Origin of the sequence: Corynebacterium sp. KPL2861 (assembly GCF_040225475.1) — a bacterium.
GTDB lineage: Bacteria > Actinomycetota > Actinomycetes > Mycobacteriales > Mycobacteriaceae > Corynebacterium.
This window is the reverse complement of record NZ_JBEHFW010000003.1, coordinates 57,672-172,508: the sequence shown is the minus strand read 5'-3', so window position 1 is coordinate 172,508 and position 114,837 is coordinate 57,672. Positions and strand designations below refer to the sequence as shown.

Below are 114,837 nucleotides of genomic sequence, written 5' to 3'. Positions count from 1 at the left end.
CGCTTTTTCGCCACCTTTCCGAGCCCGACGCGCTCCAGGGTGTCATCGACGTGATCCATCGATACCCCCTGCAGCGCCGCCATATAGCCCAGGTGCGCGCGGGCGCTGCGGCCGGGGTGGAACCAGTTGGCATCGAGCAGGGTTCCCACCGTGGAGGCGGGATCGGGTAGTTCGCGAAATGGGGTGCCATCGAAAGTGGCGGTGCCGGAGGTGGGATTTTCTAGCCCCACGCACATGCGCATCGTGGTGGATTTGCCGGAACCATTGGGTCCGAGGAACCCGGTGACCTGGCCATCGGGAACCTCGAAGGAGAGGTTGTCTACTGCTGTAAAGGAACCATATTTCTTGGAAAGCTGTGTGACTGTGAGCATGGTTTTATCCTGGCGCTTTCCCGGCGCGAAGTAACCATCCTCGAGGCGGATTTAATCGTTCATCCCTGGGGATGAGAAAGCAGCTCCTCTACGGTGACCACCCCATGGGTATAGGCATACAGCACGGCTTGGACGCGGTCGCGGGACCCGGTCTTGGTCAGCACGTGGCGCACGTGGGTCTTAACCGTTGCCATGGAGACAAATTCCTCTTCGGATATTTCGGTATTGGAATACCCCAATGCCATAAGCCTTAAAATATCCATTTCGCGCGGGGTAAGCTCCGCAGAAGGCGGGGTGGTCGCGGCACCGGCGCCGGGCTGTACCGCCGCGGCGGTTTGCGAAGCCGAGTGCTCCTTCCCGCTATCCCCACCCTCCTCGCTGCGGACTTGTTGGAGCACCTGAGCGGTAATGCGCGGTGAGAGCACGGCCTCGCCTGAGTGCACGGTGCGAATGGCTGAGAGCAGCTCCTCGGGTTCGACGTCTTTGAGCAAGAATCCAGAAGCCCCGGCAGAGATTGCACCGTGGACAAAGTTTTGGTCATCAAAGGTGGTCAGCATGATGACCTTGGTATCGGGACATTCCGGGAGAACTTCCTCCGTGGCCGCAATGCCGTTGACCCGCGCCATCTGCACGTCCATGAGGATGATATCGACGGGCTCTTGCCGCGCAAGGCCCAGTACCTCATCGCCATCGGAGGCCTGCCAGACCACGCTCATATCCTCCTGCGAGCCGATCAGCATGGCGAACCCGGCGCGCAGGAGCGGTTGGTCATCGACAAGCGCAATGCGAATGGGCTCAGGTTCCTGCCCCGGATTAGACATGCGGTACCTCCACGGTGATTGCAAACGTTCCATCCTCGGTCTTGGTGGACACACTGCCACCATAGGCCTTTACGCGCTCTTTCATCCCGATGAGCCCATAGCCTGGGCTGTGGTCCTCGTCAGGCTGTGCCATGGGGTTGTGCCCTTCGATAGTAAGCGCCGACTTATCGCTGCGAAAGCGCAGGGTTCCCCTATTTTGGCTGGAGTATTTGAGCATATTCGTCAGCATCTCCTGCACGATGCGGTAGATGGTGAATTGATAGAGCTCATCGCTATCGGTAGGTAGCTTTTCCATGCCGTAGACGGTGATATCAAAGCCCGCGCGCCGGGCTTCCGAGAACAGTCCGGCAATGTCTGAGGTGCCTGGGGCCTTGGTTTCCCCGCGCGCGTCTACTTCGCGCAAGACGGATAGCAGGCTGCGCATCTGTTTTAAGGATTCGCGGGAAGAAGAGGCGATGGTATCGAGCGCCTCCGTTGCTACGGTGGGATCTTTGGCGGCGGCGAACCGGGCGCCATCGGCAAGCGCAATGACCCCGGCGAGGTTGTGCGCGACGATGTCGTGCATCTCGCGGGCGATGCGGTTACGCTCGACGGCGCCGGCCATTTCCGCGCGCTCGATGAGCAGCTGTTGGCCCTCCCTGCGCTTCCGGTTATTGGTGCCGAGCAGGTAGAAAAATCCGAGGACCGGCCAGCCGAGCAGGACCGTGCCGGCATAGGCAAGCAGCGGGCTCATGGTCGCATCGCCCAGGCCGATGTCGCTACCCGCGAAGAACTTTTCCCCAAATAGGCTTGCGGTCGTTCCGGCCAAGGAGCCTAGGGCAATCCAGGCAAGCCAGATATAGCGCAAACGCTTGCGTGAGTGCGTGCCAATGAGAAAAGCCGTGTAAACAAAAATTGGGGCGTGGAAGTTCGCCAGGGAGGCCAAGGGCGTGAAGATGCACAGCGTCATGGTGCCGGCGACGAAGAAGATGGACTTTTCTTGCAGCTTGGGATGCAGCCACAGTGCCAGCGGAATGCCAACGGTGTACAAGACCGCCACGATGGCTTGAAAGGGCGAATCGGTGTGTAAAAAGTTCGCGGCGTTGGGCAAAAGCACGCCGAAGAACACGGGGATAATAATTCGCCACGGCGGTCCAATCCAATCGCGCAGACGATCCGGCCAAAGCTTAGACATAAGAGCAAGGCTAGCGCAGAAGCTAACCGCCCGGCCTCATCCCCAGGGCTGACTACACTGGCGGGCATGTACCTCCAGTTCTTTGAAGTCGATGTCTTTGCCACCTCGGCGTTTTCCGGTAACCCGCTCGCGGTCGTGGCCCATGCCGATGGGCTCTCGACGCAGCAGATGCAGGCCATCGCGCACTGGACCAATTTTTCTGAAACCACGTTCTTGCTCGAGCCCACCGATCCCGCGGCGGACTATCGCCTGCGCATTTTTACCCCGCACGAGGAATTTGATTTCGCCGGCCACCCCACCTTGGGTAGCGCCGCCGTCTGGCGGGCGCTCGGCAATGAACCGCAGAAGGAAGGCACCATAGTGCAAGAATGCGGGGTGGGATCGGTCTCTGTGCGCGAAAGCGAGGGAATTTATTCTTTTGCCACCCCGCCCCTGCGCGCTAGCGGGCCGCTAAGCAGTGCTGAGATTGCGGAGGCCTGCGCGGGATTGAATATCGCAGAAGCAGATGTCATCGATTCCGCTTGGGTGGATAATGGGCCCGGCTGGCGGCTTATACAGCTGCGCGATGCCGCGGCCGTGTGCGCGATTCAACCCGCCGCCACTCGCCCCAAGGTGGGCGTGGTGGGCATGCTGGATACCACCGCGGGTAGGGATTCCGCCGCTTATGAAGTGCGCGCGTTTACCGCAGAATTCGAGGATCCTGTCACCGGTTCCTTCAACGGCGGTGCCGCGCAATTCATGCGCTCGCGAGGCCTCGTCCCCGCCCGCTACACCGCCTGCCAGGGCAGCCAACTGGGAAGAGACGGCGAGGTCTTTATTCACGATGACGGCGCCGATATTTGGGTCGGCGGCCGCGTCCACATCCGCGTGCAAGGACAATTGGAGGTCTAAAATGCACCTACACCACGACTATGTAAAGCACCTGCTGGACTTAGTGTCGGCAACGCACGGCGAAGAGCAGCCGGATCCACAGCTCGTGGTCCTCAATGAGGAGCTAGCACAGCAGCTGGGCCTGGATACTGACTGGCTGCGCTCCGCAGAGGGCCTGGATTTCCTCTTGGGCCGCGACGGCGGGCATGCCATGGCCTATTCCGGCTTCCAATTCGGTTCCTTCAACCCACAGATGGGCGATGGCCGGGCCATGCTCTTGGGCGAGGTGGAAAAAGACGGAAAACTGTGGGATCTCCACGCCAAGGGCACGGGGCTTACCCCCTATTCCCGCCTGGGTGCTGATGGCCGCGGCACCCTTTCATCCATGCTGCGCGAATACCTGATTTCTGAGGCCATGCACGCCCTCGGCGTGCCCACCACGCGTTCCCTCGCCGTGATTTCTACCGGCCGGCCCATCCAGCGCGGCCACGTGCAGCCGGCGGGCGTCCTGGTCCGCGTGGCGGCCAGCCACATCCGGGTCGGTACTTTTCACTATGCCGCGCAGTCCGGCCACCTCCAGGCTCTCGCGGACTACGCCATCGCGCGCCACTACCCTGGGGCAGACTACCGGGAGTTCTTCCAGGGCGTGATGGACCGCCAGATAGCCACCGTGTCTTCATGGATGCGCTTGGGCTTTATCCACGGGGTGATGAATACGGATAACACCACCATCTCCGGCGAAACCATTGATTATGGCCCGTGCGCCTTTATGGAGTCATACTCTCCCGATACGGTATTTTCCAGCATTGACCAGCAGGGACGCTATGCCTTTGGCAATCAACCAGCCATCCTGGGCTGGAACCTCGCCCGGCTCGCGGAATCGCTCGTGCCGCTTTTCAATGCCGATATCAATGCCGGGGTCGACTTCGCGCAAGAGACCATCAACGGGTTCCAGGAGAAATTCGCCACCCAGCGCCGCAGCGATATGGCCGCGGCCCTCGATACCACCACCGAGGTCGCCTCTGCCTACCTTACTGCGATGCAGCTATCTCGCCCGGATATCACGCTGGCGCACCGCGCGCTTGCCGATGCCGCCCGCGGCCACACCCTTCCTGCCCAAGAGCTCTTCCCAGATTCGGACTTCCTGGAAAGCTACCTTTCCACTGAACCTGCTCCGGAAGCCGTGGATGCTGCCATGCCCCGGGTCATTCCCCGCAACATGGCCGTCGAAGCCGCGCTGCGCGCTGCCGAGGCAGGCGATATGCAGCCCTTTACTGAGCTTCTCCACGCCGTGACCCACCCGTGGGAGCCGCATCCGTCCTACGAACAACCCGACCCGAATGGGCTTGCAGGTTTTCTCACCTACTGCGGTACCTAATTTTCGGGGTTGCGCAGCACAAAGCCCTCCGTGCAGTAGGTTCTGCACGGAGGGCACGGGCTGGGACTTAATCCAAGCCGAAGGCGTTTAGCGCTCCAGCTTCAGCGTCTTCTGGGTGTATTCCCACATCTCGTTGTAGAAGTCCTCATCATTGGCCAGCTTCATGCCGTAGGACGGGACCATCTCGCGAATCTTATCGCTCCAGTCAATCATGCGCTCGCCAAAGCAACGCTCCAGCAGCTCCAGCATGACGGCTGGGGCAATCGAAGCACCCGGGGAGGCACCGAGCAGGCCGGCAATATTGCCTTCCTGGTTATTGACCAGTGCGGTACCGAACTCGAGGGAGCCAAAGCGCGGTGCGCCTGCAGGCTTGATGACCTGTACGCGCTGGCCGGCAATCACGGTCTCCCAGTCGCTTTCCTTTGCATTTGGTACGTATTCGCGGAGGGAATCAACGCGGTCGGAGAAGTCCTTGCGCACCTCATCGATGAGGTACTTGGTCAGGCCGAATTCCTGTACCGCAACGCCCAGGTAGGAGGTGATATTATCCGGGCGGATGGACTTGAAAAGATCCAGGTAGGAACCCTTCTTCAAGAACTTCGGGCTCCAGCCGCCGTACGGGCCAAACAGCAGGCCCTTCTCGCCGTCGATAACGCGGGTATCCAGGTGCGGCACGGACATCGGAGGAGCACCGACTGCTGCCTTACCGTAAACCTTGGCCTGGTGCTGCTCAATGAGCTCCGGGTTCTTGGCGCGCAGCCACAGACCGGAAATGGGGAATCCGGCGTAGCCAGCTACTTCCTTCACCTTTGCCTTGCGGAGCAGATCCAGGGCGTAGCCGCCGGCACCGACGAAGACGAACTTCGCCTTCACCACGGTGATATCGCCGGTGTGCTTGTTCTTGGAATAAACCTTCCAGTCATTTCCGTCGCGGTCGATATCGAAGACCTCGTGGCCGTAGCGGATCTCCGTTCCAGATGCGCGCGCCGCGGTCAGGAACTGCTTGGCCAGGGCGCCGAAGTTCACGTCGGTGCCGACTTCGGTCCAAGAGATAGCGACCTTATTGGAAAAGTCGCGGCCGTCCGCCATGAGCGGCAGCTTCTCCGCAAAGGTGGATTCATCATCAGAGAACTGCATGCCGGGGAACATGTGCTTTTCGCTCAGTACCTCGTAGCGGCGCTTCAGGTAGTCCGCCTGGATTTCGCCTTGGGCGAAGGAAACGTGCGGGACTGGGTTGATGAACTCACTAGGTTCAGTCAGGATGCCATTGTTGAGCTGGTGGGACCAGAACTGGCGCGACTTCTGGAACTTCTCGTTAGTTGCAATCGCCTTAGAGATATCGATGCGGCCGTTCTTCTCTGGCGTGTAGTTGAGCTCGCACAGGGCAGAGTGACCGGTACCGGCGTTATTCCACGGAGAGGAGGATTCCAGGGCGGGGCCATCAAGGCGCTCAAAGATCATCTGGGTCCAGCTCGGCTCCAGCTCGCGGAGCATAGCGCCCAAGGTGGCGCTCATGATGCCGGCACCGACCAGTGCGACATCAACCTCATCTACAACTTGTGCTGTCTTCTTTGCTGAGGACACTGTGTTATAACCTCTTCGAATTGAAAATTTATATACATCGGCGCATTCTGCACCATATATTTTAAGCGCTTTGCGCCCCACACCGCGACTGTTTTGCACAGACAACCTGCCGATGTGTCACGCATTAACGCCTTACCTTACGCTTTTCTTTTCTCGATTGGTTTTTCTCCCCCACCCTGGTCACCACAATATAGGACGTCGTGTAATACACTTCACATTGTGTGGAAATAATGGCAGGTCACGCAGCTCCCGTAGCGAGCCCCTAGAGTTGACTAGACTCGTGTCATGGCTACAGCAACTCCGTCATGGGGGCCCGATATGCTCGGCCCCGATTTTCAATCAGCCACCCTCGACCTTGGTCCCGATCCCGATGGCGAGGGGGAAGTTGTCACCACCCTCGTCCGCTATATGCCAGGCTCGGCTGAAGGCTCCGCGGCGGCGGGCTCTGTCGATTCTTCATCGCCTTCCCGCACTTCCCGCCCAGCCTTGGTATGGCTGCACGGGATGACTGACTATTTCTTCCAAACGCACGTCGCACAGCACTTTGCGGCACAAGGCTACGATTTCTACGCGGTCGATCTCCGCAAATGCGGCCGCTCGCACCGCCCGGGCCAGTCCTGGCACTACGTTTCGGATTTGTCCTTATATAACGCGGATCTTTCCGCGGCCCTCGATGCCATCGCAAACGACAAAGTATTCGTTATGGCCCACTCCACCGGTGGCCTGATTGCGCCACTGTGTATGGACTTTTTACGCCGCCATGATCCGGAACGTTTCTCCCGCCTGAAGGGTCTGATACTCAATAGCCCTTGGCTGGACATGATGGGTGTTCCCGGCTGGGCGGTGTCCGCGCTGAAGCCTGTCATATATTCCGCCGCCAAAATCGCACCCAAGACCGCCTTACCTGGGGGCAACCTCACTGCCTATGGCGAATCGGTGCACAGGGACTTCTACGGCGAATGGGACTACGACCTCAGCATGAAGCCCCTAGCCGGGCATAAGAAATATATCGGCTGGCTAGCCGCCGTATTCCACGGTTTCGATGCCATACACAGCGGCCGCATTAATGCTGGGGTCCCCGTATTGACGCTGCAATCTACCCGCTCCCTATTGGGAACTCCGTACTGCGATGCGGTTAATCACGCCGATTGCATCATCGATGTCGCCCAGACCCGGCGGTGGGCGAAAGAGCTCAATGCCCACTACACGCTGCATTCCATCGAAGGCGCGCGCCACGATGTCTTTTTGTCCCTCCCCCAACCCTTAGAAGAGGCCTTCGCAGCGTGCGATGCCTGGCTTCCCACCATCGTGGATGCCCCTACACCAGCATAAATATCCGAATTGGACACATAGATTAAGGTACAGATATGATCACAATTGATACAGCAAATACTCCTGCCGCAGAGGAACACTACGACCTCATCATCATCGGCACCGGTTCCGGCAACTCCATTGCTAACCGCGACTTTCACGATAAGAAGATTGCCATCATCGAAAAGGGCCGTTTCGGTGGCACCTGCTTGAACGTCGGCTGCATCCCCACCAAGATGTACGTCTACGCCGCCGATGTCGCCCTCGCCGCTCGCGAAGGCGAGCGTCTTGGCATTGATGCCCAAGTCAACAACGTGGAGTGGAGCTCCATTGTGGAGCGCGTCTTCCACAACCGCATCGACCAGATCGCCCAAAGCGGTGAGGACTACCGCCGCGGCGACAAGACCCCAAATATCACCGTCTACGACGAGCACGCTCGCTTCGTTGGCCCTAAGACCATCCAGACCGGCGATCACGTCGTCAGCGCCGATCAGATCGTCGTCGCTACTGGCTCCCGCCCGGTAATCCCTGAGGTCTACGCCAATTCCGGCGTGAAGTACTACACCAACGAAGACATCATGCGGATGGACCGCCAACCAGAAAGCCTGATCATCGTGGGCGGCGGCTATATCGCCATGGAATTTGCCCACGTCTTCGATGGCCTCGGTACCAAGGTCACCGTGGTCAACCGCAGCGAAACCCTGCTGCGCCACCTCGATTCCGATCTCTCCTCGCGCTTCAACGAGCTTGCCCGCGAGCGTTTTGATGTGCGGATTGCTAACGGCACCAAGCTGGAAGAAACCGACCAGGGCGTCAAGCTGGAGCTCGATAATGGCGAGACCCTTGAGGCAGACGCGATCCTGGTTGCCACCGGCCGCAAGCCGAATGGCGATCTCATGGATGTGGATAAGGCCGGCATCAAGCTGTTGGACAATGGCCGCATTTCCACCGATGCGCATGGCCTCACGGATGCAGAAGGCGTCTGGGCGCTTGGCGATGTCTCTTCGCCCTACATGCTCAAGCACGTCGCCAACGCCGAAGCCCGCACCATCCAGCACAACCTGCTCCACCCGGAGGATCTGCAGGAGCTTCCGCACGACAATGTTCCTGCCGCTATCTTCACCCACCCGCAGATCGCCACTGTGGGCTTAAAAGAAGAAGAAGCCCGAGAGCAGGGCTTCGATGTCACCGTGAAGATTCAAAACTTCGGCGACGTGGCCTACGGCTGGGCCATGGAAGATACTACGGGCATTTGCAAGCTGATTGCGGATCGCAAGACGGGCCAGCTCCTCGGCGCCCACTTGATGGGCCCGCAGGCCTCCACCCTGATCCAGCAGCTGATTACCGTGCTGACCTATAAGATCGACCTGCGCGACTTTGCCCGCAAGCAGTACTGGATCCACCCAGCCCTGCCTGAGGTCGTAGAAAACGCCCTCTTGGGTCTCGAGTGGGACTAAGCCCCCAAAAGTCCCATAGCTAAAGCCGCCTCCCTAAGCTACGCGCAGTCATTCACGCGAGTGGTAAAGGAGGCGGCTTTCGCCGTGCCTAGGCCTTGAAGAAAGGCCCTAGCGATTAATCCTCATCTGGGATGGTCAGGATTTCATTGCCATCATCGGTGATGACCAAGGTGTGCTCGAACTGGGCGGTGAACTTACCGTCCCGGTTCTGCACGGTCCAGTCATCATCCCAAATATCGTAATCCAGCGAACCAAGATTGATCATCGGCTCTACCGTCAAGGTCATGCCCGGTTCCAAGATATCGCGGTACGTGGTGGAATCGTGGTGTAAAACCACTAGCCCATTGTGGAAGGTGGGTCCTACACCGTGACCGGTGAAATCGCGTACAACGTTGTAGCCAAAGCGCTTGGCATATGACTCGATAACGCGGCCGATAACGTTAATCTCGCGGCCAGGCTTTGCGGCCTTAATGCCGCGCATCGTTGCCTCTTTGGTGCGCTCTACTAATAGGCGGTGCTCCTCTGATACGTCACCGGCCAAGAAGGTGGCGTTATTATCGCCGTGCACGCCGTTTTTATAAGCGGTGACATCGATATTGACGATGTCACCTTCTTCAATCACGGTGGTATCCGGAATGCCGTGGCAGACGATTTCATTAAGCGATACACAGGTGCCCTTGGTAAATCCCCGGTATCCCAGGGTGGACGGGTACGCACCGTGGTCACACATATACTCGTGCGCCACGCGGTCGACCTCATCCGTCGTTACGCCAGGCTTTACGGCCTTGCCGGCTTCCTTCAGCGCGTTGGCCGCAATCTTGCAGGCCTCCCGCATCTTCTCAATCACTTCAGGGGACTGTACAAAAGGCTCACCAATGGCCTCTTGTACCTCATCTTTCCACACATATTCCGGGCGCTCGATGTCGTCTGGCACGGGCCGGATGGGGGTTGGCTTACCTGGCTTCAATTTTCCACGAGTACTCATAATTGCCCATGGTAGTCCTCATACCGCGTAGCGCAGTATCCGGGTATCGCGTCCGAGGCTGCGGATTATTCGACCATCGGCGCTGGGCCATCATTGGGACGCGAGCGGTAATCATCCAGCTTCCGCAAGAAGTTATCCGTAATGGCTACCGAGGATTCAGAGCCACCGCCCAGCACGACGAGCGTGGCGAAGGCGATATCGTCTTCTTCCCGGTAGCCCGTAAACCACGCGTGCGAGCCTTCATTGATCTCGGCCTCACCAGTCTTGCCGTAAATGGTTCCGCCTGCTTGTATTCCGCGAGCGGTACCGCTGGTGACCACCTGGCGCATCATGCCGCGCACGTTATTCAACACGTCCTCAGAAATCTGCGCCGGCTTATCCGAGGCCTTGGTCTCGCGGCCCTCAATAAGCTTCGGCGTTGGGGTCTTTCCCGCCGCCACAGAGGCAGAAACCATAGCCATGCCGAACGGGCTGGCAAGGTCGTGGCCCTGACCATAACCGGCTTCGGTGCGCTCCAGTACTTCCTTGCCCTCCGGAATCGAGCCGGTCGTAGTGGTGAGCCCGGGGATTTCATAATCCACCCCGAAGCCAAACTTCTTGCCGGTTTCCTTCAACTCACCGGGTGCCAGCTTGGTAGAAATATCCGCGAAGGTGGTATTGCACGATTGGGCGAAGGCCCGGCTTAACGGCACATTGCCGAGCGAGAACGCGTTGTAGTTGGTCACCACGCGGCCATAGATATCCATCGTGCCAGGGCACGGAACGATGGTATCCGTGTTCAGGTCTTGCTTTTCCACGCCCGCAGCGGCGGTAAGGATCTTGAAAACCGAGCCGGGCGGGTATTGGCCTTGCAAGGCGACGTCGCCGTCTTCGTCTGCCTTTTCGGTCTGCGCTACAGCCAGGATATCGCCATTGGAAGGCCGGATGGCCACCAGCATGGCCTGGGCGTCCGAGCGCTGATCCACTGCCTCTTGGGCCGCGCGTTGGACGTCATAATCCAAGCCAACCTTGATGGAAGGGGCGGCCTCGGGCGCATGCTTTTCGACATCGGAAAGCGCCGCACCGTTCTCATTGACGACGGCAATGGACCAGCCGGTCTCGCCGTCGAGCTCGTCATTGACGGCCGAGCGCACGCGCGATAAGAGATCGGGTGCGAGGCCGCGGTCCCGGGTCACCAGCGCGGGTTCTTCATTAATGCGGACGCCGTCCATCCCCTCCATCTTGGCGCGGATGACGGACTCCTGCTCTTCTGTATAAAGGCCCACCGAATAGGCAGAATCTGCCTTTTCCAGCTTTTCGGCGAGCTCTTTGGCGTCCACCTCCGCGATCGAGTCGTCCTCGCGGTGCGCCGCAGCAAGGGCGCTGCTGACCTTGGAGGCAGTGGGGCGGACATCGGAAAGCGAGCTCGTATCCACGATGACGCGGTAATTCAACCCGGGGCTCATCAGCTCCACCCCGTTGGAGGAGACGACGCTGGCGCGCGTGGCTTCCAAGGCGCGCAGCTCCAAGTGCTGGTGCGCGCCCAAGTCCGGGTGAATAATGCTGGGCTTCCACCGCACCGTCCACTCATCTTCGGCCTTGGTCAAGGTCATCTGCGTGGTATAGCTCAGGCTGCGGTCCTTGGGCAGATCCCACGTGACCTTATAATCCGCCGTGGCCACGGTTTCGTCCTGCTTTACCCCCTCGAGTTCAATATCGAGGCCCTCTGCCTGCAAGCCCGAATAAGTATCATCGAGGGCCTGCGTGGCGTCATCGGGGGAATCCGTAAGCTCCTCCAAGCCCTCGTTATTTCGGCTCTCCATGCCTTCAATGAACTCTTCTGCCACCGGCTGTGCAGATACGGGCTTAGGGGTACAAGCAACCACACCAGTTGCAGCAAGCGAGACTGTAGCAACCAGTGCGAATAACTTCTTCATGCTTTGGCACATTAGCAGCGCATGCAGCAAAAAAGACTGCCCCACACCGAGGTGCGGGGCAGTCCATTAAAAATTAGCGCGTTGAAGAATGCGGCTTACTGCGTCACGCGGACATCGGCCTTAGCGCCGTCCACGGCTTCGAGACCTTGCTCATCTGCAATGCGCATTGCCTCTTCAATGAGGGTTTCCACGATCTTGTCTTCCGGCACGGTGCGCACCACTTCGCCCTTGACGAAGATCTGGCCCTTGCCGTTGCCGGACGCCACGCCCAAGTCTGCGTCACGGGCCTCGCCTGGGCCGTTGACGACGCAACCCATGACGGCAACGCGAATGGGAAATTCCATGCCCTCGAGGCCGGCGGTAACTTCTTCCGCCAGCTTGTACACGTCCACCTGCGCGCGGCCGCACGACGGGCAGGACACGATTTCCAGCTTGCGCGGCCGCAAGTTGAAGGACTGGAGAATCTGGTCTCCCACCTTGACCTCTTCTTCCGGCGGGGCGGACAGCGAGACGCGAATCGTATCGCCGATGCCTTCTGCCAAAAGGGCGCCGAAAGCGACGGAGGACTTAATGGTGCCCATGAACTTCGGGCCCGCTTCCGTCACACCCAAGTGCAGTGGGTAATCGGTCTGCGCAGCCAGCTGGCGGTAGGCCTCCACCATCAGGACTGGGTCAGAGTGCTTAACGGAGATGGCGATATCGCCAAAGCCGTGCTCCTCGAACAGGCCCGCCTCCCAGATAGCGGACTCCACGAGCGCCTCTGGGGTGGCTTTGCCGTACTTTTCCAACAGGCGCTTATCCAGCGAACCGCCATTGACGCCGATGCGGATGGGGATTCCCGCATCGCCAGCGGCCTTCGCCACTTCCTTAACGCGGCCATCAAATTCACGAATGTTGCCGGGGTTGACGCGAATTGCCGCGCAGCCAGCATCGATAGCCTGGAAGATGTACTTGGGCTGGAAGTGGATATCCGCGATGACCGGGATCGGGGATTTCTTGGCGATGGCCGGCAGCGCCTCCGCATCCACCGGCTTTGGGCAGGCCACGCGCACGATATCGCAGCCGGAGGCAGTAAGCTGTGCGATTTGCTGCAGGGTGCCGTTGATGTCATGGGTCTTGGTATTAGTCATCGACTGCACCGAAATTGGGTAGTCAGAACCAACGCCCACTGGGCCTACGTGCAATTGCCGCGTTTTCCGGCGCGGGTGCAATACTGGCGGAGGCCCGTCAGGAATTCCTAGACCAATAGGACTAGACATGAATGCTCCTTATTTCTAGCTCGTGGCTCGTTGCTAAATGTTATTGCACAATAAGTGTTGAACGTCCCCACTCTAGCACTAGATGGTTAAGCGCTAAAGTGCGCGCTCGCGCTGCACACGTGCGCTAAGCGTTGGGCGCTCTACTCACGCCGCGCGGCGGGCACAGGGGCTAACGAACCTAGCCAAATAGCCTGATCGGATTGACCACATCCGCGATGATTATCACTACCCCCAGCGCCATAAGTAAGGCCGCCATGACATAGGTGATGGGCATAAGCCTGGTGTAATCGGCCGGACCCAGCGGCTGCTTGCCCATCAGTTTCCGAATGCCATCGCGGATCTTCTCATACAAGATGACCGCGATATGGCCGCCGTCAAAGGGCGGCAGCGGAATGAGATTAAACAGGGCAAGGAAGAAGTTTAGCGTCGCCAGCATCATGAAGAACGATGCCCACAGGGAACGCTCCACGAGTTCGCCACCAACCCGCGATGCACCGACGACAGACATCGGCCCGTTGACATCCCGCTCGTGGCCAAAGATGGAGGCCACCACGCCCGGTACTTTAGCGGGGAATTGTTTGATTCCCTCCACCGTGGCCTCGAGCGAATAGGTGGTGAAATGCCATGTTGCGGGAACCGCCTGCGTTGCTGAATACTTCTCGACGATGTCGAGGACCTCATTGCTCAGCCCGATCGAACCGGCGTCGACCAAGTCGCCCTGTTGATTCAGGCGCTTGACCGTTTCCAATTCGATGGAGAAGTCTTTTTCCTCACCGTCTCGCTCTACGGTAAGCGTCACGGTCTCGCCGGGGCGCTGCATGACCTCATCGCGCAATTGCGTAAAGGAATCAAGGTGCTCGCCATCGAGCGCGAGAATGATATCGCCTTCCTGGACACCGGCCTTACCAGCGGGCCCGTTCCCAGTGCACGATTCCAGCTCCTGGTTTTCTTTTTGGTCAGCGGTGCAGGTTACCTCCCCCACCCGCGGGCGCACATCGGCATCGGGGTTGGGCAACCCCGCCGTCATCGCCACGAAATACAAGATGACAAAGCCGAGGATGAGGTTAACCCCAATACCGCCTGCAAGAACGATGATGCGTTGCCACCATGGCTTTTTATACATTGCATAGGGCTTTTCTTCCTCCGTAAGGAATTCATCCTGCGCGGTCATCCCGGCGATATCGCAAAATCCACCCACCGGGAACGCGGCCAGGCCGTATTCGGTATGCCCCTTGCGGAATGAGAAAACGCGCGGGCCAAAGCCAATGAAATACCGCCGCACCCGCATGCCAAAGGCGCGGGCAGTAAACATATGCCCTGCCTCATGGAGTGCCACGGTCAGCCCGATGCCAAGGGCGAAAAACACTATGCCCAGCAAATTTGCCATTAAAGAAAGCTTTCTAGTCAGCTAAACGGTCAATGCGCGCATTCGCGCGCCTGCGAGCCTCACCCTCTACGGCGAGGATTTCATCGAGGGTAGAGACTACACCAGCAAACTGGGAAGACTCCCCGAGGATCTCGCCTACAACATCAACAATCTCTGGGAAGTGGATACGCCCAGCCAAAAAGGCCGCCGCGGCCTCTTCATTGGCAGCGTTATAAATCACTCCAGTTCCCTGCGCCGCAGCCTCGCGGGCGAGGGATACGGCGGGAAAAGAGACATCATCAAGCGGCTCAAAATGCCACGTATGCGCTTGTGAAAAATCGAGCGCCGGCTGCGCCCCCGGCACACGCTGGGGCCAATTCAGCGCCAGGGAGATGGGCAGCTTCATCGATGGCGGAGAGGCCTGGGCGATAGTGCAGCCATCTTTAAAAGTGGCCATCGAGTGAATGACCGACTGCGGGTGAACCGTGACATCGATGCGCTCTGGCTCGATATCAAAAAGCAGCTTGGCCTCAATGAGCTCGAGCCCCTTATTGATCAAGGTGGCTGAATTCAGCGTATTCATCTGTCCCATGGACCATGTAGGGTGCTGCGCGGCTTGCTGCGGGGTAACGTCCCACATCTGCTCACGCGTCTGACCGCGGAAGGGGCCGCCCGAGGCCGTGAGAACGAGCTTGGCTAGCTCGCCCTCTTCGCCCGCGCGCAGGCATTGCGCCATCGCAGAGTGCTCCGAATCCACGGGGATGATCTGGCCTGGCCGCGCGGATTTCGTGACCAGCGTGCCGCCGGCAACCAAGGACTCCTTATTCGCTAGCGCAAGGTACTCGCCGATTTCCAGCGTAGCCAGCGTGGCCTTGAGCCCGAGGGAGCCCACTAAGGCATTGAGCACGGTATCGGCGGGAACCGAGCGCACCAGCTCTTCGGCTGCACCGGCGCCGGAAAGTACTGTGCCGCCTAAATCAGCAGAAACCTCCGCAGCCGCCGCAGTCTGTGCCACCGCAATGTGGTCAAACGAAAGGTTGAAGGCGCGGGCCTGCTCAATGATCTGCTGCGGGTTAGAACCGCCCGCAGCAATGCCCACGACCTCAAACTTATCGGGGTTATCTGCAATCACTTCTAATGCTTGCGTGCCAATAGAGCCGGTGGAGCCGAGAATAAGTATTCGCTGAGTAGTCACCCCTCTACCCTAGCGGTCATTTACGCCGCCCGGCTATGGGGTGGATCCGGGCAAGAAGGCGGGGGTGTTTAATCGCCTTTGCAGCCACGATGTTTTAAAATAGTAGGCAGTCAAATGGCATTGGTGTGCCCTCGAAAAAAGGACACACGCGATAGCGAAGGAGAGCAAGTGTCTTCCCACAAGCCGGTACCGCAGGTTTATGACGGTGTTTCTACCGAAGATGTTCCATCCGCAGGCTTCGGTTGGTCCCGCATCAGCCGCTCTGGTGTGCAAATCGCGGGTTGGATCTCCGTGATTTTCATGATTGGTTTCAACTTTGGTAACCACAAGGGCCACGTGGAGACCGTCTGGCTCGTCGCCCTGACCGTCCTTTTGGTTGTGGGCCTGCTCATCTTCACCTTCGAGCCGAAGCTCAACCAGGTGCGCACCATCACCTCTAATAATAAGCCGGCCGACCACCAAGAACGGGACTGGACTTATGACCAGAAGACCGTATCCGGTGCCTACACCGAGTTGACCGACTCCCAGCTGCGCGCGTTGAATATCGAGCCTTCCCGCGTAGCCCACCTGCGTGTTGACTCCGCGTCCGACGCTGCCGAGGTAAGCTCCGGCAAGCACGCGCTGTAATCCTAGCTACGGAAAACCGCCGGGCCGCCTTAATGCGAGGAGCTCGGCGGTTTTGTGGTTTTACCGGGTACGTAGCCGTACTGCGTTTGACTGCACCGCACGTGTAAACGCAGAATACAACGAGAAAACCACCTAAGCACTTATCCAAAAATGCCTAGGTGGCTGTGACAGCGGGCTCTTAGGCCGACATGTCTTCTCGTTCATCGGCGGCAAGTTGGCCACAGGCTGCCGCGATTTCATCGCCCTTAGTATCGCGCACAGTGCACGGCACTCCTTGTGCTTGGACGCGGCGCACGAATTCGTCAAGCCGCGTCTTAGGAGCTGCGTCCCACTCCGAGCCAGGGGTCGGGTTAAGAGGGATCACGTTAACGTGCACCTTGGAGCCGAGCTTCTGGTGCAACTTGCGGCCTAGCATATCGGCGCGGAAATCCTGGTCATTCTTATCCCGAATAAGGGCGTATTCGATTGACACGCGGCGGGCGGATTTATCGGCGTAGTACCGTGCGGCATCGAGGACCTCATCAACGGACCAGCGGTTATTTACCGGAACCAAGCTATCGCGCAGCTCATCATCCGGCGTGTGCAGCGACACCGCAAGCGTGCAGGCAAGGTCTTCGTCCGCGAGCTTGCGGATGGCAGGTGCCAAACCCACGGTGGATACGGTCACATTGCGCTGCGAAAGCCCAAAGCCCGTTCCATCCTGGCCGGTAATCTGGCGCACCGCCTGGACCACGCGCTTGTAGTTTGCCAGCGGCTCTCCCATGCCCATGAAGACCACATTGGACAAGCGTCCGCCTTCGGCCGCCATTGCTGCGGCTGCGTGGCGGAACTGTTCGACGATTTCGCCTGTAGAAAGGTTGCGGTCTAGTCCGCCCTGGCCGGTAGCACAGAACGGGCAGGCCATTCCGCAGCCAGCCTGGGAAGAAATGCACAAGGTAGCACGGCCGGGGTACCGCATCAGGACGGACTCCAATAGGGTGCCGTCGTGCAAGCGCCACAGGGACTTAGTGGTCTCCCCATCATCAGTAGAAGTCGTACGAATAGGCTTCATGAGCTCAGGGAAGAATGCCTCCTTCACCTCCTCGCGCTTGCCGGCGGGGATATCCGTCATCTCTTCGACGTCGTCAGTAAGATGCTCGTAGTAGTGCTTGGCAATTTGCTTAGCACGGAATTTAGGTAGGCCGATGTCTGCGAGCTTATCGATGCGCTCGCTTTCAGAGAGATCCGCAAAGTGCTTGGGTGGCAGACCGCGCCGCGGCGCGGAGAAGTTAAGTTTTACTGGTTGAGCCATAATGATGCCCATCTTTCCACGGTTTACCGGTACTTTTCCAATTGGGAACGCCTCAATTTATAGCCAAGTGGAATTTTGGAAGGGTTTACAGAAATAATGGATATATGACCAATCCGAAATACCCCGAAGATGACTTTTCCACCTCCGATGATGAGGCCACCGCGGCAGAAGATCAAGCTGCTCTGGCCGAATCTGGAAGCAAGGAAGTCTCCACCGGCGCCGGCACCACCGAACCCGCTGCCGCACCACAAAAAGCCCAAGGCTCGTTCGCCGCTAGCACCTGGGCAGCTCTCATCGTAGGCTTCCTCTTGCTGATCGTGTTGATCATCTTCATTCTGCAAAACCAGCAAGAAGTTCCTATGAACTTCCTCGGCTGGTCGGGTCAGTTCCCAGCAGGCATTGCCTACCTGATGTTTACCATTGGCGGCGCTCTCATCATGGCGCTTGTGGGTGTGTGGCGCATGCTCGAATTGCGCCGCCAATTGCGCAAGCAGGCCCAAGGCTAAATAGCCCTACCGCCGCTCTCCTCCCTGCCCCCCGAAATGTTATTTCGGTGACGCAGCGGGAAGCGGCGGTTTTATATTCAGCACCCTCTGACACGCGGTGGCCCCAGCTCGGATTAGACCGCAATGTTTGCCATAAAACTCATGGCCACCCAAGTAACCATGGCAGAGGGAAGCATGCCATCAAGGCGGTCCATAAGGCCGCCGTGTCCAGGGAGAATGTGGGACATGTCTTTAATGCCCAGCTCTCGTTTAAATTGCGATTCCACCAAGTCACCCAGCGAGGCGCAAATAACAAGGCCAAGGCCCATCAAGGCACCTACCCACGCCGAGTGGTGCAAGAGGAAGTGGACGGAAAGCGCCCCAACGATGATGCCGAAGGCGATGGAGCCGCAAAATCCCTCCCAGGATTTCTTCGGGCTCACGGCCGGTGCCATGGGGTGGGAACCAAACATGACGCCGACGACATAGCCGCCCGTATCGGAGGCGACCACGCACAACATAAAGACCATGATGGAAGCGGCGCCGCTGGCCACCGGGGAAGAAATCAGCGACAGCATCGCTGCAAAGGTCGCAAACAGTGGAATCCACGTCAGCACGAAGATACCGACGGACATGTCCCGCAGGTAATTGATGGGTGGGCGATGCCGCCCGTTATGAAAAAGTCTGCCGAACATCAAAATGAGCACGGCGGTGACGTAGACGGCCACGAGGCCGGGCGCGCCGAGCGGCCAAGAAATCCACACCATGGCTTGGCCCAAAATGATTAACAGGGTGCGCGGGATATAGTACGAGTTCTCCCGCAAGCGGGTAAGGACTTCCCACATTGCCCCGCCGACCGCGACGGCTACCACCGCATACCAGGCCAAGGGGCCAGCCCAGACGGCGAGGACGACGAGGGCGCCAAGTCCCACGCCTACTCCAATAGCCGCCGGCAAGTCACGGCCGGGACCATTTTTCGGCTGCGGCAATCGGCGGTTCAAGGCGTCACTCACCGTGACCGGCTCCTTTCACTTGGCGTTGTATGCGCGTCGCGGGGCTTATCTATTTCCTATACAAAAATACTACGTATAGAAAAGCGCCGCCGGCCGATGTGGGCGCGGCGGCAGCGGAAAAGGCCTAGACCTCCATCAATTCGGATTCCTTGTTTTCCACTAGCTTGTCAACCTGATCGACGTAACCAGCGGTAATCTTTTCCATTTCCTTTTCTGCGGCAAGGACCTCATCCTCGCCCTCTTCGCCATCCTTTTGGAGCTTCTTCAGCTGCTCCATGGCCTTGCGGCGGATATTACGGATGGCAATCTTGCCGTCTTCGCCCTTGCTCTTGGCCAGCTTGACCATTTCCTTACGGCGCTCCTCGGTCAACTGCGGAACGGTCACACGCAGTACGTGGCCATCGTTGGTGGGGTTAACGCCCAGGTCCGAGTTGCGGATGGAGTTTTCAATCTCTTGGATCATGGACTGCTCGTATGGCTTGATGAGCAACATGCGCGGTTCTGGAACAGAGATAGTAGCCATCTGAGTAATCGGGGTCGGCGCACCGTAGTACTCCGCGATGAGCCCGTTGAACATCGCCGGGTTCGCGCGTCCGGTACGAATGGTCACCAGCTGCTCGCGGGTGTGCTCGACGGAAGCGGTCATGTGCTCTTCTGCTTCGAGCTGAATGTCATCGATCATGAGGCTGAATCATCCTTCAACGTTGAGGGGTAGCTGTATAAAAGGTAGCAGGTTCTGTGCCGTTTTAGAATTAGGACTGCACCAGCGTGCCGATAACCTGACCGCTGGCCGCGCGGGCGATATTCCCCTCTTCCAAGAGGTTGAAGACCAAGATCGGCATGTCATTGTCCATGCACAGGCTGAAGGCGGTTGCATCGGCGACCTTGAGGCCCTTTTCAATGACCTCGCGCGGAGTGATTTGGGTGTAGAGCTCCGCATCGGGGTTCGTGCGTGGGTCGTCGGAGTACACGCCATCAACGCCCTTGGCCAAGAAGAGGACATCGGCGCCAATTTCTAGTGCGCGCTGCGCGGCCGTAGTATCCGTGGAGAAGTACGGCATGCCCATGCCGGCACCGAAGATAACGACGCGGCCCTTCTCCAGGTGGCGGTCAGCGCGCAGTGGCAGGTACGGCTCGGCGATTTGCGCCATGTTGATAGACGTTTGCACGCGGCAATCAACGCCCTTTTGCTTCAGGAAGTCCTGCAGGGCCAACGAGTTCATGACCGTGCCCAGCATTCCCATGTAGTCAGAGCGGGCGCGGTCCATGCCACGCTGCGAGAGCTCTGCACCGCGGAAGAAGTTGCCGCCGCCAATCACCACAGCGATTTCGATCCCCTGCTCAGCCACTTCGGCGATTTGGCGAGCTACATTGTCGACAACGTCCGGGTCAATTCCGACTTTGCCTCCGCCAAACATTTCGCCGCCGAGTTTCAGCATTACTCGTTTGTATCCGGTTCGCTTTTCGTCTGCAGAAGTCACGCCTTCATCGTCTCCTTTTGCGCGGGCTGATTTTATTTCTTTTCCATCTTACCCACACAGCCGCCGCTTCCCCACACCGCACCACAGGCCAGCAGCCACCCCTTCCCCACTGCCCCTAGACAGCAGAAAAGCCCACTGAGAGGGCGTACCTCCCGTGGGCTTTAAAGGCTAAAAAGCGGGCTTAGACTTAAGCGCCAACCTCGTAACGGACGAAGCCAGTAATGGTGGTGCCGGCCTCTTCTGCGACCTGCTTGACGGTCTTCTTGTTATCGGACAAGGAAGCCTGCTCCAGCAGAACAACGGACTTGTAGAAGCCGTTCAGGCGGCCTTCCACGATCTTTGGAAGCGCAGCCTCAGGCTTGCCCTCCTCGCGAGTGGTGGCCTCAGCGATGGAGCGCTCCTTCTCGACGATCTCTGCAGGAACGTCTTCGCGCTTCAGGTACTCAGCGTTCATTGCTGCAATCTGCAGTGCGGCAGCGTGTGCGCCTTCCTTGTTACCTTCGTAGGAAACCAAGACACCGACTGCAGGAGGCAGGTCAGCGGAGCGCTGGTGCAGGTAGACAGCAACGTTATCGCCATCGACGGTGACTGCACGACGAGCCTGCAGCTTCTCACCGGTCTTTGCGGACTCCTGGTCAACGAACTCGGAGACCTTCTGGCCGTCGATCTCTACGTTGTTGAGTTCCTCCGGGGAATTAGCCTTGGCTGCGGCTGCAGCTTCAACAATCTTGTTGGCGAAGGACTGGAAGCCCTCGTTCTTTGCCACGAAGTCGGTCTCGCAGTTGATCTCAACCATGGTGTTGCCGGATACGGCAACGAGGCCCTCGGTAGCCTCACGGTCAGCGCGCTTGGACACGTTCTTCGCACCCTTGATGCGCAGGAATTCAACGGCCTTGTCGTAGTCGCCGCCGTTTTCTTCTAGGGCCTTCTTGCAATCGAGCATGCCGGAGCCAGTTGCTTCGCGCAGTGCCTTCACGTCTGCAGCAGTGTAGTTCGCCATAGTTAGGGCGATCCTCCTTGAAAATCAATCAGTGTTCGTTGAGACAGCGTAGCCGAAGAAGCGGTCTCGCGCCGTCTTTGGGTGGGGATATCTACCCCATTTTGCCTTCATCAATGCGGTCGTACGGAGGCTAATTTTAGCCGCCTCCAGCATAGATAAAAGTAACCCCTACCGCCGTAGCACACGGTGGTAGGGGTTAGGTAAACAGCCTTGTACAGGAATTATTCCCTAGCTGCCCCACACCAAAATGTGCGTGGGGTATTCAATTAAGTGCAGTTAAGAAAGTATCCTCACAAGAGGCAGGCCTACTGTGCAGGCTTGTCTGCGGGTGCTTCCTCAGCCTTTTCTGCAGAAGCAGGATCGGATGCGGCCGCAGCAGCCTCAGCATCGCGCTGTTCCTTCTCTGCGGAATCGCCGGCAGCTTCCTTAGCAGCTGCAAGCTGGCGCTCCTCGCGAGCCTTCTTGCCCTCTTCGACGGCAGAAGCCACGATGCCGGACAGCAGCTTGGTGGAGCGGATTGCGTCATCGTTGCCCGGGATCGGGAAGTCAACGTCATCCGGGTCGCAGTTGGTGTCCAGAATGGCAACAACCGGGATGTTCAGCTTGTGAGCTTCCTTAACCGCGATGTGCTCCTTGTTGGTGTCAACAATCCACAGTGCGGACGGGGTCTTGGCCATCTCGGAGATGCCGCCCAGAACGCGCTCAAGCTTGGCGCGCTCGCGGTTGAGCATCAGAACTTCCTTCTTGGTGCGGCCCTTGTAGCCGTCCTCGCGCTCATCCATAGCCTGAAGTTCCTTCATGCGCTTCAGACGCTTGGACACGGTCTGGAAGTTGGTGAGCATGCCGCCCAACCAGCGGTGGTTGACATAGGGCATGCCGACGCGGGTTGCTTCTTCAGCAACTGCTTCCTGCGCCTGCTTCTTGGTGCCAACGAAAAGGATGGTGCCACCGTGAGCGACGGTTTCCTTAACGAACTCGTATGCCTCATCGATGTAGGTCAGCGTCTGCTGCAGGTCGATGATGTAAATACCGTTACGGTCGGTGAAGATGAAACGACGCATCTTCGGGTTCCAGCGACGGGTCTGGTGGCCAAAGTGCACACCAGCGTCGAGGAGCTCGCGCATGGTTACAACTGCCATGATTCGCTCGCTTTCTTTTAATTGTCTTTCGGTTTTCCAAATGTGCGGTGTTTTATTCCGCACCCTAGCAACGAAGGCCCTGCTAACACCTTGTTTCCAAGGACCACGTCAGCTGCCGGGCCGCCACACCCTTGATGCAGGATGCGACAACTTCGTCGCGCGTAGTCAATGCCTCCGTGATGATTACCACCCAGCGGACACACTGCTATAGAAGACAATAATCCCAGCCAGCTGGAATTTCCAAACCGAACGAGCACTTTTCCACAAGTTTCTCTGGGCGTTTCACCTCGATTGTCACTCGAGTTTCTTCCGCCCCACCGCTGCTAGTTTATCCACAGCCGGTCCACCCTTCGCCGGGCATTATTGACCGCAGCGCTCCACACTGTGCCCCATGCACCTATTGCCACGACCACGAAACACCGCCGCTTGCCGATGCCCCCTTATCCCCACCCTCGCCACCATCCTCACTGGTGCGCTGGTTCTACTGTGCGCGGCGCCCGCTGCCGCATACGTCGATCCCGCCTCGGGTAAACCGCGCCCGGTGCGAGTGCTGCGCGGGTTTGATAAGCCCGAGCATAAGTGGAGCACGGGCCACCGAGGCGTCGATATGGCCCTAAGAATTGGCAGCCCAGTCGTCGCCGCCGAATCCGGCACCGTGGCTTTTGTCGGCACCGTTGCAGGAACTCCGGTGGTGTCGATTGACCATGCCGATGGCATTCGCACCACGTATCAACCCGTGCACGCGAGCGTTACCCAAGGCCAAGCGGTGCACGAGGGCCAAACCATAGGCAAACTCGGCCACCCAGTAGACGGCACACCAGGGCTGCATTGGGGCGCGCGGATTGCCAAAGACAGCTACATCGACCCCTTAAGCCTGCTGGATATGCCGGTCATCCGGCTCAAGCCTTTATAAGAATCACTCAGGCCCGCGGGTGGGCCTGGGAATAGACCTGCTTTAGCCGCTTTGCGGAAACATGCGTATAAATCTGTGTGGTACTCAAAGACGAGTGACCCAGTAACTCTTGGACCACGCGCAAATCCGCGCCGCCTTCTAAGAGGTGTGTAGCCGCAAGGTGGCGCACCCCGTGAGGTGTTAGGCCGCTTGTGCCGGTAATCGTGGCAGCTTTGTCCACGATGCGCCGCACCTGGCGCTGGTCAATGCGCGCTCCCCTGCTGCCTACAAAGATGGCGCGGGTATCTCCTCGCGCCATTTCTTTGCGCCCGCCGTCTAACCACTGCTGCAGGGCATCGGTTGCGGCAGCGCCGAAGGGCACGACCCTTTGCTTATTTCCCTTACCGGTTACACGTGCGGTGGACCGCTTTAAGTCCACGTCTTCTATATCGAGGCGGACCAATTCCGCCACGCGCATTCCGGTGGCATAGAGCAACTCCAAAATGGCGCTATCGCGCTGAAAATGCGCTTCATCGACAGAAACCGCATTGCCCACAAGCTCTCCCGCCTGCTGCGGTGCCATCACCGTCGGGAGATGCTGGCCCACCTTCGGTGTTACCAATCGTGCCGCAACATCGCGGGTGAGGTAGCCTTCCCTTTCCGCCCAGGTAGAAAAGGCTTTAACTGAGGCAGTCCTGCGCGCCAGCGTTGCGCGCGCCTTTCCTTCTGCGACCGCGTTTCCTAGCCACTGGCGCAGGTTATTGAGGTTAAAATCCGCAAATGTATCGATGTCTTGGGCCAGGTTTTTTAAGTCCGCGCGGTAGCCACGCACCGTGGCCTCCGCACGGCCTTTGACATGGAGTTGGAAGTCCGCAAAGTCCTCGATTGCCTCGTCCATTTGCCTGACCGGGCCATGGGTTACTGCGGTCTTCCGTTTATCACTCATACCCCACGAGTTTACTTGCTTTTCAGCCCATCTCTAAGCGAACCCAGTTATTTCCTTCCCGTACGATCACACACATTTTCTCTAGGGCAAGCAATAAGTGGACGGTGAGGGGCAGGCGGAACCCCGCGTCCCGCGCAATATCTTCAGCAGTAGCCGGAGGGCTGCCCGGCGGCGGGGTCGCGTCAAAGACCCGCAGCTCATTCCGCGATAATCGCTGCGTTAAAGACGCCGCAAAATTCATTTCATACTGCGCCTCCGGATCAACCGTCCCGGCGCGGCCCACCAGGGCGCGGACTTCATCAGCGCTGGCGACCAACTGGGCCCGCCCGTCCTGGATGCGCTGGTGGCACCCGAGCGAACCGCTCGTCGTAATTGGTCCCGGCACCGCCATGGCAACGCGCCCCAAGGCTTCTGCCCAGTTGAGGGTATTAAGCGCGCCCGAGCGATATGCCGCTTCCATGACCACGATTCCTTGGCTTAGCGCCGCAACAAGGCGGTTGCGAATGAGGAAGCGATGCCGCTTGGGTGCAGTTTCTGGAGCGAATTCTGAGACGATGCAGCCATTATCGGCTATCTGGTCAAAGAGTCCGCCGTTGCGGGCCGGATAATTCTTATCGATCCCGCATGCGGCGACAGCAATAGTGCGACCCGCGTTGTGCAAGGCGGTCTCATGCGCCACGGTATCTACGCCCAAGGCGCCGCCGGAGACGATAGTCCATTCATGATTCACTAGGCCCGAGACCACGCTTTGGGTTGCTTGCCACCCGTAGCGCGAAATGGCGCGCGTGCCCACGATTCCAACGGCCTGCCCTACCTCGGGTTTCAGCGCTGAGCCGCGTACCCACAAGCTATGCGGAGGCACCGCTTGCTCATCGAACGTGGCCGGCGCGTCCGCGCCATTCTGGTAAAAGCCAAAGGCAGAAGAAAACGCCTCTGCTGGCCACTCCGGGCTATCGGCCGTAATCAAGCGCGCCCCAACGCGCTCTGCCGCAGCGAGATCTTCTTTTTGCCGCACCCAATCAAACCGCGAGGCGGTGCGTGCTAAAAGAGGCCCGATCCAATCGGCTCGGTGATAAATCCCGTGGGCAATCTCTTCTGCCGAACGATGTTCCAGCAAGGCCTGCAAGGAGGCAGACGGGCCCTCTACCACGCGATTGAGATATACCCATGTGGCAAGCGGCGTCGATAAATCAAGATCGCTCATGCCGAAATCCTCCCTACCGTTTGGCTCGAACGAAGGTCGAGGGCTTGGCCCACTTCCGCGAGATCGGGTGTGGAGCTGCCGTGCAAATCTGCCAAGGTCCACGACACGCGCAGGACGCGGTCGATGCCGCGCTGTGAAATCTCGCCCTCGGCAAGGTAGGCAGACAACATGATCATCGCGGACTCGGAAGCCGGGCGGTGCCGGCGCAAATAGGACGAGGGCACGGCACCGTTAACGCGTGCCGGAATGCCGTCGGCTGCCCACCGCGCCCGGGCACGGTCGCGAGCCGCAGCGACCCGCTCGGCAATGGCGGCAGATGACTCTTCGCCCTCCGCATTGATGGTGGCTGACTGTCCGGAGAGGGTGACCACCATGTCCAAGCGGTCGCGCAACGGCCCCGACAGATTCGATAGATAATTAAGCCGGTCATGCGGATTGCAGGTGCATTTAGAGGGATCTTCGGCGGCGCACCGACAGGGGTTGGCGGCCATAATCAGTTGGAATCGCGCCGGGTAGTCAATCTCCTGCTGCGCGCGTGCCAGGCGGACATGGCCTTCTTCCAAAGGCGCGCGCATTCCGTCGAGGACCGGGGCGCTTACCTCGCTGACTTCATCGAGGAAGAGCACCCCATTATGGGCCAGGCTTACCGCCCCTGGGCGAGGATGACCGCTTCCACCACCAAGGAGCGCTGCGCGGGTAACCGAGGAGTGCGGGGCGATGAAGGGCGCGTGGGAGACCACTTCACCGGGGGTCCCCGTGAGCGAGTGGACCGCGGTGGTTTCTACCATTTGGTCCAGGCTTAGCGCCGGAAGAATGCTGGGCAGGCGCGAGGCGATCATGGATTTTCCCGAACCTGGTGGGCCAATCATCAACAGGTGGTGCCCACCGGCGGCGGCGACTTCCGCAGCCCACTTGGCATGGTGTTGTCCGGCTATATCGCAATAGTCGAGGCGTTCCTGTGCGGGCGCCGGTGCGGGTTGATCAGAGCGACACTCGGCCGCGCGAGGCAGGTCACGCTCTCCTAGCGCCCAGGCAAAGGCATCAAAGAGCGTGGCTGCAACCAGCACATTCATATCGGGAACGAGGGTGGCCTCGGCCGCATTGCCTGGCGGAATGACCAGCGTAGAAATGCCCTCCTCGCGGGCGGCAAGAAGCGCTGGGATGATGCCGGGTACTGCCCTAACCGTGCCGTCCAGGCCTAGTTCCCCAAGCACCAGGGTTTCTTCGAGAACCTGACTGGGTGATTGCACGGAGCGCGCGTAGTCAGCGCCGTGCTGTTCTACGTGGGCGGCAAGAATCGCAAGGGCCATGGGCAGATCAAAGTGGGAGCCTGATTTTGGGAGCGAGGCCGGCGACATAGAGACAATCACCTTGGTTTTCGGCCATGGCAGGCGGGAGTTCGCGGCGGCGGTCTTGATGCGGTCGCGGGATTCAGATATCGCGGTATCCGCATGCCCCACCACATGGATTCCGGGCAGGCCGTGCCCTACGTTGGCTTCGACATTGATGACGCGGGCGAGCACGCCGTGCAGGGAGACTGCTAAGCATTTACCGAGGGCCATCGTCGACCCCCGTAAAGTGCTCTAGTTCAAAACCCTCGCCTTTGACGACGAGAGCAATGACATCGAAGCGCACGGTGGCCAGTGGCTTGCCGTCTAGCCACTGGACGGCGGCCCTGCGCATGCGGGAAAGCTTGTGTGGAGTCACGGCCTCGGCTGTGCCAAAGCTCGCGGTAGAGCGGGTTTTCACCTCCACGAAGACGATCGTGCCATCGGGCTCGCGGGCGATAAGGTCGATTTCTCCCACTCGGTAGGAAACGTTGGCGGCGATAATATCGGATCCACGCTCGCGGAGGTAGCGCGCGGCGAATGATTCTCCCCGCTTGCCTAGTTCTTGCCTGTGCCGGGGGCGCTTCGTAGCGAGGTGTTTATCGGATGCAAATTGCATGTGCGGCCTCCTTTTCTTTCGTGCTGTTTGTGCTGCACGCACAGAACACCGCAGGATGCGGGCCGGCTACAAGCCCGAAAACCAGAAAACCGCCGCGGATGTGAATAACTTCGGCATGACGAAGAGTTATCCACAGCTGCGGCGGGATGAAGTGGGCGCCGAGTTGACAGGCGCCCAGTGCCCTAGTCCGGCATGATGAAATCCGGCTTATCCAGTTCCTCGATATTGACGTCCTTGTAGGTAATGACGCGGACGTAGCGCACAAAGCGCGCGGAACGATACATATCCCATACCCAGGCATCGGACATGCGCACCTCGTAGTACACATCGGGCCCGGCGGTATGGGGAATCAGTTCTACGGCATTGGCCAGGTAGAAACGGCGTTCGGTTTCTACGACATAAGAAAACTGGCTGACGACATCGCGATATTCGCGGTAAAGGGACAGCTCTACCTCTGCCTCGTAGTTTTCGAGTTCCTCTGCACTCACTGTGGACCTCCAAAATATGGGATAGCTCGCCCTAGCTTAGCGCGCAGAAACCACAATTTTCGCTAGGCACGCGCAGTGAATTGGGCATGCGCGCGCTGCACATTGCTGTAGCTCATGCGGTGTTCTGGGCTCGCCCCCAAAGCGGCAATCGCGGCCTCGTGTGCCTTGGTTCCATAGCCCTTATGCCCAGCCAATCCATAACCTGGAAAGCGCTCGTCTAGATCCCGCATGAGGCGATCTCGGCTTACCTTGGCCAGCACGCTCGCCGCCGCAATGCATCGCGCCGCCGCGTCCCCACCGATGATGGGCAGGTGAGGTTGGGTGAGGCCGGGGATAAAGAGGGCATCGGAAAGCACATAGCCCGGGCGCTTGTCCAGGCGCGCTACCGCCCGGCGCATGCCTGAGGTATTGGCGTGCTGGATGCCGCGCTTGTCGATGTCCCCCGCACCAATATGCACCACAGACCAGTCCACAGCCTTGTCTTTGATGATGGGAAAGAGCTTTTCGCGCTGGCGGGGCGTGAGCTTTTTGGAATCGGTTAAGGTATCCAATTCGCCCACGATGCGCTCGGGCAGGATGCAGGCGGCGATGGTGATGGGGCCGCAGCACGCACCGCGGCCGGCCTCATCCACCCCGGCGACGGGGCCGAGCCCCGCCCGAGCCAACGCCACTTCAAAGGTGCGCTGCTGCTTAAGCCGCCGCATCCTGGATATCCGGATCGTCGATGCCGCCAAAGCGCGATACGGGCAGGACCACGGCTTCTACCTTGCCGCGCACGTTGTCCACCGGCACGGTGCCTTGCAGGTGATCGCCTATGTGCGCGCGAGAATCCAGGGAATTGGTGCGGTTATCCCCCATGACCCACATATTGCCTTCTGGAACGGTAACGGGGCCAAAGTACTCGCCGCCACATGCCTGCGAGCCGGAGCCGGGATCGACCGGGATCTCGGGAGGATCCAACGTGAAGCTCTGGTCTATCGGTGCACCATCCACCATCACCGCGGAATCGCCCTCCTCGCACTTGACCGTCTGACCCTCGGTGGCGATAACGCGCTTGACCAGGATATTTTCCCCATTGGGCAAAAGCCCCACTGACGCCAAGGCGTTTTGGGCACCGCGCACCAGCACGTTATTGGAGCGCTGCACCTCAAATTCCGTATTCCAAGACTCAGGGCCTTCAAATACTACGACATCGCCCGGATCTGGGTCGTGGAAGTAATAGCTCATCTTCTGCACCGCGATGCGGTCATTATCGCAGCCCGTGCAGCCATGCAGCGTGGGTTCCATCGACGCGGAGGGAATGACATACATCCTGCCCACGAAAGCCTGCAATAAGACTAGGATCACGAAGCCGCCTATGACCGGCGCAAGGAAATCGCGCGTGCGCAGGCGCTGTTGCTGTGGTTTAGCTTTGGATGTCTGGGTCATCGACCCCACCAATGCGGTTGAACGGCCAGAATACGAACTGTACCTTTCCGCGCACGTTATCTACGGGGATCGTGCCGTGGAAGTTATCGCCCATGTGGTAGCGCGAATCCGCGGACGCGGTGCGGTTATCCCCCATGACCCAGATATTATCCTCAGGCACCTTCACCGGGCCGAAGTACGGGCCGCCGCAGGCTTCCGATCCGGTCGACTCATCCACCGGATAGGTCGGCGGATCCTGTACGTAGTCTTGCTTGATAGGCTTTCCATCCACCATGACGGCCGGATCGCCTTCTTGGCAGGAAACCGTCTGCCCGCCGGTGGCGATAACGCGCTTGACCAGGGTATTTTCATCTGGCGGCGCCAAAGAGATAAAGCTCAGCGCATCCTGAATGCCGTGAATGACGGAATTGGATGAGCGCGGGGAGACGTAACTCCCGTTCCAGTCCTCGGTGCCCTTAAAGACCACGACATCGCCTGGCTCTGGGCCCTTATCACCGTAGTAAGAGACCTTTTCTGTAAAGATGCGGTCATTCGTGCATCCCTCACAGCCATGCAGCGTCGGCTCCATGGATCCTGAGGGAATCACGTATTGGCGGCCAATGAAGTTTTGGAATAGCCCCACGACCACCAACACGGAGACGACGACCACGAGAGTCTCCAGCCACCACGGCATTTGTTTTTTCTCCGTGGTTGCTTTCTCCGTGGCCGCTTCATTGCCCTGCGAGATGCTTTCGTTATTCACCCGTCAGATCCTAGCAACTGCATGCCCGCGATCCGGGTTGGCTCCCGTGCCTGCGGGGCGATTCACAGGAAATCGAAATGATTCGAGGGGTGCACAATAAAAATCTCCCTCCCTTTCCGGCACTGTGCATGCAGGAAAGGAAGGGAGATAGGCGGCGCCCAGGGCGGCGCTAGAACTAGCGACGCTCCTTGATGCGAGCCTTCTTGCCGCGCAGATCGCGCAGGTAGTACAGCTTCGCACGGCGAACGCGGCCGCGGCGGGAGACCTTGATGGACTCGAGGTTCGGGGAGTGAACCGGGAAGGTACGCTCTACGCCGATACCGAAGGAAACCTTACGCACGGTGAAGGTCTCGCGGATACCGGAGCCCTGACGGCGGATGCAGATGCCCTTGAAGAGCTGTGCACGCTCGTTGTTACCCTCAATAACCTTGACGTTGACGTCGAGGGTATCGCCGGGACGGAAGGACGGGATGTCGTCGCGCAGCTGCGCTGCATCGACCTTGTCGATAATGTTGGTCATACCAATATTCCTTTTCAGTTTGGGACAGAGGACCCTAGCGGCCGAAGGCCTAACCGGTTCGTGCCCGTTACATAGAACGATGGATTATCTTTCCATAGGAACCAGCCAATTCCAAATTCCTCTACTTCGCGAATTTACTACCCTACCTGGGGCGAGCCGGGCGCGCAGCACGCCTTAGGCAGGCATGGGCGAGCGGAGAATGGAGTGGTGCTCATCGAGGATCTTCGCCGTGCCTAGGTGCCGCGCCCGGAAGACCAAGTACGACGCCACCACGGCACCCACCGTGATACTAAAGAGGATGATGATCCCGCTCCAGAACGTTCCATCATGAATGCCGTCGGTGGCGCGGGTAAACGCGTCCTTGGCGTAAGACATCGGGTGGAAGGGGTGCAGCAGGCTCAGCGCGCGCGGAATCGCCACGACCGGCCACACCCCGCCAAAGACCATCACGCCCAGGGCGAAGGCGCCGACGGCAAAGATTGAACCGATCTTGCGCCCTAAGGTAACCATAAAGAACTGGTAGGTCGCCGCACCCACGGCGGAAATTGCTGCAAGTACGAGCGCGATCATGGACCAGCTTGCCGGCTGCCACCCCAGGGTGGAAGACATCAGGGCCATAAACGCCAGTATGAGGAAGTTCAGTCCGGTCAGCGCGGCAAAGGCGCCGAATATGCTGCGGGCTGGGCTGGTGACGCGGGCTCCCCGGCGCGCCAAGTAGTACGGCAGCGTCATCGCCAATAGCAGCATGACGAGGAAGCCGAATACGAGCACGAAGAGCATGTAGGCGCCGCCGGTAATATTCTTTTCGGTCGGGTCCGCTGGGTTGACCACCGTCTGCACGGGGTGGACCTTGGATGCGGTGAAGATGATGGGCACCGCCATATTTTGCGCGGAATCCTCTGGGCGGGAAACGGTGGGGGCTTTAGCTGCGCCATCGGCAAGTTTTGTGGATAGTTCGCCGGAACCTTCCTTGAGGCGATCCATGCCGCCCGTCAACTCAGCTCCGCCTTCTGCCAGCCGGCCAGTGCCCTCCTTAAGCGAGCCCGTGCCATCGTGGAGGCGGGATGCGCCATCCTGCAGGCGGGTCGCACCGTCCTGCAGCTGCGCGGTACCGTCGCTGAGCTTGCCAACTCCGCCGCGCAGTTCCTTAATGCCATCGGACAAGCGGTGTGCCCCGCCATTTAGCGTGGTAAGGCCGCCCAGATATTCCGATTGCGGATCGGACAGGTTGTAGTGCAGCTGCCCGGTACCTGCAGAAAGCTTTTCCAGCTGGCTAACCATATTTCCACTCGCTGCGGGATCAAGCTTGGATACGAGCGAATAAAGCTGATCTGCTTGTTGGGTCATACCGAGCCCGCGCAGAATGTCTACCAGCTGGGTAAGACCAGGCACCACGGCTTGGGCTTGTTTCAGCACGGGGATGAGCATGCCCGTGAGCTGATTGACACCGGCATCGATTTGGCCCGCACCATCGGCGAGGCGGCCGGTGCCGGCAAGGAGCTTATCGGAGCCCTCGGCAAGCCGGGTGGCACCGTCATCGAGGCGCGCGGCGCCATCGCTCAGCCGGCCTGCACCATCATTCAACTGGCCGACGCCATCATTGAGCCGCGTCGTTCCGTTGAGGAGCTCGGCCGTGCCGTTATTAAGCGTTCCCGCACCATTGTCGAGCTTATTGATTCCGTCAATCGCGCGCCCGCCGCCCTCTTGCAGCTTGCCGACGCCCTCATCGAGGCGTCCCGCGCCGTCCGCGGCATTGTTCAGGCCGTCGCTCAACTTAGTAAGCCCCTCGATGACCTGGTCAGCGTACTTTTTGGAAATGGCGTTTTCAACACTCGTCTGTACCTGCGGAATGAGGCTGGAGGAAATCACTGAGCCATTGGTGCCATAGTAGTCATTGGTAGCGAAGTTAATATCCGGCTTTTCGGGCTTATCGCTGATGATGGTCACGGCCTGCTCGGAAAAGTTCTTCGGAATCGTCACCACCATCAAGTATTTGCCCTTGACCAGGCCCTCATCGCCTTCGTTCTTTTTGACCTCAGAAAAGTTGAGGTAATCGGTATCCAGCAGGCCCTCGACCACTTGGTCGCCATAGTTGGTGTGCTTGCCCTGCTTATCCACGCCCGCGTCTTCATTGACCACTGCGAGGTCAATATTGCGCATGTACTTGGACGGATCCCACATGGCCCACATCATGGTTCCGGCCACGATGATGGGCGCAACGAGGAAGAATACGATAAGCACCCGCGACAAAGCGCTGCGCGGGCGCCAATCCAGAAGGCGGTGCCAGCCCAGCACTCCCCGGCCCTTGTGTTCCTCGCCGCTTATCGAAGGCATCTCTGCAGTGTCCCCAGCGCCTTGACCGCTATCGGCCGCACGACTCATAGTTGTCTCCTTATGGCAGTAGTTCAGCGTCTCCCCTTGCCCATCTGCTCAGGAGTGCCTCGCTGAAATAGGAGAAGAAGGACGCCATTTACTTAGTTTTGCCAAACTTACCATTAATAGGCGCGGGAGTCCGCATCGACTGCGACGTGGCGGTCATATTTTTCGGCGCGTGCGCGGTTGGCGGGGAAATTTCCCCACCGTCGCCTCAAGCAACTGCCCACCTTGCGGTGCTGGTAGGCCGCTGCACCGAGAAGTTAGAAGCCGGCCTTCTTCAGGGCATCGGCCATGGTCCCCTTGGCTGCCGGGCGCCCGCGGGAGCCTCCACGATCGGAGTTGCGGCCCCCCTTCTTCCCTGCTGCGCGCGAGGGCTTTTGACCGCCGCGCTTGCCGGATCCGCGCGGCGAATCGCCGCCGCGACGCTTCGGCGCAGGCTGGCCTGGTTCATCATCCAGCCGCAGCGACAGGCCGATGCGCTGGCGATCGACGTCAACCTCCATCACCTTAACCTTGACCACCTGGCCAGAGCGCACGACTTCATGGAGATCAGAAACAAACTGATGGCTCATGGCAGAGACATGGACAAGGCCGTCTTGATGCACGCCGACATCGACAAACGCACCAAAGGCCGCCACGTTGGTGACCGTTCCCTCCAAAACCATGCCGGGGTTAAGGTCAGAGACCTTATGTACGCCTTCTTTAAAGGTGGCGGTCTTAAACTCAGGGCGCGGATCGCGGCCGGGTTTATCCAATTCGGCGATGATATCGCTCACGGTAGGGATACCGAAGGTCTCGTCCGCAAAATCGGCGGGATCTAGCTTGTCTAGTACCCGGGTATTGCCAATGAGCTCTCCGATGCCCAGCCCCGTCTGCTCCGCAATCCTTGTCACGATGGGATAGGCCTCGGGGTGAACCGCCGACGCATCGAGCGGGTCCGCTCCCCCATTAATGCGCAGGAAGCCGGCGGATTGTTCAAAAGCCTTCGGGCCTAAGCGCGGCACCTTCTTCAGCTCCTTGCGGGTAGCGAAAGAGCCATTGTCATTGCGGTAGGCCACGATATTGGCGGCAATGGTGGGGTTGACGCCCGCCACGCGCTCCAATAGCGGCGCCGAGGCCGTATTGAGGTCGACGCCGACGCCATTGACGGCGCTTTCTACCACGCCATCCAACGTCCGGGCCAGCGACGTCTGGTTCACATCGTGCTGATACTGGCCCACTCCGATGGCCTTAGGATCGATTTTCACCAGCTCTGCCAGCGGATCCTGCAGGCGCCGGGCAATGGAGACTGCCCCGCGCAGCGAGACATCCATATCGGGGAATTCCTCCGCCGCCAGCTGCGATGCGGAGTAGACCGATGCGCCGGATTCGGAGACCACGACGGGCGTCGGCCGCTGACCGCCAGCTTGTTTGAGCAGGTCAGCAATCTCGTGCGCGAGCTTTTCTGTTTCCCTGGAGGCAGTGCCATTGCCGATGGCCATGAGGTCAACCGAGTGCCGCGCGCACAGTGTGGACAGGGTCTGTACCGACTGCGACCACTGGTTTTGCGGCTGGTGTGGATAGACGATGGTGGTATCGAGTACCTTGCCTGTTTTATCCACCACGGCGCATTTGGTGCCGTTGCGATAGCCCGGATCGAGGCCGATGGTGGCGCGCTGGCCCGCTGGTGCGGCAAGCAGCACATCGCGCAGGTTCGTGGCAAAGACCTTAAGCGCGCCTTCTTCTGCTACCTCTTTCAAGCGCATGCGCACATCCAAGCTGGAGGAAACATACAACTTGGTGCGCCATCCCCAGTGCACGGCATTATCCAGCCACGCGGAGCTGCGATCTAGCTCGAACCGATCCGCAATCAGGTCCTCGTAGTCGGCATCGTCACCCGCATCGAGGTGCAACTGCAGCACTCCCTCATTCTCCCCGCGCAGGAGCGCCAGAATGCGGTGGGAAGGCAGCGAAGAAAAAGGTTCGTTGAAGTCGAAGTAATCCTTGAACTTCGCCCCCTCGGCTTCCTTTCCTTCCACAACCTGCGCCTGCATGGAGCCCTGGTTAAACATGCGCTCGCGCACGCCACCGACCAAGTCCGCATCGAGCGCGAACCGATCGATGAGAATGGAGCGCGCACCCTCCAGTGCCTTCTTGGTATCCGCGAAACCTTCCGTGAGATAACCTAGCGCCAGTTCCTCCGGCTGGGCTTTCGGCTGCGCAATCAATGTGTCGGTCAGCTCCTCCAAGCCGGCTTCCCGCGCGATATCCGCCTTTGTCTTGCGCCGCTTCTTATACGGCAGATACAAATCCTCAAGCCGCGCCTTGGTATCGCAGGCGAGGATCTGGCTACGCAGGTCATCGCTAAGCTTGCCCTGCTCTTCAATGGCGGCAAGGATCGTCTCTTTACGCTCTTCCAGCTCGCGCAGGTAGGTGGCCCGCTCTTCGATAGTGCGCAGTTGCGCGTCATCCAAACCACCCGTGGCCTCCTTGCGATAGCGCGCAATGAAAGGCACCGTATTTCCCTCCGCCAGAAGCCTTAGCGCCGTCGAAACCTGGGTTTCTTGAGCGCCAATCTCCGCCGCGATGGTAGCCGCAATATTCACGTAGGTTCCTCACACTTCCATTTCAAAGCTTGGTATGGGACCCACCCAATTTACCGCATGCGTTTTCCGCCGCCCCAGACGGCCAGTGCGGGACACATAAAAATCCTCTTCTTCCCGCACGCTGAAAGCAGGAAGAAGAGGAATGAAACACGCCCCAATTTAGTGGATGACTACCCGGGCTCTATCGCCACCGGAGCAGCTCACCCGCGAGGAATTACCGGAGCAATACATCGTATAGGTACCGCCGGTCTGCGGTGAATAGACGCTCAAGGTGGCATCCGTTCCGCCACCGGCCACCCAATTATTCATGAAAGCGTTGTAGACGTTTTTAGCAAAAGGTGCTGACGTTGGGCCCGTAGCGTAATAACTCGTGTAGTCGCCCCACGAGTGCCCATTGCCACTACTTTCGGGTGCCTGTGCCGGGGCAGGCGCGGGTGCCTGCTCGGTCTTGGTCACGGTAGCTTCACTATCTGACGACTTCTCGTCGTCCTTGTCATCAGCCTTTGAGGAATCAGCCTTTTGCTGGAATTGGGTTTCCTGCGCGGTAGTGCTGGAATTATCCTTATTTCCGGTCACGAAAAAGACGGTCGCAGCGGCAATAGCAAGGAGTGCCACAACTCCCAAAATGATCGCCGCAATCATGGCGCCATTCCCGCCGCGGCTCTGATCAGGCTGAGAATACCCAGGGTACTGGCCATATTGTGGCTGTTGGTTATATCCGCCAAAATCATTTCCATTGGGAGAAGTCATGCGAGAAATCCTTGGAGAGCAAGTAAAACTGCGAGTGTGTGCTGCCCTTACAGTAGCACTACCCAGCACTAATACAAGTATTTCAGGAAATTTTCCTTAATTTTCTTCACTGGTATCTGCGCGCCATACCGGCTCAACCGACCACGCAAATTCGGTATGCCCAATTTCTGTACTCCCCAACCACGACGCTGTGGGTGGCAGGCACTCAGCCACCATGGGTGCGACGGAAGGCAGGGGCGCGGCAGTATCGCCATTGACGATAACCCGCCACAACGGCGTCCCATCCGCTGCGGTTCCATTGCTGAGTTCATATTCCTGGGCCAACGGGCTATCTGCCGGCGGCGACGGAGCAACCACTGTGGCAAAAATATTTACCGGCATAAAACCTGCATCGCGCAATTTCTCTGGCATGCCTGCCTGGCTTTCTTCCCATTCTTCCCGGGGCATCAGCACAGAAAGATCCACACTCACCTGCACTACTGTGCCTTGCCTTCAGATTCACGCTCGCGCAATTGCGCTAAAAAAGCCCTATCCGCCTTGCTCAATTCCACTTGGTCCAATAACTCTGGGCGGCGCTGCCACGTTCGCTCCAATGCTTGTTCTCGGCGCCACCGGTCTACCAGCCCATGATTTCCAGAGGTCAATACCTCCGGCACCGCAAGCCCGCGCCACTCGCGCGGTTTGGTATAGCTCGGCCCCTCCAATAGGCCATCAGAAAAGGAATCCTCTTCATGCGAGCGCTTATTGCCCAATACCCCGGGGATGAGGCGGACTACGGCTTCTGCAATCACCAATACGGCAACCTCCCCGCCAATGAGCACATAGTCCCCGATGGATACTTCCCGAACGCGGTAGCGCTTCTTCGCATCTTCCACCACGCGCTGGTCGATGCCCTCGTAACGCCCACAGGCAAAAACAATATGTTCCTCGGTGGACCATGCCCGCGCATCCGCTTGGGTAAACGGCGCCCCAGCCGGGGTGGGAACGAGAAGCAGCGGGAGATCGCCATCTTCACTGTCGCTCCCTCGATCATCGTGCGCCGCATCGGCGCCATACGCCCGAGCTTCGACACCCTCTAATTCATCATGGCGAGGGCGGTTGAGGTGCGGCAGGGAGGAATCAAGGGTGGGGGCGGTGGTCCCGAGTGCGACATCGTCAAGCGCAGGCCCCCATACCTCGGGTTTCATGACCATGCCTGGGCCGCCGCCAAAAGGCGAGTCATCGACCGATTTATGCGCATCCGTGGCCCACTGACGCAGATCGTGCACGCCCACCTCGAGGCGGCCCTGCTCGATGGCCTTGCCTAAAAGGGCATGGCGCAGCGGCTGCAGGTATTCCGGAAAGATGGTCACCACATCGAGCCTCATAGATCCAACAGCCCTTCTGGGGGTTGGATGGTGCACGAGCCGGCTTCCAAGTCCACTTCGGGGACGATGGCATGAACAAAGGGCACCAGGGCGGTGCTGCCCGAAGACAACTCAACCTCCAGGAGGTCTTGGCTAGGACCGTGTACGACGGAAGCCACAGCGCCGATATCTTCTCCATCGTGGATTACGCGCAGGCCTTCAAGCTCGTGGTCATAAAAGCCCTCGCCATCATCCTCTAATGGGGCAGCGAAAAATTGTGTACCACGCAGGCTTTCCGCCTGAGTGCGATCTGCAATTTCCTTGCACGTCACCAAAAGCCGCCCCTTGTGGCTACGCACCGCAGAGATGGTCAATTCGTGCTCCTTGCGGCCCTGCCTTCCCTGCAGTTTTTCTCCCACCGCAAAGCGCACCTCGGGCCCATCGGTGGTGGGCTCTACCACCACTTCTCCCTTGATCCCATGCGACTTAATGACGCGCCCAATCATCAATTCCATGGCGCAGAGTTTACCGCATACACCCGGCTGCCTTTATTTTCTGCCGCGCTCCCCACAACCTCACTCCAAGGAATTACGCTTGAAGCATGAACGATTCTCCCCACCCGTCCTCCGATCCACGCAGTGCGCATCAGGACGCACCGAGTTCCCCCTTGATCGACCTTGATCTGGTGGCCTTGGCACCTCCCACAGATCCTGAACGCGAGCGCCCTGGGGTCAAGAGAGTCTTGAACGGGGAGCGCGCAAACCTCATCCTTTTCAGCTTTTCCCCCGGTCAAACCTTGCCGGATCACAAAGCCGCCCACCCGATCACTGTGCAGGCAATACGCGGAGAAGTGAATTTCACCTGCGGGGAGAAGACGGTCGCACTAGCCCCAGGTAACATTGTGCACTTACCGGCCTATATAGTGCATAGCGTTGCCGCACCCCTACCGGATGTGAACTCGGACTCACCCACAGAGCAGCCGGACGGGCAACCTGCACTAATGCTTTTAACGATGCTTACAGGCTAATTGGAATACACACACCGTTAGGACAGATTTTGGATACAACGCAGTCTCATAACAAGCCCTATCACCACGGAAACCTCCACGACGAGCTGCTACGGATCGCTGTACAATTAGGCAAGGAAAAAGGTCCCGAGGCTATTACCATCCGCGCCGTCACCCGCGCGGCAGGAGTGTCCCCCACCTCTGCCTACCGGCACTTTAAGGACCAGGAAGAACTTCACGATAAGGTGGCCGAGCTAGCCACCGACGAGCTCGTGCGCCGCCTTCACCACACCACCGATAAAGCGGGCGACCTCGCCTTCCCCGATCACCTCGTGCAGATCGGGTATGCCTACCTCGATTTTGCCCTCGATGAAACGAATTTCTTCCGTTGCATGCTGGAGTGGAAGGCGCTGCGCTTTATGCTCGGTGTGGACCCCTCAACTCCCGATGATCCAAAAAGCGAACACCTCAATCTGATTCAGCGCTACTTCGATCTCTTGGTCCGCCATGCCCAGGCCCTAGGCCAAACGCCTGATAAAGAATATTTCCTACACAATAGCTTGCTGTCGTGGTCCGCCGTCCACGGGTTTACCGTGCTTGCCATTGACGGGCCCCTGTCAAAACTGCCGCGTGAGGAAATCTATAAGCTGTTCAAACCCGTCGTCGCAGGCAGCTTGCGAGGGATGGATTTTAAAGATCCGGGCGATGTATACGCCAATTACCCCGAATTGCGGCCACGCAGTGAATAGCGCTAGCCACTAGCCTTGGTGATGGACGCGCGCTGGCCGAGCGCGCAAAATCCCCCACTCGTTATCGCGCATAAATGCAACGATATCGGGTGGGGGATGAAGTTTATGCACAGCGGCCCTAATTAGTGAAGGGCGCTAGAGAACGAGCAGATTACTCTGCGGACTCCTCAGCATCTTCTGCATCAGCGTCTGCCTCGCCGGCAGCAGCAGCGGCAGCCTCAGCTGCAGCAGCCTCTTCAGCTTCCTTCTTCTTCTTAGCTTCTTCCTTGGCCTTCTTCTTCTCGGTGATGGCCTCGATGGTTGGGCCGTTATTAGCCTCAGACAATGCCTCGTTGAAGATGTCCAGCTTGGACTTCTTCTCTTCGGCAACCTTCAAGGTGCCTTCTGCGCCCGGCAGGCCCTTGTGCTTCTGCCAGTCACCGGTGACCTTCAGTAGTGCCAAGACAGGCTCGGTAGGCTGTGCGCCAACGGACAGCCAGTGCTGTGCGCGCTCGGAGTCGATCTTGATGAGGGAAGGCTCTTCCTTCGGGTGGTAGATGCCAATGTTCTCGATGACCTTGCCGCTGCGGCGGGTACGAGCATCAGCGATAACTACGCGGTATTCAGCGGCGCGGATCTTACCTACGCGCTGCAGTTTAATTTTGACAGCCATGATGGCTCCTTTTCTAGTCACTGGGCAGTTCAGACACGCGCTGTTTAGCACGCCGGTTCAACCCTTGGATTTTATCTGCGCGTGACGTACCGGCCGACCGTAGACGGGAACGGTGTTACGCAGAATGAAACGTCTCATTATCATCAGCAGTTCGCACTACTGCGATAACCCGAACCATTTTAGCGTGTGCAGGCAGTATTTTAAAATCTCCGCGTCTCCCGCGTTTTACCTTGCCCCGTTATGCCTTCGAGACCTTTAAAGAGTACCCTTATTAGCCGAATGTAAACCTTTGCCCCAGAAGGCTTTGAAATACGCCGCGTTTGTTTCCCGTGAACAAGCGCACGAAATGACGTTTTATGACAAATGATTCTCCACGCAACTTTCGATACCGCTATGACCTCGATGGTCTGCGCGGTATCGCAATTGGCCTCGTAGTTATCTACCACGTCTTTGTCGGTCGCGTATCTGGCGGCGTGGATGTCTTCTTACTGCTTTCCGGTTATTTCTTCCTAGGCTCACAGCTGCGCTATGCCGGCAAGCCCAACGCCTCCTTGAACCCATGGTGGCCAATCTGGCGCACGTTGCGCCGCTTGGTACCAAGCCTCGTCCTAGTCATCGGTGTGACGTATATATTGGTGCGCCTTTGCACGCCGCAGCTCATGCGCACTGAATTTACCCAGCAAATTACGGCAACCATGCTGTACTACCAGAACTGGGAACTGGCGCGCCAAAACGCTGACTACACTGCGGCCGCCGCCGATACTTCCCCGCTGCAGCATATGTGGTCAATGTCCGTGCAGGGCCAGTTCTACCTGATGGGCATTGCCTTTGCCCTCATCCTGGCCGCGATTATGAAATGGCGTCCGCAGCAATCTTCGCTGCGGACCAGCCGCTTCCCCACGGTCAACCAAATCGCCGGCCCCATTCTCATCGTGGTGACCATCGTGTCCTTTGCCTATGCCTCGCGCCATGGGCTGCACGGAACGCCAGAAAACTACTACTCCACGTGGTCGCGTGCCTGGGAGTTGACCCTCGGTGCGGTTCTAGCCATCTACGGTTCCGCATGGAAAATCCCTGCACGTTTTTATGACCTGTTTACCGGCCTTGGCCTTTTCATGCTGGTCTTTACCGGCGCCATCATCGCAGAGACCACCGCCTACCCAGGACCGCTCTCGCTTTTGCCTTTGGGCGGTGCCGTGCTCATCATTTTGGGCGGTGGCGGCAAGATCTCCAAGGCCATGGCCTCTAAGAAGGCGCGCTGGCTAGGCGATGTCGCCTATCCGCTGTACCTTTGGCACTGGCCGCTGCTTATTCTGTCCACCTCGTACTTGGGTCAGCAGACCCCGTCGTGGTGGCTGGGCATCATTATCATCGCCATCTCCCTGCTGCTTGCAGATATCACGCATCGCTTCATCGAACGCCCCCTGCGCCAGCACCGCAAGCGACCCTTGGCAGAGGACCTTCCGGCCCACAAGGCGGTCTCTAGTCTGTCCACCCGTGCCGGTGCCGGTCGAGCCATCGGCGGTGTCGTAGTGGCCAGCTGCGTCGCGGCGCTGCTTCTCATTCAGCCGCTGTGGCTGCGCACCATTAATAATGCTGACGCGGAAATGCTCAATCCCCAGCAATATCCCGGAGCCACGACATTCATTAATGACATCACCCCGCCGGACGGAGTAGAAATCAAACCAGATCCCATCGTAGCCGGGGGCATTGAGCCGCCGGTTGCTGCAAACTGGTGCTTCGTGCCCGATACTCAGCCCGCTGATTTCTTCTTTGAGACGCGCAGGGACGGCAAGACCCCTTGCATTTTCGGCGATACTACCGCGGAAAAAGAAGTCTATCTGGTGGGAGGATCCCACGCAGAACAATATTCTTCTGCCCTCGACCGCCTCGGCCGAGAGATGGGTTTCAAGCTGGTTCCCCTCTTGCGCCAAGGTTGCCCCATCGAGCTTGGCGATGACGTCACGGTCAGCCCAGAGTGCGCCGAGTGGGGTGAACTGGTCATGGACCGCATTGCCGAAGCTCAGCCAGAGTTGGTTATCTCCAATACCACCCGCCCGCAAAACGAGTTTGGGCATGGCCCCGACGCGGTGCCCGCCGGCTACCAAGCCTTCTGGGATGAGCTGTCCAAGCGCGATATCCCCTTCCTGGGTTTCCGCGATAACCCGTGGGGATTCGATGAGGACGGGGAGCCGCGCGAATTCGATGAGTGCTACGTTGCCACTGAAGACGCTGTGGGCTGCGGCATGCGGTTTGAGGAGGTTTACCAACCTTACGATCCAGGTGCCGTTGTTCTATCGCAGTACGAAAACATGCTGTCACTCGATACCGCGCCGTGGTTCTGCGATGCTAATGGCGATTGCCCGGTCATCATCGGCAACACCATGGTCTACCGCGATATGCACCACATCACCAATGCCTTTGCGGATTCCGCGATGCCGATGATCCGAGAAGCCCTCACCCCCTTCTTGAACGGCGAAAAAGTCCAGCAAGAGGCGCCAGAAATCTCCCCTGAAGAGGCGGAGGCAGCACTAGAGGAATCGCCAGCTTCCCCCACCACCGGTGGCACGCGGCGCGCCAACCCAGTGCCGTACCCCAATACCCCGGAAAACGATCCAGTTTAAACGCTCCCCCGCGACGACACGCACAAAGGTGGCCCATTACCTGTAAGCAATGGGCCACCTTCTATTTATGTCTCTGCCTATTTATGTCTCTGCGCGGCTACTTTTTACCCTTGCCAAAGTTGAGGTTATCGAGGTCGATATTCTCCATGCCTTTGGGCATCTTGGGCATGCCGGGGATCTTTCCACCGCCAAGGCCACCGGCACCGCCGGCGCCGCCCATTTGCTGCTGCAGCTGCTGTAGCTCTTCCATCGACGGCATACCGCCGCCCATTCCTGGCATTCCGCCCGGCATCTTGGGTCCGCGGTTGCCACCGCCGCCCTTGCCCTTCTTGCGCTTGCCGTTTTTGCCCTTGCGGCCTTTTGGCTTTTTCTTGGTGGCGGAACGCCCGCCACCACCCATGCCAAATTGCCCGGCCATCTTGGACATCATCTTCTTGGCTTGGTTGAAGCGCTCAATGAGCTGGTTGACCTCGGAAACGCTCACACCGGAACCATTGGCAATGCGCTTGCGGCGTGACGCGTTCAAAATCTTCGGGTTATCGCGCTCTTCTGGGGTCATACCGCGGATGATGGCCTGGATGCGATCCAGCTGCTTTTCATCCACCATGGCGGCCATTTCATTCATCTGCTTGCCGCCAGGCATCATCTTCAGCAGGTTGCCAATCGGACCCATCTTGCGGATCATCAGCATCTGGTCTAGGAAGTCATTCAGCGTGAGCTCGCCAGAGCCCAGCTTGGAGGCTGCTTCTTCGGCCTTCTGGTGATCCAGGGTGGCTTCCGCCTGCTCAATCAGGGAGAGCAGGTCACCCATGCCCAGGATGCGGCTAGACATACGCTCTGGGTGGAAGACATCGAAATCATCGAGTTTCTCACCAGTAGAGGCATACAAAATCGGCTTGCCGGTCACCTCACGAATGGATAGCGCTGCACCACCGCGAGCGTCACCATCCAGCTTCGTGAGAACCACGCCGGTAAAGTCCACGCCATCGCGGAAGGCCTCCGCCGTTTGCACGGCGTCTTGACCAATCATGGAATCGATGACGAAGAGGACTTCATCCGGGTTTACGGCATCGCGGATATTGCGCGCCTGCGTCATCAAGGTTTCATCAATACCCAAGCGGCCGGCGGTATCGATGATGACCACATCGTGCTGCTTCTGCTTTGCCTCAGCAATACCGCGCTTGGCGACGTCCACCGGGTCCCCGTGCGAGGTACCCATCTCGTGGTCATTGGAATCCAGGGAGGTACCTGGGTCCGGGGCGAAGGTTGGTACCTCCGCGCGCTCGCCGACGATCTGCAGCTGCTGCACGGCTCCTGGGCGCTGCAAGTCACAGGCCACGAGCATGGGGGTGTGCCCCTGCTTCGTGAGGTGCTTGGCCAATTTACCGGCCAGGGTGGTTTTACCAGCACCCTGCAGACCGGCCAGCATGATGACGGTCGGAGGATTCTTGGCCAGGTTCAACCGGCGGGTTTCGCCGCCGAGGATCTCAATGAGCTCCTCATTGACGATCTTGACCACCTGTTGGGCGGGGTTGAGCGCCTCAGATACTTCCGCGCCGCGGGCGCGTTCCTTGATGCGCTTGATAAACCCGCGCACCACCGTCAGAGAAACGTCAGCTTCCAGCAATGCCAAACGAATCTCACGAGTCGTGGCGTTGATATCCGCCTCAGTTAATTTGCCCTTGCCGCGCAGGCCCGCCAGGGCTGACTGTAGGCGGTCTGATAGTGAGTCAAACACTACGGATGCGCTCCCTTAAATTAGATCGATCTAAAGTTCAATTATCCAATCTTAGTCCCTAGCCAGGGCCCTGGTCACATTCCCCACCACCTGGGCGCGAGAAACCGAAGCGCCAAAGAAAACGTGCACAATCATCGTGGCGCCCAAAATCTCATGGCGCAGCCACATAAACTCCGGCAATGACTCCACCAAATAACCCAATGCACCTATTCTCTCCACGGTGCGAATCTCTAAGATTCCGCCTACGTTAAAGGCTGCCGTCGTGGGCTCACCTGCGATATCGGGAAGCTCTGTGTACGTACGCGAATTATAGGACTGGATAAACCTATCCGGTTCCGCGGCCTCTGTGAGCGTCTTTTGCACGGTACGGATGACAAATTCCGCCTGATAGTCACCAGCATCACCGCGCACGAAATTGGCCCGCACGATGGTCCACCCCAAGGCGGAAATCAGCGCAAAAATGCGCTTAAACTCTGCCTTATTGGCACCAGACCACGTCACTGTGACCACTTCCTCTTGCCAATCGACCGCCAGGCCTACCCCGTAATCGTCCTGGGGAACGCGAACTAAAGGGTGGGTGACTATGCGAGGCTTATTCGCTTCCAAAGCGCGGGCCACGATAAGGCCCTGCGCCTGCGCGGTGCGGGCGGACCAGACCCCAGGGCCCGTCGATAAGGCATCCGCCTTGGACAAGGTCGCAAGCAGCGAAATGGTCAATTGGTCATAATGGCAGACGTTTAATAGGGCATCGCGCGCGGCATCCGAGCGCGGATCCATCGTCGCCGCCAATCGCGCCAGGCTCGTATGCTCTGCCACCACGGTTTGCACGCGGGAGATATCTGCAAGGTTAAACCGCATGCGCGCGGCCTGCCGCGCCACCATCTCTGCTCCTACTTGCTCGTGCGGGCGGTCATGGCCCTTTCCCAAATCGTGATACAACGCAGCCAAGAGGAGGAGATCTGGGCGGGCCACCGATGTGCGCACCTCGGCGCAGCGCGTCACGGTGGCAACCAAGTGATAATCCACGGAATGCATGTGGCTGCGTTCCCTGGGCAATAATCCGCGCACATGGCCCCATTCGGGGACTAAACGCTCCCACAGCCCATAGCGATCCAACTCCGCAATCACCCGTGGGGTATGGGCCGGCGAGGACAAGATGGCGAAAAAGTCATCCACGGCCGCCCGCGGCCACCGCTGCGGTGGGGGCGGTAATTCCTGCAGCGCTCGCCACGTCGCTAGCGATACGGAATAGCCCGTGCGCGCCGCGGCCGCCGCAACGCGGGTCAATAACCATGGATCTTCACAATTGGGTGTGCGGGCCAGGGAGATAACGGCGCCATCGGCCACGACGTCCACGTCGAGGGGACGTCGCACGCGGTCTCGCCCCTGCGCCGGACCAGCGCTGCGGCTACCCAAAACGCCGCGGGCTGTGGCCAAGCTACGCTCTACTGCCTCATCGACCGCAGAGGCAGCAGTAACCAGCGCCGCGGTGAGCTCATAGCGGCTACTAAAGCCCAATTCATCAGCAACATCTGCGGCAAAGTCCGGATCCAAAATATCGCGGTGGCGGCGAGCCTTCACGTGCAGCAGGGTCCGGGCATCGAGTAGCAGCCGCCGCTCTTCCTCCAGCGCGGGCAGATCACATAGGTTGCCCAGGGCTAAAGCGCGCAGGAGCTGAATATCGCGCAATCCCCCACGCCCGTTTTTTAAATCTGGGTTGGTCATGGTGGCAACGGCGCCGGAGCGGTTCCACCGGGCGATGGCGATATCGACGAAGCTATCAAAGCCCCGCTGCAGCTGCCGCCGCCACGCATGCAGGAGGCGCTGACGGGCGTCATCGACAAGCGGCTTATCGCCTGCGATATACGTCAGATCCAATTGAGCGAAGCCAGCCGAGGCATCCTGCAGGGCAATCTCCGCGCACTCCTGCGGGGTACGCAGGGCAAAGTCCAACCGATACTTGGCATCCCACACCGGGTACCACAATTTTTCTACCTGGCTGGGGTCTGGCTCGTGGTCCTCCGGGAAAATCAGGATGACATCAATATCGGAATAGGGAGTCATCTCCTGCCGGGCCACAGAGCCGGTTGCTGCTAGCGCCGTGTGCGGCGGCAGGTCCAAACCCTGGAGTATGCGCACCGCCGCTGCATAAGCCTCGCTGCGAAGAGCGGATGCTGCCACCATCTGTAATTACAGAGCGGTCTCGCCGCGCTCCCCGGTGCGGATGCGGATGACGTCTTCTACCGGGGTAATCCAAATCTTGCCATCGCCAATCTTGCCGGTATAAGCGGCATCCACGATGGCGTCAATGAGGTCTTCCACCTGGTCATCAGCGGTCAAAACCTCCAGCTTCACCTTGGGCACAAAGTCCGTGGCGTACTCCGCACCGCGGTAGACCTCGCTGTGCCCGCTCTGCTGCCCAAAGCCCTGGCTTTCGGTCACGGTAAGGCCGTGGACATCCTGCTGTTTTAATGCCTCCCGGATATCCGGCAGAGTAAACGGTTTAACAATGGCGGTAATTAGTTTCATTTAATCCTCCTGAAGAAAAGTAAAGTTCAGCGGCCAAGCAAGGCGCGGATATGCTGCGTTCTAGTCTAGCCCCGCCCAACTTCCGAATGTGCCCGAATTACGGTGGCAATCGGTAAATCAAGCTAGGACCCGCTGCGCTAAGCACCGCGGCAGCGCAAAAGAAACGCGGGCCGCACACCTCCTTGGAGAAGGTACGCACCCGCGCTACTCATGAGGAAAGAACAACCCTAGATTTCGTCTTCATCTGCATAGACGGTCTGGATTTTCTCATTATTGTGTTTCGCGTGCTTGACGTCAGTAACCGCAACGCCATAGATGGAACGGCCCAGGTAGAACGAGCCCACCGAGCCGATAATCCACACGCCAAAGCAGGCAATGAGGCCCTTGATAAGAAGGCCCAAAGAAAAGCCATCTTGGCCAAAATCCACCACGAGCTTGGCGACGATAATAAGCGGTACCGCCAAACCCACGGTCGGGCCCATCAGGTTGGCACGGGTCAAGGCATCCGGCGCGCGCCACAAGGAGACCACGGTTGCCACCACGAGGATGGTGGCCACAATGAGCAAGACCGAAGCAATAATCTCGTAAACAGCCATGACTTATCGCCGACCTTTCGAAATAATGCGGGCCATAGACAAGGTCGGCAAAATACCGGCCGCGATGGCGCCAATCAAGGCAATGTCATAGGCCAAGGGGGCATTGTTGATCATTGACCAGCCGAGGTACATGCAGATCATGCCGTAAAAGACGATGTCTGACATCACCGCGCGGGTGAGTTCATCGCGGGTGCGCAGCGCTAATAGCACCCCGCACCAGGCGGCCCCGCCCATGATGAACACGCACACTAGTACAACCCAACCGAATGGGGACAATGTTGCAAAATCAATCATCGGTCGGTCTCCTTCCTGCGTTGAATTTTCCGGGCGAGGTGCTTGGGCTTTTCGACGTCCGCCTGGCTCTCCGAAAGCGGAGTGTCCTCCGCCCGCGCGAGGTCCGGCGAGCGCATATAGCGACCCAGGGTATCCAAGGGGAATTCGTAGAAAGCCTCATCGAGCTCCGTCGTATCCCCTTGCCCAGGAACGCCATAGTCGATGCTCTTCACGCGCGGTGCCAAGTGCTCTTCCATATCGGCCAAGTCAGCCACAATCGCCGCAGGATCGGAACCCTGTACCGCTTGTACTAGCACGATGCGGGGCAAGCCCTTGCGCGGTGGTTCGCGCAGTCCCAACGACAGCGTGCCAGGGGTTGCGGTAATGGAAGAGGTGAACCAGAAAATCTCCCAGGCGCTGGTAACGCGCAGTGGATACCGGATGATCACCGGGTGGTATTCGTTATCGGGCTTAAATGCTGACATCGCCAGGGTGAACCCAGCAACGAAAATCTCCTTGATGAGCCAGAGTGCATAAGCTACGGCATGCATTTATCGGCCCTCCTGAATGTCATCGATATTAGGTAGTGCGGCTGAATCATCGCCCAAGATGGTGTCAGTATAAGCCGTCGTGTCCAGCAGTTGCTCGGCTGCGGTTTCCACCGCATCAATAACCACGCCGGAGAAAATGAACATGCCCAGCGAGACCAAGATGAGCGCTGCGGAAGGCGCCATCAGCTTCTTGCGGATGATGAGCTCATCTGGAACCTTGTCCGAGGGCAAATCGTGTCCCCAGAAGGCTTCGCGCCAGACGCGCAACATCGCCAAGAATGCGGCGAAGGAAGCGATGATGATGGCGGCAATAGCAATCCAGGCCCAAGCGCCGCCGTTGCGGGCGACCTCGAAGACGATCATGAGCTTGCCCCACATGCCGGAGAATGGTGGGAAGCCCACCACGGAGAAGGCACCGGCGGCAAAAATCCAGGCGATGATGGTATCGCGGCGCGCGAGGCCGGATAGCTTGGTCAAGTCACCCGTACCGTAGGTCTCTTCGATGGCACCGGACGCCAGGATCAACGAGCCAACGGTCACCATGTGGTGAATCGTGTACATGATACCGGCGGCCAGAGCGCGGCTCGGATCCTCCGAAGTAAAGGCCAGCATCACCAAGATGAACGGCATACCGTTGAGCATCTGGTAACCCAGCACGCGGCGAATCGTCTTTTCGGTCAGACCACCAAAGGCACCGATCATCATCGAGATCAGCATGAGGACGATGATAAGGACGTTCCACCGCTGCTCAAGATCGAAAAGCTGCACGTACAGCCGGTAGAGCATGTAGACGGCGACCTTCGTGTGCAGGCCGGAGAAAAGGCCCATCACCGCGGCCGACGTGCCTGGATAGGTACGCGGTAGCCAAGACTGCACCGGGAAGACACCGGCCTTGGCGGTAATCGCAATAAGGATAATGCCCGCGGCGACGGTGACCGGGCCGTTGCCGGCAGCGGCCCCCTGCAGGGCAGCCAGGTTAACCGAGCCGGTGACGGAATAGATATAACCGACACCAACCACCAGCAGCGTGGAGGCAAAAAGGTTAACGAGGACGAACGCGCGTCCTGCCGCCAAGCGCGACCACGTGCCCGACATGGTGATAAGGCCGTAGGACGGCAACAGCATGACCTCAATGAACACGAAGAAGTTAAAGAGGTCAGCGGTCAGCAGCGCACCGCATACACCGGTGATAAGAATCAGCGTGAGCGAAGGGTAATAACGGGATTTCGTCTCCCCGCCCACGATGGCGAACCAGTTAGCACCAAAGGCCACGATCATCGTGGTGATGATCATCAGCGCGGAGAAGGCATCCGCAACGAGCGGAATACCCACATTGCCTACGTAGAGGCCCACGGTATGCGCCACTACCCCATTGTTCATGGTGTAGATCAACAGTCCCAGGCCGGCGAAGACACCGACTCCGGGGATGATGAGCATGATCGCATCGCGGACGGCGCGCCACGGCGCCAGCAAGGCAAGAGCCGCGGCAATGAGCGGAATGCCCGGGAAAAGCGGAAGAAGTTGGGCTACAACATCAGCCATTATTTTTCATCCTCCTTCTTCCTATTTACCCCGCGCTCAGCCACGGGGGTGTCGTGGTCTACCCGGCCAATGCGATCGAGCTCATTCGCGGATTCTTCCAAGATCGCACGGTTCTGGGCATCGCGGCCCAAGGTAGAAAATGCGTGGTCAATGGTGTTGTCATCGACGGGTTCTACAACATCGGTGTCATCGTTTTTGCCCATCGCAGCCATGGTCAACAGGATGGTCGAGGTTGCCATGGAGATAACAACGGCCGTCAGCACGAATGCCTGCGGTAGCGGGTCGGCCATCTGATCGTGGGGCACCTCTGAGGGAAATGCTTCGCCTCGGTAGGAGTACACGCCAGTGGCCAACAAGGTCAGGTTGGCACCGTGGCCGAATGCCATCATGCCCAACACAATGCGGACCAGGCCACGTTGCTGAATGAGGTAGACGGCGCCACCGATGAGGATGGCGATAGTTAACGCGAGAATCATTACTTCTCCCCTCCTCGGTTGGCGTTAGAACGGCGACGTTGCTTTGTCTTTGTCTTTGCCTCTTTGGGGCTGAGCAAAGCGAGCGGATCCGTCGACGGGTTGATTGGGTCAGGATACGGATCGTCCGCATCCTCAACGGCAATGCGCGGCGTGGCCGGCAGGGCCGAGTCATCGTCATGAATCCACGGCAGGAAGTCCCGCTCAGTACCCGGCCTGAGGTAGCCGCCCAAGGCGTTGATGGCCATCGTGAGCATGCCCAACACGGCCAGGTAAATACCGAGGTCGAAGATGAGGGACGTCGTCCAGTGCTGGCCAAAGGCTTCGCCGTGCAGGGCGGTGAGGAAACCACCATTGCCAAAGCCGTCGTGCCAGTAACCAATAAAGCCTGCCAATAGCGCCGTAATGATGCCAATGCCGGTGAGGTGAACTGGGGTCATCCGGCCGAAGACAATTTCATCGGAGCCGCGGGACAGGTAGGTCAGGCCAATGGCCGCACCCATGATGAGCGCCGCGGGGAATCCGCCGCCGGAGGCATTGTGCCCGCGGAAGAAGACAATGACGGACATGATAATGAGCAATGGAATGACGATATTGATTCCCTTGCGCAGCGGCACGGAGTTCAGCTGCGACTGACCGAAAGGCGCCGGGCGCGTACCCGAGCTGAACGGGAAGCGCGGCAGCGTCGTGGTAATGGCTGCGATAACGACGGCGGCCATGCCCAACACGGACAGCTCGCCCAAAGTATCGAGTGCACGGAATTCCACGATGATAGTGGCCACGACGTTATCGCCACCCGTGATATCCGGTGCCTCGTCGAGGTACCACAGCGCCAAGTCCGAGCGTTCGTGGCGGCCCATCAGGCCCCACACGCCGAGGAAGGCAGCGATACCGGCCAATACGGCGATAACGATGGAGCCTACCCTGCGGGATTTATCAGTAACCGGCTGGAAGGTCTCCGGCAGGTAACGCAGCACCATCATCATGACGACCACGGACAGGGCCTCCACCATGAACTGGGTAAGTGCCACGTCCGGTGCACCCAAGAGGAACATCTGCAAGGTAACGCCGGTACCTGCGATGCCGATCATGACGGCGCCGGTGAGGCGGTTCTTGGTACGAACCAGCCCGAATACGGACAAGGCAATGATGCCCAACGGCAGCAGGTCCCACGGGTTATCGAGACCATCGACGCGCGGTTGCAGCGGTACGCCGTCGACGCCCTCACCAAACAAGGTAGTACCGGCGAGGACGATAATCACGATGACAATCGGCAGGATGTGCCGGGACGGGTTGTGGGAATCGGACATCTTGCCCAATACCTGGCCGAGCTTGGCGCAGCCATCCTGCAGGCTTTGCAGGAGCTCGTTGCCGCTGCGCGGCATGAAGTTCCGGCCCTCGAAAGCCGGCCACATCTTCTTGCGGGCAAAGAGACCAGCGATACCGGCCACCAGCACGAGAATCGAGATGATGAATGGCACGTTGATTCCATGCCATACCGCAAGGTGAGAATGCGTTTCCATGCCCACGGCGCCAACGGCATGCTCCAAAGGCTCATCGAAAATACCCAGGACGAAGACGAGCGGCAGGGACATAAAGCCCGGTAGCGCAGCAGGAAGCCACAGGGCAACTGGGGCTTCGTGGACATCGTCCATAGAGCGCGGCCCATCGAAGAATGCACCGAAGACGATCTTTGCCGAGTAGGTGAAGGTAAAGAACGCACCGATACCCGCCACGGCAAGCAAGATTGCTTGGCCTGCGCCGCCAATGGGGGCATCCTCGAAGGCGGTAAGCATGCCTTCCTTGGACACGAAGCCCAGCAGCGGAGGAACCGCAGCCATGGAGGCGGAGCCGATGACGACAGAGCTAAACGTCCACGGCATCTTATTCCACAGCGGGCCAAGGCGACGGATATCGCGCGAACCCGCTTCATGGTCAATGACGCCGATGAGCATGAAGAGCGAGGACTTAAAGAGCGCGTGTGCCAGGGTGTGCACCAGTGCTGCCCCAATAGCGAACGGGGTACCGACACCGATGGTGGCCACAATCCAACCCAGGTGAGACACGGTGGAATAAGCGGTCAGCTTCTTCAAGTCCGTCTTTTGCACCGCGAATACCGCGGACATAACAGCCGTGCCCATACCGACGACGATGAGCACCCAGTTCCACACGGCGACATCGTAGAAGATCGTGGAGAAGCGAATAAGCAAGTAGATGCCCGCCTTGACCACGGCCGCGGCGTGCAGGAACGCCGAGACTGGCGTCGCAGCAGCCATAGCTTCTGGCAGCCAGAAGTGGAATGGGAATTGAGCGGACTTGGTAAAGGCGGACGCCGCGATAAGCACGGCAACGCTTGCGGTCACGCCTGGACGGTCGTCCCATACCGAGGATGCGAGGATCTCAGAAATGGTGGTCGAACCGGTGGTCACTGCGGCGATGCCCAATGCCGTCAATAGCGTAAGGCCACCGATGAACGTCAGGATTAAGGTGCGCTGTGAACCCGCCTCTCCCCCGGAGCCAGAACGCGCAATGAGCATGAAAGAAGCCAAGGAGACAAGCTCCCAGGCGAGGAATAGGACAACAACGTCATTGGCCAGAACCAGCAACAAGATGGACAGCGTAAACGCCGTCATCAATGTATAAAAGCTCGTATTTCCCTCATTTTTCGGGAGATACGCTGCCGAGTACGTCAGCACGACAGCGCCAATGACAAGAGCCAACATGGCGAAGAAGATGCTCAATGCATCTCCGCGCAGAGCGAAACTTACATCAACCCCCGGTGCAATAAAATCGCGTACCCAGGTGGCTTGGAAACTGAGTTCCTCCCCCGCTGCAATGGCAGAAAAATCCTTAGCAATGAGCACCGCTGCGATGAGAAAGAGGACGGCTAATGGATAGCCCGCCTGTCGGTCCATGACCTTTACGGTCACCGGTGCCAAGATCACTGCCAATGCTGCGAGGAGGACAGCAAAAAGTAGCGTCACGAAATACTTGCCTCACGAACCTTGGTCTTGGAATGGTGCGAATTTCGCACCGAATCACTAAATACAGCCCTACCAGATTACCATTGCTCACCAGCTCAATGCAGATCACAGCAATCCACGGCTCCCCATGCTCGCAGGACATACCTGCAAGGCACATAGGCGCGAAAAACTCCCCAGCACCCGCGACTACTTCATTTTATGAGCAGCCAGGTACTGGGGAGTTATCTAAAACGGTTGAGGGAGAAGACCCTATTTCTCACCTAACAAGGCATCGACGAATCCTTCAACTTCGAATGGCGCAAGGTCATCGGCGCCCTCACCCAAGCCCACAAGCTTGACTGGAACGCCCAATTCCTCTTGCACTTGGAAGACGATGCCGCCCTTCGCCGTGCCATCCAGCTTGGTGAGCACCACGCCGGAAATATCCACGACCTCGCGGAAAATGCGAGCCTGTGCCAGGCCGTTTTGGCCCACCGTGGCATCGAGAACCAAGAGGACCTCATCAACCTCGGTCTTCTTTTCTACGACGCGCTTGACCTTGCCCAGCTGATCCATCAGGTCCGTCGAGGTGTGCAGGCGGCCGGCCGTATCGACCAAGACGACATCGACCTGCTGTTCCACACCGGTGGCCACGGCATCAAAGGCCACGGAGGCTGGGTCTGCGCCTTCCTTGCCACGCACGGTTTCGGCGCCCACGCGGCGTCCCCACGTTTCTAGCTGGTCTGCAGCCGCAGCACGGAACGTATCTGCCGCACCCAACAGGACGCTGTGATCCATCGATACGAGGACGCGGGCGAGCTTACCGGTGGTGGTGGTCTTACCGGTGCCGTTGACGCCTACGACCATGACAATGGCGGGCTTTCCGTCATTGGGCATCGCGCGAATGGAGCGATCCATTTCTGGGTGGCAGGCCTCGATAAGGCATTCACGCAGCATGGCACGGGCCTCTTCCTCGCTCGACACGCCACGCTCAGCGATCTTGTCACGCAAAGAATCGGTGACCTTCATCGTGGACTTGGTGCCCAGATCCGCCATGATGAGGGTATCTTCGATTTCCTCCCAAGCGTCTTCGTCCAGATCACCTGCGGAAAGAATTCCCATCAGCCCCTGGCCGATGGCGTTCTGGGAACGAGAGAGGCGACCGCGCAGCCGGCCGAGACGGCCGCCTGCCGGAGCGATGTCTTCGGTGGGCTGGCCCGCCGCAGCAGGTTCGCCATCAGGCACAGGGGTTTGTTCTTTGGCTGCTTCTGCAGCATCCGTTTGTGCATCGGCGGCAGCCGCAGCTTCTTCGGCTTCCTCGTGGTTATCAACGCGTTCTTCGATGTGGTCAGCGTCTTTATCATCTACCACCGCATCGAAGACCGGCGATTCGTCTTCTACCTCGGCGGCCTCGACGGATACAACGTCTTCTGGGTCTTTTTCTTCATGGTCCGGCTCGCTGCGGTGCCGATCGTCTGTGCCTTCTGCTGCGGGTTTCTCGGCTGCAACTGGGGCGGATTGCTCGCTGCCCTTTGTTTCTTTACCCTCTGCTTCCGCCTCACCGGAAGCAGGTGTGGAAGCCTGCGCGGAATCCGGCTTATCAGATTGGTCAGTTGCCTGATCTGCAGGTTCCTTATCCGCATCATCTGCGGCGGATTCCTGGCGGTCACCAGAGGCTGCAGAAGCGGCGGAGCCAACTCCCCCAGCTGCGGCCACAGCGGCAGCGGCCGTACCGGCAGTGCCCTTACCTTCAGTCTTATCCGCCCCAGGCTTATCCGCGGCAGGCTTGGACTCCGCTTCCGAAGTGGAAGCAGACTCGGATTTGGACTCGGACTTAGCCTCATCGCCAGCGACGTCGGCTTTTCCTGTGTCCTTATCCTGCTTGGGTACGTCGCCGTCTTCTGCAGGTTTCTTGGATTCCGCGGGCTCTGCGGACTTCTTCGGCTGCTCGTCAGCTGCAGGTTCTTGGCGCTGCGGTTCTTCCTGCTTGGCCTCCTTTGTGGAGGCAGCGTCCTTATCCTTAGCCGGTTCAGGTCGCTTGGCCGCCGGTGGCTCTTCGCCGTTGAGCTGCGCATTGGCGATATCGGTAGCGTTCGGCTCCGATTTCTCCGATTTCTCCGAGGACTCCGGCTGCTGTTCCTGCTTAGCCTGCTGCGGTTGGGACTGCTGCGGCTTTTCTTGGGCTACCTTCTCGGGTTCCTTCGAGCCCGCTGGGGCAAAGTTAAAGCCAGACTTGGCTTGGTAATTGCCGGACTTTTGCTCCTGCGTTAGCTGCTTGGGCTCTTCTTCCTTGGGTTTCTCAAAAGAAACCTTCTTGGATTCACCGCGCTTTTTGCCAATTGCAATAAAGACGACAATCAGCACAATGACAACGATTGCTATGCCGATCCATAACCATAAAGAATTCATGCCTCTATAGTGCCAGTCTTTCGGGCTTGCGGCACATAAGGGCGGCGAAATCTTCTATTCCGGTGATTGCGGCGAATCCACTGTTTTCGGCGCATCAACTCCCAGCCGCGTCGCATCCTGGCTCGCTTGCTCGGCTCCTGGCGCGAGCCCGGCTGGATTCATGCGCTGGGAGATGACCCGGGTGATGCCATCGCCGCGCATGGTCACGCCATAGAGGACATTGACCACATCCATGGTCGGCTTCTGGTGCGTGATGACGATGAGCTGGGAATCCTTCCGCAATTCCTCAAATAGGGCGATGAGCCGGCGCAGGTTGACATCATCAAGCGCTGCCTCGACCTCATCCATGACGTAGAACGGGCTGGGGCGCGCGCGGAAGATCGCCACGAGCATGGCCAATGCGGTAAGGGATTTCTCGCCGCCGGAAAGCAGCGACAGGCGCTTGACCTTCTTGCCTGGCGGGCGGGCTTCGACCTCAATGCCGGTGGTGAGCATGTCTTCGGGCTCGGTAAGGATCAACCGGCCCTCTCCACCCGGGAAAAGGGTATTGAATACCTTGGGAAATTCGGCTTCCACATCCCGCCAGGCATCGGTAAATAGCTGCAGGATTTGCTTATCCACATCCGAAATTACCCCGGCGAGGTCCTGACGGGCTTGGATGACGTCATCGAGCTGCGTGGACAAGTAGCTGTAGCGCTCTTCCAGCGCCTTATATTCCTCCAAGGCCAAGGGGTTGACCTTGCCCAAGGAGTTCAAATCCTTTTCCGCCTGCTGCAGCCGCGACTTTTCCACGCTGCGGTCAAAGTCTTCGCCCGGGGTGAAATCGCGCAAGAGGTCAGCGATGGCAATGCCCAGCTGTTCGCCAATCTTTTTCTCGGCTTCATCCAGGCGCACCTGCGCCTGCGAGCGCGCCAGTTCTGCTTCATGCGCCCGCGCGGTTAGCCGGTCGCTATTTTGGCGCGCGGCCGATACCGCCTGCTTGGCTTGCTGCAATTGGGAATTTAAGGAGTTGCGCTCGTGCAAAAACTCATCGCGCTCGGAGGTGGCGCGGCTTAAAAGCTGGTTCGCCCGCGCGGCCAAATCCTGTGCGTGTCGCGCCACTGCCGATGCCAATTGCCCCTGCGCCTTGCGGCGAGCCATGGCCTGTTCATGGCGGGCCTTTGCTTGGCGCTCGTGTTGGGCCTGGCGCCGCAAGCTATCGGCCTTGCCGGCAACTTGGCCCACGCGCTCTTGCGCCGATCGGGCCGCGACTTGGGCCTCCATTTCCATGGATTTAACTTCTTCCAGCGCGGCCGAGGCGGCGTCCCTATCGGCGGATGAGGGCTCGGCTGGTTGATCGTCGGCGTCGACGCGGGCGAGCCTATCGCGGGCATCGGCAAGCTCCTGGTTGGCTTTCTGCAGCCGGATCTCGATCTCGGTGGCGCGCTGCGCGGATTTTTCCAGCTCCGCCTTATTGGCCTCGTACTGCTTTTCCAAGCGGCGGTGATCCCGCTTCCAGGCATCGGCTTCAGTATCGTGCTCCCGCAACGCGGCCTTGGCGGACGCGGCCGTCACGCGGGCATCCTCGGCGGCAATCTTTGCCCCTTCCAGGGTGCCAGAAAGCTCGTGCAGGGCTTGATTTGCCTGCTCTAGTTCCTCTTCGGCCTCCGCGATGCGGGCGGTGACCTCCACCGTGGATGAGGAACCGGTGCCGACCTCGACCCAGCCTTCGCCGATGACTACGCCGGACGCGGTCACGGCGCGCAGGCGCGGATCGTCGGAGACGAGGCGCCGGCCGTGGGCAATATCGGGGACCAGGACGACATCGGCAAGCAGCCTGTGTAACGCCGCCGACACCGCAGGTTGGACCGTTATGTGATCCAGCAACCAGGAGGTCTGCGGCGGCAGATCGGCATCGACGCGCCACGAGCTCGCAGGCGCTGTCGCCGCCGCATCCAGCAGCGCCGAGCGCGGGCCCTTTTCCAGATCCGTAATCAAGCCCTCGGTCAACTGCCCCGCCTGCGCCTCCGCAAAGGTGCCCAACGCGGCCGCAACCGCCGATTCATAGGTGGTGGAAATATACGCGGCCAATGGCTGGAATTCTTCGCCCACCTCGACCGACTCGGGGATGGTCTGGGACAGCGTATCGATGCGGGACCGCAGCGTATAGACACTGCGCTCGCGCTCGCGCTGGGCATCGCGGAGCTGATCCAAGCGCTTATCGGCAGCACCGGACTCGCTGGCAGCCCGGGTATGCGCCTCCTCCAAAGGCTGGCGCTCTGCGGCATAATTATCCAACTTCTGCGCTACCTCAGCGGCCTCTGCCTGCGCGTTCTGAGTGCGTTGCTGGAGCGAGGCCACGGCCTCTTCCTGCCGCGCCAACTCCTCTTCTGCGCTGGCCACCTGCCCCGCGGCCTTTTCCTCGGCGGCAAAAAGGCGCACCACGCCCTCGCGGCGGTCCGCAATGGCGCGCACCTGCGCCATATGCTCGTGCTCTGCGGCCTCGAATGCTTGCCGACGCTCCGCTACTTCCTCCCTGATGCTTTCTAACCGCTCCGCAGCTTCTTCTGCCGCTTCCAAGAGCTCCTCGTGCTCCTCGTCCGCGCGCGTCGCCTTGGCCTCAAGATCATCTGGATCCTGGCCGGCATAGGCGACCTGGGACCCGGCATTATCCGCCCGCTCCTCTGCGATTCGCTGGGTCGCCGCAATGCGCTCGGACAGGGTGGAGAGATCAAACCACAGTTTTTGGGCGGCTTCTGCCTGCGGGTTGACTTCCTCTAGCTGGGTTTCCAGCTCCATTTGGTGCTCGGTCGCCTCTTCGAGCTGCGCCGTGGTCTCTTCCACCTGGGTAGATAGCGCTGTCGCGGTCAGCTCGGCAGCGGAAAGCTTCTGCCGCAGGCCGACGATGCGGTCTCCGGCCAAGCGCAGGCGCGTATCGCGCACATCAGCCTGCACCGTGGCCGCGCGCTGGGCAGCTTCTGCCTGCCGCGCCAAGGGCTTGAGCTGTTTTCCCAACTCATCAGTCAAATCCTGCAGGCGGTCCAAATTGGCCTGCATGCCCGTCAGTTTGCGCTGGGCCTTTTCTTTGCGGCGGCGGTGTTTGAGGACACCTGCGGCTTCCTCGATATAGGAGCGGCGATCCTCGGGGCGCGATTCCAGGATTTCAGAAAGTTTGCCCTGCCCCACGATGATGTGCATTTCCCGGCCAATGCCGGAATCAGAAAGCAGCTCCTGGATATCCATCAACCGGGCCTTGGCCCCGTTGATTTCGTATTCGCTCGCGCCGTCGCGGAACATGCGGCGGGTAACAGATACCTCGGAGTACTCGATGGGCAGCGCACCATCGGCATTATCGATGGTGAGCGTGACCTCGGCCCTGCCCAATTGCTTACGGTCGCCTGCCCCGGCGAAGATGACGTCTTGCATCTTGCCGCCGCGCAGGGTCTTTGCGCTAGCCTCTCCCATCACCCAGGCAAGGGCGTCGACAACGTTGGATTTGCCGGAACCGTTCGGGCCGACAACAGCGCAGATGCCCGGCTCAAATTTGAGAGACGTCGCCGACGCGAATGACTTAAAGCCTTTGAGCGTCAGCGATTTCAGGTGCATTTGGGATAGTGTAGCAAGCCTTTAAGAAACGAGCTGGAGCCACCATTGGGTTGGCTATTAGCGCTCGACAAAGCCGCTTTCGCCCTTTGCGTCCGCCCACTGCTCGACCACCAAATCGACGCTGCCGGGACGGCGGGTGGTGCTTGGTTGCTCATTCAACAGTTCCAAGAGCTTCTCGCAGTCTGTGCGCGGCCCCTCAGCAACAACCTGCACGCGGCCGTCTGCCAGGTTGGTCGCATGCCCAGAAAGGCCTAATTCCAGAGCGCGCGAGCGCGTCCACCAGCGAAAGCCCACTCCTTGCACGTTGCCGTGCACAAAAGCCGTCATTCTTTCCATGTCACTGCTCCATCCTCATTAGTAGCGATCGGCCTCGCCGCGATCGCGCAAGATTTTACGGTCCGCAGCGCTGCGGCGGGTCACTGGGTCAGAACCGTCCCAGCACTCCACGCCGGGCACACCCGGAAGCATATCGCGATGGAAGACCGGATCGACTCCCTTACTGCGCTGCTCGTTGAAGTTCTTCAGCAATTGAATGGCCACGCCGGATAACGGAACAATGGCGATGATATTCAGGATCACCATCGTCGCCGCACCGGTATCCGCCAGGGCGAAGACCAATGGCAGGGACCCGACGGCACCGAACCAGACAAAGAACAGCACCACGAGGCGGAAAATATTCAGCACCGTTTTATTCGTGGTGAGGTATTCCAGGTTGGCTTCTGCCAAGTAGTAATTGCCCAAGATGGAAGAAAAGGCCAGAAAGAACAAGATGAAGCTGACGAAGTGAACGCCCCAGTGACCAACCTCGGCGGACAAGGCCGCCTGGGTAAGGGAAACGCCCTCGGCCTTTTCGCCGTAGGCTACTTCCGGGCCGAGCAGGATCAGGAAGGCGGTAATGGTACAGACCACGATGGTGTCGAAGTACACACCCAAGGTCTGCACCAGGCCCTGCTTGACCGGGTGGGAAACGGTGGCGGTCGCCGCCGCGTTAGGTGCAGAACCCTCGCCGGCCTCGTTGGAAAACAGGCCGCGCTGGATGCCCTTCATCATCGCGGCGCCGATGCCCGCGCCGGCGATTTCCTTAAAGCCGAGCGCGTGGCCGATGATATCGCCCAGCATGCCCGGGACCTTGTCAAAGTTCGTAATGACCACGAAGCCACCTATGAGCAGGTACGCCAGGGCCATAAACGGAACGACTACCTGGGTGATATTGGCAATGCGCTTCACGCCGCCAAAAATGATGAAGCCCGCGGCAATCGCGATGATGATGCCAATGATGGAGCCAAAGGTGGCATCGTCTTCGCGGCCGAAGGAAAAGGCCACGGCCTCAGCAATGGCGTTGGTCTGGAAGGAGTTATAGACCAAGCCGAAAGTAAAGACGATGGCAATAGAGAAAAGAACGCCGAGCGGGCCCCAGCCCAGGCCACGCTTCATGTAGTAGGCCGGCCCGCCGCGGTACGTATCGCCATTGCGGACCTTCCACAGCTGCGCCAGGGTGGATTCCACGAAGGCGGTCGCACCACCAAGAAGGGCGATGATCCACATCCAGAAGACGGCGCCAGGTCCGCCTACGGAGATGGCCACCGCGACGCCGGCAACGTTGCCGGTGCCCACGCGCGATGCTGCGGAGATGGTAAATGCCTTAAATGCGGAGATTCCCCCGCTTCCTGCGCCCTCGTCCTCATCATCGCTGTTGGGTCGCTCGACCACGGCGCGCAGCATATCGGGTACCTTGCGAATCTGCACCACCGCGGTACGAGCGCCAAATAACAGGCCTGCACCGATAAGCAGCCAGGGCAGGATGTATGTCCACACGCCATCGTTAAATGTCGTGACGACATTTTCGAGAAATTCCATGCGAATTAATTTACTGCCTGAAGGTGCACAACGTGAATCTCACGGGTGCGAGATTATTGGCAGTGGGGGCAATAATGGCTCGAGCGGCCCCCGATGACGGAGCGCGCAATGAGCGTGCCGCAGCGGGAACATGGCTGGCCAGCACGGCCATAGGCCGCAAGCGAGCGCGCAAAATAGCCGGATTCACCGTTGACGTTGACGTACAAAGAATCAAAGCTCGTTCCCCCCGCTTTGAGGGCGGCAGACATCACGGTCTGTGCCGCGCTCAATAGCGCCACGGCATCTTTCTGCCGCAGCGCCGAAGCCTTCTTGCGCGGTGAAATGCGCGCTGCCCACAGCGCTTCATCGGCGTAGATATTGCCAATTCCAGATACCAGCGTTTGATCCAATAGCGCAGTTTTTGCCGCCGTTTTCTTTTGCCGCAGGCGGCGCGCGGCGCTAGCTATATCAAAATCGGGTTCCAGTGGGTCCAAACCGATATGCGAAATCTTGGACCACGGCGCATACAGCCAGTATCCAAAGGTGCGCTGATCCACAAAGTGCAGCTCGGTGCCATCGCTGAGCCCTACCGTGATGCGGCGATGCGGCGAATCGGTAGGGCCGATGCGCAGTTGGCCCGACATGCCTAAGTGAATAAAAAGCACGTCGCGGTGGCTATCCATCGGGTCCTCCCCCACGAATTCCAGCCACATGAATTTGCCGCGACGGGCGACCGCTGCGATTTCCTTACCCACTACAAGGTCCGCTAGCGGTTCATCTTGGCCGCGGTTCGCCCGCGGATGCGCAATGTCTACCGCCGTAATCTCTTTGCCCACGACGTAGCTTTCCACCCCGCGGCGCACCGATTCTACTTCGGGCAATTCTGGCATTAGTTAGCCTTCTTTATGGGCGGTCCCTTGCACCAGCAACGGGGTTTCGCGCAGGGTTTGGCATGCCTCTTGCGCGGCCTGCTGCTCCGCTAATTTCTTATTATGGCCCTGCCCATGGCCCACGGTCAGCCCAGCGACGGTGGCAACCGCGCTGAAGGTTTGATCGTGTTCTGGGCCGGTAGCGGTAGCCGAATAGACCGGCATGGGCGCCTTCAGCTCGGCGCACAGCTCTTGCAAGGTGGTCTTCCAGTCCAAGTGGCGGCCACTAACGGAGGCATTATCGATCTTTTCCGCGAATAGGCGCAGGATTACATCGCGGGCGGTTTCAAAGCCGTGCTCGCGGTAAATGGCGCCGAAAATCGCCTCGGTGGTATCCGCAAGGATGGAATCCTTATCGCGCCCACCGGTGGACTGTTCGCCCTTGCCCAGCAGAATATGCGGGCCCAGGTTGATTTCACGCGCGATATCGGAAAGCCCATAGCGCGAGACGATGGACGCACGCATCTTCGAGATATCGGATTCGGGGCGCGATGGATACGTCACGTATAGCTTCGCCGCCACCGATAGACCCAAGACGGCATCGCCCAAGAACTCGAGGCGCTCATTATTAGGCAGGTGCCCGTTTTCATTAGCAAAAGAACGGTGCGTCAGCGCCAACCGCAGGTTTTCCGGTTCAAGGGAAACACCGAGCGATTCCAAAAGCGGGGTGTGATCGACCGCCGCAAAGGTGGCCTCCCATGCCTCTTGCCCGGTTAGCTTCTTCTTGCGGCTCATAGGAATTTCTCCAGACCTGCCCAGCGCGGGTCTATCTTCTCCTCTTCCTCTTCTTCCCCGGAGATTCCGGTGGTCACACCCTCTGGGGTCTGAATATCGCAGCCGTCTTCGCAGACGGGGGCGAAGGGAAGGTTCAGGCCGACTTCATCAATCACCGCCTGGAGAAGATCCAGCTCATCGTCTTGGATTTCGGGGATTTCATCGCCCGAACCGGCATCGTCAGAATCGGCGCCATCGCCGCTGACAAAGGACTCATCGGCAGCAAAAACCTGGGTCACGTGCAAATCCAGCTGCGGGTGTAGCTCTTTTAAGCAGCGCGCACACTCGCCCGTGAGAACACCCGAGATATCCGCATCAACCAGAACGCCTGAACCCAGCGGGGTCAGGGTCGCGGCAACGGTGAGATCTTCGCCTTTGGGGATGGCGATCATTTCCACGCCGATCCTTTCCGGTGCAGGGCCCGTCTGGGTGCGTTGTTCCGGCATTGCGTCAGTGCCTTGGGCGTTTAGTAATTCGCCCACATCGAACTTCAATGGAGATGTCATAACAGTTGGTAGTCTACCCTGCCTCGCAAACTCCGCGTAGTTGCTGGCACGACCGCATTTTCTGGCAAGAAACTGAAGGTTTGGGCATAAAGCGCTATGGCTTGCCGGTTTTCCCTTTCCTGCAGGCCGCGGCGGCCTTAGCCTGAAAGCATGACTTACCACTTGGCCGCGGCCTCAGGAGATTTGAGCGCTATCGCTCCTAGATTCGGAGTGTTGTGCTGCCTTCCCGCCACCTTCTTGGTCATCTCTGGGTTAGTCCTCCATCGCCTGCCCAAGGCTGACCACTCTGGCATCTACGGCGACAAGGGCCTGCGCCTTTCCTCCGCCCTCATCCTCAGCACGTGTGCGGGGCTTATCGCCGGCGCGATTTTGGTCATTCCCTCCGGCCTCGACCTCACGGTGCTTACCGGCGCCCTTGTATTTTCCGCCAGCGCCGCCGCCATCACGTGGCTCTCGCGCGAAGCCCTTGCCTGCGCGCTGCTTTGCGTCGGCGCCATGTTCCTGACCGCAGGCGCGGTTATTAGTCTTAGCGCGATGTTCTTCCCCCAAGACTTTATGAGCGGCTCGATGACCTCGCTCACCTCCTACTTCACCACGTCCCTGGTCACCTTCCTCTTCCCCGGCCTGGTCAGCGCGGGGATTGTAGCCTTCGTAGCGGTCCAGAGCCAGCGCCCTCACCCTGCTACGAATACTGCTGACGCCGCGCTTGCCGATGCCCCCTCATCGTCCCCCACGCCGCGCTATTCCAACTCGCGCAGCTCGGTCTAGCCTCCCACAGGCACAATAAGTCCTGCTGCACGGCGACGCGGTTTTCGCAAATCACCCGTGCAGCAGGACTTTTTAAGCGTCGTGCCTTTTCGCCAGAGCGGTTAGCGCTCGGTATAGCGGCGCTCGTAGCCGTCGCCCTCACCATAGCGCGGGGCGCTAGCACCACCGCGGGAAGAACCGGCGTTCGTGGACGGCAGGTAGTCGCCGCCGCGAGAGCGCACGCCGGCCCCACCGCGCAGCGCGGAACGATCGGAGTTTACGGTGCGCAGGAGGCCGCTGAGGGAACTTTCAAATTCGCTAAGCTTGCTATCTACAAAGTCATCGCACTCCGTGCGCAGCCGGTTGGATTCGGTGTATGCGGTCTCCACGATCCGGTTGGCTTCTTCGTTGGCACGGCGGACGACTTCAGACTCAGAGACCAAACGTTCTTGTTCTTGGCGGCCCTCAGCCACCGAGCGTTCGTATTCCTCGTTGGCCTGAGCAATGGTGCGGTCTGCATCTGCGCGGGCTTGCTCAACGGTGGACTGGGCGCGTGCCTCGGCATCGGCCACTAGCCGCTGCGCATGTTCTTCTGCCTGCGCAACCGTGGTATCGGCCTCTTGGCGCGCCTGGCTCACCATGTCGGTGGCCTCCGCAGACGCCTCATTAATGGTGTTATCCGCACGCTCTTCGGCGCCGCGGATAATCTCGTCTTGCTTGTCTAAAACGTCCTGCGCATCGTCGATTTCTACGGGCAGCGCGTTGCGCAGGTCATCGAGAAGCGCCAGCATCTCATGGCGGGGAACCAAGCAATTGGAGGTCATGGGAAAGCCAGAAGCCTGCTCCAAATGCTGAACTAATTCATCAAGGGATTCAAAGACACGGTACATGCTGGGAATTCTACAACGCGCCACCCCGCATTGTGTGGAGGGCGCGCCCTGGATCCTCAGGCCAATGCAACGAAGGCTAAAGCTCTCCGAGTTCAATTCGCTTCCCGTGTGCGATTAACCCATTTTCCCTCCACATACCCGCGGCACTGGCGCATTCAGCCGCATTGTCCGCGTGGCTCTAACTCAAGACCAACCCGATCCTTCTAGGGCTGGCCACCGAGCCACCAAAGGGCGACAGCACGTGCCGCAGCAATGCAAAAGCTCCCCGTCTCCCCGCGGGTGCGGGGAAATGGGGAGCCGTGGGTTAAGGGAGTTTAGATAACGCCCTGTGCCAGCATGGCGTCAGCCACCTTCTTGAAGCCGGCGATATTGGAGCCAGCCACGTAGTCGCCTTCACGGTCGTATTCCTTGGCCGTGTTGTCGATGTTCTTGAAGATGTTGCTCATGATGCCGCGCAGGCGGTCATCGGTGTACTCGAAGGACCAGGAGTCGCGGGATGCGTTCTGCTGCATCTCCAGTGCAGAGGTTGCCACGCCACCGGCGTTGGCAGCCTTGCCGGGTGCGAAGTTGATCTTGGAGTCCTGGAATACGTGTACCGCATCCGGGGTGGACGGCATATTGGCGCCCTCTGCAACGTAGCGGACGCCGCCCTCGACGAGCTTCTTGGCGGACTCGCCGTCGAGCTCGTTCTGGGTTGCACACGGCAGTGCAACATCAGCCTGGACGTCCCAGATATTGCCGCCCTCGTGGAACTCCACACCGTTGCCAGCTTCCTTGGCGTAGGTGGAGATGCGCTCGCGGCGAACTTCCTTGACATCGCGAAGCAGGTCAACGTCTACGCCATTCGGGGTGGTGATGTAGCCGGAGGAGTCAGACATTGCGACGACGGTAGCGCCCAATTCCTGTGCCTTTGCGGCGGCGTAGATGGCAACGTTACCGGAGCCGGACACGATGACCTTGGCGCCATCGAAGGACTCGCCGTGGGTCTTCATCATTTCTTCGGTGATGTAGACGGCACCGAAACCGGTCGCCTCGGTACGTACCAAGGAACCGCCCCAGGTCAGGCCCTTGCCGGTCAGGACGCCGGACTCGTGCTGGGTGGTCAGACGGCGGAACTGACCGAACAGGAAGCCGATTTCGCGGCCGCCAACGCCGATATCGCCGGCAGGAACGTCGCGGTACTCGCCGATGTGGCGGTGCAGCTCGGTCATAAAGGACTGGCAGAAGCGCATAACTTCCTGCTCAGACTTGCCCTTCGGGTCAAAGTCGGAGCCACCCTTGCCGCCACCGATGGGCAGGCCGGTCAGGGAGTTCTTAAAGATCTGCTCAAAGCCCAAGAACTTAATGATGCCCAGGTTTACCGAGGGGTGGAAACGCAGACCGCCCTTGTACGGGCCGAGCGCGGAGTTGAACTGCACACGGAAGCCGCGGTTGACCTGCACCTCGCCGTTGTCATCAACCCATGGGACGCGGAAGATGAGCTGGCGCTCTGGCTCACACAGGCGCTCAACCAGACCGTAGTCTGCGTAGTGTGGGTCCTTATCCAGGACGATCTTGAGCGAATCCAGCACCTCGGACACCGCCTGGTGGAATTCCGGCTCACCGGCGTTGCGCTTGAGTAGCTTGTCGTAGTACTCAGAAATCTGGCTATCAACAGACATAGTGTATAAATCCCATTCTCGTGGAGTTTGACTAGCAGGAACTAGTTTCCTATCAATCTACCGATAATGCAAGTACAATTATTTCTCAGTCCCCCAATTACCCGCTTTCACCTGCGGCAATAAAGATAAATATTTTCTGTAGGACGTTCGGATTCCTAGCAAAAAGCCGCGGTGCGGGTCGCGGGCTTTATAATCGCGGGCATGCATATTGTCGTCGCGCCTGACTCTTTTAAAGGTACCGCTTCTGCCACAGAAGCCGCAGCCGGAATCGCCAACGGAATTCGCCAGCACTGCCCCACCGCCACCGTCACCACCTTGCCAATGGCCGATGGCGGCGAAGGCACCGCACAGGTGCTGGCCCAGGCCGCCGCGGCGGGCGGGCAAGAAACCCAGACCATTACCCTTCCCACCACGGATGCGGTGGGGCGCTTGACCGAAGCGCAGTATTTCCTCGCTGGGCACACGGCCTTCATCGACGTTGCCGCCGCCACCGGACTGCCCGCGGTCCGCGACGCGCTCGATCCCCTCCACGCGGATTCTTATGGCACCGGCGTGCTGCTTGCCGATGCCCAATCCCGCGGCGCCACCTCCATCGTGCTCTGCCTTGGCGGCACGGCCAGCATCGACGGTGGCATGGGCATCCTTGCGGCCCTCGGCGCCGCCGCCCACGATGCACGCGGCTATGCCCTGCCCAAGGGCGGCGCCCCATTGGTGCAGCTCGATTCCATCGATACCGCGCAATTAAACATCAAAGCGGGCATGGTTGATTTCACGCTCTTGGCCGATACCCGGGCTAAGGCCATGCAGGCAGCCACCATGTACGGGCCACAAAAAGGCGCAGAGGGCGAGCAGGTTGCCCTGCTTGCAGGTGCACTTCTCCAATTGTGCAAGGTCACCGGCACAGATCCAGAGACTGAATTTACCGGTGCGGCAGGCGGCATCCCCATCGGCCTTACCTGGCTTTCTCGCACGCTATGGGGCACCGATGAGCACGCCCGCGTCGTTTCTGGCGGGGCCCACGTGGCGAAGGCCCTCGGCCTCCCAGAAGCCATTTCTCAGGCGGACCTCGTCATCACCGGCGAAGGCGCGTTTGACGAGCAATCCTTAACCGGCAAGGTCGTCGGCACCGTCGCGGACCTGGCGGCGGAGTCCTCTACCCCGGTTGGCATCATTGCCGGGGCCATCAATCAGGACACCGAGCACTTCACCGCGGAGCTAGATCAAGAAGGAGGGATGCCGGAGCAGCTGGCTAGGGCCGCCCGGGACATCGTCAAGCAGCTGGGCTAAGGGCGAATCTCGACCGTCCACGGAAAGATGGCGGGGCGCTCATGCGCCAACTCATCCTCCAGCAGCACATGATCCTTGGGCAATACGGCGTGCGGCGTGAGCAAACGCGACAGCACCATAGCCAGCTGGTTCACGGAGCCGGTCGCCCCCTCCACCGCGATGTTATAGCGGTGGGCGTGCGCTCCTTCTAAATCGCGCTCTTCATGTTCATCGCGGTAATTTTGCTGCAGTTGTTCCTCCAAGCCCTCAGGGAACTGGGGATCTGCCGGGCGAGTAACCTCGGCGGAGGTAAGCGATCCGCCCGCTACCAGCTTATCGGTGGCAGTGGTGAAAATTTCCTCCACGCGGTCCGCTTGCTCATCTGGAACCAATACATCGAATTGAATAGTCGGCATATAGCTGACCCTACCCTAACCAAAGGGATGAAAACTATGTCTTATTCCACAAACATCGCTTCCGTGGTCCACTCTGCGGATACTGACCTGGCGTGGCAGCGGGATTTTTACGAAGATCTGCACCGCCACCCCGAGCTTTCCCACGAGGAGGAACGCACCGCGGCGCGCATCCGCGCCAAGTTAGCGGAGTTTGATTGCGAGGTAGAAGAAAACATTGGCGGGCATGGCATGGTCGCCATTTTCCGCAACGGCGATGGCCCCACCGCGCTCATGCGCGCCGATTTCGATGCCCTGCCGGTCAAGGAGGCCACCGGCGTGGAGTATTCCTCGACCAATGACTACATGCACGCCTGCGGGCACGATATGCACACCACGGCCCTACTCGGTGCCTGTGCGCTTCTCGATGCCTCCCGCGACACTTGGTCTGGCACCTTCCTCGCCCTGTTCCAGCCGGCGGAGGAATCATCCATGGGCGCGAAGTACATGATCGCCGATAACCTCACCGAGCGCATCCCCCGCCCCGATATTTGCTTAGGCCAGCACATCATGCCGGGCCGAGCCGGCACCGTCCGCCACACCGCCGGCCCCATCATGGCCGGCTGCGATTCCCTGCGCATCCGCATCTTTGGTAAATCCGCCCACGCCTCCATGCCGCATAATTCCATCGACCCGACCTATACCGCGGCGATGATCGTCAGCCGGCTCCAAGCCATCGTCGGCCGCGAGGTAGCCCCGCACGAGTTCTTCGTCATCTCCGTGGGCGAGCTGCATTCTGGCGATAAAAACAACATCATCCCGGATTCCGCCGAGCTTGTGCTCAATACCCGCTTTTATGATCCAGCCCTGGCGGAGAAGGTCTATGCCTCCTTAGAGCGCATGGTAAAAGCCGAGTGCGTGGCCTCCGGCTGCGAGAAGGACCCCACCTTCGAGTACTACGCGCACGGCGAGGTCACCGATAACGACGCCGCCGCGTATTCGCCCATCGACGAGTCCTTTGCGGCCACCTTCGGGGAAGCATCCGTTACCGCCTCGCCCTCGACCGCTTCCGAAGATTTTTGTTACCTGCCACAGGCGTGGGGCGTGCCGTACGTCTTTTGGCACGTAGGGTGCACCCCCGAAGCAGAGCTGGCCGATCCCCCGGTCAATCACCAGGCCAACTTCCTGCCGGATTACGAGCCCACGGTCAAGGCTTCCACCCAGGCCGCCCATGCGGCGGTGCTGGCGTACCTGGGCGCGTAAACCTTGCGCCTTCTGGCATAAAGAATCCGCCGCGTCTCCCTTTGCTCAATGGAGTGTGGAGGCGCGGCGGATTTTTCAGTGCGCTAGTCCTTGATGGTTTCTCCCAAAATGTGGCACTGAATCATGTTGGTATTGCCGGAGATTCCCGGAGGGGTACCTGCAACGACGACGACCAAGTCATTCTCGTCGTACTCGTCCAAATCCAGCAGGTACTTATCGATAGCCTCCATCATCTCATCCGTGGACTTGACGTCGGGGCTCAAGAAGGTCTCAGCACCCCAAGTCAGCGCCAGCTGGGAGCGCACATCTTCATGCGGCGTGAATACCAGCAGTGGCAGGTCAGAGTGCAGGCGAGCAACGCGCTTTGCGGTATCGCCGGAAGAGGTAAAGGCAACAATGGCCTTGGCATTCAGGCGCTCTGCAATATCGCGGGCGGAATAGGACATCACGCCGCGCTTGGTGCGCGGGACGTGCGCCAGCGGCGGGACCTGGCCATCGGTCTCAGAACGCTTGACGATGCGCGACATGGTCCGCACCACGTTGTGCGGATCCGCACCCACGGAGGTCTCGCCGGAGAGCATCACCGCATCGGCGCCGTCGAGCACGGCGTTGGCCACGTCGGAGGCCTCCGCGCGGGTCGGGCGGGAGTTCTCAATCATGGAATCCAGCATCTGGGTGGCCACGATGACCGGCTTCGCGTTCTCGCGGGAAATCTGGATAGCACGCTTCTGGAATAGTGGCACCTCTTCCAGCGGAACCTCAACGCCCAAGTCACCGCGGGCAATCATCACGGCGTCGAAGGCCAAGATGATGGACTCGAGGGCATCGACGGCCTCGGGCTTTTCCAGCTTGGCGATGACCGGCACGCGGCGGCCTTCCTCGTCCATAATCTCGTGGACCTTGTCGACATCGGCAGGCGAACGCACGAAAGACAGCGCGATGTAGTCCACGCCGAGCTGCAGGGCAAAGCGCAGGTCTTCGATGTCCTTCTCAGACAGGGCCGGCACAGAAATGCTCATGCCGGGCAGGGAGACGCCCTTGTTATTGGATACGGGGCCGCCCTCGGTGACCTCACACACCACGTCGTTGCCGTCTACTTCCTTGCAGACGACGGCGACCTTGCCGTCATCGATAAGCAAGCGATCGCCAGGCTTCGCGTCTTCTGCCAAGCCTTTGTAGGTGGTGGATACGCGGTCGTGGGTGCCTTCGACATCGTCTACAGTGATGCGGACGATTTCACCGTTATCCCACTGCTCTTTGCCGTTCTTAAAGCGGCCGAGGCGGATCTTAGGGCCCTGGAGATCGGCCAGGATGCCTACGTTCCTGCCGGTCTTTTCGGTGGCTTCGCGGACCCACTTGTAATTGGCTTCGTGATCCGCATGCTCGCCGTGCGACATGTTAAGGCGCGCGACGTTCATGCCGTCTTCTACAAGGCGCAAAATTCCGTCCCCGCTGGCTACAGCGGGGCCGAGAGTACAGACAATTTTGGTTCTTCTATCCAGCATTATTGGCCTATTCCATCGGGGAAATTGAACAACCCCCAACCTACTCCCTCGCGCGCCGACAGGCCACAATTTTTTGGCGCTTTAACTACGGCAATCGGACACGATCACACATAACCGGTCATTCGCGGCCGCTAGCAGTGCCCGAGATGCCTTGTGCACGCGTGTTGTCGTATTCCTCACCGCCGTCTTCTGCAGATCCCTCAGCCTGCTCGCGGTAGTAACGCGGGTCGACTTCGGCCGGGGTCTCTGGGCCCTTGCGCTGCCTGTCCAGCAAGAAGAAGACGATGAGGCCTGCGATAAAGACAACGGCGGAGACGATGAGGTTCACACGGACGCCGAAGATTTCGGTGGCTTCATCAGAGCGCATGCCTTCGATGAAAAAGCGGCCCAATGTGTAGCCCACGACGTAGAGGGCAAATACCCGGCCGCGCCCCAGCTTCCATGCCTTGTGTGCCCACAACAGGAACAGGCACACCAACACGTTCCAGATGAGCTCATACAAAAACGTTGGGTGCACCGAAGCGATGACCTCGCCGGTAGAGTGCCCGGAAACCGGCGCGTACTCCCCTGCCTCATCGACGCGGTAGTAAATATCCAGCGCCCACGGAACGTCGGCCGGCCGACCGTAGAGTTCTTGATTGAACCAGTTTCCCAACCGGCCAATGCCCTGGGCAAGGATGAGACCAGGCGCCACCGCGTCCGCAAATGGCGCCAGGGGGATCTTTTTGATCCGGAACATTACCCACAGCGCTACTGCGCTTAAGGCAACCGCGCCCCAAATGCCGAGACCACCATTGGTGACCTTGAGGGCATCGACCGGATTGCAGGTATCACAGAAGTACTTCTGGTTATCCGTGATGACGTGATAGAGCCGCCCGCCCACGATGCCTGCGGGGATAACGACGATGGTCGCATCCCACACGGTATCGGGATTGCCGCCTCGGGCAGTGTATCTCCTCAGCGTCATCCACATGCCCACGAGGATGCCGGCGATGATGCACAGCGCATACGCATGGATTGGAATGGAGCCAAGATGCCACACCACGCCCTGCGGCGGAGAGGGAATATTTGCAAGATTCTGAGTATGCACGTAGATAGTGTGCCTTATCAGCGTGCCCGTGAGCTAGTTTGGGGTCACTTTTCCTAGGAACTTTTACGCGAGGGGCACGCAGGGTGTTGGCCCGCAGCCACCAGAGAGCGCGCCAAGGCGGTGGGATCCTGGGCCGCCATGACGGATTCACCAACCAATACCGCATCCGCCCCACGGGAGGCATAGTGGAAAAGGTTCCGGGCATTATTCACCCCGCCCACGGCAATGCGCAGGATCGATTCCGGCAACCCCGGGGCAATATCGTTAAAGGCCTCCCGGTTGATCTCATCAGAGGCGAGGGACCAAGCATTGATCGCGATGACGCTACTGCCGGCCTTGATGGCGCGGTTGACCTCCCCGCAGGTTCGCACCTCCACGACGGCGGTCATCCCCAGCGATTCCGCGCGGTCCAGGAGGGCTTCCAACCGGGCTTGTTCTAAAAGCTCGACCTGCAGCGGGATCGCATCGGCGCCAAAGCAGCGGGCTTCGTGAATCTGGTACGGATCCACGATGAGATCGCGCGCCATCATCGGGATATCGATGGCAGCGCGCGCGGCGGCCATATCCTCAAGCGAACCGTTAAAGCGCCGCGTATCCGTCTGGCAGGCCATTAAATGCACGCCGCAGTTCTCAAAGGTGCGCGCCCATTCGGCCATCTGCTCGGCCGAGCCCACGTGGGCGATTTCTCCGGTATAAGGAACTGCGCGTTTAAGCTCAGTAATGACTGAACAACCGGGTTTTAAGAGGGCTGCGCGGGCATCACGAGGAGGCTCCATATCCCGTGAGCGCGCCTTAATGTCCTGGAAAGAAACGCGTGCTTCGCGCGCGGCGACATCCTCTAGCACCCCAGCGACCAGGTGATCGACGGCAATGGGTGTGGGCATGAGCACCTCCCTCCGAGCGCGATTAAAATCACACTTAGATTAACGCTATTCGGGGCGTTTCCGGAAATTGCGCTGCGCGAACGGGGCTATTTACGGCCCACATCGGTCGGGTCGATATCGCTATCAAGCGCGTCCCACATCACGCGGCCGGAATCAGATGAGGTCTCCAAATCTTCCGCCAGCTTTTCCTGGCGGGCGGCGGGGGTTTCGTATTTGCTCGACGCCTTGACCTTGTCCTTGCCCGGGTTCTGGGCCAAGAGTACGGCGCCGAAAAATGCCAGTGCTGCCCCGATAATGGCGACGATGGGGCCGAGCTTGGTGACCTCCGTGGAAATGACGGTCGCCCAATCAGAGATTGCGGCGGAATCCACCGCGTTCTCATTCGCGGACGCGCCTTGCAATATTTTTTGCGCGCGCTCGGCATCGGCGCCGCTGGTCAGCAGGCTAATGGGACTCCACGCGGCGGCTGCTGCGGCAAGGGCACACACAATGGCCACGATGCGGCGCCCCGTTCGGCGCAGCGCAATCCCCGCGAGGACCCCGGCGAGGAGGACCAGCGTCAATGCCATCAACTCTAGGGACCACGCGGAACCCACGATCTCATTGGTTGCTGAGCCCGATTTATCGTCCTCGCTTACGGCTTTTACCCAGGTGCTGCGGGAAGAGAACCACAGCACCGCCGTGCCCACCGCCATAAGGAGTGGGCCAAGTCGCCTCGTCATTAGGAATCATCCCCTAAAAGAACTTTCGCATCGAAGCAGGTTCGGTCACCGGTGTGGCATGCCGCGCCGCGCTGGCGCACGGTCAGCAAGATGGTATCGCCATCGCAATCAAGGCGCACACCAAGTACGTCCTGCGTATGTCCTGAGGTCTCGCCCTTAATCCAATACTCACCGCGCGAGCGCGAGAAGTAGGTGCCCTTGCGCGTGGCCAGCGTGTGTGCGAGCGCGTGGTCATCCATCCAGGCAAGCATCAGTACCTCGCCGGAATCGGCCTGGGCAATAGCTGGCACGAGCCCTTGCTCATTGCGCTTGAGCAGCGCAGCTATCTGTGGGTCTAGCTCATAGTCTGCGGGATTGCTCATCGGCGTACCTCGTATCCGGCATCTGTCAAGGCCTTTTTGACCTCGCCAATTTCTACCTCCCCAAAGTGGAAAATGCTAGCTGCTAGGACGGCATCGGCACCGGCTTCAACGGCGGGTGGAAAGTCCGCTGCGGCGCCTGCCCCACCGGAGGCGATGACAGGAATGTTCACCGTCTCCCGCACCGCGCGCAGAAGCTCGAGGTCGAATCCGGCCTTCGTGCCATCTGCGTCCATGGAGTTTAAAAGGATCTCCCCCACGCCCAGCTCGGCGCCGGTGCGGGTCCATTCCACAGCATCGATGCCAGCCGATGTCGTCCCGCCGTGCGTCGTAACTTCAAAGCCCGACGGTGCGTGCGCCGCGTCGGTGCGCCGTGCGTCCACGGATAAGACGATGCACTGCGAGCCGAAGACTTCCGCCAATTCGCGTAGCAGGCTGGGATTGCCAATCGCGGCCGTATTGACCGATACCTTATCCGCGCCATTACGCAGGAGCTCGCGGACATCGTCAACGCTGCGCACTCCCCCGCCCACGGTGAGGGGGATAAAGACTTGATCGGCGGTGCGGCGTACCACATCGAGCATGGTGGACCGGCCGTGTTTGGAGGCGGAGACATCAAGAAAAGTCAGTTCGTCCGCTCCCAATTCCTCATAGCGCGCGGCTAATTCCACGGGGTCTCCTGCATCGCGCAGGTGAGCAAAATTCACGCCCTTGACTACGCGGCCTTGATCCACATCAAGGCACGGGATTATGCGTACGGCTACAGCCATGCGGGGCTTACTCCTTCACAGGTCGGTAGGGTGGGATTAAGTTGAGTGGTGAGATAGGATTTCCAGGATTGTCTCGTGTACCTGCGGGGTACCAGAGACCATCCCCCCCGACTTCACGGTCCATGGATTGCCCTCTGGATCCGTGACGATGCCCCCGGCGGCCTTAATAAGGAGCGCTCCCGCCGCGTTATCCCACGGGTGCGGCGAGAAATTGACGGCACCGTCAAAAACTCCCTGGGCCACGAAGGCACTATCTAGTCCCACCGAGCCCGTCATGCGCGGGCGCAAGCCGGTTTCGCGCAATTCGTGGATTGCCGCAGTGGGAAGATAGGAGGAACAACCCACGTGTCCACGGGCTTCATCCAATTCTGGGGACTCTTCCCCGCCACCGAATCCGCCGGACGGCCCGCCTGCAGAACGCAGCGGCGAACCGTCGCTGGCAACCAAGCGCCTGCCCAAGAGCGGAAAGTCGGAGACAGCCGCGATGGGCTGGCCTTCGTGAACCAGGGCCACCAAGATGCCAGCCATCGGGTTGCCCGCGGAATAGTTTGCGGTCCCATCGATTGGATCGACGACCCACACGGTGTCGTGGATACTACCGCCGGATTCCTCCCCGTAGACCGGGATACCGGTCATCTGCTGCAAGATATCGCGCAGCTGCTTTTCGATGGCCAAGTCTACCTCTGTGGCGAAATCGCCCCGGCTCTTAAAGTGGGCCGGTGGCGCCCCGATGCCGGATCGAAAGATGGGCTCGACCTGGTCAACGGCCGCCTCCGCGAAGGCCACCAACTCGCGCGGATCCATCATCGTTTACTCTTCCTCGGGGTCATAAGGATCGATGGGCACCTCTGCGGGAAGCGGCTCTACCTCTGCCACTACCGCTAGCGCCTCATTCAGGCTGAAGTTTCCCTCATATAGCGCCTTGCCGATGATCGCCGAATCGATGCCCTCATTTTCATACCGAGCCAGCTCGCTAAGATCTGCCAGGGAGGAAATGCCGCCGGAGGCGGTCACCTTGGCATCGGTTGCCATAGCTACCTCGCGCAGTAATTCCACATTGGGCCCAGTCAGCGTCCCGTCCTTGGACACGTCCGTGACCACGAAGCGCTGACATCCTGCGGCATCGAGGCGCTCGAGTACCTCCCAGAGATCCCCGCCATCGGAGACCCAACCATTGCCCTTCGTGCGCCACTCGCCATCTTCTAAACGCACAGCCAAATCCACGGCAACTTTCTCGCCATACTGCCCAAGGATCTTTTCTATCCACTCTGGGTTTTCTAAGGCGGCGGTGCCAATATTGATGCGGTTCGCGCCAGTGGCCAGCGCACGCTCTACCCCGGCATCATCGCGGATGCCGCCGGTAAGCTCGACATTAATACCGAGTTCTTGGGTAATCCCCGCCATTTGCTCGTGGTTGGAGCCGCGGTTAAAGGCAGCATCGAGATCAACAAAGTGCAGCCACTGGGCGCCCTGGCGCTGCCACTCGAGAGCGGCGTCCCGCGGGGCGCCGTAGACCTTTTCGGTGCCGGCTTCTCCCTGATCCAAGCGCACGGCCTTGCCGCCGACGACATCGACTGCGGGCAAAAGCGTAAAAGTCATGGTTTCATCCTACCTAGAGAGTCTGCATCCAGTTTTCCAATAGCTGCGCGCCCGCATCTCCGGATTTTTCGGGGTGGAATTGCGTAGCCCAGAGCGCGCCATTTTCCACTGCCGCCACGAATGAATCACCGGCGTGCGTGGACCAGCTCACCAGCGGCGGGCGGGTAATGACGGTTTCTAATTCCCAGCGGCGCACGCCGTAGGAATGCACAAAATAAAACCGCTCGTCAGCGCTAAGCCCGGCAAACATGGCGCTGTCATCCGGCATCTCGACGGTATTCCAGCCCATGTGCGGCAAAACATCGGACTGCAGGCGCTCGACCGTCCCCGGCCATTCGCCGCAGCCTGTGGAGTGGATGCCGTGCTCGACGCCGGCATCGAAAAGCACTTGCATGCCCACACAAATGCCCATGACCGGCCGCTCGCCTGCTAGGCGCTGGCCGATGACCCTCTGCCCATTTACTGCCTTAAGCCCTTTCATGCAGGCATCGAACGCGCCCACGCCGGGAACCAGCAACCCATCAGCCTCGAGGGCCTGATAAGGATCCGCCGTGACGGTTACCTCCGCCCCGACGCGCTCAAGGGCACGCTGCGCGGAGCGAATATTACCCGCGCCGTAGTCCAATAACACCACCGATTTTGTCATGGGCTATACCTTACGCATTCGACGCAAACGGGTGCGGATATCGTTGGTCTCGCTGATGCGAGTCCGGCCCAAGATGAAGTCCGCCGTGGTGAGGAGCAGCCCGGCGATGAGGATCGCAACCCCCGCTCCGAAGGCGCCGTCGTAGCCGTAGCCTGCCACCATGGCGCCGAGCAAGGTCGAGCCTAAGCCGGTGCCGCTATCGTAGAAAATATTCCAAATGGCCGAAGCCTCCGAAACCCGCTCGCGGGGCAGCCGGTCAAACATGGATAGCAAGGCCTCGTTTTGTGCGATACCGAAGGCGCCACCAAAAAGAACGGCGCCGAGCACCAGCCACCAGATGGAGCTTTCCATAAACAGGGTCAGGGAAATCGTCCCGACGCCGACGATTGCCATGATCTGGCTTGGAATGTACAGGCTACCTGGGGCCCCGGTGCGGTCTGCCACCACGCCGGCGAAATACCGGAAGATCATCGCCGCACCGCCCACGATGGACAGCATGACGCCGGCCAGGCTGGCACCCTTTGCGGCATCGAGTTCTTGCATTGCGGGGGACAAGAAAGAGGAAATGGCACCGTAGCTCATGGAAAAGGTAGTCAAGGCCAGGGCCGGGACCAGTACCAGCTTCCAGGTGGGAACGCGGATGATATTGACTTCCTCGTCATTATCCTCGGCCAAGGTGACCTTGATCTTGGGGATACGCAGGCACATAGCAAAGCCCAAGAAGCCGATGAGACCGGCGGTGATATAGGTAGAGGCGTATCCTAACGAATCCGCCATGAACAGGCCGAGCGGCAAGAAGATCATCTGCCCCAAGCCTGTGAATACACCAATCATGCCGGTGGCCTTGCCCAGCAGACGCACCGGGGAGAGCTCTGCAATCAGCGCGGATTCGGACACGGTGAGAGCGCCGAAGCCCACCCCGCGCATGGCGGAAAATAGCAAGACGATCCAGGCGTCGGTGCCCAGCAGGTGGCCAAAGGCCGGAACGCCTAGGGTAAAGGCGGATAGCGCCATCACGCGCCGGTAGCCCCAGCGACGCAATAGCCACGGGGACATGATCTGCGTGGCTACGGTAAAGGCCATGAAGATACCGGTGGATCCACCCGCCAAAGTCGCGGAACCGCCGGAGTCAATGACGGCCAGCGGGACTACGGGAAGCAGGATGGACCAGGCGCCAAAGGCGGCTGCGATGGCTACCATCGTCGGCGTATAGCCGGGCACCTTCCAAATATTGGTCTCTTGGGATTCGCTCATTTGCTAAAGCCTCCAACCATCCAGGCGATGGCCGCGGCCACGGTAATAACGGCTAAAAGCGCGGCGACGACCGTAAAAAACTTCGAGTCCTGCTGATACGCGGACCAGGCCCCTCCTACCAAGAGGCCCGCCACCAAAAACAGGATAAGGATCATAAACTGCACGGGCTACAGGGCTCCCTTCGTCGAAGGGATGCCATTCTGGCGCGGATCTTGGTCCACGGCAGCACGCAGCGCGCGGGCTACTGCCTTGTATTCCGCCTCGGTCACGTGGTGCGGATCGCGGCCGTAGCGCACGTTGACGTGCAGGGTAATGGCTGCGTGGGTGGCCAGGGATTCGAAGAAGTGGCGGTTAATCACCGTTGCATAGTGCCCGCCGATGACCTGCCACTGCAGGTGCTCCGGCTCGCCATTCATCACGAAGTATGCGCGGCCCGAAAAGTCTACGACCGCTTCAACCAGCGCTTCATCCATGGGTAGTAATTGGGAGCCGAAGCGGCGAATCCCGGCCTTATCCCCCACGGCTTCACTCAGGGCCTGGCCGAGCACGATGGCGGTGTCTTCCACGGTATGGTGGGCGTCAACCTCCACGTCACCAGTGGCCTTTATCTGCAGGTCAAATAGACCGTGTGTGGCAAATGCGGTAAGCATATGGTCAAAGAACGGCAGCCCGGTGGAAATATCGCTTTTCCCGGTGCCGTCTAGGTCGATGGAAACGGTGATATCCGATTCCGATGTTGCTCTTTGGGCACGCCCCACACGGTTTGTCATATCTCACTCCTTTGAAGTATCCGCTCCTACTGTAGTCGCTAGATTTTCCGCCGCAGCCAGAAAGGCCGCATTTTCTTCCGGCAGGCCAATGGTCACGCGCAAGTACCCATCAATTCCTACATCGCGGATGAGCACCTCTTCATCCAAGAACTTCTCCCACACGCGGTGCTGGTCCGCAAAATTGCCAAAGAAAAGGAAATTCGATTCGCTCGGCATGACGGTATAACCCATCTCGCGCAGGCGCCCTGCCACCATGTCGCGTTCGGCGGCGATGGTCACCACGGTGGCGAGGGTATCTGCGCTGTGGCGCAGGGCCACAGTAGCCGCTGCCTGGGATAAGACGGACAGGTGATACGGCAGGCGCACCAGCATGATGGCCTCCACGAAGGCCGGGTCCGCCACGAAGTAGCCCAGGCGCCCGCCGGCAAAGTCGAAGGCCTTCGACATCGTGCGGGAGACCACGAGCTTGGTGGGGTATTTTTCCAACAAGCTCGTCGCGGACGGCGAGTCAGAAAACTCGGCGTAAGCTTCGTCGACGATGACGATGCCGGGGGCGGCATCGACAAGCGCGGCAATATCCTCCAGGCTAGTAACCCCGCCGGTGGGATTATTCGGGGTGGTAATAAAGATGACGTCGGGCTGGTGCTCGGCCACTGCTGCCAAGGCGCGGTCCATATCGATGGCGAAGTTCTCATCGCGCGGGCACTCGATAAAACGCGTGTGAGTACCGGCAGAAAGGATCGGGTGCATGGAATACGACGGCGTAAATCCCAGCACGCTGCGCCCGGGCCCGCCGAAGGCCTGCAACAGCTGCTGCAGGATCTCATTGGAACCGTTGGCGGCCCAGACCTGCTCGTAGGTGACATCCACGCCGGTTTGCTGCGAAACATAGCGGGCTAGTTCGGTGCGCAGTTCGACCGCATCGCGCTCTGGGTAGCGGTTCAGCGAGCTGGCGCAGCGGCGGACCTCGTCCACGAGGGCATCGACAAGCGCGGGCGAGGGCGGGAAAGGATTCTCGTTGGTATTGAGCTGGTAGGCCACCCGCAGCTGCGGGGCGCCATAGGCGGTCTCGCCGCGCAATTCCTCGCGCAGCGGTAGGTCATGTAGCTGGGCCATTTATTTCTCCTCGAATCGGGCGCGGATAGCCTCCCCGTGGGCGGGAAGGCGCTCGGCATTGGCAAAGGCGATGACGTTGGGGGCGATTTCTTCCAGGGCGCCGCGGTCATAATCGATGAGGTTGACCGGACGGAGGAACGTGTGGGTAGAAAGCCCGGCGGAAAACCGCGCCGTACCCGAGGTGGGCAGCACGTGGTTGGAACCGGCCGAATAGTCCCCCAAGGGCACCGGGGAATACGCGCCGACGAAAATGGCTCCGGCGTGGTTGATGCGCTCTGCCACGGCGCGCGCATCCGCGGTGTGGATTTCTAGGTGCTCGGCGGCATAAGCATTCGCCACGGCGATGCCCGCGTCCATGGAATCCACCAGGACGATGCCGGATTGCTCGCCGGTAAGTGCCTCGGCGGCGCGGGCGGAGTTCTCCGTTGCCGTATAGCGGCGCTCTACTTCCTGCTGCACCTGCTGGGCCACGCTTTCCGATGCCGTAATCAGCACGCTTGCCGCCATCGGATCATGCTCTGCCTGGGAGATGAGATCGTAGGCCACGTAGACGGGGTTCGCGGTCTCATCCGCCAAGATGGCGATTTCGGTCGGGCCAGCTTCCGCGTCGGTGCCTACCACCCCGCGCACCGCCCTTTTGGCTGCGGCGACAAAGATATTGCCCGGCCCAGTAATCATGTCCACGGGCTCTATGTCTTCGTCCGCATCGCCGTAGGCCAAAAGCGCTACCGCCTGACCCCCACCGACGGCCCAGACTTCCTCCACGCCCAGCATGTGGCACGTGGCCAAGACCGTAGGGTGTGGCAGGCCGCCGTGTTCCTTTTGCGGCGGGGAGGCAACCACCAGGCTGGAGGCGCCGGCCTCTTGCGCGGGCACGGTATTCATGATGACTGAAGACGGGTAGACCGCCTTGCCGCCGGGAACATAGAGGCCAACGCGCTCGATGGGCCGGAATACCTCGGTCACGGTGGCGCCGGGTGCCAGCTGTGTGGTGTGCGACTCCGGTTTTTGGTCCGCATGCACGCGGCGCACCCGCTCAATGGAGGCCTCGATGGCCGCGCGCACCTGGGGATCAAGTTTGTCGGCGGCCCGCTGCAGTTCTGCCTGGGGGACGCGCAGGGACGGTGGGCGCACCCCATCGAATTGCTCCCCATAATCCAACGCTGCCTGGACGCCTTCGTCGCGCACCTTATTGACCATCGGCACGACGGTCCCCATGACGGAATTGACGTCGGTGCCGCCGCGCGGAAGAACGCGGCGCAGCGTGGCGGGGCGAAGCTGTTGACCGCGGAGATCGATGGTTCGAAGCATTCCTGGCTCACTTTCTGGTTGATCACCGTGGGCTATATCTGTAGACAAATCAATATACTATCGCCCAAAGCGCCGCGGGGACACCCTCTTGGGCGATAGACTCAAAATCAACTTCCAGCGAAGGCGAGTGTGCGGTGCATGATGATCGAATTTGAATCCACCAGTCTTGAGCGGCACCTGCGCGCCATCGTCCGCGAGCTTGATTTTTCCTATTGGGCGCTACCTACTGGAGAACTCGTCATTTCCCATGGGCAGGCGGGGTCCACGCTGGTCTTTGTGTCGCAGACCGACGATGTGGTTGTCCACCTGCACACCACTCTGCGCGGCGCGGTTGACTTGGGCGAGGCCGCCGCGCTGTCCCGATTTATCACCAGTTGGAATGCCGATTGCCTCTACCCCACCGCCGTGCTGGACTATGACGAGGCCGGGTCGCTGGTGCTGTGTGGGCAGAGCCACTTCAGCACTGGAACTGCACCAACGCACGATCAATTGGCCGCTTTTGTGCCCGCCGCACTCAACGGCGCAGAGGTGCTCATCAGCGTGGCAACGCGCGAGTTTCCGGCCCTGGCCCAAGAACCAGATCTAATGCTGGCTCAAAACGATACCGCTACACCGCCCGCGTTCACCTTGGATCTCCTCGCGGCCGCTCTACCGCAAATAGGCATCGACCGCTTCCATAGCGATGGTGAAATCTGCCTATTTGCCCTCGTCAACTCCATCGCCTGCACCTTTACCCTCGACTCTGGGCCTAGCCTCATCATCACAGGCCGGTGGGACCTGAATGCGGATGAGGACGAATTCACCCGTTTGTTTTTGATCTGCAATGACTGGAACCGGGCAAACCACAGCGCCACCGCCTACTGCCGCTCCACCGACGAGGGCCTCCACATCCACGTCGATGTGCCGACCCTGACCGGGGCGGGCCTTCACCAAGGCCAGCTGCTGCGGGTTTTAAGCCACAGCCTCGATGCGATCCTGCACGCAATCGATGACATCGCGCGGGAATTCTGTGGCAGCTCCCCGGTTAAGTGGGCGTAGCTACTTCCCTTTGCGCACTGGCCTCTTTGCCAGCCGTCTCCCAGTCCGCGTCGGAGCTAATAAACGCGGTGCACCAATAGGAAAACATGGCCAAAAATGGGGCTACCGCCCAGGCCACGGCGGGCGAAAAATTCGGCGCAAACTCCACGACGTCCCCGGGGCTGTCCGGCGGGTGCGTTGCGGTGATGCCACCAAAGACGTAGAAGGAAGCGGCACCGGTAAGCGCGCACAGCCCTACCCACAGCAGCATCGTGAGACCACGCCCGCGACGCTGCGCGAATGCGGCCAGTCCGAGGCACAGCCCCAAGAAACCCGTGACGAGTGCAAAGGTCATAAATGCGACGAATTGCGCGTTGCCCGCGGCTTCAATGGCGTAGCCGCCACCGTCGACAGCATGGCCGGTCATCGTAGGGCGCATAAACCCCCAGAGCGCGCCACAGATGCCGAAAACAAACAGGGAACACGCGAGGAGCCCCGCACCGAAACCGAGAGTGCGGGGCAAGCGAGCTTGGCGGAAAGACAATTTAGTTACAGAAGGTCCAGTTACCGTCCTCGCGGCGGAAACGAACGGTGGAGGTATCGGTACCGTCCGGGTTCGACACGCTCACGGTAGCGGAGGCATCATCGCCATTGACCACAACGTCATTGATCGATTCCAGCTTGGTGGAGGTAGGGATGGCCTCTAGCTGGTCGGCGAACTCGTTGATCTTGGCATTGCCCTGGCTTTGCTGGCGCATGGAGTTTGCGTATTCCGCAAAGGACTGGTTGGGCAGGCTATCGACGTAGTTGAGGTACTGCTGGAAATCCCCGGACTCACCTTCGCGCACGGCCTTGCAGGCGTGGGCAGGCATGTATCCAAAGTAGTCCTTAACATTGTCAATCTCATGCTGCCCGCGCACCAGCTGCTCAATGGCCTGCTTATCGCCATCGCTTGCTTCTTGCCCACCTTCAATGGGCTTGATGTCCTGGGCGTTGGCGAAGGGATCGTCCTCATTCTCAATGGGGTTCGCGTTGGCGCCCTCATTGCCGCCTTCGTCGCCCTTGTTCTTAGGCTCCTCGGCAGTCTTTTTCTTGCCCTTTTCTTCCTTTTCCTTCTTCTTGTCCTTATCGGCGTCTTTGTCCTCAGACTTTTTCGCCGATTCCTTCGCGGAGGTCTCAGAGGAGGAGGAAGCAGACGAAGACGACGTGGTCTTCGTCGAATCGTCCTCATCGTCCGAGCTACATGCAGCTAAGGCAAGCGGGGCAACCATAGCGACCGCGAAAAGGGACTTCTTTGCAGGGGTCAAAAAGGACAAGGGAGAGCTCCTGAATCGTTCTTTCGAATGCGAAGCCGCCTCACGACGGGTTCTTTTGTCCCCGCAATCCTAACAATGCAAGTTTGCAAGGGACATTATTGCAGTCTTAAAAGTACCTGTGAGCTATTCCTTGCCGCGGTGAAACACGTACAATTTCCACTGTGCAACTACATCGCGAGAGCATCATCGAGGCCGCCACGACCCTATTGAATACTTATGGGCTTGCCGATGTCACCATGCGCCGCGTCGCTTCCTCCCTCGGCGTTGCTCCGGGGGCGCTGTATTGGCACATCGCCAATAAGCAGGCGCTCATTGCCGCTCTTGCCGAAGATATTATCGCCCCCGTCGCCGGTTCCACGCTGGAAGAGATTAGCCTGCACCTGCGCGAATTGCTCCTAGCCCGGCGCGATGGAGCGGAGGTTGCCATTGCCGGCCTCTCCCAGCCGGATTCCCAGGCCTGGGATCACCTCGTCGCGCAGTTTAGCTCCGCCACCTGCCCCGATTTCGATGATACTGCCCGCAAGGCCGCCGCCCTTTCTGCCGTGCACCTCGTGTTGGGCGCCACGCTGCTCGAGCAATCCCAGCGCCAACTGCTAGAAACCACCGGTGGGACCACCGCGGCCGACTACCGCGCCGATTTGGTGCATGGCGTGCGGATTATTAATGCCGGTTTGCAGCACAGCGGGGCGGATTAAAACATTTCACCCCCGCGGCGGATTTCCCATAAACACAAGCGAGTACGATCTCTGTGCAGCAGCCCTCCTTAGATTGTCACCTCAGAAGAAAGGCCATTTTCGTGTCGTATCCCGCGCATGGCGTATTCATCGATGTCACTGCGGAAAAAATCGTGCTTCACCGCAGCCTGCTCTCCCGCAGCTTGGGCGCGCCTGCCACCGCAGAAATCGCGCTCGATGCCATCGATGACCTGCGCGCCCACGAACCCACCGCCACCGGGTTTGGTTCACTGGCCCTGGGCAGCGCCGGCAGCATTGCCTTCGCCCCGCACCAGGATCCCCACCGCGTGGCGCGCGCCATTGAGGCGGCACAAAAGGGCGACGCACCGGCGGAAGCCGCACCCGAACCCGCAGCAGCTGCAACCCCAACCGCTAGCGAAGTAAACCCAGGGCTTGATTTCGTCGCGGTTGATGTGGAGACCGCCAATGATAATTGGGGGTCCATCTGCCAGATCGGCGCTGTGCGTTACCGCGATGGCCAAGAAACCGCGGCCCAGTCGTGGCTGTGCACCCCTCCCCCAGGCTTGGAGCACTTTGCCGAAATCAATATCTCCATCCATGGGATTACCGCCGCCGATGTCGAAGGTGCCATACCCTTTGCCACAGCGGCCGCAGAGCTCTTTGATTTCATCGGCAGCGATGTCATCGTCGCGCACAATGTCCAATTCGATTCTTCCGCGCTGCGCTCCGGATTGCTGGCCGCCGGAGCCGATGTCCCCACCGTCCCGCTGGCCTGCTCGCTCGCTTTGTCCCGCGACGCTTCAAAGCAAGGTGTTATTTCGGTGGCCAATCACAAGCTTCCCACCGTGGTGAAACACCTTGGCGGCGCCTCTTTTACCCACCACGATGCCACCGAGGACGCCCGCGCCGCCGGCACCATCATCACCGGGCTGGCCCAACGCTTCGGGCATACCGGAAGCATCACTGATCTCTTTACCAGCCGGGAGTTTAGCCTCGGCCGCCTCGAATCCTCGGCCATCCTGCCGGTCCTGCGCGCGCATACCGCGCCCACCTCCGGCGACGATCTGGGCGCCGGTACCGATTTCCGCGATTCCACCCGGTCCGCGGGAACCAGCAAAAAGCCCGCCTCTTCCGGCCGGGCGCCGTGGCAGGCCGTGGCCACCCCGGATACCATCCCAGATCCCAATCCCGATGCCGATCCAAAGGGCGCGCTCTACGGCCAGCACGTCACCCTGACCGGCGATTTCGAGCCGTACGATAAGGGGCTGCTGTGGCAGGGAATCGCCAAGCGCGGCGGGCAAGTGGGCAAAAACGTCACCAAGAAGACCACGCTGCTCGTCGTCGGCGAATGGGCAAAGAAGACCTCCAAAGAAAAGCGCGCCGAAGAGCTGCAAGAAAAGGGCCAGGACATCACCATGTGGTCCGGCGCCCAGCTCTTTTCTGAGCTGGAGCTCGATGCCGAGCCGCCTTTTTAAACCCGCAGGGAACCACCCGGCCATTTCTCCAGTCCAATAGGGGCGGATACGCACTACCTTGGAGAAATCGCCATGACCCTTACGCTCGACGCACCCCGCCCCACCACCACTAATTTACTGCCGGCGCTTTTCGCGCGGTCGTGGATTAAACACCAGCGGCTTTCCGATGACGGCTTTTGCGACTCCCTTGCTACCATCCAGCTTTCACCCAACCTGTCGATGGCGCTGGTCTTTCCCGGGCAGCGCACTTTTCGCAGGCTCAGCCACCGCGGCCTCGCGGACTTGGATGTCTCAACCCGCCAAGCGTGGAATTGTGCCTCACTGAATCTGCAGCGCGCCGCGCTCGATTCGCAGGGCCTGCGCTTTTGGACGCGCCCGGCCCACTGCACCCTGCCTGCCGCAGCGCCTTTTGGCGGCCTGCAAGTTCGCTCCCACGGCGCCCCGATTTCTTCGTGGTTGGCCCACCCAGAAACCTTCACCGTGCTGGATAAACACATGCGCCGCCTCATGCGCTCGCATTCTTTGACCTACCTGGTGCCGGATTCCGCGACGGTTTTCGTCTTCGCCCACCTACCCGATGAGTATGCCCGCGACCTCGCGCGCGCCGCCGCCGAACAACTTCCCCGCCATCGCACCGTTTTACATTCGCGCCCGCTAGTATGGTCTAACGGATTTCCCCGCGAATTATGAGAGGAGCACCATGGCGGAAAGCAGGATGTCGCGGCTGAGCAATCAGTACCATGCCTGGACCCGCAGCCACCCCACGGCGGCGGAGGATTTTCGCACCGCCATCGAGGATCTGCTCAATGACGCAGGCATCATCTTTGACCGGGTATCGACCCGCGTCAAGACGTGGTCCTCACTCAAGCGCAAGGCCAAGAAGCGGGGCGAGGACGGCGATTTCATTTACCCCACCCCGTGGGACGATATCCACGATGTCATGGGCGTGCGCGTTACTCTGTACCACTCCACCATCATTCCCAATGCGCTAGACGTGCTGGGCGAGTCCTTCAAGGTCGTGCGCTCTGTGGATAAGGCGGCCGAGACCCGCATTTCCGGCGGCTTTGGGTACGGCTCCCACCACCTGGTGCTCACCGTGACCGACGATAGTGCGGCGGCCATGGAGGAGCTCGCCGATTTCGTGGGCTGGACCTTTGAGGTACAAATTCGCACCGTGCTGCAGCACGCATGGGCGGAATTCGAGCACGATATCCGCTATAAGCAGGGCCCTACCCCGCCCTCGCCTGAGGTGGACCGCCTATTTACACTGGCCGCCGGCCTCATCGAATTGGCTGATCAGCAATTCGATGAGATCGCCGCGCTCAAAGCCCCGCGCACGGAGGCGGATACGGACGTGGAGCTTACTCCGGAAACCTTACCTGGCGTCCTAGCCATCATTTTGGGCAATCGATTCCCGCTTTCACGCTCGGAGCACTACCGCTTCCTCGCGGAAATCTTGGAGGAAAACGATATCCGGTCCTTGGACCAGCTCGAGCAGCTGCTTGACGATGACGCCATTGCCCACGTCCACGACACCATGCGCTATCGCTTTCGGCCCGGCCAAGTGCGCCTTATCGATGATCTGCTGCTCAATAAGTTTGGCAAGCAGCACATCGAAGCCACCGCTGAATCTGGCGACCGCGCCGGCCGGCGGCGCCGCCTGAACGCGCGCCTTAAGGCGCTGCGCGCAAACTCTTAGCGGAATCCGCCGCGGAATTTTTCCATATCGCGGCGCTCCTTTTTTGTTGGCCGGCCCGCGCCGCGGGGACGCACCGGCACCGCGGGCTGGAATTCCTTGGGCGGTGGCGGAGGCGCGTGATCGGTATAGCAGGTGCGCGCCACCGGCGCGCCCACGCGCTTGGCGACGGTAGCCAGCACCTCCAAATCGTGCTCATGGTGGTTGCGCCACACGCGCACCCTATCGCCTGGCACGACTTGTTGCGCCGGTTTGACCGCTTCACCGTTGATTTTCACGTGCCCGGCGCGCACCGCAGTGGCCGCGGCGGAGCGGGTTTTGAACATGCGCACCGCCCATACCCAAGCATCAATCCGGACGGGGCGGCCGCTTGGCTGCGGGGTAGGCATTAATAATTATTATGGTTCTCGTTGACGATTTTGCGGATCTTCAACCAGTTATATCCGCCACCCACCACGGCGATGATAAGGCCCAAAACCATCCAAGCGGCCAAATTAGCAGATAGCACACCTAAAACAACTCCTGCGCCGAGGCCACCGGCAACGGAAATAACGGCGTTGCGGGAGTGCTTGCGCACCTGCTGCTTGCGCTGCGCAATGGGGTTATTCGGTCGCTGCTGCATAGTCATGACCCAGATCCTACCTCAACCCAGGCAGAGCCTGCTTCGCGCGCGCTGATTTCGCCTTGGGAAAGCGCGGCGAGCATCGCCTGGAGCTCATCGAGCCTTCCCGGGCGCACGGCGACGGTAAAGGTTACGGCTGCACCGTACTCGGTATCGGTGATATCGATGCCGCGCCCGCGCAAATCCGCTTCGAAGCGCCCGGCCGTGGCGTGTGGGCATTCCACCGTATAAAGCTCCCGGCGCGCCCGGATGACCGCCTCGACCTTTTCCATGGCCTCGCTGACCGCCCCGCCATAGGCATGCACAAGTCCACCCGCACCCAACTTGATGCCGCCGAAGTAGCGCACGACCACCGCGCAAATATCGAGCATTCCAGAGCCCTTTACCACATCCAACATGGGCTTTCCGGCCGTCCCGGAAGGCTCGCCATCATCGGAGGAACGTTCCACGGGGTTCGCATCGTCGACGTGGTAGACATAGGCGGAGCAATGGTGGCGGGCATCGGGAAAGCGCTGGCGGGCGGCATCGATAAACGCCCGTACTTCTTCCTCGTTCGTGACTCGGCCGATCAGGGTAATAAACCGCGAGCGTTTGATCTCAATTTCGTGTTCCACCTGGCCGGTGGGGCGCCGATAGGTATCGCGCATTAGGCCACCAAGAAATCGTACTCGGGGGTATTCGGCTGCAGGTGCTGCACCGAGATCTTGGACTCGGCCATCCGCTCCTTCAGCCCCGCCAGGTCCTCGGCGCGGCTAAGCTGAATGCCCACCAGCGCGGCACCAGTTTCGCGGTTATTGCGCTTGAGGTACTCGAAGAGCGTGATGTCATCGCTGGGGCCCAGGATTTCAGACAGGAAGTGGCGCAGCTGGCCCGGTTCCTGCGGGAAATTGACCAAGAAGTAGTGCTTCAGGCCGCGGTGCACCAGCGAGCGCTCCATGATTTCGGCGTAGCGCAACACGTCATTATTGCCCCCAGAAATCACGCAGACCACCGTCGAACCCGGCTCTAGCGGCACCCGCTGCAGCCCGGCCACGGACAGCGCACCGGCGGGCTCGGCGATAATACCCTCATTTTGGTACAGGTTGAGCAGGTCCGTGCACACCGCCCCCTCAGAGACCGTGTCCCAGTGCAGGCGCGATTGGTTGGCCTCCAAAATCTCATACGGCAGCGAGCCCAGGCGCTTGACCGCCGCGCCGTCGACAAACGGATCCACGCTCTCTAGCGCCACCGGCCCGCCATTGCGGAAGGCTGCTCTTAGCGATGCCGCCCCTTCCGGCTCCACCCCCACCACCTTCGCGTGCGGTGCCATATCCGCCATATAGGAGGTGATGCCAGAAATCAGCCCGCCGCCGCCGACGGGAACGACGATGGTATCGACCGAGGCGCCCTTTGCCGAAAGCTGTGCCAAGACCTCCGCGGCGACGGTGCCCTGGCCGATGATGGTATCGCGAGCATCGAAGGGCTCGATGAAGGTGGCGTGGCGCTCGGAGGCATCGGCATGCGCGGCGGCCGCGGCCTCGTCAAAGTTGGCACCCACTACTACGAGTTCCACTTGGTCTCCGCCGTGCACGTGGATGCGGTCGCGCTTTTGCATGGGCGTGGGCTCCGGGACGAAAATCTTGCCCGGAATCCCCATGGTGCGGCACGCATAGGCCACGCCTTGTGCATGGTTGCCTGCCGATGCCGTCACGATGCCCCGCTCCCGCTCCTCCTGCGACAAGCTGGAGATGCTATTGAGCGCGCCGCGTATCTTATACGAGCGCACGTCCTGGAGATCCTCGCGCTTTAAATAGACCTCACAGCCCGTTTCCGCAGAAAGCCGGGGGCAATACTGCAGCGGCGTCGGCGCGATTTCGGAGCTGATGCGTGCCTGTGCCTGCTGGATATCGGATGCGTGGATGGTCGATTCAGTCATGATTGCAGAGTCTACCCGCCCTACCTAGTGCTCGACCGATTCACCTAGATTTCATTCCGGTTTAGCGTCACTGTTACGTGGTTTGGAGACAATGGAGTGCTCCACAAGAAAGGACTCTCTCTATGTTTAAGCGCACCTCCATCGGCGTGGCTGCCTGCCTTGCGCTCAGCTGCGCCCCGGCCGCCAACGCGCATATCGTCGATAATGTTTTAGAACGCTCCGCCGACGATGCTGCGGTAAAACTAAGCCCCATCGGCTCCTATGAGGCTGGGGTGATGGGCAAATCAGCAGCGGAAATCGTGGCCTACCACGCCGACTCCCAGCGCATTCTCACGGTGAATGCGCAATCGGGCAAGGTGGATATCCTGGATGCCTCCGATCCCGCCAACCCCACCAAGGTTGCTGAGGTTTCCGCCGGCGGCGATAAGGAAATCAACTCCGTGGCCGTGCGCCCCGATGGCCTCGCCATCGCCGCCGTGCAGCAGGCAGACAAGACCGAAAACGGTGAAGCCTTGATTTTCGATGCCTCCTCCGGCAACGAGCTCGGCCGCGTACCGCTCGGCGCGCTGCCAGATAACGTGCACATCACCAAAGACGGTGCCTATGCATTGACCGCGAATGAGGGCGAGCCCTCCGATGAACTCACCACTGATGGCACCGAATACGCAAAAGATCCAGAAGGTACTGTATCGGTCATCTCCCTGCCAGACGGCGTCCAGGCCCCCTCCGCTGCGGATGTCCGCACCGCTGATTTCCGCGCCTTCGACGGCCCAGATGCAGAACTCGACCCGTCCATTCGCGTCTTTGGCCCAGAAAACCACCACAATAAGCCTTCGCTCGACTTCGAGCCGGAGTATATTTCTTCCGCCGATGGCAAGGCCTATGTCACCTTGCAAGAAAATAACGCCATCGGCGTGGTCGATATCGCCTCCGCCACTGTAGAAAAGGTGCTGCCCGCCCATATCGCGGATCACTCCGTTGTCCCCATCGATCCCTCCAATAAGGACGGCGAGGCAAAGCTGCGCACGATCCCTGTGCATGGGCTATCCATGCCGGATTCGATCGGTGCCTTTCAGACCAACGGCCAGACCTACTTCGCCACCGCCAATGAGGGCGATGCCCGCGATTGGGGCGGCTACACCGATGAGGTCAAACTGAAAGAGCTCGTTGAAGAAGGCCAGGTCTGTGATTCCGTCGATCTGCCAGAAGGCATCGAGGACAAGAAATACGCCGGCAACCTCAAGTTGAGCAATGCCTCTGGGTGGAATGAGGAAAAGGGCTGCTTCGATGGCCTGTATTCCTTCGGGTCCCGCTCCTTTAGCATTTACGATGCTGAGGGCAACGTCGTCTTCGATTCCGGTTCCGACTTCGAGGAAATCACCAAGGACATCGAGGGACTTAACTTCAATGCCGATAACGAAGACCCCGACTTTGACGATCGCTCGAATAATAAAGGCCCCGAACCGGAAGCCCTGACGATTGGAACAGTTGGCGATCGCACCTATGCCTTCATCGGCATGGAGCGCGTGGGCGGCATCTTCGTCTACGACGTCACCGACCCAGCTCATGCCGAGTTCGTCACCTATACCAACAACCGCGATTTCGCCGTGGACTACGACGAGGACAATGTTGCCGCCACCAGCTTGGCCGGCGACTTGGGCCCAGAGGGGTTGGCGTTCGTTGGCAAGGAAGACTCGCCTACTGACGATGCCCTCCTTATCGCCGGCAACGAGGTGTCCGGGACCACTACGATCTTTTCTGTCGCCGATCTTGTCGGTGGCTCCCAGGATGAAGACGGCGAGGCTCCTGACGATGCCCTCGGGGCATGGCTGCCTGATGACGGTTCCAGCAGCATCGCGAAGGGCGTTGGAATCATCGCTGGCATCATTGCACTCGGCGCCATGTTGAGTGGTGTTCTGCACTTCATGCCGCAGGTAGCCGATCAGTTCTATAAGATGCTTCCAGAACCGGTCCGCCAGCTACTTCCGTAGATTTCGGTATTAAAGCGGTGGCGATTGGGGCGAGCAATCAGCTCTTCAGCCACCGCCTACTTGCTCCGCTTGTACTGCATTGCCAGCGGTAATCGCGCGGGAGCTTGTGCGATTTCACAAATCCGAGTCGTGGACGGCACGCCAACTTCTGAGACAGACGCGATTATTCCTCTGCACGCGAGCGGTCTTCACAATTGGCCCACCGTTACCGCAGGTGCAGCGAAATTGCTTTCTCTGAGCGGCGGTAACAGTGTCCATAGAAGGTGCAGGAGAGTTTCTATCCCAAAATACCTGCACCCATCGTGGCCTTCAGGTCTCCCATAAGGTTGCCCGATCGTTCCACGCGGAGGTGCTCACCGAGGACCATGGTGGTGGATTGGTCGCCCTCGACAAGTTCAAGGTACACATCGGACTCACCGTGGTTTTTAACCAAGACCTGCTTGAGTCGGGCGATATTTTCCATCGTGCACTGGTCCGTGCGCATGGTCAGGCGCAGCGGCAGGCTCGCGCCACCGCCCGGGCCCAGCTCGGGAACGCGAATATCGGAACAAAACAGCGACCGGCGCTCATCGCGCACCTTCACGTTGACGCGCGCCAAGATAATGTTGTCTTCCACAATATGCGGCGCCGCCAGCGAATAGACCTTATTGAACACCAAGATCTCTACCTGCGCGCCGTTGTGGTCTTCTACCGTGACAATCGCCCACGGGGAACCATCGCGCTTAGAAAAGCGGCGGTCCACACCGGAAATGATGCCGCCGATGATGAGTTCCTGCCCATTGTGCACCTCATCGTTGAGGATCTTTGTCAACGGCGTATTGGTCTGTGCAGCCAGGGCCTCTTCGAAACCATCGAGTGGGTGGCCAGAAACGTAGAGGCCCAGCATCTCTCGCTCTAGCGCCAACTCGTGCTTGCGATCCCATGAATCGTCCGGCACATCAATGGCAAAGGCGCCCTCCGAGGAGGCATCGTCGCCACCGCCAAAGCCGGCAAAGAGGTCGAATTGCCCCTTATCGGCCGCCTTCTTGGTGGTCTGCACGGCATCGACGGCGTCCTCGTGAATAAGCATCAGCCCCTTGCGCGGCTGCTGGAAATCATCAAAGGCACCGGCCTTAATCAGCGCCTCGGTCACTCGCTTGGAACACGCCGCAAGGTCGATCTTGTCGAGGTAATCGCTAAAGGAGGTAAACGCCCCCTTTGCCTTGCGCGAGGCGATGATGGATTCGACCACTTCAGAGCCCACGTTGCGGATAGCGCCCATGCCGAAGCGAATATCCTCGCCCACAGCCTGGAAGTCTTCTTCGGACTCATTGACCGAAGGCGGTAAGACGTTAATGCCCAAGTGGCGGCAGTCCGACAGGTAGATGGCGGACTTATCTTTCTTATCGCCCACAGAGGTTAGTAGCGCCGCCATGTATTCCGGCGCGTAGTAGGCCTTGAGGTAGGCAGTCCAGAACGAGACCAACCCGTAGCCCGCGGCGTGGGACTTGTTAAACGCGTACGACGCGAAGGGCTCGATGGTCCCCCACAGCGCATCCATGGCGGATTTGGAGTAGCCATTTTCTTGCATGCCGCCCCAGAATTTATCGTATTGCTGGGCCAGGACCTCGGGCTTTTTCTTACCCATCGCCTTACGGAAGCCGTCCGCCTCGCCGGCGGTGTAATTCGCCACCTTCTGCGAGATACGCATGATCTGCTCCTGGTAGACGATGAGACCGTACGTCTCATCCAGGATTTCCTTCAGCGGCTCCTCGAGCTCAGGGTGAATCGGGGTGATTTCCTTGCGCCCGTTCTTGCGGTCGGCGTAGTCCCAGTGGGCGTTCACACCCATCGGGCCGGGGCGATACAGGGCCAGGGAGGCCACGATATCTTTGAAGCCGGTAGGCTTCATGCGCTTGAGCAGCTCCTGCATACCGCCGGAGTCCAGCTGGAACACACCCAAGGTATCCCCGCGCGAGAGCAAGTCATAGACCTTGGAGACCTTGGGGTCATCGGCATGCAGCTGCTCGAGCTGTACTTCTTCGCCGCGGTTGCGCTTGATGTTTTCGATGGCATCGCCAATAACGGTGAGGTTGCGCAGGCCCAGAAAGTCCATCTTCAACAGGCCAATGGCCTCGCAGGCGGGGTAATCCCAGCCGGTGATATAGGCGCCATCGGCAGGCCGCTTCCACATCGGGATGTGGTCCATCAACCGCACGGAGGCCATAATCACCGCGCAGGCGTGCACGCCAGCTTGGCGGACGACGCCTTCCAAGCCGCGCGCGGTGTCATAAATCTTTTTCACATCCGGGTCGGTTTCCACCATCTGGCGGACCTCGGCGGCCTCGGAATAGCGCTCGTGGTCGGGGTCGGTAATGCCCCGCAGCGGAATATCCTTCGCCATAATCGCCGGGGGCAGCGCGCCGTTGATGCGGTCGGCCATCTGGAAGCCCGGCTGGCCAAAGTGCACCTTGGCGGAGTCCTTGATGGCCTGCTTGGTTTTCACCGTGCCGAAGGTAATAACCTGGGCAACCTTGTCCTCGCCCCAGCGCTCGGCGGCATAGGTAATCATCTCGCCGCGGCGGCGATCGTCGAAGTCGATATCGATATCGGGCGCGGACGGGCGCTCGGGGTTCAAAAAGCGCTCGAAGAGCAGGTCGTGTTCCAGCGGATCAATATTGGTAATGGTCAGCGCGTAGGCCACGAGCGCGCCCGCCGCAGAACCACGACCGGGCCCGACACGGATGCCCACCGAACGCGCATACTTAATAAGCTCCGCCACAATGAGGAAGTAGGACGGGTAGCCCTTCATCTCAATCACGGAAATCTCGTACTTGGCGCGCTCGATATACTCCTCCGGTACATCGCGCCCGGGGAACCGCCGCTGCAGCCCCTCCATCACCTCGTGGGTCAGCCAGGAGGTGGGGGTGTGGCCCTCGGGGACATCGGCAATGGGCATGCGGTCGTGGGTGTGTTCTTCCCACACCTCGCTGTAGTCTTGCACGCGCTCGGCAATCCACAGGGTGTTATCGCAGCCATCTGGAATCAGGTCATCCCAGGTATCGCGCATCTGCGCGGCGGACTTGATGTAGTAGCCGGTACCGCCGAACTTGAAGCGGTCTGGGTCCATGAACGTCTTACCGGTCTGCACGCACAGCATGGCTTCGTGCGCCGGCGCCTGGGATTCCAGCACGTAGTGGCAGTCATTGGTCACCAGCGGCGGCAGGTCCAGCTTACGGCCGATTTCGAGCAGCCCATCGCGCGTGCGCTTTTCGATGTCCAGCCCATGGTCCATCAACTCCAAGAAGAAGTTGTCCTTGCCATAGATGTCTTGCCACATCGCCGCAGCCTCGAGGGCCTCGTTGAATTGGCCGAGGCGCAGGCGGGTCTGCACGTCGCCGGAGGGGCAGCCGGTGGTGGCGATGATGCCATCGGCATGCTCGGCGATGAGTTCTGCGTCCATGCGCGGCCACTTGCCCAGCTGGCCCTCGTAGGAGGCGAGCGAGGACAGCGTGAACAGGTTGCGCAGCCCGGTGGCGTTTTCCGCGATCATCGTCTGGTGCAAATACGCGCCCGAGGCGGAGACATCGTCGCGCTTTTGGTCGGGGGTGCCCCACAGCACACGCTTTTTATTAAAGCGCGATTCCGGGGCCATGTAGGCCTCGATGCCGATGATGGGTTTGACCCCGGCGCTGGTCATGCGCTTGTAAAAGGCGTCGGATCCATACATATTGCCGTGGTCTGTCATGCCCACAGCGGGCATGTTTTGCTTGACCACCTCATCAGCCAACATATCGACCTTGGCCATGCCGTCCAGCATGGAGAACTCGGTATGGTTATGCAGGTGGACGAAGGAGGAGTTTTTGGCCATGCGGTCATCTTAGCGGGGTGGTCAAGATGACGATATTATGCGGTGATGATCTACACGCTCGCCGCATACATCATGTGGGGGTTCTTCCCCGCGTTCTTCCCGCTCCTGCTGCCGGCCACGCCGCTGGAAATCCTCGCCCACCGCGTGTTGTGGACCGCGGTTATCGTCACGGCATTTTTAATATTCAGCGGCGGCTGGCGCGAATTGGTGCGCATGGACAAGCGCACGTGGGGCTGGCTTGCCGCCGGGGGCGTATTTATCACGGTCAACTGGGGTACTTATGTACTGGCGATTAATACCGATCACGTGGCCGATGCCGCTTTAGGCTATTTCATCAACCCCCTAGTATCGGTGGCGCTCGGCATGATCTTCTTAAAGGAGCAGCTGCGACCGTGGCAGGCGACCGCCGTCGCCGTTGCCGCAGTCGCCGTGCTGTATCTGACCTTCTTTACCGGCCAAGCGCCGTATATCTCGCTGCTGTTGGCGGCATCGTTTGGCATCTACGGGCTCATCAAGAAGCAGGTGCGGGTATCGGCGGCGGTCTCGGTCGCTGCGGAGTCTTTGGTGGTCTCCCCCGTCGCCATCGCCTATATCGTGTGGATCGAGCAGGCGGGCCACGGCACGTTCGCCGCGGAAGGCACGCCACACATGCTGCTGTTAATCAGCGCCGGCCTTATTACCGCACTGCCGCTATTGTGCTTTGCCCAGGGCGCGCAGACGCTGCGCTTGTCGACGATCGGCATGCTCCAATACCTCACCCCTATCATGCAGATGCTGTGGGCACTCTTTGTCACCCAAGAGCACTTCTCCACACACCGGTGGATTGGCTTCGGCATCATCGGCGTAGCAGTCAGCATCTACATTGCAGATCTCATCCGCGTTCGCCACAACGCGCCGCGCAAGAGTGCGCGGCGCAGGTAAACCTGCGCGCAGAAATTCGCAGCGCGAAAGACGGTGCGCGAGCCGCGCGCAGTAGTGCACGGCGCGAGAAAACGGCACGCAAAAGTTAGCGGTGTGGAAGAGGGGTGCGCAAAAAGCGCGCGGCAACGGGGCGTTGCGCACAGGAGTGCGCAGCGCGAAAAACGGCACGCAGAAATGCGCGGTGGATGAGCTCGGCGCTTAGGAATTCGCGGGCGGGAAAGTCGGCGCTGAGGGTTGGGCCCGGCTCAACGTTGTGAGCTAACTGGGCCCGGTATCGACGAGGTCCGGCGGTTGCGGCTGCCAGGGTTTAATCCACCGCACGCCGCCGTGCACGCGTTCGAAGCGGCCATTGCGGGGGCGGGCGGCGCGGTCGTCGTCGTTGCGGCCGTTGTGATGCGGGCACGCGACGGTGAGGTTCTTGGCATTGGTCCAGCCGCCGCCGGCCCAGCTATAGATGTGGTGGACTTGGCACTCATCGGCTGGGCGGTGGCACCCGCGCGCCGGGCAGACGGGGTTTTCGGCGGCGCCATCATAAATTGCTTCCACGTTGCCCCGCGCCGCATGCGGTACAGGTTCACCGGCCCCTCCACGGGGTGGAGAAGAGTGATAAAACCTTCCTCCGCCATTGCGCGCTGGGCCAGCTCGGTACCACTTATCTGCGCGCCGTTGGTCATGGTGACCGTGACGTCTTTATCGCCCTGCGCGATGGCGCTCAACTTATCCAGCGGGATTACCACGTTGGTGCGCACGGTGGAGGTGGAGGCGCCGGAGTGGAAGAGGGCTGCGACATCGGCAAGCGTGCCTGCTTGGTTATGCAGCTCCGCGACGAGGCTGGAGCTACCTGTAATCGTTAGCGTCCATGGTTTGCCCGCGGCGCGGCGGCGCAGCCTCACCCCTGGTTTAGGCTCGCGCGGCGGGCGCAGCGCGCGCACCTTCTTGCGGGCGAGCTTGTCCATCGCCTGGGTATCGGCGGATACCTGGGCAAGTTCAGCGCGCAGGGCCCAGGCGCGGGCTTGGGTGGGCGCGCGGCGGGCGTGCTTTTCGATGACCTCCAACGTCGGCAGCGAATGCCCATTGCGCCGCGCTCCCTCGACCGCCCGGCGCTGGCGGCGCGTGAAACTGGTCGGCCCGAAATAGATCTGAGAGAGGTGGGCTATCGACTCGGCGGCGGCATCCGGCATGCCGGCGGCGGTCAGCTCGGAGGCGGGCATATCAGCGGCCTCGGCGAGGATATCCATCGCCGAGTTTAAAGCCGCAATATATGCCCGAATGTGTTCCATGCCCCCGATGCTAAGCCTGCACCCCGCACCCCGCGCGGCGAAGCGTTCAGGATGGCAAATTTAGCTGGGTGGGCGCACGGCGAAACTACCCCAGGCGGCATCGGCAGGCGCGGGCTCGACGGCGGCGACGGCGGGGAGGGAGGCGACATCGGCAAGCTGGGTTGCCGTGCCCCACACCACGACGGCGCTCACCGCGCTGGGGCGCTGGCCGTAGGAGGCGCCGATGCGGTCAAACGTATGGTTAATCACCGCAGCGCGATCCTCGCCGGCAACCGGCTCCGGTACCGCAATGGGCGCGGTCGAGCCCATAAGGATGGCATCCATGCGCGGAACGTCAGTCAACGCGGCAGCGACGGCGACAGGCGGTAACTCGGTATCGAAGGTGACCAGCGCATACGTGGCGGCATCCGGATCGATGTCCATGGACTTGACGCGCTCAATATACTCCGCGCGCGATTCCCCGTCCGGGCCCAGCTGATCGCCTTGCACGCGCGTGGATGCCTGCGTGCCCAGCGTGCCAAAAAGCACCAGAGCCACCACGCCCGCCACCAGCACCAGCACCAGTGCCGCTAGGCGGCGCCGCCAATAAAACTTCCTCATCCCTGCAGTCGCTCCAGGGCATGCTGCAGGTCATCGGGATAGGGCGCGCGGGCCTCGAACCACTTCCCGGTGCCGGGGTGGGTAAAGCCTAGCTGCACCGCATGCAGCCACTGGCGCTCCAAGCCCAGGCGGGCAGAAAGCTGCGGATTCGAGCCGTACATGGGATCGCCGACGCAGGGATGCCCGGTGGCGGACATGTGGACGCGGATCTGGTGGGTGCGGCCGGTTTCCAAGTGCACCTCGATGAGGCTGGCCTCGCGAAAGGCCTCGATGAGGCGGTAGTGGGTGACCGCGGCCTTGCCATCGTCAAGCACGGCGAATTTCCAGCCCGACTTCGGGTGCCTGCCGATGGGCGCATCGATGGTGCCCTCGATCGGATCGGGCAGGCCCTGGACCACCGCGTGATAGGTCTTTTTCACGGTCCGGTACTTAAATGCCTGCTTGAGCGCCGAATAGGCGCGCCCTGAGGAGGCCACGACCATGACCCCGGAGGTGCCCACGTCTAGGCGGTGGACAATGCCCTGCCGCTCGGTAGGTCCTAGCGAGGCCACGTTATATCCTGCCGCGCGCAGCCCGCCGATGACCGTCGGCCCATCCCAGCCCACGCTTGGGTGCGCGGCGACGCCCACGGGTTTGTGCACGCAGATGATATCGGCGTCGCTATATAAAACGTCCATGCCCTCTACTAGCTCCTCGCGCGGCAGCAGGGGCTTTTCGGGCTCTGGGAGCAGCACCGAGACCACCTGGCCGGACGCTAGGCGCTCGGATTTCCCCAGCTCCTGCGAATCCACGGTGACCCCGCCCTCTGCGCACAGCTGGGCAGTGGCCGAGCGGGAAAGGCCGAGGAGCTTGGCAAGCGCGGCATCGGCACGCATGCCCTCTAGGCCTTCTGGAATGGGAAAACTGCGCAATTGCCTATTCATTTTCCGCCCTCCGTTCCGCTAAAAGCATGGCGCCGATGAAGATGACTACGCCGCAGGTAATGGCCGCATCTGCGATATTAAAGACCGCGAACGAGCCGACCGAGATGTAGTCCACGACGTGCCCAAACCAGAAGCCGGGGTCGCGGAAGATGCGGTCTGCAAAGTTGCCCAATGCCCCACCGGCAATGAGTGCCAGCCCCAGCGCCTGGCCCGTATTGTGGATACGCGGGGCGGCGATGGCGACACCTAAGACGAACGCCAATTGGATGGTGGTAAACAGCCAAGTCGAGCCCTCGCCACCGATGGAAAACGCCGCGCCCGGATTAAATAGCAGGTTAAACCTGAACCAGTCCCCAATGACATAATGCGGCTCGCCCTCCGTCAGGACGGTCAGCATGAGTTGTTTTACGGCTTGATCCACAACCGCCACGGCGATGACCACCGCGGCGATAAGACCTGTCTGACTCCTTCGTTTTTGGCTCACCCACATCATTCTAATCAGGAGCGTCCGGTATTTTGGTAAGCGTGTTTCGAGTCAAAGTTTTTACAACCCTTTCCGCCGTCGCCGTAGCGCTAAGCGCCTGTTCTTATGAGACCCCCGGCCCCGCCGTGGAACAGCCCGTCGGCCTGACTATCGATGCCCCGCGCCTGACCGTCGAAGAGTCCGGAACCGGGGAGAAGAAATTGCTGGAATATCACGACATCGACTCCTCGCAGGAGGTAACCTACCGCGCCACGGAGGGATTTTCGCAGGACTTGCTGAATAAATCCGCCGCTGCCGATTTCCAGGCCGCCGATGTGGATAAGGAGACCACTACCCTGCCGCTTTCGGCTTCCGTGGATAAAGCCACCGAGGACGTCGAGGATCAATTGCCGGCCTCGCGCAACGCGTTTGTCACCGCAGGCGATCCGGAATACTCCGGCGATACCGATATCTCTTCTGCTTCCGGGTTCCAATTTGGCTGGCGCGGTCAAGATAATGGCCAGATGAATTCCCTGCGCTTGGCCGCCCCGCAGGACGCGAGCGATGAGGCGCGCGGCACCGTCGAACAAGCAATCATGAAGCTGACCGCGCTGCCCATCGTTTTCCCAGAGGAAGAGGTGGGCACCGGCGCGACGTGGACGGTGGATTCGCGCGTAACGGGAGAATCCACGCTCTTGCAAACGACCCGCTATACGGTTAAGTCCATCGATGGTGACCGCGTCACGCTATCCGTCGAGGTGGAACAACGCCCTACCCTGGGCGCTTTATCCTTCGAGGGCCAAGCCGAGGGCACGGAGTTGGAGGATAAGGAACTCGACGTGCTGGATTCTTCCACTAATTCCTCGGGCAACGTCACGGTGGATCTGACTAAGCCGCTCCCCGTGGGCGGTGACGTGTCCTTCGATACGAAGGTAACCTACGGCACCGCCGATTCAGACCTGCGCGTCGTGCAATCAAGCCTGACGGAGTTGGCTTTTTCGGAGTAGAGCTACTCGGCGGGGGCCTCTACGGGGGCCTCGGCGGGCGCCTGCTCTGCGCCGGCCGCGGGGGCATCGCCTTGGGCGGGGGCGCCGTCACCCTCATCATCCGAAAAGACACCCGCACCAGCATCCGCACACATCTCCGGTACCTGCTCAGGCGGCACCGTGTTTTGAATCAGCGTGCAGGCCCAAGTCTTCGATAGTTTCCAAGTGTCGTCCTGGTAAATAAATTCCACCTGGTCCGTCGTCTGCTCCTGGCCATCGGCCGTGGTGAAATTCACCGTGGTCAGCACGGATTGCGGGTCATAGCCGGGCAGGACGGGATCCACGACCGCAAACTCCGCGCCGGATTCTTCCTTGGAGCGCGCCATGGTGTCAAAGATCTCTGGGGCGGATTCGCCGCCTTCCACCGTGGCGGTCTTTTCTTCCTGCGATGCCGCCGGATCCGTAGCCTTTGCCAGGATGGCGTTCAGATCAGCGGCGGACGGCAGCGCGGGAGCCGCGGAGTCGCCGTCGGCGGACGCGGATTCGCTGGATTCACTGTTCTTGGTGGTGTCTTCTTGCTCGTCATCAGAAGAGCAGGCGGACAGGGCGGCCGCCGCGCTCAATGCGAGGCACGCGGCACCAAATTTGCGGAATTTCACTTCTCACTCCTCACGTCTGGGATATAAACTCCCATCAGTTTACATTTGCCCCAGCTTTTCTGGTCCGCGCCTGCCGCCTCGGCGCGTCTTCTTTTATTCTGGGATGCATGACTCATCTTGCCCTCATCGCCACCGGCGGCACAATTGCCTGCACCACGGTGCGGGATGGTTCCCTCGTTCCCACCGTTACCGGCGCGCAGCTCGCGGCCGGTATCGACGCCGAGGTGGTGGAATTTCGCCAGCTCGATTCCTCTTCTATTACGCTCGCTGACCTCGATGAGCTCATTGCTGTGGTCAACGAGCAGACGGCCCGCTCGGATATTGACGGCGTCATCATCACCCATGGCACCGATTCGATGGAAGAGACGGCGATGGCGCTGGAGATTTTTTGCGCCGGTGATACGCCCATCGTGCTCACCGGCGCGCAGCGCTCCTACGATCACCCGCGCCCAGATGGCCCGCGCAATCTCCGCGATGCGCGCGAGCTCGCCCTCAGCGGACAGCCCGGCGTCTTCATCTGTTTTGGCGGCATGACCATCCCGGCGCGCGGGGCCCGCAAGCAACACACCTTCGACCTGCGCGCTTTCGAGTCCCTGCGGATACCGGACGCCACCCCGCGGCTGCGGCCGCGCCCCTTGGCGCCTCACCCAGTAGAAATCATCCCTGCCTACCCCGGCGCGGGGCGCGCGCTTGTCGATGCCGCCCGCGCTTCCGCCGCCGGCCTCGTCGTCGAGGCCATGGGCGCGGGCAATATGAGTGGGGACATGGGCCGCGCGGTTGCCGATGCCCTCCGCGACGGCCTCCCCGTCGTCATTTCCACCCGCACCCCGTACGGGGTAACCGGGTTGTCCTATGGCGGCGACGGCGGCGGGGCGAACCTGCATAGCTTGGGCGCGATCAACGCGCGGGCCTTCCGCCCCAGCCAGGCGCGCATCTTGCTGGCCGCGGCGCTGGCCACCGGCACGGCCCCTGCCAAGGTATTCCGGCAGAACCCTGACCCCAAGCGCTACGTTGCGATCTAGTCTTGGGTTTCCAGCCAGTCCTGCCAGTCTAAGGAATCGAGCGGATCGGCCGGCACCAAATCTGGGTCACTGGCGGCAAAGGATTTCGTGCGGCCGGGTCCGGTGGCGCGGGTTTCAAAACGCACGCTGACCACCCCGTGCCCGGTGCCTTGGATCCAACCGTGGCCGAATTCCGGGTGGTAGACGTCTTGGGTGGCGTGCCATTGATCCTCCACATCGTCTTCGACCACCACGGTGGTCGGCGCCGGTGGCGGGGAGTCATCGCTCACGCCCGTTTCATAGTCACTATCCGGCAGCACGGGCCGCACGATTTCGCGGTCGAGCTCCGGAAATAGCACGTCTTGGCGCGCGGCTTCCAGCCCGGAATAGCTCACCCCCACCAAGCGGATGGGGCCCAATTCATCCGGGTAGCGCGCCAGCTTGAAGGCGGCTGCCGTCAATACCTCCAGGTCATCGGTGGCATAGGCCAGGGTGGTCGAGCGCGATTCGATATGGAAGTCTGCCATCCGCAGCTTTACCGTCACCGTGCGCGCCCCGCGGCCATCTTTAAGCAGGCGGCGGTGCGCGCCCTCGGCCGCGCGGGTAATTGCCGCATCGACATCGGCAACCGTGAGCAGGTCCTTGGGATAGGTGTGCTCCGTGGAAATCTGTTTGGAAATAGCGCGCGGGGCCACCTCCCTATCGTCGATGCCCTGCGCCAGCTGCCACAGCTGCACGCCGACGACGCTGCCGATGGAGATTTCCACCTCCTTTTGGGTCATGGCGGCCAGCGCGCCGATGGTCTCCACCCCGATGCCCTTGAGTTTGGCCTCCGTGACCGGACCCACGCCCCACAGCTTTCCCACCGCGAGCGGATGCAGCATCTCCAGCTGCTTTTCCGCCGGGATGACATAGGTGCCATCTGGCTTGGCTTCACCGGAGCCGATCTTGGCAAATTGCTTGCCGGAGCCCGCGCCAATGGAACACGGCAGGCCTGTTTCCTCACGGATGAGCGCGCGCAGGCCATCCGCCCACTGTTGCACCTCGTCCGCCGTCGCACCCACCAATGCCTCTGGCTCCATAAAGGCCTCATCGATGGATAGCTGCTCGATCACCTCCACGTGCTGGGAGATGATCTCAAATACCCGGCGCGAGGCCGCCGAATACACCGCCCGGCGCGGGCTGACCACCACCGCGCGCAGGCCCACCAACTGCTGGGCGCGATACATCGGCATCGCCGAGTGCGCGCCGTATTCGCGAGCCTCATAGGACGCGCCGGCGACGACCCCGCGGCCGCCGACCCCACCGACGAGCACCGGCCGGCCTTGCAAAGTCGGTCGGGTCAATTGCTCGACGGAGGCAAAAAACGCATCCATATCGATGTGTAAGACCCAACGCTGCATGCCTTCCAGTCTAAGACACTCTAACCCCAGAATTGGGAATAGGTTGACGTTTAAACTAACTTGTATGCAAGATGTATGCATGAGCGATACAAGCATGCAGCCTGCCGCGGAGCGGGTTTATGAATTAGTCAAAGAAAGGATCATCGACGGCACCATCGATTCCTCGCAGATGCTGTCAGAGGCCGCACTCGCGGCCGAGGTAGGAGTCAGCCGCACCCCGGCCCACGAGGCTTTCCTGCGCCTAGAGCTCGAGGGCTTTTTGCAGCTTTACCCCAAGCGCGGCGCGCTGGTAGTACCGATTAGTCCCCAAGAAATCCGCGAGGTCTATGAGGCACGCCTGCTTGTCGATGCCCACAGTGCCGAGAAGATCTGCCAGCTGGGCGAGGAAGAACGCGGGGGCATCGCCAAGCGCCTGCAAGAAAACATCGCGGCCCAAGACGCCGCGCTGGACGCCGAAGACCTTCGCGAATACACGCGCCTAGATGCTCAATTCCACCAAATCATCATGGATAGCGCCGGCAATAGCCTGCTGGCCAATGTTGGCCACCAGCTGCGCGAGCGCCAGCAGCGCTTTACCGCCACCGCCATCGGGCGCAATGTAGCGCGGGCCCGCGCTTTCGTCGACCAGCACCGCACGCTTGCCGATGCCCTCCTCACCGCTAACCTGCCCGACTATCTCTCCGCACTCCGCTCGCACCTGAAAAATTCGAAGGATCAACTATGAGTCAAGACACCGCCAATCGCGATTGGCTACCCGTCGCAGGCAGCATGGTGGCCGTTGCCTGGGGCGGCAATGAATTTACTCCCCTGCTCGTGATGTACCGCGAGCAATCCCACTTCTCACAAGTCACCGTCAATGGCCTCCTAGCGGCCTACGTCATCGGCATCGTGCCCGCACTGCTCATCTCCGGGCCGCTCTCGGACTATATCGGCCGCCGCCCCACGATGCTGCCCGCCGCACCGCTCTCCCTGGCCGGATCCTTCCTGCTGTCCATCGCTCCCGAAGAGCCCCTCATCATTGCCGCCGGCCGCGTACTGTGCGGCCTCGCCCTAGGCATCGTTATGGCGGTCGGATCCACCTGGATTTCCGAGCTCATCACCCGTTCCGGCGGTGACCCGGCCGCAGGCCCCCGAAAGGCATCGATGTGCCTTACCCTGGGCTTCCTCATCGGCGCCGCCCTGGCCTCGGTACTGGCGCAATGGGGCCCGTGGCCTACTCACCTGGCCTATGTCCTGCACATCCTGCTCACCGTCGTCACCGCGGTCTGGCTACTGAAAACCCCCGAAACCCGTCCACCCCGCGGCGAGACCGTCAAAGACACATTCTTGGACTTAAGCATCCGCGATATGCTGCACATGCTGCACATTCCATCCGCTGCACACCGCCGCTTTTCCCGCATCGTCCTTCCCGTCGCCCCCTGGGTATTCGGCTGCGCGGGTGCGGCCTATGCCCTCTTGCCGCAGCTGCTTTCCGATTCCGCCGGCGATGCCCCCATCGCCTTTTCCGGCCTCATGACCGTCATTACGCTGGGCTGCGGGGTTGGCATCCAAATGTTTGGCAAGGTCATTGACACCCACCGCTCCGCCCGGGCCTCCGCCGTTGCCATGGCCGTCATTACCGTCGGCACCATTTTCGGCGCCATCGCCGCGCGCACGCTCTCCCTCCCGCTCGGCATCACCAGCGCCACCGTCATGGGCGCCGGCTACGGCCTAGCACTTGTCGCCGGCCTTTCCGAGGTCCAGCGCATCGCCGGAAAAGATGACCTCGCTGGCCTTACCGCCGTGTTCTATTCCGTGTCCTATACCGGCTTCTTTATCCCCATGGCCTTTAGCGCTCTCGCACCCTACATTGGCTTCACTGCGCTATTCCTCATCGGCTCCCTGCTCGCCATGTGCTGCCTCATCAACGTGATTCACGGCTGGCGCGCCCACCTGCCCGGCCCGGTGCGCTAGGCCAAGTCCCGTAAAATTTCACCAGAAAACACAGAAACCGGAGCACCCCCTCATGGAGGGCTCCGGTTTAATCACTGCCGGTAGCCAAGTCCGAGCCTCAAGCCCGCACTAATCCGCTCATCCGCTAATTGGGGCGAGATTAGAACTTGAACAGCGAGAAGAAGTTACGCAGTGGTTGCAAGATTCGAGCGAGGCCTGAGTTCTTGTTGAAGAACTTAGCAACACCTTCAACCAAAGCAGCCAGACCAGGAATAGCTTCAAAGACCTTGCCGAATTTAGAGCTGCTCTCTCCAGCACCAGGGGTACCTTCAGCGCCCGGAACCGATGGCTGTGCCGGCTTTGTGGAACCGCTGCCGCCCTCCTTACCATTACCGTCACCAGGGGTCTGCTCGGGTTGCGACTCGCTGCTCTTATCAGCAGCCTTCACGATGAGCTCCACGCTGTTGCTTTCACCGGTTTTCGGATCCGTGACATGAGGGATCGGAGAAACGGATACCTTGTCACCTGCCATTAACTTGACGTCTGCAGGTACATCGATTTCAAACGGGACAAACTCACCTTCAGGAACTTGGCCCTTCTGTGCAGACTTTTTCTCTAGCTTCACGACGGTTGTCTGAATCCTTCCGCCGGGGAAATAAGCCTCAATTTCCACCTCTTGGCCTGGGTACAAACGAACCTTACCGGTAACCTTTTTGTCTCCTGCCTTGATGTCATTTACTTCCGCGGAAACAGCGAACGGGAATTCGCCTTCAGAGTCCCCAGAATCTGGGCCCTCCTCCTCGGCCACATCCGCAGGTTTTACAACTACTGGCATGGCTTTGCTCTTACTATCGTCCGGAGCCAAGGAATCATATAGCGAACTAAAGAGTAGTGTTTCACCTGCCTTTAGGTTAATCCCTTCAGGAACGTCGAATTTAAAGGTGACAGTTTTACCATTAGAGGCTCCACCCTCCTCAGCAGAGTTTTCCTTAAGATGTAGGTCCGTAGTTAATGCCCTGAAGTTTGGGAAAGTAACTTGAACTGTCTTCTTTTGACCTGGGAGCAAAATCACCGAGCCAGTGATTTCCCTGTCCCCTGCTTTGACATCATTCACCATTAGAGGAGCCTCTGACTGCTGTCCGCCTTCAGCAGGACCCTTGCCATCATCGTCGGAAGAAATGCCATTGTTCCGCGCTTCCCTGACAACCTCAGAATGTGACAAACGCTTCAACTCTTCTTCAGAATAAAGAGGCGTGTTGTCTTTCCCCAAGAGTTCCCTAGCTGTCTGCGTCATTTCGTCAACACTTAGCTCAGTGATCTGACCCACACTCAACTTGCAGTTACGCTGCAGATGCTCCGCAACGTTGGCATTGATGCCAGCATCAAAATCGACGCCGGCTCGGAAGTTCTGTGCGCAGTTAAGATGCTCACCAGTAGCCCAAGCAACTGGGGTAACTGCGGTAGCCACGAGAGATGCAGAGATAGCTGCAGAAGCGAGAACACGCTTATTGAGTTTCATACGAACCTTCCAAGGGGAACTACAAGCTACGGGTTCTATTTACAAAGTCGCGCTTTCAATAATTCGAAGGCATAAGCGAACCCCGTAGTCAGTCGGATTGCACGCCTTTTATCGTGCTATTTACGTTTTTAAACGCAGGATTAGTAAACCATATTGGTTTTCCATCCAATAGCACCTCCGCCAAAGAGTGTGCGAGATCACTTAATAGCTGCACCTGTAGTGCAGCGAAACGATTACCAGTAGCGAGCCCCGCTCAATAGGGGGCGGTCACGGGATACATGAGGTAGCACGAGACTGAAGCAAAACAACCAAAGTCCACTTCTCTACCCCTATTAGCCAAGAGGAGCCGGAGTACCTCCGAAAAAGAGGGCTCCGGTTTCCGTCTCTACACCGAAAAGCAATCGGAATTTCTGTCCCGCAATTCCGCGCTACCGGGCGCGATTAGAACTTGATGTTGAACGATGCCAAAAAGTCACAGAGTGGCTGCAGCAAGTGAGCGACATCGTGGTTCTGGTTCATTCAGTGGGGTAGCACCTACAACCAGAGCAACCAAGCCACCGAGGCCATCAATTACACCAAAACCGTGCCAAATTTAGAGCCAACTTCTACGCCATCAGAGGCACCATCGTTGCTCGTAACCGTCGGCTTTGTCAGTTTGTCGCCAGTGCCGTTGCCCGGAGTGTCTCCCGGCTTCGGTTCCAAGGTCGGCTTACCCGCAGACTCGGACTGCTCAACCTCAGACGACTCAACCGAAGGCTCATTGCCCCCAGTTTCGGTCGGCTGCTCTGGGCACTCAGGCTGCGGCAACACCTCAGGCACATTAGAGTCCTTGGCATTGTCAGGATCTTGCTCTTGGCCCCAGCCTCCTCGGTGGCCTTCACAACAACGATTTTGCCGTTTCCTTTCCCAGTCTTGAAGACTGAAAAGTTCGGCACTGCGGTGACCAATCCCTCATCACCGGTCTTTAGTTAACGCCTTCTGAAACGCCAATTTGAAACGGAATGTCCTGAGTCTCATCACCTTGCAACGGTCCAACAAGAGTCTTCACTGGGTCCTTGCCTAGAAAGTTACCGCGCATTCAACTTTCTGCCCTGAATTTAGGCCCACTTTACCGGTGATCATCTTGCCCCGAGCTGGATGCCGTTCACATCACCCGAAACCTCCGCAGGAGACCCTTGCAGCTCCAATAAGGTCCCCATTCTCCTGCGGCACAATACCTGCCCGGTTATCTGACGTGTCCAGATACGCCAAGATTGGGGAGGGAGGCGCGAGATTGGTTTTTGATACCTTAGAAATTCCAACTCAGTGAAAGTCGGATTACCCTCGTCATCATTTGGCCGTTGAACTACTTCCTTCAGCTCTTCGAAGGCTCAACTTTTAGATCTCACCTGGGGTCATGCCGCAGTGCTTTTGCAGGTATTCGACTACTGCAAATCCGCCCGCATTCCTGAGTTTGGATCGATCAACAGTGCCTGTTTCACAGTTTTAAAAGCAAGCTTCACCGTCAGCAGCTCCAGCGACTAGAGTGACGGCCGGAGCAACGAGAGATACAGGCAGAGCTGCAGAAGCGACAATACGTTTACTGAATTTCATACGAACCTTTCAAGGCGTTAGTGAGGACTTCAGGCTATAAGCGCAATAATGCGCCTTCACTGTCAGTGCCAATAGAGAGATAGAACAATCCACAGAAAACGCTAAGAGCACGATACTTCCCGTGCTCTTAGCGTTTTCAACCTGTACATCAGATCATGCGTAAACCATTTGAATGACAAACCCCTTTACGGTGTATGTTCCTCGCACTTTTGGCCATTACGCATGATGAGACTTCGCTCGCCTGGCTCACTACGAGGAAGTGAGGCTTAGCCAGTCATTTTATGATGTAGCTATCACTATCTTTAAAATTTTATTTGCCTTAAATCTTCAAGTCCAAGTGATACGCTTAACATCGTAGGTAACACATCTCGAGACTAAGTTCTTCCCACCCTACAACTGGATAATTCCAGGTACCGGCGTAGCCCAATCTGCGCCGGAGAGGAGCCATACCCCATGACCGATACCATGCGCGCCGTTGTTACCACTGGTCACGGCGATATTGAAATCCAAGACGTCCCTGTTCCCCACGCAAAAGCCAACGAGGTAATCATCGAACCGGTGGGCACCGGTATCTGTGGCACTGACCTGCACTTAGTAAGAGGTGACTATGTCATCGGCAACTACCCACTCATTCTGGGGCACGAAATGGCGGGCTACATCACGGAGGTCGGCGCAGAGGTCACCGATTTTTCCGTCGGTGACTACGTTGGCGCTAACCCCAACGTGACGTGCGGCGAGTGCACCTGGTGCAAGCAAAACGCAACGAATCTGTGCGAGCACATCTCACCCGCCGGCATTATGCAGGATGGTTCCTGTGCGGAATTCATCGCCATGCCGGCCAAATTCGTCTACAAGCTCTCCACAGAAATTCCTCACCATGTTGCACCGCTGACCGAACCGCTATCTTGCGTTTTACACGCATTGGACCTCGCGCCTGATTGGAAAGACCAGGATATGGTCATCTTCGGTGCCGGTTCCATCGGCTTGGTGGCGCTCGTCGTCGCATTGGATGAGGGCGCAGCAAGCGTCTCTGTTGTTGAACCCAACCCGGCCCGGCGCGCGCAAGCTGTGAAACTGGGCGCCGTCCAAGCAGTGGACTCAGCCGCAGATTTGGATCAGGATTCCTATGACCTCACCTTGGATGCATCCGGCAATGCAGGTGCTATTGCTGATGCCATCCGTATCCTCGGCAAGCGCGGCCGCTTAATCCAGATGGGTGTGCCTTCTCCAGATGCCACGATAGATTTCCGCCCGCTCGACCTATTCGAGAAGGAAATCTCGCTCATCGGGGCCCAGTCCCTGGCTAATATGTACCCCGCTGCGGCCAAGCGGATGGCTCACCTTTATGACAAGCTCGATGGCCTAGTCACCGGTACTTTCCCAGTTGACCGCTACGAAGAAGCGCTCGAGGCTATGAAGAGCCCAGAGCACATCAAGATATTCATTACGGATAAATGAATATCAGCCGGAAGCCTTATTGGCCGTATTCATTCTGATAGCGGTCATTGAGGTTATCGATAATGTCCTGTGGGATGGGCTTAGGGCCGCCGAGCTCCTTGGCTAAGTGCACGGTACGCGCAACTTCTTCAACCATCACGGCTGCTTTCACGGCATTTTCAGCATCGTCACCGATGGTGAAGGGACCATGATTTTGCATCAACACGGCAGGTGAACGGGACTCCCGCAAGGTCTCCACGATGCCCCGGCCGATGGAGTCATCGCCGATGATCGCAAGGGGTCCAACGGGCACTGGCCCGCCGAATTCATCGGCCATCATCGTAAGTACGCATGGAATCTCTTCCCCGCGGGCGGCCCACGCTGTGGCGTAGCTCGAGTGGGTGTGGACGATTCCGCCAACCTCCGGCATATGTTTATACACATAGGCATGTGCGGCGGTATCCGAGGAGGGAGCATAAGCGCCATCGACAAGCACGCCTTCTAAGTCGCAGAGCACCATCGATTCTGGGCTTAGCTCCTCGTAGCGCACGCCAGAGGGCTTGATGACGAAAAGATCCTGTGTGCTCGGAGTACCGGAGGCATCGACGACAATGCGTTCAGAGACATTGCCTGCAGTCCACGACACAAGGCCCCACCGCGGCAGTTCGGCGTGAAGGTCGCTGACGCGCTGGCGGGTCTTAGACACCGCTTGTTGGATTTCTGGGCGATACTCAGATAGATGCTGAACCATTGTGGCCTTTCCCTAGTGCCTTAGTCTTCTTCTTGAGATACGGAGGTAGGCAACGCTGAAACTGCGCCTTCTTGCATGGACAATCCCTCTATGAATCGCTCGAGGTAGGTAGCAAAGCCCGCGACATCGCGCGGATCGGGCTGACGGACGCGCCCAGTATTATTGCTGCTGGCAATCTCATCGTTGAGGTAATCCGCAAAGTCTTTATCCGAGCCCATGTAGTTCGCCAGCAACGCGATTCCCCAGGCACCACCTTCGCTAGCGGACTGCGCCACGGCCACTGGTGTTTTCAACGCGGCTGCCAGGAAGCGCTGCGCTACGCCAACCGTGCGGAAAATCCCACCGTGAGCTTGGACGACGTCCACGGAAATACCTTCCTGCTCTAGCAAGCGCATACCCAGCGCCAGCGATGCAAAGACGCTATACAGGTTGGCGCGCATGAGGTTAGCAAGGGAGAAATTCGCATCGGGTGTCCGCGCCACCATGGGACGCCCTTCAATCAAACCCGCAATCGGTTCACCGGCCCGGTAGGGATAGACCACTACCCCGCCGGCATCCGGTTCACCGCGTAATGCCTCGGTCAAAATGGCCGTATATACATCGTCGATGTGGTCAATGTTCTTGGTGCCGAACGCCACTGCTACATCGCTAAACAGCGAGATCCAATCCGAAATTTCCTGCGCGCCGTTATTACAGTGCACCATCGACACTGGCAGACCCGTCGGTGTGGTCACCGGGTCAATTTCGGGATAGGACTTACTCAAGGGCTTTTGGTGAACAAGCATTGCAAAAATCGAGGTACCCACGCTCACGTTGCCCGTATTGATGCTGACGGTATTCGTGGCCACCATGCCCGTTCCAGCATCGCCTTCAGGCGGGCATGCCACCGCGCCGGCCTGCAGCGCTCCGCTGGGATCCAGGAGTTCTGGGTGCTCAAGGGCACCCGCGTCCGCGCCCGCAGACAAGGACTCGGGCAATAACTCTGCGAAGTCTCGCCCAATTTCTCCGCGGATTTTCGCGAGCGCCGCCTCATCGTAGGACGCCGTTTGAGGGTCAATAGGAAACATGCCAGAGGCATCCCCCACGCCGAGAACTTTCTTACCCGTTAACTGCCAGTGGATATAGCCGGACAAGGTTGTCAGAAAATCGACGTCGCCAATGTGTGGCTCGCCGTCCAGCAAAGCCTGATAGAAATGGGCGACGGACCAGCGCATTGGAATATTAACGTCGAAGAGTTCCGATAGTTTCTTCGCGGCTTCGCCCGTATAGGTATCGCGCCAAGTGCGAAAGGGCACGAGCTGTTCAGCGGACTTATTGAAAGCCAAGTAGCCATGCATCATCCCAGATATGCCAATAGCTGCTAGCCGGGTGAGCCTTTCCCCCGTGAGCTCACGTATCTCTGCGTTCAAATCAGCGTAGGCGGCACGCAGACCATCCCACACATCATCTAGTGCGTAGCTCCAGTGGCCATCTACATAGTCGCTTTCCCAGCGATGAGAACCGGTTGCGATGACCCGTCCGGAGCTGTCGATGAGGCACGCTTTAATACGCGTCGAGCCGACTTCAATGCCGAGTACTCCTCGGCCGCTGCGGACAATTTCTGCGGGCATTAAAGAATCGCTCTCTGTCACGGCTACCTTCCTCACGTCGGGGAATTCGGCCGCCAGTCTACTCCCCTATTCCTTCTATCCTTCCGGAGCTTAGAGGAAAATGCAGCGCAACCCTGATAAAAGCAGCGGCCCGGCCGAACGCTGTAGATAGCATCCGGCCGGGCCGCTTCAGGTTGGCGCTATACGCTCTTAGTTCTTGGCTACGGTGGCGGTGACTCCGATGAGGATATCGTGGGCATCGGCAAGCGGCTCGGTGACCACGGAGAACTCCGTTGCCAGCACCTCGCCCGCGATGGTCTCAGCGTGGCGCTGCGCCCACTCCTTCTTATCTTCGGGCACGGAAAGGACCACGGAGATGCGGTCAGATACGTCGAAGCCGGAGTTCTTGCGGGCATCCTGCAGGCCGCGGATAACATCGGCGGCCCAGCCTTCGGCCTCGAGCTCTTCGGTGACCTCGGTATCCAGGACGACGAGGCCATCCAAGCCCTCGATGCGGGCGGTGGAGTCTGGGTTCGCAGCTTGCAAACGCTCGGTGTATTCCTCAGGACTCAAAACGATGTCACCGTCTACCACGACCTCATCGCCGCGGCGCTCGTAGTTGCCCGCCTTGAGGTTCTTGATGGCGCGCTGGACATCCTTGCCCAAGCGCGGGCCGGCAACCTTGGCGTTGCAGACCACCTGGAAGGTGCCGACGGAATCGACATCATCAGTAAGCTCAACCTCTTTGACGTTGACCTCGTCGCGGATAATATCGGCGAAGTCCGCCAGGCTCTGCGAGCCCGCGAAGGCCACGGTGAGCTTTGGCAGCGGCAGGCGGTTGCGCAGCTTATTGGCCTTGCGCACCGAGGACGCAGCCGATGCCACCGCGCGGGTGGCGTCCATGGCAGACACCAGGTCCGCATCCGCGGGGTAGTCCTCGGCCTTCGGGAAGTCCGCCAAGTGCACAGAGCGCTCACCGGTCAGGCCGCGGTAGATGACCTCGGCGACGTGCGGCAACAGCGGGGCAACCACGCGCGTAGTGGTCTCCAAAACGGTGTAGAGGGTGTTGAAGGCCTCTGGGTTGGAGTCCTCGCCACCCCAGAAGCGATCGCGGGAGCGACGGACGTACCAGTTGGTCAGCACATCGGCGAAAAGGCGAACCTCTTCGGTAGCGGTGGCGATATCGGTCCCCGCCAGAGCGGCATCGACATTCGCCACAAGGTCGTGGGTCTTAGCCAGGATGTAGCGGTCGAGCACGTGCGTGGAACTCGTATCG

Annotated in this window: 106 protein-coding genes (2 of these 106 running past the window's edge); 24 read left to right on the top strand and 82 right to left on the bottom strand. The window is 59.7% G+C overall.

Features of this window, described 5'->3' with window-relative positions; translation table 11 throughout:
- The 3 genes in view from ABRP84_RS03615 to ABRP84_RS03605 are tightly spaced (at most 59 nt apart) and all read right to left on the bottom strand, a layout consistent with a single transcriptional unit that may run on beyond the window.
- Positions 1-371, bottom strand: partial view of an ABC transporter ATP-binding protein gene (locus ABRP84_RS03615; RefSeq protein ID WP_284630974.1) — the start only. Its footprint begins 529 nt before the window's first position; only the first 371 of its 900 coding nucleotides appear in the window; the start codon lies at positions 369-371; its stop codon lies off the left edge, out of view.
- A gap of 59 nt (positions 372-430) precedes the next feature.
- Positions 431-1,192 carry a response regulator gene (locus ABRP84_RS03610; RefSeq protein ID WP_349852739.1) on the bottom strand — a complete coding sequence of 254 codons (762 nt, stop codon included), beginning with the start codon at positions 1,190-1,192 and terminating at the stop codon, positions 431-433.
- On the bottom strand, positions 1,185-2,366 hold the full coding sequence (locus ABRP84_RS03605) for a sensor histidine kinase (protein WP_349852738.1): 1,182 nt from the start codon (positions 2,364-2,366) through the stop codon (positions 1,185-1,187). Before ABRP84_RS03605 ends, ABRP84_RS03610 begins: the two co-directional genes overlap by 8 nt.
- Before the next feature lie 66 nt (positions 2,367-2,432).
- Here ABRP84_RS03605 and ABRP84_RS03600 point away from each other — a divergent pair, with 66 nt between their 5' ends.
- Positions 2,433-3,257: a PhzF family phenazine biosynthesis protein gene (locus tag ABRP84_RS03600; RefSeq protein WP_349852737.1), complete on the top strand. Its 825-nt coding sequence runs from the start codon at positions 2,433-2,435 to the stop codon at positions 3,255-3,257.
- 1 nt (position 3,258) lies between these two features.
- Positions 3,259-4,614, top strand: coding sequence for a protein adenylyltransferase SelO (locus tag ABRP84_RS03595; RefSeq protein ID WP_349852736.1), 1,356 nt, complete (start codon positions 3,259-3,261; stop codon positions 4,612-4,614).
- Positions 4,615-4,701: 87 nt separating this feature from the next.
- Here ABRP84_RS03595 and mqo read toward each other — a convergent pair whose 3' ends face one another.
- The gene (gene mqo, locus ABRP84_RS03590) at positions 4,702-6,198 is read right to left on the bottom strand and encodes a malate dehydrogenase (quinone) (RefSeq protein WP_005278731.1); all 1,497 of its coding nucleotides are present in this window, start codon (positions 6,196-6,198) and stop codon (positions 4,702-4,704) included.
- 285 nt (positions 6,199-6,483) lie between these two features.
- Between mqo and ABRP84_RS03585 the strand changes: the two genes are divergently transcribed.
- Together ABRP84_RS03585 and mtr are read left to right on the top strand one after the other, a co-directional pair.
- Positions 6,484-7,530: an alpha/beta hydrolase gene (locus ABRP84_RS03585; RefSeq protein ID WP_349852735.1), complete on the top strand. Its 1,047-nt coding sequence runs from the start codon at positions 6,484-6,486 to the stop codon at positions 7,528-7,530.
- A 35-nt stretch (positions 7,531-7,565) separates the two neighbouring features.
- On the top strand, positions 7,566-8,966 hold the full coding sequence (gene mtr, locus ABRP84_RS03580; protein ID WP_349852734.1) for a mycothione reductase: 1,401 nt from the start codon (positions 7,566-7,568) through the stop codon (positions 8,964-8,966).
- 115 nt (positions 8,967-9,081) lie between these two features.
- On the opposite strand, the gene map is transcribed toward mtr, so the two are convergent.
- The 5 genes from map to dxr form a co-directional block, all read right to left on the bottom strand.
- On the bottom strand, positions 9,082-9,951 hold the full coding sequence (map, locus tag ABRP84_RS03575; protein WP_023022871.1) for a type I methionyl aminopeptidase: 870 nt from the start codon (positions 9,949-9,951) through the stop codon (positions 9,082-9,084).
- Between the two features lie 65 nt (positions 9,952-10,016).
- Entirely contained in the window at positions 10,017-11,867 is a 1,851-nt protein-coding gene (locus tag ABRP84_RS03570; RefSeq protein ID WP_349852733.1) for a penicillin-binding transpeptidase domain-containing protein, read from the bottom strand.
- A gap of 95 nt (positions 11,868-11,962) precedes the next feature.
- Positions 11,963-13,126, bottom strand: coding sequence for a flavodoxin-dependent (E)-4-hydroxy-3-methylbut-2-enyl-diphosphate synthase (gene ispG, locus ABRP84_RS03565; protein ID WP_023022875.1), 1,164 nt, complete (start codon positions 13,124-13,126; stop codon positions 11,963-11,965).
- Between the two features lie 178 nt (positions 13,127-13,304).
- Entirely contained in the window at positions 13,305-14,513 is a 1,209-nt protein-coding gene (locus ABRP84_RS03560; protein ID WP_023022877.1) for a M50 family metallopeptidase, read from the bottom strand.
- A gap of 13 nt (positions 14,514-14,526) precedes the next feature.
- Positions 14,527-15,687 (bottom strand): 1-deoxy-D-xylulose-5-phosphate reductoisomerase, encoded by a 1,161-nt coding sequence (dxr, locus tag ABRP84_RS03555; RefSeq protein ID WP_023022879.1) that lies wholly within the window; start codon positions 15,685-15,687, stop codon positions 14,527-14,529.
- 114 nt (positions 15,688-15,801) lie between these two features.
- Between dxr and ABRP84_RS03550 the strand changes: the two genes are divergently transcribed.
- On the top strand, positions 15,802-16,314 hold the full coding sequence (locus tag ABRP84_RS03550) for a DUF2631 domain-containing protein (RefSeq protein WP_349852732.1): 513 nt from the start codon (positions 15,802-15,804) through the stop codon (positions 16,312-16,314).
- 178 nt (positions 16,315-16,492) lie between these two features.
- On the opposite strand, the gene rlmN is transcribed toward ABRP84_RS03550, so the two are convergent.
- Positions 16,493-17,605, bottom strand: a complete 1,113-nt coding sequence (rlmN, locus tag ABRP84_RS03545; protein ID WP_023022882.1) for a dual-specificity RNA methyltransferase RlmN — start codon at positions 17,603-17,605, stop codon at positions 16,493-16,495.
- Positions 17,606-17,709: 104 nt separating this feature from the next.
- On the opposite strand from rlmN, the gene ABRP84_RS03540 reads away from it, so the two are divergent.
- Positions 17,710-18,111 carry a LapA family protein gene (locus ABRP84_RS03540; RefSeq protein ID WP_023022884.1) on the top strand — a complete coding sequence of 134 codons (402 nt, stop codon included), beginning with the start codon at positions 17,710-17,712 and terminating at the stop codon, positions 18,109-18,111.
- A gap of 113 nt (positions 18,112-18,224) precedes the next feature.
- Here ABRP84_RS03540 and ABRP84_RS03535 read toward each other — a convergent pair whose 3' ends face one another.
- The 5 genes from ABRP84_RS03535 to rpsB all read right to left on the bottom strand — a co-directional run bounded on the left by ABRP84_RS03535 (position 18,225) and on the right by rpsB (position 22,723).
- Positions 18,225-19,103 carry a phosphatidate cytidylyltransferase gene (locus tag ABRP84_RS03535; protein ID WP_023022886.1) on the bottom strand — a complete coding sequence of 293 codons (879 nt, stop codon included), beginning with the start codon at positions 19,101-19,103 and terminating at the stop codon, positions 18,225-18,227.
- Positions 19,104-19,227: 124 nt separating this feature from the next.
- Positions 19,228-19,785, bottom strand: coding sequence for a ribosome recycling factor (gene frr, locus ABRP84_RS03530; RefSeq protein ID WP_023022888.1), 558 nt, complete (start codon positions 19,783-19,785; stop codon positions 19,228-19,230).
- Between the two features lie 70 nt (positions 19,786-19,855).
- Entirely contained in the window at positions 19,856-20,542 is a 687-nt protein-coding gene (gene pyrH, locus ABRP84_RS03525) for a UMP kinase (protein WP_051138368.1), read from the bottom strand.
- A 229-nt stretch (positions 20,543-20,771) separates the two neighbouring features.
- Positions 20,772-21,584 carry a translation elongation factor Ts gene (gene tsf / locus ABRP84_RS03520; RefSeq protein WP_284769594.1) on the bottom strand — a complete coding sequence of 271 codons (813 nt, stop codon included), beginning with the start codon at positions 21,582-21,584 and terminating at the stop codon, positions 20,772-20,774.
- A gap of 305 nt (positions 21,585-21,889) precedes the next feature.
- Complete coding sequence (gene rpsB, locus ABRP84_RS03515; protein WP_005278684.1) at positions 21,890-22,723, bottom strand: 30S ribosomal protein S2; 834 nt, start codon at positions 22,721-22,723, stop codon at positions 21,890-21,892.
- Between the two features lie 391 nt (positions 22,724-23,114).
- Between rpsB and ABRP84_RS03510 the strand changes: the two genes are divergently transcribed.
- Complete coding sequence (locus tag ABRP84_RS03510; protein WP_023022894.1) at positions 23,115-23,636, top strand: M23 family metallopeptidase; 522 nt, start codon at positions 23,115-23,117, stop codon at positions 23,634-23,636.
- 7 nt (positions 23,637-23,643) lie between these two features.
- On the opposite strand, the gene ABRP84_RS03505 is transcribed toward ABRP84_RS03510, so the two are convergent.
- The 15 genes from ABRP84_RS03505 to rimM all read right to left on the bottom strand — a co-directional run bounded on the left by ABRP84_RS03505 (position 23,644) and on the right by rimM (position 38,462).
- Entirely contained in the window at positions 23,644-24,561 is a 918-nt protein-coding gene (locus ABRP84_RS03505; RefSeq protein WP_023022897.1) for a tyrosine recombinase XerC, read from the bottom strand.
- Positions 24,562-24,583: 22 nt separating this feature from the next.
- Positions 24,584-25,765 (bottom strand): DNA-processing protein DprA, encoded by a 1,182-nt coding sequence (gene dprA, locus ABRP84_RS03500; RefSeq protein WP_349852731.1) that lies wholly within the window; start codon positions 25,763-25,765, stop codon positions 24,584-24,586.
- The gene (locus ABRP84_RS03495; RefSeq protein ID WP_349852730.1) at positions 25,762-27,327 is read right to left on the bottom strand and encodes a YifB family Mg chelatase-like AAA ATPase; all 1,566 of its coding nucleotides are present in this window, start codon (positions 27,325-27,327) and stop codon (positions 25,762-25,764) included. The genes dprA and ABRP84_RS03495 overlap by 4 nt, the downstream gene beginning before the upstream one ends.
- A complete protein-coding gene (locus ABRP84_RS03490; protein WP_023022903.1) occupies positions 27,314-27,712 on the bottom strand; it encodes a YraN family protein in 399 nt (132 codons plus the stop codon). Before ABRP84_RS03490 ends, ABRP84_RS03495 begins: the two co-directional genes overlap by 14 nt.
- Before the next feature lie 182 nt (positions 27,713-27,894).
- Positions 27,895-28,200 carry a DUF2469 domain-containing protein gene (locus ABRP84_RS03485; RefSeq protein WP_005278666.1) on the bottom strand — a complete coding sequence of 102 codons (306 nt, stop codon included), beginning with the start codon at positions 28,198-28,200 and terminating at the stop codon, positions 27,895-27,897.
- Between the two features lie 62 nt (positions 28,201-28,262).
- On the bottom strand, positions 28,263-28,913 hold the full coding sequence (locus tag ABRP84_RS03480; protein WP_349852788.1) for a ribonuclease HII: 651 nt from the start codon (positions 28,911-28,913) through the stop codon (positions 28,263-28,265).
- Positions 28,891-29,628 carry a signal peptidase I gene (gene lepB, locus ABRP84_RS03475; protein ID WP_349852729.1) on the bottom strand — a complete coding sequence of 246 codons (738 nt, stop codon included), beginning with the start codon at positions 29,626-29,628 and terminating at the stop codon, positions 28,891-28,893. Before lepB (ABRP84_RS03475) ends, ABRP84_RS03480 begins: the two co-directional genes overlap by 23 nt.
- Complete coding sequence (gene lepB / locus ABRP84_RS03470; RefSeq protein ID WP_349852787.1) at positions 29,606-30,301, bottom strand: signal peptidase I; 696 nt, start codon at positions 30,299-30,301, stop codon at positions 29,606-29,608. Before lepB (ABRP84_RS03470) ends, lepB (ABRP84_RS03475) begins: the two co-directional genes overlap by 23 nt.
- 244 nt (positions 30,302-30,545) lie before the next feature.
- Positions 30,546-30,890: a 50S ribosomal protein L19 gene (gene rplS / locus ABRP84_RS03465; protein WP_005278655.1), complete on the bottom strand. Its 345-nt coding sequence runs from the start codon at positions 30,888-30,890 to the stop codon at positions 30,546-30,548.
- A 174-nt stretch (positions 30,891-31,064) separates the two neighbouring features.
- Positions 31,065-33,272, bottom strand: a complete 2,208-nt coding sequence (locus tag ABRP84_RS03460; RefSeq protein ID WP_349852728.1) for a YhgE/Pip family protein — start codon at positions 33,270-33,272, stop codon at positions 31,065-31,067.
- Between the two features lie 254 nt (positions 33,273-33,526).
- Positions 33,527-35,851 (bottom strand): Tex family protein, encoded by a 2,325-nt coding sequence (locus tag ABRP84_RS03455; RefSeq protein ID WP_349852727.1) that lies wholly within the window; start codon positions 35,849-35,851, stop codon positions 33,527-33,529.
- A 159-nt stretch (positions 35,852-36,010) separates the two neighbouring features.
- The gene (locus ABRP84_RS03450; protein ID WP_023022915.1) at positions 36,011-36,601 is read right to left on the bottom strand and encodes a hypothetical protein; all 591 of its coding nucleotides are present in this window, start codon (positions 36,599-36,601) and stop codon (positions 36,011-36,013) included.
- Between the two features lie 96 nt (positions 36,602-36,697).
- On the bottom strand, positions 36,698-37,072 hold the full coding sequence (locus ABRP84_RS03445) for a hypothetical protein (RefSeq protein WP_232208506.1): 375 nt from the start codon (positions 37,070-37,072) through the stop codon (positions 36,698-36,700).
- Positions 37,073-37,077: 5 nt separating this feature from the next.
- Positions 37,078-37,968, bottom strand: a complete 891-nt coding sequence (gene trmD, locus ABRP84_RS03440) for a tRNA (guanosine(37)-N1)-methyltransferase TrmD (protein ID WP_023022918.1) — start codon at positions 37,966-37,968, stop codon at positions 37,078-37,080.
- Entirely contained in the window at positions 37,965-38,462 is a 498-nt protein-coding gene (gene rimM, locus ABRP84_RS03435; RefSeq protein ID WP_349852726.1) for a ribosome maturation factor RimM, read from the bottom strand. The genes trmD and rimM overlap by 4 nt, the downstream gene beginning before the upstream one ends.
- 541 nt (positions 38,463-39,003) lie before the next feature.
- On the opposite strand from rimM, the gene ABRP84_RS03430 reads away from it, so the two are divergent.
- Positions 39,004-39,702, top strand: a complete 699-nt coding sequence (locus ABRP84_RS03430; RefSeq protein WP_349852725.1) for a TetR/AcrR family transcriptional regulator — start codon at positions 39,004-39,006, stop codon at positions 39,700-39,702.
- A 151-nt stretch (positions 39,703-39,853) separates the two neighbouring features.
- On the opposite strand, the gene rpsP is transcribed toward ABRP84_RS03430, so the two are convergent.
- Positions 39,854-40,354: a 30S ribosomal protein S16 gene (gene rpsP / locus ABRP84_RS03425; RefSeq protein ID WP_023022926.1), complete on the bottom strand. Its 501-nt coding sequence runs from the start codon at positions 40,352-40,354 to the stop codon at positions 39,854-39,856.
- Positions 40,355-40,710: 356 nt separating this feature from the next.
- Here rpsP and ABRP84_RS03420 point away from each other — a divergent pair, with 356 nt between their 5' ends.
- A complete protein-coding gene (locus ABRP84_RS03420; RefSeq protein WP_349852724.1) occupies positions 40,711-42,978 on the top strand; it encodes an acyltransferase family protein in 2,268 nt (755 codons plus the stop codon).
- 97 nt (positions 42,979-43,075) lie between these two features.
- On the opposite strand, the gene ffh is transcribed toward ABRP84_RS03420, so the two are convergent.
- The 16 genes from ffh to ABRP84_RS03340 all read right to left on the bottom strand — a co-directional run bounded on the left by ffh (position 43,076) and on the right by ABRP84_RS03340 (position 63,682).
- Positions 43,076-44,716: a signal recognition particle protein gene (gene ffh / locus ABRP84_RS03415; RefSeq protein ID WP_349852723.1), complete on the bottom strand. Its 1,641-nt coding sequence runs from the start codon at positions 44,714-44,716 to the stop codon at positions 43,076-43,078.
- Between the two features lie 51 nt (positions 44,717-44,767).
- Positions 44,768-46,900: a [protein-PII] uridylyltransferase gene (locus tag ABRP84_RS03410; RefSeq protein ID WP_284639298.1), complete on the bottom strand. Its 2,133-nt coding sequence runs from the start codon at positions 46,898-46,900 to the stop codon at positions 44,768-44,770.
- A gap of 6 nt (positions 46,901-46,906) precedes the next feature.
- Positions 46,907-47,245: a P-II family nitrogen regulator gene (locus tag ABRP84_RS03405; protein WP_005278617.1), complete on the bottom strand. Its 339-nt coding sequence runs from the start codon at positions 47,243-47,245 to the stop codon at positions 46,907-46,909.
- 227 nt (positions 47,246-47,472) lie between these two features.
- A complete protein-coding gene (locus ABRP84_RS03400) occupies positions 47,473-47,841 on the bottom strand; it encodes a Na+/H+ antiporter subunit G (RefSeq protein WP_126319319.1) in 369 nt (122 codons plus the stop codon).
- Positions 47,842-47,844: 3 nt separating this feature from the next.
- Complete coding sequence (locus tag ABRP84_RS03395; RefSeq protein WP_005278611.1) at positions 47,845-48,135, bottom strand: cation:proton antiporter; 291 nt, start codon at positions 48,133-48,135, stop codon at positions 47,845-47,847.
- Positions 48,132-48,665: a monovalent cation/H+ antiporter subunit E gene (locus ABRP84_RS03390; protein ID WP_005278609.1), complete on the bottom strand. Its 534-nt coding sequence runs from the start codon at positions 48,663-48,665 to the stop codon at positions 48,132-48,134. The genes ABRP84_RS03395 and ABRP84_RS03390 overlap by 4 nt, the downstream gene beginning before the upstream one ends.
- Positions 48,666-50,207 carry a monovalent cation/H+ antiporter subunit D family protein gene (locus tag ABRP84_RS03385; RefSeq protein ID WP_005278607.1) on the bottom strand — a complete coding sequence of 514 codons (1,542 nt, stop codon included), beginning with the start codon at positions 50,205-50,207 and terminating at the stop codon, positions 48,666-48,668.
- Entirely contained in the window at positions 50,207-50,683 is a 477-nt protein-coding gene (locus tag ABRP84_RS03380; RefSeq protein WP_005278605.1) for a sodium:proton antiporter, read from the bottom strand. Before ABRP84_RS03380 ends, ABRP84_RS03385 begins: the two co-directional genes overlap by 1 nt.
- Positions 50,683-53,664, bottom strand: a complete 2,982-nt coding sequence (locus ABRP84_RS03375; RefSeq protein WP_349852722.1) for a DUF4040 family protein — start codon at positions 53,662-53,664, stop codon at positions 50,683-50,685. The genes ABRP84_RS03380 and ABRP84_RS03375 overlap by 1 nt, the downstream gene beginning before the upstream one ends.
- A gap of 249 nt (positions 53,665-53,913) precedes the next feature.
- Positions 53,914-56,052, bottom strand: coding sequence for a signal recognition particle-docking protein FtsY (gene ftsY / locus ABRP84_RS03370; RefSeq protein ID WP_349852721.1), 2,139 nt, complete (start codon positions 56,050-56,052; stop codon positions 53,914-53,916).
- Positions 56,053-56,106: 54 nt separating this feature from the next.
- Positions 56,107-59,637 carry a chromosome segregation protein SMC gene (smc, locus tag ABRP84_RS03365; protein WP_349852720.1) on the bottom strand — a complete coding sequence of 1,177 codons (3,531 nt, stop codon included), beginning with the start codon at positions 59,635-59,637 and terminating at the stop codon, positions 56,107-56,109.
- Between the two features lie 57 nt (positions 59,638-59,694).
- On the bottom strand, positions 59,695-59,973 hold the full coding sequence (locus ABRP84_RS03360) for an acylphosphatase (protein ID WP_349852719.1): 279 nt from the start codon (positions 59,971-59,973) through the stop codon (positions 59,695-59,697).
- A gap of 18 nt (positions 59,974-59,991) precedes the next feature.
- Positions 59,992-61,494 carry an alanine/glycine:cation symporter family protein gene (locus ABRP84_RS03355; protein WP_349852718.1) on the bottom strand — a complete coding sequence of 501 codons (1,503 nt, stop codon included), beginning with the start codon at positions 61,492-61,494 and terminating at the stop codon, positions 59,992-59,994.
- 53 nt (positions 61,495-61,547) lie between these two features.
- Complete coding sequence (mutM, locus tag ABRP84_RS03350; protein ID WP_349852717.1) at positions 61,548-62,363, bottom strand: bifunctional DNA-formamidopyrimidine glycosylase/DNA-(apurinic or apyrimidinic site) lyase; 816 nt, start codon at positions 62,361-62,363, stop codon at positions 61,548-61,550.
- A 3-nt stretch (positions 62,364-62,366) separates the two neighbouring features.
- Positions 62,367-63,137, bottom strand: a complete 771-nt coding sequence (gene rnc, locus ABRP84_RS03345; protein ID WP_349852716.1) for a ribonuclease III — start codon at positions 63,135-63,137, stop codon at positions 62,367-62,369.
- Positions 63,134-63,682: a YceD family protein gene (locus tag ABRP84_RS03340; protein ID WP_349852715.1), complete on the bottom strand. Its 549-nt coding sequence runs from the start codon at positions 63,680-63,682 to the stop codon at positions 63,134-63,136. The genes rnc and ABRP84_RS03340 overlap by 4 nt, the downstream gene beginning before the upstream one ends.
- Positions 63,683-63,832: 150 nt before the next feature.
- Here ABRP84_RS03340 and ABRP84_RS03335 point away from each other — a divergent pair, with 150 nt between their 5' ends.
- Positions 63,833-64,450 carry a hypothetical protein gene (locus ABRP84_RS03335; protein WP_349852714.1) on the top strand — a complete coding sequence of 206 codons (618 nt, stop codon included), beginning with the start codon at positions 63,833-63,835 and terminating at the stop codon, positions 64,448-64,450.
- Between the two features lie 101 nt (positions 64,451-64,551).
- Here ABRP84_RS03335 and ABRP84_RS03330 read toward each other — a convergent pair whose 3' ends face one another.
- Complete coding sequence (locus ABRP84_RS03330; RefSeq protein WP_349852713.1) at positions 64,552-65,319, bottom strand: SPFH domain-containing protein; 768 nt, start codon at positions 65,317-65,319, stop codon at positions 64,552-64,554.
- Between the two features lie 314 nt (positions 65,320-65,633).
- Positions 65,634-66,980, bottom strand: a complete 1,347-nt coding sequence (gene gdhA / locus ABRP84_RS03325; RefSeq protein WP_023022958.1) for an NADP-specific glutamate dehydrogenase — start codon at positions 66,978-66,980, stop codon at positions 65,634-65,636.
- Between the two features lie 201 nt (positions 66,981-67,181).
- On the opposite strand from gdhA, the gene ABRP84_RS03320 reads away from it, so the two are divergent.
- A complete protein-coding gene (locus tag ABRP84_RS03320; RefSeq protein WP_349852712.1) occupies positions 67,182-68,267 on the top strand; it encodes a glycerate kinase in 1,086 nt (361 codons plus the stop codon).
- Here ABRP84_RS03320 and ABRP84_RS03315 read toward each other — a convergent pair.
- Entirely contained in the window at positions 68,264-68,662 is a 399-nt protein-coding gene (locus tag ABRP84_RS03315; RefSeq protein WP_239269987.1) for a hypothetical protein, read from the bottom strand. The genes ABRP84_RS03320 and ABRP84_RS03315 overlap by 4 nt on opposite strands.
- A gap of 27 nt (positions 68,663-68,689) precedes the next feature.
- Here ABRP84_RS03315 and ABRP84_RS03310 point away from each other — a divergent pair, with 27 nt between their 5' ends.
- Entirely contained in the window at positions 68,690-69,901 is a 1,212-nt protein-coding gene (locus ABRP84_RS03310; RefSeq protein ID WP_502879775.1) for an amidohydrolase, read from the top strand.
- An 83-nt stretch (positions 69,902-69,984) separates the two neighbouring features.
- On the opposite strand, the gene pyk is transcribed toward ABRP84_RS03310, so the two are convergent.
- The 14 genes from pyk to hisD form a co-directional block, all read right to left on the bottom strand.
- Positions 69,985-71,403 (bottom strand): pyruvate kinase, encoded by a 1,419-nt coding sequence (pyk, locus tag ABRP84_RS03305; RefSeq protein ID WP_198010487.1) that lies wholly within the window; start codon positions 71,401-71,403, stop codon positions 69,985-69,987.
- A 121-nt stretch (positions 71,404-71,524) separates the two neighbouring features.
- Entirely contained in the window at positions 71,525-72,496 is a 972-nt protein-coding gene (gene lgt, locus ABRP84_RS03300) for a prolipoprotein diacylglyceryl transferase (RefSeq protein WP_349852710.1), read from the bottom strand.
- 53 nt (positions 72,497-72,549) lie between these two features.
- Positions 72,550-73,380, bottom strand: a complete 831-nt coding sequence (locus ABRP84_RS03295) for an indole-3-glycerol phosphate synthase TrpC (RefSeq protein WP_349852709.1) — start codon at positions 73,378-73,380, stop codon at positions 72,550-72,552.
- Between the two features lie 86 nt (positions 73,381-73,466).
- Positions 73,467-74,102 (bottom strand): TIGR02234 family membrane protein, encoded by a 636-nt coding sequence (locus tag ABRP84_RS03290; RefSeq protein WP_349852708.1) that lies wholly within the window; start codon positions 74,100-74,102, stop codon positions 73,467-73,469.
- Positions 74,102-74,464 (bottom strand): phosphoribosyl-AMP cyclohydrolase, encoded by a 363-nt coding sequence (hisI, locus tag ABRP84_RS03285; RefSeq protein WP_349852707.1) that lies wholly within the window; start codon positions 74,462-74,464, stop codon positions 74,102-74,104. Before hisI ends, ABRP84_RS03290 begins: the two co-directional genes overlap by 1 nt.
- Entirely contained in the window at positions 74,461-75,231 is a 771-nt protein-coding gene (hisF, locus tag ABRP84_RS03280; protein ID WP_349852706.1) for an imidazole glycerol phosphate synthase subunit HisF, read from the bottom strand. Before hisF ends, hisI begins: the two co-directional genes overlap by 4 nt.
- Positions 75,232-75,267: 36 nt before the next feature.
- Complete coding sequence (locus ABRP84_RS03275; RefSeq protein ID WP_284771414.1) at positions 75,268-76,038, bottom strand: inositol monophosphatase family protein; 771 nt, start codon at positions 76,036-76,038, stop codon at positions 75,268-75,270.
- A 3-nt stretch (positions 76,039-76,041) separates the two neighbouring features.
- A complete protein-coding gene (gene priA / locus ABRP84_RS03270; protein WP_349852705.1) occupies positions 76,042-76,830 on the bottom strand; it encodes a bifunctional 1-(5-phosphoribosyl)-5-((5-phosphoribosylamino)methylideneamino)imidazole-4-carboxamide isomerase/phosphoribosylanthranilate isomerase PriA in 789 nt (262 codons plus the stop codon).
- A gap of 13 nt (positions 76,831-76,843) precedes the next feature.
- Positions 76,844-77,476, bottom strand: coding sequence for an imidazole glycerol phosphate synthase subunit HisH (hisH, locus tag ABRP84_RS03265; RefSeq protein ID WP_349852704.1), 633 nt, complete (start codon positions 77,474-77,476; stop codon positions 76,844-76,846).
- Between the two features lie 3 nt (positions 77,477-77,479).
- Complete coding sequence (locus ABRP84_RS03260) at positions 77,480-78,730, bottom strand: MFS transporter (RefSeq protein ID WP_349852703.1); 1,251 nt, start codon at positions 78,728-78,730, stop codon at positions 77,480-77,482.
- A complete protein-coding gene (locus ABRP84_RS03255; protein WP_034659193.1) occupies positions 78,727-78,885 on the bottom strand; it encodes a CG2302 family histidine operon protein in 159 nt (52 codons plus the stop codon). Before ABRP84_RS03255 ends, ABRP84_RS03260 begins: the two co-directional genes overlap by 4 nt.
- 12 nt (positions 78,886-78,897) lie before the next feature.
- A complete protein-coding gene (gene hisB, locus ABRP84_RS03250; protein ID WP_349852702.1) occupies positions 78,898-79,500 on the bottom strand; it encodes an imidazoleglycerol-phosphate dehydratase HisB in 603 nt (200 codons plus the stop codon).
- Between the two features lie 3 nt (positions 79,501-79,503).
- Positions 79,504-80,616, bottom strand: coding sequence for a histidinol-phosphate transaminase (locus tag ABRP84_RS03245; RefSeq protein WP_349852701.1), 1,113 nt, complete (start codon positions 80,614-80,616; stop codon positions 79,504-79,506).
- Complete coding sequence (gene hisD, locus ABRP84_RS03240) at positions 80,617-81,927, bottom strand: histidinol dehydrogenase (RefSeq protein WP_349852700.1); 1,311 nt, start codon at positions 81,925-81,927, stop codon at positions 80,617-80,619.
- A 138-nt stretch (positions 81,928-82,065) separates the two neighbouring features.
- Between hisD and ABRP84_RS03235 the strand changes: the two genes are divergently transcribed.
- Positions 82,066-82,965 (top strand): YbjN domain-containing protein, encoded by a 900-nt coding sequence (locus ABRP84_RS03235; protein ID WP_349852699.1) that lies wholly within the window; start codon positions 82,066-82,068, stop codon positions 82,963-82,965.
- Here ABRP84_RS03235 and ABRP84_RS03230 read toward each other — a convergent pair.
- Complete coding sequence (locus ABRP84_RS03230; RefSeq protein ID WP_349852698.1) at positions 82,952-83,371, bottom strand: hypothetical protein; 420 nt, start codon at positions 83,369-83,371, stop codon at positions 82,952-82,954. The two genes, ABRP84_RS03235 and ABRP84_RS03230, sit on opposite strands and share 14 nt — an antisense overlap.
- Positions 83,372-83,489: 118 nt before the next feature.
- Positions 83,490-84,260 (bottom strand): hypothetical protein, encoded by a 771-nt coding sequence (locus ABRP84_RS03225; protein WP_349852697.1) that lies wholly within the window; start codon positions 84,258-84,260, stop codon positions 83,490-83,492.
- Between the two features lie 161 nt (positions 84,261-84,421).
- Between ABRP84_RS03225 and ABRP84_RS03220 the strand changes: the two genes are divergently transcribed.
- From ABRP84_RS03220 to ABRP84_RS03205, 4 genes are all read left to right on the top strand, one after another.
- Complete coding sequence (locus ABRP84_RS03220) at positions 84,422-84,955, top strand: TetR family transcriptional regulator (RefSeq protein ID WP_349852696.1); 534 nt, start codon at positions 84,422-84,424, stop codon at positions 84,953-84,955.
- Positions 84,956-85,056: 101 nt separating this feature from the next.
- Positions 85,057-86,430: an exonuclease domain-containing protein gene (locus tag ABRP84_RS03215; protein ID WP_349852695.1), complete on the top strand. Its 1,374-nt coding sequence runs from the start codon at positions 85,057-85,059 to the stop codon at positions 86,428-86,430.
- Positions 86,431-86,502: 72 nt separating this feature from the next.
- Complete coding sequence (locus tag ABRP84_RS03210; protein ID WP_023023002.1) at positions 86,503-87,120, top strand: hypothetical protein; 618 nt, start codon at positions 86,503-86,505, stop codon at positions 87,118-87,120.
- 10 nt (positions 87,121-87,130) lie between these two features.
- Positions 87,131-88,129, top strand: a complete 999-nt coding sequence (locus tag ABRP84_RS03205) for a GTP pyrophosphokinase (RefSeq protein WP_349852694.1) — start codon at positions 87,131-87,133, stop codon at positions 88,127-88,129.
- On the opposite strand, the gene ABRP84_RS03200 is transcribed toward ABRP84_RS03205, so the two are convergent.
- The 4 genes from ABRP84_RS03200 to ilvA are packed head-to-tail and all read right to left on the bottom strand — an operon-like array spanning position 88,126 to position 90,663.
- Positions 88,126-88,515, bottom strand: coding sequence for an RNA-binding S4 domain-containing protein (locus ABRP84_RS03200; RefSeq protein WP_284769542.1), 390 nt, complete (start codon positions 88,513-88,515; stop codon positions 88,126-88,128). The genes ABRP84_RS03205 and ABRP84_RS03200 overlap by 4 nt on opposite strands.
- Positions 88,515-88,754, bottom strand: a complete 240-nt coding sequence (locus ABRP84_RS03195; protein ID WP_005278507.1) for a hypothetical protein — start codon at positions 88,752-88,754, stop codon at positions 88,515-88,517. Before ABRP84_RS03195 ends, ABRP84_RS03200 begins: the two co-directional genes overlap by 1 nt.
- Entirely contained in the window at positions 88,751-89,395 is a 645-nt protein-coding gene (locus ABRP84_RS03190) for a YigZ family protein (RefSeq protein ID WP_023023007.1), read from the bottom strand. The genes ABRP84_RS03195 and ABRP84_RS03190 overlap by 4 nt, the downstream gene beginning before the upstream one ends.
- Positions 89,395-90,663: a threonine ammonia-lyase IlvA gene (ilvA, locus tag ABRP84_RS03185; RefSeq protein ID WP_023023009.1), complete on the bottom strand. Its 1,269-nt coding sequence runs from the start codon at positions 90,661-90,663 to the stop codon at positions 89,395-89,397. The genes ABRP84_RS03190 and ilvA overlap by 1 nt, the downstream gene beginning before the upstream one ends.
- 122 nt (positions 90,664-90,785) lie before the next feature.
- Between ilvA and ABRP84_RS03180 the strand changes: the two genes are divergently transcribed.
- The gene (locus tag ABRP84_RS03180) at positions 90,786-92,654 is read left to right on the top strand and encodes a choice-of-anchor I family protein (RefSeq protein ID WP_023023011.1); all 1,869 of its coding nucleotides are present in this window, start codon (positions 90,786-90,788) and stop codon (positions 92,652-92,654) included.
- 277 nt (positions 92,655-92,931) lie between these two features.
- On the opposite strand, the gene dnaE is transcribed toward ABRP84_RS03180, so the two are convergent.
- Complete coding sequence (gene dnaE, locus ABRP84_RS03175; protein WP_284784508.1) at positions 92,932-96,504, bottom strand: DNA polymerase III subunit alpha; 3,573 nt, start codon at positions 96,502-96,504, stop codon at positions 92,932-92,934.
- A gap of 45 nt (positions 96,505-96,549) precedes the next feature.
- Between dnaE and rarD the strand changes: the two genes are divergently transcribed.
- Positions 96,550-97,425 (top strand): EamA family transporter RarD, encoded by an 876-nt coding sequence (rarD, locus tag ABRP84_RS03170; RefSeq protein ID WP_349852693.1) that lies wholly within the window; start codon positions 96,550-96,552, stop codon positions 97,423-97,425.
- A 245-nt stretch (positions 97,426-97,670) separates the two neighbouring features.
- Here the strand turns inward: rarD and ABRP84_RS03165 are convergent, their stop codons facing one another.
- The 4 genes from ABRP84_RS03165 to lspA are packed head-to-tail and all read right to left on the bottom strand — an operon-like array spanning position 97,671 to position 100,721.
- On the bottom strand, positions 97,671-98,705 hold the full coding sequence (locus ABRP84_RS03165; RefSeq protein WP_349852692.1) for an HNH endonuclease: 1,035 nt from the start codon (positions 98,703-98,705) through the stop codon (positions 97,671-97,673).
- Between the two features lie 60 nt (positions 98,706-98,765).
- Positions 98,766-99,305, bottom strand: a complete 540-nt coding sequence (locus ABRP84_RS03160) for a hypothetical protein (RefSeq protein WP_349852691.1) — start codon at positions 99,303-99,305, stop codon at positions 98,766-98,768.
- Positions 99,302-100,228, bottom strand: coding sequence for an RluA family pseudouridine synthase (locus tag ABRP84_RS03155; RefSeq protein ID WP_023023021.1), 927 nt, complete (start codon positions 100,226-100,228; stop codon positions 99,302-99,304). The genes ABRP84_RS03160 and ABRP84_RS03155 overlap by 4 nt, the downstream gene beginning before the upstream one ends.
- Positions 100,221-100,721: a signal peptidase II gene (lspA, locus tag ABRP84_RS03150; RefSeq protein WP_349852690.1), complete on the bottom strand. Its 501-nt coding sequence runs from the start codon at positions 100,719-100,721 to the stop codon at positions 100,221-100,223. Before lspA ends, ABRP84_RS03155 begins: the two co-directional genes overlap by 8 nt.
- Before the next feature lie 32 nt (positions 100,722-100,753).
- Here lspA and ABRP84_RS03145 point away from each other — a divergent pair, with 32 nt between their 5' ends.
- Entirely contained in the window at positions 100,754-101,698 is a 945-nt protein-coding gene (locus ABRP84_RS03145) for a hypothetical protein (RefSeq protein ID WP_023023025.1), read from the top strand.
- A 2-nt stretch (positions 101,699-101,700) separates the two neighbouring features.
- Here the strand turns inward: ABRP84_RS03145 and ABRP84_RS03140 are convergent, their stop codons facing one another.
- The gene (locus ABRP84_RS03140) at positions 101,701-102,336 is read right to left on the bottom strand and encodes a WKL family lipoprotein (RefSeq protein ID WP_284771391.1); all 636 of its coding nucleotides are present in this window, start codon (positions 102,334-102,336) and stop codon (positions 101,701-101,703) included.
- A gap of 107 nt (positions 102,337-102,443) precedes the next feature.
- Between ABRP84_RS03140 and ABRP84_RS03135 the strand changes: the two genes are divergently transcribed.
- Positions 102,444-103,358 (top strand): asparaginase, encoded by a 915-nt coding sequence (locus ABRP84_RS03135; RefSeq protein ID WP_349852689.1) that lies wholly within the window; start codon positions 102,444-102,446, stop codon positions 103,356-103,358.
- Here the strand turns inward: ABRP84_RS03135 and ABRP84_RS03130 are convergent.
- Positions 103,355-104,740 (bottom strand): DNA polymerase IV, encoded by a 1,386-nt coding sequence (locus tag ABRP84_RS03130; protein WP_349852688.1) that lies wholly within the window; start codon positions 104,738-104,740, stop codon positions 103,355-103,357. The genes ABRP84_RS03135 and ABRP84_RS03130 overlap by 4 nt on opposite strands.
- 79 nt (positions 104,741-104,819) lie before the next feature.
- Here ABRP84_RS03130 and ABRP84_RS03125 point away from each other — a divergent pair, with 79 nt between their 5' ends.
- A complete protein-coding gene (locus ABRP84_RS03125; protein WP_034659114.1) occupies positions 104,820-105,464 on the top strand; it encodes a GntR family transcriptional regulator in 645 nt (214 codons plus the stop codon).
- Complete coding sequence (locus ABRP84_RS03120; RefSeq protein WP_349852687.1) at positions 105,461-106,693, top strand: MFS transporter; 1,233 nt, start codon at positions 105,461-105,463, stop codon at positions 106,691-106,693. Before ABRP84_RS03125 ends, ABRP84_RS03120 begins: the two co-directional genes overlap by 4 nt.
- Before the next feature lie 139 nt (positions 106,694-106,832).
- On the opposite strand, the gene ABRP84_RS03115 is transcribed toward ABRP84_RS03120, so the two are convergent.
- Together ABRP84_RS03115 and ABRP84_RS03110 are read right to left on the bottom strand one after the other, a co-directional pair.
- Positions 106,833-108,191 (bottom strand): hypothetical protein, encoded by a 1,359-nt coding sequence (locus tag ABRP84_RS03115; RefSeq protein ID WP_349852686.1) that lies wholly within the window; start codon positions 108,189-108,191, stop codon positions 106,833-106,835.
- 570 nt (positions 108,192-108,761) lie between these two features.
- Positions 108,762-109,010, bottom strand: a complete 249-nt coding sequence (locus tag ABRP84_RS03110; protein ID WP_349852685.1) for a hypothetical protein — start codon at positions 109,008-109,010, stop codon at positions 108,762-108,764.
- 1,227 nt (positions 109,011-110,237) lie between these two features.
- Between ABRP84_RS03110 and ABRP84_RS03105 the strand changes: the two genes are divergently transcribed.
- A complete protein-coding gene (locus ABRP84_RS03105; RefSeq protein WP_023023043.1) occupies positions 110,238-111,242 on the top strand; it encodes a zinc-dependent alcohol dehydrogenase in 1,005 nt (334 codons plus the stop codon).
- Between the two features lie 16 nt (positions 111,243-111,258).
- Here ABRP84_RS03105 and ABRP84_RS03100 read toward each other — a convergent pair whose 3' ends face one another.
- The 3 genes from ABRP84_RS03100 to ileS all read right to left on the bottom strand — a co-directional run.
- Entirely contained in the window at positions 111,259-111,972 is a 714-nt protein-coding gene (locus ABRP84_RS03100) for an L-ribulose-5-phosphate 4-epimerase (protein ID WP_023023045.1), read from the bottom strand.
- A gap of 20 nt (positions 111,973-111,992) precedes the next feature.
- Positions 111,993-113,603 carry a xylulokinase gene (locus ABRP84_RS03095; RefSeq protein WP_349852684.1) on the bottom strand — a complete coding sequence of 537 codons (1,611 nt, stop codon included), beginning with the start codon at positions 113,601-113,603 and terminating at the stop codon, positions 111,993-111,995.
- Between the two features lie 168 nt (positions 113,604-113,771).
- Positions 113,772-114,837, bottom strand: partial view of an isoleucine--tRNA ligase gene (gene ileS, locus ABRP84_RS03090; RefSeq protein WP_349852683.1) — the end only. It continues 2,099 nt past the right edge of the window; only the last 1,066 of its 3,165 coding nucleotides appear in the window; its start codon lies off the right edge, out of view — the gene reads right to left on this strand; its stop codon occupies positions 113,772-113,774.

What these genes read in the sequence shown, in the direction of transcription:
- ABRP84_RS03610 (WP_349852739.1), bottom strand. Translation starts at nt 1,192, where the DNA reads ATGTCTAATCCGGGGCAGGAACCTGAGCCCATTCGCATTGCGCTTGTC.
- ABRP84_RS03605 (WP_349852738.1), bottom strand. Translation starts at nt 2,366, where the DNA reads ATGTCTAAGCTTTGGCCGGATCGTCTGCGCGATTGGATTGGACCGCCG.
- ABRP84_RS03600 (WP_349852737.1), top strand. Translation starts at nt 2,433, where the DNA reads ATGTACCTCCAGTTCTTTGAAGTCGATGTCTTTGCCACCTCGGCGTTT.
- ABRP84_RS03595 (WP_349852736.1), top strand. Translation starts at nt 3,259, where the DNA reads ATGCACCTACACCACGACTATGTAAAGCACCTGCTGGACTTAGTGTCG.
- ABRP84_RS03585 (WP_349852735.1), top strand. Translation starts at nt 6,484, where the DNA reads ATGGCTACAGCAACTCCGTCATGGGGGCCCGATATGCTCGGCCCCGAT.
- mtr (WP_349852734.1), top strand. Translation starts at nt 7,566, where the DNA reads ATGATCACAATTGATACAGCAAATACTCCTGCCGCAGAGGAACACTAC.
- map (WP_023022871.1), bottom strand. Translation starts at nt 9,951, where the DNA reads ATGAGTACTCGTGGAAAATTGAAGCCAGGTAAGCCAACCCCCATCCGG.
- ABRP84_RS03570 (WP_349852733.1), bottom strand. Translation starts at nt 11,867, where the DNA reads ATGAAGAAGTTATTCGCACTGGTTGCTACAGTCTCGCTTGCTGCAACT.
- ispG (WP_023022875.1), bottom strand. Translation starts at nt 13,126, where the DNA reads ATGTCTAGTCCTATTGGTCTAGGAATTCCTGACGGGCCTCCGCCAGTA.
- ABRP84_RS03560 (WP_023022877.1), bottom strand. Translation starts at nt 14,513, where the DNA reads ATGGCAAATTTGCTGGGCATAGTGTTTTTCGCCCTTGGCATCGGGCTG.
- ABRP84_RS03550 (WP_349852732.1), top strand. Translation starts at nt 15,802, where the DNA reads ATGGCATTGGTGTGCCCTCGAAAAAAGGACACACGCGATAGCGAAGGA.
- rlmN (WP_023022882.1), bottom strand. Translation starts at nt 17,605, where the DNA reads ATGGCTCAACCAGTAAAACTTAACTTCTCCGCGCCGCGGCGCGGTCTG.
- ABRP84_RS03540 (WP_023022884.1), top strand. Translation starts at nt 17,710, where the DNA reads ATGACCAATCCGAAATACCCCGAAGATGACTTTTCCACCTCCGATGAT.
- frr (WP_023022888.1), bottom strand. Translation starts at nt 19,785, where the DNA reads ATGATCGATGACATTCAGCTCGAAGCAGAAGAGCACATGACCGCTTCC.
- pyrH (WP_051138368.1), bottom strand. Translation starts at nt 20,542, where the DNA reads ATGCTGAAACTCGGCGGCGAAATGTTTGGCGGAGGCAAAGTCGGAATT.
- tsf (WP_284769594.1), bottom strand. Translation starts at nt 21,584, where the DNA reads ATGGCGAACTACACTGCTGCAGACGTGAAGGCACTGCGCGAAGCAACT.
- rpsB (WP_005278684.1), bottom strand. Translation starts at nt 22,723, where the DNA reads ATGGCAGTTGTAACCATGCGCGAGCTCCTCGACGCTGGTGTGCACTTT.
- ABRP84_RS03510 (WP_023022894.1), top strand. Translation starts at nt 23,115, where the DNA reads ATGCACCTATTGCCACGACCACGAAACACCGCCGCTTGCCGATGCCCC.
- ABRP84_RS03505 (WP_023022897.1), bottom strand. Translation starts at nt 24,561, where the DNA reads ATGAGTGATAAACGGAAGACCGCAGTAACCCATGGCCCGGTCAGGCAA.
- dprA (WP_349852731.1), bottom strand. Translation starts at nt 25,765, where the DNA reads ATGAGCGATCTTGATTTATCGACGCCGCTTGCCACATGGGTATATCTC.
- ABRP84_RS03495 (WP_349852730.1), bottom strand. Translation starts at nt 27,327, where the DNA reads ATGGCCCTCGGTAAATGCTTAGCAGTCTCCCTGCACGGCGTGCTCGCC.
- ABRP84_RS03490 (WP_023022903.1), bottom strand. Translation starts at nt 27,712, where the DNA reads ATGCAATTTGCATCCGATAAACACCTCGCTACGAAGCGCCCCCGGCAC.
- lepB (WP_349852729.1), bottom strand. Translation starts at nt 29,628, where the DNA reads ATGACCCAGACATCCAAAGCTAAACCACAGCAACAGCGCCTGCGCACG.
- lepB (WP_349852787.1), bottom strand. Translation starts at nt 30,301, where the DNA reads ATGCCGTGGTGGCTGGAGACTCTCGTGGTCGTCGTCTCCGTGTTGGTG.
- rplS (WP_005278655.1), bottom strand. Translation starts at nt 30,890, where the DNA reads ATGACCAACATTATCGACAAGGTCGATGCAGCGCAGCTGCGCGACGAC.
- ABRP84_RS03460 (WP_349852728.1), bottom strand. Translation starts at nt 33,272, where the DNA reads ATGAGTCGTGCGGCCGATAGCGGTCAAGGCGCTGGGGACACTGCAGAG.
- ABRP84_RS03450 (WP_023022915.1), bottom strand. Translation starts at nt 36,601, where the DNA reads ATGACTTCTCCCAATGGAAATGATTTTGGCGGATATAACCAACAGCCA.
- trmD (WP_023022918.1), bottom strand. Translation starts at nt 37,968, where the DNA reads ATGAGGCTCGATGTGGTGACCATCTTTCCGGAATACCTGCAGCCGCTG.
- rimM (WP_349852726.1), bottom strand. Translation starts at nt 38,462, where the DNA reads ATGGAATTGATGATTGGGCGCGTCATTAAGTCGCATGGGATCAAGGGA.
- rpsP (WP_023022926.1), bottom strand. Translation starts at nt 40,354, where the DNA reads ATGGCTGTCAAAATTAAACTGCAGCGCGTAGGTAAGATCCGCGCCGCT.
- ABRP84_RS03420 (WP_349852724.1), top strand. Translation starts at nt 40,711, where the DNA reads ATGACAAATGATTCTCCACGCAACTTTCGATACCGCTATGACCTCGAT.
- ABRP84_RS03410 (WP_284639298.1), bottom strand. Translation starts at nt 46,900, where the DNA reads ATGGTGGCAGCATCCGCTCTTCGCAGCGAGGCTTATGCAGCGGCGGTG.
- ABRP84_RS03405 (WP_005278617.1), bottom strand. Translation starts at nt 47,245, where the DNA reads ATGAAACTAATTACCGCCATTGTTAAACCGTTTACTCTGCCGGATATC.
- ABRP84_RS03400 (WP_126319319.1), bottom strand. Translation starts at nt 47,841, where the DNA reads ATGGCTGTTTACGAGATTATTGCTTCGGTCTTGCTCATTGTGGCCACC.
- ABRP84_RS03395 (WP_005278611.1), bottom strand. Translation starts at nt 48,135, where the DNA reads ATGATTGATTTTGCAACATTGTCCCCATTCGGTTGGGTTGTACTAGTG.
- ABRP84_RS03390 (WP_005278609.1), bottom strand. Translation starts at nt 48,665, where the DNA reads ATGCATGCCGTAGCTTATGCACTCTGGCTCATCAAGGAGATTTTCGTT.
- ABRP84_RS03385 (WP_005278607.1), bottom strand. Translation starts at nt 50,207, where the DNA reads ATGGCTGATGTTGTAGCCCAACTTCTTCCGCTTTTCCCGGGCATTCCG.
- ABRP84_RS03380 (WP_005278605.1), bottom strand. Translation starts at nt 50,683, where the DNA reads ATGATTCTCGCGTTAACTATCGCCATCCTCATCGGTGGCGCCGTCTAC.
- ftsY (WP_349852721.1), bottom strand. Translation starts at nt 56,052, where the DNA reads ATGAATTCTTTATGGTTATGGATCGGCATAGCAATCGTTGTCATTGTG.
- smc (WP_349852720.1), bottom strand. Translation starts at nt 59,637, where the DNA reads ATGCACCTGAAATCGCTGACGCTCAAAGGCTTTAAGTCATTCGCGTCG.
- ABRP84_RS03360 (WP_349852719.1), bottom strand. Translation starts at nt 59,973, where the DNA reads ATGGAAAGAATGACGGCTTTTGTGCACGGCAACGTGCAAGGAGTGGGC.
- ABRP84_RS03355 (WP_349852718.1), bottom strand. Translation starts at nt 61,494, where the DNA reads ATGGAATTTCTCGAAAATGTCGTCACGACATTTAACGATGGCGTGTGG.
- mutM (WP_349852717.1), bottom strand. Translation starts at nt 62,363, where the DNA reads ATGCCAGAATTGCCCGAAGTAGAATCGGTGCGCCGCGGGGTGGAAAGC.
- rnc (WP_349852716.1), bottom strand. Translation starts at nt 63,137, where the DNA reads ATGAGCCGCAAGAAGAAGCTAACCGGGCAAGAGGCATGGGAGGCCACC.
- ABRP84_RS03340 (WP_349852715.1), bottom strand. Translation starts at nt 63,682, where the DNA reads ATGACATCTCCATTGAAGTTCGATGTGGGCGAATTACTAAACGCCCAA.
- ABRP84_RS03335 (WP_349852714.1), top strand. Translation starts at nt 63,833, where the DNA reads ATGACTTACCACTTGGCCGCGGCCTCAGGAGATTTGAGCGCTATCGCT.
- ABRP84_RS03330 (WP_349852713.1), bottom strand. Translation starts at nt 65,319, where the DNA reads ATGTACCGTGTCTTTGAATCCCTTGATGAATTAGTTCAGCATTTGGAG.
- gdhA (WP_023022958.1), bottom strand. Translation starts at nt 66,980, where the DNA reads ATGTCTGTTGATAGCCAGATTTCTGAGTACTACGACAAGCTACTCAAG.
- ABRP84_RS03320 (WP_349852712.1), top strand. Translation starts at nt 67,182, where the DNA reads ATGCATATTGTCGTCGCGCCTGACTCTTTTAAAGGTACCGCTTCTGCC.
- ABRP84_RS03315 (WP_239269987.1), bottom strand. Translation starts at nt 68,662, where the DNA reads ATGCCGACTATTCAATTCGATGTATTGGTTCCAGATGAGCAAGCGGAC.
- ABRP84_RS03310 (WP_502879775.1), top strand. Translation starts at nt 68,690, where the DNA reads ATGAAAACTATGTCTTATTCCACAAACATCGCTTCCGTGGTCCACTCT.
- ABRP84_RS03295 (WP_349852709.1), bottom strand. Translation starts at nt 73,380, where the DNA reads ATGCCCACACCCATTGCCGTCGATCACCTGGTCGCTGGGGTGCTAGAG.
- ABRP84_RS03290 (WP_349852708.1), bottom strand. Translation starts at nt 74,102, where the DNA reads ATGACGAGGCGACTTGGCCCACTCCTTATGGCGGTGGGCACGGCGGTG.
- hisI (WP_349852707.1), bottom strand. Translation starts at nt 74,464, where the DNA reads ATGAGCAATCCCGCAGACTATGAGCTAGACCCACAGATAGCTGCGCTG.
- hisF (WP_349852706.1), bottom strand. Translation starts at nt 75,231, where the DNA reads ATGGCTGTAGCCGTACGCATAATCCCGTGCCTTGATGTGGATCAAGGC.
- ABRP84_RS03275 (WP_284771414.1), bottom strand. Translation starts at nt 76,038, where the DNA reads ATGATGGATCCGCGCGAGTTGGTGGCCTTCGCGGAGGCGGCCGTTGAC.
- priA (WP_349852705.1), bottom strand. Translation starts at nt 76,830, where the DNA reads ATGACTTTTACGCTTTTGCCCGCAGTCGATGTCGTCGGCGGCAAGGCC.
- hisH (WP_349852704.1), bottom strand. Translation starts at nt 77,476, where the DNA reads ATGACAAAATCGGTGGTGTTATTGGACTACGGCGCGGGTAATATTCGC.
- ABRP84_RS03260 (WP_349852703.1), bottom strand. Translation starts at nt 78,730, where the DNA reads ATGAGCGAATCCCAAGAGACCAATATTTGGAAGGTGCCCGGCTATACG.
- ABRP84_RS03255 (WP_034659193.1), bottom strand. Translation starts at nt 78,885, where the DNA reads ATGATCCTTATCCTGTTTTTGGTGGCGGGCCTCTTGGTAGGAGGGGCC.
- hisB (WP_349852702.1), bottom strand. Translation starts at nt 79,500, where the DNA reads ATGACAAACCGTGTGGGGCGTGCCCAAAGAGCAACATCGGAATCGGAT.
- ABRP84_RS03245 (WP_349852701.1), bottom strand. Translation starts at nt 80,616, where the DNA reads ATGGCCCAGCTACATGACCTACCGCTGCGCGAGGAATTGCGCGGCGAG.
- hisD (WP_349852700.1), bottom strand. Translation starts at nt 81,927, where the DNA reads ATGCTTCGAACCATCGATCTCCGCGGTCAACAGCTTCGCCCCGCCACG.
- ABRP84_RS03235 (WP_349852699.1), top strand. Translation starts at nt 82,066, where the DNA reads ATGATGATCGAATTTGAATCCACCAGTCTTGAGCGGCACCTGCGCGCC.
- ABRP84_RS03230 (WP_349852698.1), bottom strand. Translation starts at nt 83,371, where the DNA reads ATGACCGGCCATGCTGTCGACGGTGGCGGCTACGCCATTGAAGCCGCG.
- ABRP84_RS03210 (WP_023023002.1), top strand. Translation starts at nt 86,503, where the DNA reads ATGACCCTTACGCTCGACGCACCCCGCCCCACCACCACTAATTTACTG.
- ABRP84_RS03205 (WP_349852694.1), top strand. Translation starts at nt 87,131, where the DNA reads ATGGCGGAAAGCAGGATGTCGCGGCTGAGCAATCAGTACCATGCCTGG.
- ABRP84_RS03200 (WP_284769542.1), bottom strand. Translation starts at nt 88,515, where the DNA reads ATGCCTACCCCGCAGCCAAGCGGCCGCCCCGTCCGGATTGATGCTTGG.
- ABRP84_RS03195 (WP_005278507.1), bottom strand. Translation starts at nt 88,754, where the DNA reads ATGACTATGCAGCAGCGACCGAATAACCCCATTGCGCAGCGCAAGCAG.
- ABRP84_RS03190 (WP_023023007.1), bottom strand. Translation starts at nt 89,395, where the DNA reads ATGCGCGATACCTATCGGCGCCCCACCGGCCAGGTGGAACACGAAATT.
- ilvA (WP_023023009.1), bottom strand. Translation starts at nt 90,663, where the DNA reads ATGACTGAATCGACCATCCACGCATCCGATATCCAGCAGGCACAGGCA.
- ABRP84_RS03180 (WP_023023011.1), top strand. Translation starts at nt 90,786, where the DNA reads ATGTTTAAGCGCACCTCCATCGGCGTGGCTGCCTGCCTTGCGCTCAGC.
- dnaE (WP_284784508.1), bottom strand. Translation starts at nt 96,504, where the DNA reads ATGGCCAAAAACTCCTCCTTCGTCCACCTGCATAACCATACCGAGTTC.
- rarD (WP_349852693.1), top strand. Translation starts at nt 96,550, where the DNA reads ATGATCTACACGCTCGCCGCATACATCATGTGGGGGTTCTTCCCCGCG.
- ABRP84_RS03165 (WP_349852692.1), bottom strand. Translation starts at nt 98,705, where the DNA reads ATGGAACACATTCGGGCATATATTGCGGCTTTAAACTCGGCGATGGAT.
- ABRP84_RS03160 (WP_349852691.1), bottom strand. Translation starts at nt 99,305, where the DNA reads ATGAGGAAGTTTTATTGGCGGCGCCGCCTAGCGGCACTGGTGCTGGTG.
- ABRP84_RS03155 (WP_023023021.1), bottom strand. Translation starts at nt 100,228, where the DNA reads ATGAATAGGCAATTGCGCAGTTTTCCCATTCCAGAAGGCCTAGAGGGC.
- lspA (WP_349852690.1), bottom strand. Translation starts at nt 100,721, where the DNA reads ATGATGTGGGTGAGCCAAAAACGAAGGAGTCAGACAGGTCTTATCGCC.
- ABRP84_RS03135 (WP_349852689.1), top strand. Translation starts at nt 102,444, where the DNA reads ATGACTCATCTTGCCCTCATCGCCACCGGCGGCACAATTGCCTGCACC.
- ABRP84_RS03130 (WP_349852688.1), bottom strand. Translation starts at nt 104,740, where the DNA reads ATGCAGCGTTGGGTCTTACACATCGATATGGATGCGTTTTTTGCCTCC.
- ABRP84_RS03125 (WP_034659114.1), top strand. Translation starts at nt 104,820, where the DNA reads ATGAGCGATACAAGCATGCAGCCTGCCGCGGAGCGGGTTTATGAATTA.
- ABRP84_RS03120 (WP_349852687.1), top strand. Translation starts at nt 105,461, where the DNA reads ATGAGTCAAGACACCGCCAATCGCGATTGGCTACCCGTCGCAGGCAGC.
- ABRP84_RS03115 (WP_349852686.1), bottom strand. Translation starts at nt 108,191, where the DNA reads ATGAAACTCAATAAGCGTGTTCTCGCTTCTGCAGCTATCTCTGCATCT.
- ABRP84_RS03105 (WP_023023043.1), top strand. Translation starts at nt 110,238, where the DNA reads ATGACCGATACCATGCGCGCCGTTGTTACCACTGGTCACGGCGATATT.
- ABRP84_RS03100 (WP_023023045.1), bottom strand. Translation starts at nt 111,972, where the DNA reads ATGGTTCAGCATCTATCTGAGTATCGCCCAGAAATCCAACAAGCGGTG.